Origin of the sequence: Thermocoleostomius sinensis A174, from assembly GCF_026802175.1 — a bacterium.
GTDB lineage: Bacteria > Cyanobacteriota > Cyanobacteriia > Elainellales > Elainellaceae > Thermocoleostomius > Thermocoleostomius sinensis.
The window spans coordinates 5,532,381-5,647,723 of record NZ_CP113797.1; the positions used below are offsets into that span (position 1 = coordinate 5,532,381).

The window sequence follows — 115,343 nt, forward strand, 5'->3', positions numbered from 1 at the left end:
AAAAATCAGTTGGTTCGACTGATCGGTTGGCTCAATCATCCGATCGCGCCCGATGTGATCTGAGGTTTTCGTTATTTCCCAATTCTCGACTGAACCACAAAGCTTTGGCAGTTGTGGGAATTCTGAGCTAGTTATCCAAGACAGTGCCTTCGATGGTTCAACCGCTTGTTCCTTCTCCCACGGGTTCACTGCAAGTTTCTGCCCGAGCCGCAGAACCGAGTGTTTGCAGACATCCTGCGTCTTTGCAACCAGGACAACCTCTGCTCTCACTGGTCATTCCCACCTTCAATGAAGGGCAGAACATTCAAAGTATGATTCATCAGTTAAGCGATCGCCTCGATCGGGTGTTGCCGGGGCAGTATGAGCTAATTGTGGTGGATGATGATAGCCCAGACTACACCTGGAAATTGGCGCAAGAGCTAGCACCAATCTATTCCCACCTGCGGGTGATGCGACGCCAACAGGAACGGGGGCTATCAACCGCGGTGATTCGTGGCTGGCAGGTGGCGCGAGGACAAGTGTTAGGAGTTATCGATGGCGATCTGCAACATCCTCCAGAGGTGCTGCTGAGGTTGTTGGCGGCAATCGACCAAGGAGCCGACTTAGCCGTGGCCAGTCGTCATGTCCAAACCGGGGGCGTCAGCGAGTGGAACTTGCTACGGCGGGTGTTATCGCGAGGCGCACAAATTTTGGGATTGCTGATTCTGCCAGGAGTTGTGGGGCGTGTCTCAGACCCCATGAGTGGCTATTTTTTGGTGCAACGGGCTGCCATTGCCGATCGGGTGCTGAGTCCGGTGGGATACAAAATTTTGCTGGAAGTGTTGGGACGCGGCACTGTTCAACGCATTGCGGAAGTTGGCTATGTCTTTCAAGAGCGACAAGAGGGCGAAAGTAAAGTGACGTGGAAGCAATATGTGCAGTACCTCCAGCATTTGTGGCGATTGCGATCATCCCCTACTCAAGCTGCCCGCCCCGCCTTGTCATTACCCGTGTTGCGCTTTTTCCGCTTTGGCTTAGTGGGCTTGAGCGGTGTGTTAGTGGACATGGCGCTGCTCTATGTGCTCAGCGATCCAACCGCCTTAGGGTGGGGACTGACTCGCAGCAAAATCATTGCCTCTGAGTTCGCCATCATCAACAACTTTCTCTGGAACGATCGCTGGACGTTTGGCGACATTGCCCGGCAGCAAACCGGCTGGAACAAACGCCTCAAACGCTTCTTGAAGTTTAATTTCATTTGCTTAGCTGGCCTAGTGCTCAATGTCTTGATTCTGAATGGGCTGTTTAATCTTTTTGGCATCAATCGCTATATAGCCAATCTGCTGGCGATCGCCGCTGTCACTCTTTGGAACTTTTGGCTGAACCTGAAGCTCAGTTGGCGCGTCACGGATGCCAACTCTTTGCCTCGGTAGCACTACGGAGGTTTGTTAACCGGGGGAGGAGCTATGCTAAGACTGACTCAACGTTTCCTCCAAACTCAGCGATGAAATTTATATTTGTGATCGCCACAACCGTTTCAGGGCTAGTTGGTTCAGGACTTGTTGGAGTGATGTCCACTGCATGGGCAGATACACTCCCTCCTCTGGAGATTCATCATTCCGAAACTCAGATTTCGGAAACGCCGATCTTGTCAGACCCGTCATCACAGGGTGCTTCCCAAACTAATCCACAGCACCTCGATCGGTTAGAAATGCAAATCAATCAAGAGGTGGGCAGCGATCGTCGTACCAACCAACCCCAAACTCCACTTGCCGAACTAGATGAGGTACTGGATTTGCCCGAAGGTGTAGTAGTGCGCGGCACACAGCGGGGAGGATTGGCGATTGGAGGAGAGTTTTAACAACCTATACTTTTATTTTTTTACTTTCTTTACTTACCGATAGCTGTCCTTACCGACCCAATCGATTGGGAATGCCTTCGCACCCCCCCGGAATTGTGGCTCTAGTGGCGGAACCGCCCCAAGCGCAGCAGTAATAATGCTGCTCTTCAGATAGGCGTTGGACGCCCGTAAAATCAGCATTCTCGATCACGGCTCCCGTAAATTCACCTGTTTTATAGTTGGGCAAATCTTCGCGGGTGCGGGGTGTAGCAGTTTCAACAGAGCCATAAAACAAACGGCTACCCATCATATCAGAGCCAGCCAATGTTGTACCGTATAAAATAGTTCGCGCAAAATTGGCCTTGACGAGATCGCAACCATTCAGGTTGGCTCGAATCAGGTTGATATCACTCAGATCTACCCAGCGCAAATCCGTTCCAGCTAAATCACTACCCGCCAACATCACGCCTAAATCAATCACCTTAGTGCCATAGTCGCGATCTTCAGCATAACCACCCAGCCCATCTAGAATCGCTCGCCCCAGCCGACCATCGCGTTTCAGCGGCGTCAACAGGCGTGATTGCGATAAAAACCGCAGCACCTTGGCTTTTCCTTGCGCGTCTACGCTGCCCAAAATTGCGGCGGTGCGTCCTTCGGCAATGGCGCGTTCCAACGGCAAATCTTCCAACAGTCCTTCTTCATCCAGCACTAGCTCAGAAATGCCCTGAAAAAACGAGTCAATCGTCTGCTGCTGGGTAATGATATTTTGCTGAATCGTTAAGTCCTTGGAAATCACATATTGCCGCCAGGCAACATAGACTGCCAGAATTGCAATCAAGATTTGTCCAACTGCGCCGATAACTTCCCCAGTGGCCCCCACTGCGTCCCAGTTAAGCCGTTCATACCAGAAGCGAATCCACTGTCCAGCACCGCTCAGCTTCAGTAGCCCCACACTGGCCGACACAAACCCAACGATGCTAATCGTTAGAGTGCGCTGTGGGGGGGAAAACAATTCAAGCACGACCGATCGCAAGTCTGCCCAAATGACTTGCAGCGACACCAGCAGCGCTACGATCGCCCCAGCAAATCCGATCCAGAGGCTGCCAATGGATAGCCCGATTGTCATCACAATCAGCGCCACGATGATAATCAAACCCAACGGCGGCATCTCCAAGGGGGCAGGTTTTGCCGAGGCTGGCAGGGTTGTTAAAGTTTGGGGCGGTGTTGTATCAGTTTGAGAGAGGAGCATTTCAGACGTTTGAACCGGAAACCCATCATCGTCGATTTGAACCTCTAATCGATTGGGCTGAACAGGTTCAGTAGGACCAGATGCTCCATTTGGCGGGGTAGACGGGAACGATCGGTGGTTTGGTGCAGTCATTGCAAGGGGGGTGGGGCAGTCAAAACCCCTATCCTAACAGTAGCGTTACGAATTCCTACTGTTCCCGAAATTTCTTGTTGTGTCAATCTGGGTCAAGCGGTTTTGATGAAGCTTTGATTGAGTATTTAAAGCGGAGGCACAGTAAATAACTCGGTAAACAACTCGGTGTTCGATCGAGCTTCTCGCTGAATTTCTCCAGTCTGTAAAGCTTGACGCAACTTTTGTAGTGCAATGAGGTCAGCGGGTTGATAGCCACGCATAGCCAACATTTGCCGGATTAGTCCTTCTGATTCGACACTGAGATATCCGGTTTGAAAAGCAGAATGCACAAGACGGTGAAGCATAGCAGATTTCTAAGGACAGGAAGCGTGTTGCGCTATGGGTGAGCGCGTGACCGATATTAACCCGATCGCTGTATCATTTTGTTTCTAGCAATTCCAGTGTCAGCGATTGTGACGTTGCAACAATTGATGCAGATCTAAGCGGTTGCGTGATCTTGACGGTCAATTTATGTGATATCAATCACATATTGTTCGCGGGATCAAGGTGGTGGCACGCGATGGTAACCAATTTTGAAATTGCGAATAACTAACCATCCGGTCATCAGCGCAGCAGCACTCATTAAACAGTTCATCTAAACAGTTAATCTGAATTTTTTGTTCGAGATTAAAACTCCCAAGAAAATTGAGTCAATTTTTTTTTCTAGAGCTAAAATTTCCTGAGCCAATCTCACAGGAGGAAATTACGGAATCGATTACACCCGACAACCCAAGTTAGTGGAGCGAGAAGATGGTGGTGTGATTGGAGTTAGGTCAGGCGTTGAAGTCACTGTTTGGAACAAGTGTTTGTCGCTCGGATAACACCTGGTGTGAGCGCGATTTTTACGGATCAATACATAATTCTTCGCAACTGATAGTTGACCCTGAATATGGTGATTAGAACCGTATTCAGAAATATAAACCAGGTAACGTGGCAAGCGATGAATTAGACAGAGTTGAGAACGTGAAGCGGAATTGAGTGAATGAGTGGAATGAGGATAGAGTCGATGGTACAAGCTGAGAGTTCTTCATGGCAGACTTCGGTCGTTGAACTGGCCCGGGCTGGAAATTTACGGGCGATCGCCTTTTGGATCAATCGCTATTTAGTGCCCCAAGGCATTTGTGCCCAAGTTTTGTCAGATAAGCCGGGATATCTGCTGGTTCGGGTGGTGTGTCATCGCGTTCCCGATCGCGATCGATTGGTAGATTTCATCTGTTATCGTTTGAGTCATCTCAACTCGCAGGTGATTCGTGCTATTCGTGTGACAGCCCAACTAGTGGGACATTCCAAACTGCTCTGGGAAAAAACAGCCGTTGTGCCGTCGGCACCCCAAGCTTCAGCCACTATGAAGCTGCATCCGGCTCAATCCGTTTTGTCATCTCCACGTCAAACCATTCCACCTCATGCCTCTAGGTCGTCGCCTGCTGTTCAAACTGTGTCCTCTACCAAACCAGCGAGCCACACTCCCCAACCACTGACTACAACGGTTGCTTCTGAGTCGGTATCTGAACAAGCTGTACCGTCACCTCGTCCAGCGGTGCGCAAGAAGAAACTGAAGCCAAAGCGCCCAATTTTCGTGCAGTGGTCTCGATCGGCAGTGCGGCAGGCGATTGTACTGCCTGAAACCGTGCGGCAATTGTCGGTACAATCGGTGGATTGGTTTAGCGAGCAAACGTTGCCTGTGCGGGCCTTGACGGTGGGTGGCTCAGCCATTGCCATATTTTTTGTAGGCTGTGGCTTTGAACTGATGCGACAATATACGATCGATCCAGGCTTTGGGCAATCGGGTACTCCGTTTCAGGCGTCATTTATCCGCAATAAGCCCGGAATGGTTCAAGCGGCGTTGGATCAAGTTCCTGTGATTCGTCCGACAGTGGCCAATCCAACTGATCCCAGTGTGACGCTCTTGTTCAGCAATCGTGCGGCTTTGGGGCGTGTATCTGAAACAGCGGCTCTAGCAAATCGAGCAAATTCTAAACTCAATCCGTCAGACCCTACTCCGTCAGAGGCAACCCCTGCTCTTGAAGGTGGACTAGACGCTTACCATCAAGCAGACTTGGTGATGACCAGCTTAGATCATTCGCTGTCGCTTCAGCAATTACTTGCGGTTCCTCGTGATTCTAGCAATCGAGCTAGTGCTGAGCAACTTGTGTTGCCCTCTCCAGAACAGGAAATGGCGGCTTCCGGCTTAGGACACGATCGATCCAATCAATCCCAGGTGACTCAGGATAATACCCGCCAATCGGCTGGAACTGAAACCACCATTCACGAGTTACTTGCTAACGGAGTGGATGTAGTTAATTTGGCCAATGATCTGTCGGTTCAACCTCAATCAGCTGAAGTGGTGCAAACGATCGAGGTGTTGCAGCGCAGCAACATTCAGTTTGTAGGAACCGGAGATAGTGAGCGAGAAGCTCGGCAACCCCGAATTTTTGATGTGAAGGGACAGCGAATTGCTTACCTAGGATATGCTGATCCAACCTTGACTGGAGCATTGGCGATCGAAACGGGTATGGCTGCAAGTTTAAAAGAACAGATGGTTGAAGACATTCAATCATTGCGGGATCAGGTGGATTGGATCGTGGTTAGCTTCCGCTGGCAGCGCGAACTAAGAGCGTATCCAGAAGCTTGGCAGGTAGAACTTGCTCATTTGGCGGTTGATCAAGGAGCGGATTTGGTTGTGGGCTATCATCCTCATCTTACCCAAGGAGCCGAAGTCTACAAAGGACGACCGATTGCTTATTCGTTGGGCAGTTCAGTTGAAGAAATGGCTGAACATACTGAGTATGGTGATGATGAGTGGGATGAGTATAGTGAGGAGTCTGAGGTTGAGCAGGGCATCGAGGAGCTAGGGGGCGATCGCCGCACGGTTTCTTTGAAGGTGACGCTGCACGATCAGCAGATGAAGGTAGAGTTCTTGCCAGTGCAGTTACGTTCAACCCACGTTGCCCTTGCGACAGGAGAGGACGCCGCCAAGACACTGGGCTATTTGGAACGAGCTTCTAGCTTGTTTGAACAACCGCTGCGATCAGCGATAACTCTGGATGCACGGGTGCGGATGTCGTTGCCCTCGGCTCCAGATTCGGATTTGCCCACAGAGCCGTTTCTTGCCTATCCAGAATCGCCCACAGACGAGTAGATGGGAAAAGCTATAGGCTACAGTAAAACTAAAAACTAAGGCTAAATGACGATGACAGCTAGTTATCGATCGCTTAGCCTTCTATAGCAGATAAGGCAGGCTACACCCTTTTCTTCCCAGGAGGTTATTCGTGTTTGCAATCGCCCAAGAACATCAACAATATACAACCTACGTTCTCACAGATGCGACGGCTCAATCGCGTTTGGAAGTTGTACCAGAGCGAGGTGGCATCATCACGCGATGGCAAGTACAGGGACAAGATTTACTCTACCTAGATGCGGAACGGTTCGCCAATCCGTCCATGTCGGTTCGCGGTGGTATTCCTATTCTTTTTCCAATCTGTGGAAACTTACCTGATAATGCTTATACGCACAATGGGCAAACGTATACACTGAAACAGCATGGGTTTGCGCGTGATTTGCCGTGGCAAGTGGTGGATCAAGAAACGCAGGAGGGGGTGGCGATTACGTTGGTGCTAGAGAGTGACGATCGAACTCGTGCAGTGTATCCGTTTGATTTCCATCTGCAATTCACCTATCGGTTGCAAAATAATTCTCTAGAAATTCACCAGACATATACTAACCGTTCTTCAAAACCAATGCCCTTTTCAACAGGGCTGCATCCCTACTTTTCGGTGTTCGATAAAACGCAACTGAGCTTTGATATCCCCGCCACGAAATACCAAGATCAAATTAATAAAACAACGCACTCGTACACAGGCAGCTTTGATTTTGACGTGGACGAAATTGATATTGCCTTTCGAGACGTGTCGAGGCAATTTGCTGTTGTGACCGACCCCAACCGCAAGTCGCGGCTGACGATCGATTATGATCTGGTCTACTCGACGCTAGTGTTTTGGACTGTGAAGGGTAAAGATTACTATTGCTTGGAGCCATGGACAGCCCCTCGCAATGCCCTTAATACGGGTGAAGCCCTAATCCAACTAGAACCTGGAGCTAGCCTTAATACCTTAGTTGGCTTCTCGGTGGCGTTTCTTTAGTAGTTCCTAAATAGTTCTAGGGTCTATCTAGCCCATGAGAATCACATTATCAATGACATGAATCACACCGTTGTCGGCTTCAATATCAGCAGCAATTACCGTTGCATTCTTCACCTCAAAGCCCTTTGCCAATTTCACAGGAATCGTTGAGCCTTCCGCTGAGGTTAATACGGTTTGATCTGCCAAATCCTGTTGTTTTAGCTTGCCCGGTACTACGTGGTATTTCAAAATTCGGGCAAGCTGTGGTGGATTCTGTACCAAGGTTTGCACGGTTCCAGGTGGAAGTTTGGCAAATGCCTCATCGTTTGGTGCAAATACCGTGAACGGGCCCGGACTCTTCAACGTTTCAACCAATCCAGCCGCTTTGACGGCAGCGACCAAGGTTTCAAATGAACCAGCACTGACTGCAATATCAACAATATCAGGCATAGGGGGGTAACAAATAAGGGACAAAGAGATTGTAGGGTGGGCAGTGCCCACCTGACAGAGTTATTGAGTTCGATCGTCACCGATAGTCTTGGCTTTGAATTGCGCGGAGTCGCGCTTCTGGGCGCAGGAATCGATCCATCTGTGCTTCAAAGAATTTGCGATTGGACATGAGGTGATCGGGATTAGGATCATCTAGTGGATACAACAACGCTGTTCGTAAGGCTTGAATGACCGCAGAGGTGACGTTATACATCGATCGCTGAAAGGTAATTCCCAACTGGATCAGCATGTCATCCTCACCACGACAATGCTGTTTATAATAATCCACTAGGTAAGGCGGCAAGAAATGCAGCATGTCTTGCATCAGTAAGGTAGGCGGAATTCCAGCGCTGCCGACTGGAAATACATCAGCGTATAAAATGCCATAATGAAAATCCTTTTGGTCGGCTGGCACTTCATTCGCTTGGGCATTGTAAGATTTCGTTCCCCGGAACGGCGAGGTACGGTAAAACACTGCTTCTACATACGGTAATGCAGCCTCGTACAACCAGGTAAAACCTTTAGATTTGGGAATGATTTCATAGCATTCTCCATCAATATAAACATGATGATAAATGGGGCGTCCGGCGATCGCAAAAATACCATTCACCAGAAAATTCATAGCATCAGGAACGCCCTTGAACCCACCTTCATCGTAGATATCACTCATCTCAAAGAAGACAGGAGCCATCACTTCCCAGAACAGTCCCAAATTAGAGTAATAAGACAATTGCCGCACTTGTTCCAAAAACATATCTGGAAACAGCTTGTACAGCCCCAGCATCAATGGGTTCTTTTTGAAATAGGCGCGAATCGCTCGATCGGCATTTTGTTTGTATTCTTCTGAATCTAGATACGCATCAAACTGATTCACTGGCGCATACATATGGCGGTGCCAAAGCATAGCCCGCATACATTCTTCGGCAAACTCCATATTGATGCGATCGTGCCACCAGTGGTGTAACAGCTTCGGCAGCTTTTTCTTGACCTCGCCTTTAGCCATGAACTCTAAGAGTTCTGGATGGGCAGTTGCTTCACCGCGCCAAATGCGTAGATCGGCATCATCGCCTGCATAGTGATTATGTCGCTGTAGATATTCCTCAGAAATAAAGTATTTGAAGAACGGCAGCGGATTCAAAAACACTTGCTCGGCAATGTAGAGCAGATCGCGCCAGTAAAAATCCATCGGCACTGCATAGGCTTTGTAGATGCCGATAATTTGCATCAGATTTTCTGGTGTATCTGGCAACATCGAGCCACCTGCTTCTAGGCGATGGATGATGTCCGCAAATTCATGATTGGAAGGAGGGATACTTGTCGTAGATTGGGCGATTGTTGTTGCAGTCATAGTCACGGTTGAGATTGGGGGTTAGGAATTGGAGGTTCGGGGGTTGGGTTTAGGGGGTGGGAAGCGTTAGGGGCGCAATGGCGATCGATTCGGTTCGATTTGAGGGTGCAGCCGCGACAAATGCGGTTGTAGTGGTTTCAGTCCAACGTACTAACCAAGTGGGCTGAATCCCTAAAAACAGAATCAGAATCGCTAAAACTAGGGCTGGAACTTTCTCAAGTAGAGACACTTGGGGATAGTAAGCCGTCGCGTTATCGAGTTTGCCGAAACAAGTACGGTTAAGCAGAATCACAAAATAGACAGCGGTCATTCCAGTGCCCAACACAGCGAGGAGGGTTTGTACGGGAAACACAGAATAGCTGCCCTGGAAGATTAGAAACTCTGCTACAAATCCTGCTAACCCAGGAATGCCCGCGCTGGCCATTGCTCCTAGAATCAACAGCGCACTGACAAATGGCAGTCCTCGAATCGGGTTGAGTAGCCCATTCAATACATCCAACTCGCGGCTACCCACTTTCGCTTCAATTACACCAACGAGGTGAAACAGAATTGCCAGAATCAATCCGTGCGCCAACATCTGGGAAACAGATCCCACTAGTGCCAGCGGCGTTAAGGCAGCAGCCCCTAGCAAAATATAGCCCATGTGCCCCACGGAGCTATAGGCAACCATGCGCTTGATGTCTTTCTGAGCGATCGCTGCAATTGCCCCATACAGAATGCTAACACTCCCCCACGTAGCCAAAAATGGCGACAGCACCGACCATGCTTCGGGAAATAGCTGTAAGCCAAATCGAAAAATGCCATACGCACCCAATTTTGCCAAGATGCCGCCTAGCAAAATGACCACGGGAGTTGACGCTGCTACGTAGGTGTCCGGCAACCAGGTATGAAATGGAACCAGCGGCATTTTAATTCCAAATCCGACCAGCAGTACACCCAGCAGCGTGATTTGCAAGCCCAGCGGTAACGTCTGTCCTAACACAGATTGGTAGCTGAAGTCAGGTGCTTCTCCTAGCCAAACTAAGCCCAGGAACCCGGCCAAAATTAACACACCTGAAAGGGCTGTATAGATCAGAAACTTGATGGCTGCATACTCGCGTTTTTCACCGCCCCAAATGGCAATTAGCAAGTAGAAAGGAACTAACTCTAGCTCATAGAACAAGAAGAACAAGAGCAGATTTTGAGCCAAGAATGCACCTGCCACGCCACCACTGACTAGCAGAATCAGCGAGTAAAACAACCGGGGACGCTCGATCGTGGCAGTACTGCTGAAGATAGCAATCCAGGTTAGTAAGCTGTTTAAAGCCAGCATTACCAACGACAGTCCATCCACCCCCAATTCATAGTGGAGTCCCAGTGCTTCTAGCCAAGGGACGTATTCTTGAAACTGAAGGGCGGAATTGTGAATATCAAATTGAGTGAGCAACCAGATTGTCCACAATAAGACGCCACCAGCAAGCCATGTCGCCCCTGCCCGAATCTGATAGGCAGATAGGTGGATAGGCAGGAAGCCAACAATCGCAGCGCTCACAATGGGTAGCCAGATGAGAAGACTGAGCATAGCAAGGATAGGGAGAACAGAGGACGGATGAAGAAAGAAGCAGGAAAAGCAAGCGATCAATTAGCTGAGAAGAAATGATCAAGCAGTGGCTATAGGTGTCCCAGGAATGACCAACTCATAAGGATCACCAGCGCGACTGTACCGACGGCGATCGTCAATACGTAAAATTGGCTCTGCCCAGAGTTGGCATACTTTAGGGCCGCTCCGCTGAGCATCGAGGACAAGCCCACCAAGTTAACGAAGCCATCTACTAGATAGCGATCGAACCAGTCCGTTACTCGCGACACGATGTCTACACTGCCTACAATACTAGAGCGGTATAGGGTGGGTGTGTAGAAATCGTAAGCAAACAGGTCTTGCAGCGGCTTCCAGGGAAGGCGAATTGGCTTGGACACAACATTCCCCATATAGAGAATGGCTCCAAGGCTGAACCCAAATATACTGGACCAAGTTAGCAATAAGGCGAGATCCTTATTGAGGTCAGCCCACGCAGGCAGGAGGGAAAAACTTTGCAAGATCATGGGCACATGCAGTGTAAACCCTGCCAAAATCGTCATCGGTAACGTCACAGACCAAATGTTTTCAGGGGCCCGTTCGCTCATGGGTTGAGCCTTGCCAGCAAACACAAGGCTAAAGGTGCGGGTGACACTGAAAGCCGCTAATCCGTTGATTAGCAAGATCAAACCTACTAGCCAGGGGCGATCGTTCCACAATCCATCGACCAGCTTCAGCATCGCCCAGAAGCTTCCTAGGGGTGGAAGGGCCGCAAGACCCAGCGCACCTGCAATAAATGACAATCCAGTGATAGGTCGGCGACTCCAAAGTCCTCCTAGTTGAGTTAAATCCTGACTGATGCAGTTGAGGACAATCGATCCAGTGCTTGCCACCAAGGTAGCCATTGCCAATGCATAGGTTAAAACTATCAGCAGCGCCGCTTCTGTTTGCTGAGCACCGACCGCAATAAACACAATTCCCATGTAAGCGCTGACCAAATAGGAAAGCGATCGCTTGATGTCAATTTGGGCAATCGCAATTAGGGTTCCGCCAATGGCGGTGACGGCTCCGATTGCGATTGTGGCATTCAATACTACTGGCGATAAAGCCAGGACTGGAGCCAGTTTTACTAGTACCCAGGCTCCCGTAGTGACAACGACTGAATTTCTCAGAATTGTGCTGGGGAAGGGCCCTTCCATGGCTTCATCAAGCCACAGATGTAGCGGAAACTGAGCACATTTACCCATTGGCCCAGCAATCAGGGCAAATCCCACTAAGGTAGCCACCTTCGGATCAACTACAGCGGTCTGGCTCCACAGCGCCAAGTCGTGATAGTTCCAAGTTCCAGCTAACGGGTAAATGGCCAAAACTCCCATCAGCAAGAACAAGTCCCCTACCCGCTTGGTTAAGAAAGCATCGCGTGCACCCGTTACTACCAAGGATTGGTTAAACCAAACACCAATTAGCAAGTAGGTTCCAAGGGTAAGAATTTCTAGAACCATGTAGCTGAAAAACAGCGAATCCGAGAGCACTAAGGCACACATCCCCGCTTCAAATAGGGCCAGCAGGCTAAAGAATCGGGCCCAGGCCCAATCCATTTCTAGATAGCCAACGGCATAGATTTGAGCCAAGAAATTTAGCCCAGTAATCAGCACGATCGCTCCCAAGGTCAGGGACGACAGTTCAACCGGAATTGCCAAATTCAAACCAGCTACCTGAAGCCAGGGGAATTCAAAATACTGTGGTGGTTGTCCGAACGTATCAATCAACGCGAGCAGTCCATGACCAAATGCCAGAAACGTTGTAATGGCATTGACATATCCAGCGGGGCGGGGTCCTGTGCGTCGAGTGATTGAAGGAAACCACAAAATAGACAACACCATGCCCACGATCGGGTAGAACGGAATGAACCAAGCCGATTGCAGAAGAAACTGAGTCATGCAACTAATCCTCGGAACAGCGCAGGGTTAGCTCGCACAGATAATATTTTATCTATGCTTTGAAAATTGAAAATAGACTAAATTCTATGCTTTTCAGCATAACTTAAAGATTGTTCTCTGCAAACTAATTTAGAGATTACTCTTTTGAAAAAGATCTATAAGAAAAAGCTGTAGGTGGTCAAAGCCTTATCTACAGCTTATTCTAGTTTGGTCATTCAGCTACGATCGAGCGGAGCATTTTTAAGCTCTATCTAGGGTTGGTTGCCAATCGGTTCTCATTTTTTTCATGTTTGTTAGCTCTCTGATTTAAGGTTATTCAAGCCAGAAATTACCCGCGCTGTATCAATTCGATCGCCCGGCTGGATTTGATCCACCACATTCATGCCCTCGGTGACATAGCCAAACACCGCATAGCTGCCGTCGAGAAAATTGAGATCGGCTAACGCAATGTAGAACTGGGACGAGGCAGAATCGGGAACGTTCGATCGAGCCATCGCAACGGCTCCGCGTGTATGCCGCAACTTAGGAGCAGTACTGATGCCTGCTGTTTCGAAGGTTTGGCTATAAATGGGCTGTTCAGCCTCAGTGGGTTGAATTTCCAAGGGAATGTAGCGGGGTTGTCCGGTGGCTGGATCAATGAAGCTTCCAGTGCCTAATTGATTAATGGGAACATTCGGATCTTGACTTTGCGGATCACCGCCCTGTACTACAAAAGGCTGAGGATCGCGTACCACTCGGTGAAAAGATAGCCCATTGTAGACCCCTCGATTGACCAGATCCACAAAGTTTCCGGCTGTGATGGGCGCATCAACACCGTTTACTAGAATGCGAATGGGACTGCCCTTCACTACTAGCTCAACGATCGCTTCTCCCTCTAAACGCGGCAGATTTCTGAAAGCTGAATCTGCGGTTGACGCTTGAGCCACATCTGGGCTTGCTGAATTAGCCGTATCTCGACTGGCGGTGCATCCACCCAAAATCAGTGTTCCCACAAGAAACAAAGCCATCAGACTGCTGTAAAGTTTCGTTCGTACTTTCATATCCGTTGTTCATTTCCATGATGTTTTGGTTGCCCAAGCTACAAGACTAACGAATCCTGATGCGCTCCTTTGCTGACGCACCGCAATTTTTTTGTAAATCTTTTTTGTCTATCTCTGAACAACGGATATTAATGGTGTGTAAGCAGCAGTAGGCTGGGAGTGCGTTACTTCTAGCAAAGAAATGGGCAATCTAAGGCTGTGCCTCTTGCAAGTGCCCGTTCTAGCAACATTCCTAACCCCAATGAATATTCTTCTGATTGGTTACTATGGCAAACGCAATATTGGGGATGACTTGTTTGTGCAGCAATTAACTCATCATCTAGCGCAGCAAGAGAATGTCGAGTCCATCTTTGTGTTTTGTCAAGAAGCCTATTACCCACCAATCAGTTCTAAAGTTCACTATTTGCCATCAGAAACGCTATCAAAGTTTAAGAAAATTGAAATACTTCTTAAAACAGACTGCATTGCCTGGGGAGGTGGCACATTAAATATTTCTAGTAAGCCGACTAGTTTGCTGCGGCTGCAAACCTTGGCAACAATACTGCGGAAACAATTTTGTTTTCTGGGGATTGGGTTAGAAGGAACAGAGTCTGGTAGTACAGCGGTAGCTCGTTTGTTTGAGCGCTCGAGTTTGCTCTATTTGCGCGATCGTCACTCTTACAACGTTGCCACTCAGCAGTTATCGAGTGCCCATCAGATTTGCCTGGGAGGAGACCTAGCTTTTCTAGATGTGTCGTTGTATGAGAACTTTATTAAGTCTCCATTGGTCAAGAGCGATCGGCTTAAGCATGTTGCCTTTTGCGGCAAATTTTGGTGGGGCGAGGGACGGGCAGAATTCTATGCCAGATACTTGAATGCTTTGATTGACGCTTATCAAACCACCATTCATTTGCTGCCAGGACACATGGGTGCCGAGCGCAATGACAACCAATTTCACCAACTTTTGCAAAAGTATCTACCTATCAGCCATTGCCAAATTCACGAATGGCAGCAGCCAGCAGACTTTCTCACGATTCTTAGCCAGATGGATTGTTGCATCAGTAATCGGTTGCATTCCCTGGTTACTGCCGATCTGCTGGGGGTTCCCAATCTTGGCATTGGCAGTCATCACTCCAAAATTGGTCATTATGTGATGAAAAGCGGCATGATACCTAGTTTGCGGATTGCCGACCTGATGGAACCGCTGTTGCTCGATCGCATTGAGGCCTTGGTCAATCACTATCAGCGCCCAACCGCTTTTATTACTAACGAGTCGCAAACGGCTCGGCTTAATCTGCACAAGCTTTTTACCTATAGCCCTTCTAGAGGCACACCCAAAAATCGAGCGAGTTCGGCTCCCTGATTTTCTAATTCAGACAGCGGCAAGGGTTGACCAACTCGCGTCAGGGGCAAATCGCCTTTGCCTTTAACGCGTAGATACAAAGCTCGACGGGGATTCAATCCTTCTTTGATGTCTGCCTTGATTGCTTGAACATCGTCTAGTGGGTAAACCAACTCAATTCGGCGATTTTTGCCAGGAAATCCTTGACGAAAGATCGTGGCAGTTCCCTGTTCCTTATTGAATTCGTTATAGCCACCGCCCACATCCCATAGAATAATTAACCACAAATAAAGCGCCAGCAGTGTTCCTGCAATGCCATAGAACGTCATGGCAATGCCTTGTGGAATAAACACAAGCTGAACCGGATCTGAAAACGGCAGCAGATTAACTTTGAAATAGCTAGAAAGCCCAGACAGTAGAAAGCCGACTCCTCCAATGGTCGAGATTACAGCCCAGAAATAGTTGCTGAATCGCCGCGCTCCTAGAATCGATCGCCGTAGAATCAAATGATTCTCATGTTTAGAAGGATTGGATGTTGTGGGTGCTGCCATAGAGTTGCCTAAATTGAAGATTACTGAAGTGGAATGCTATGCAAACGTCAAAGAGCCTAACAAAGTTCATCGAGAGCTAACAACGACAGCGCCTTAGCGAAAAAAGCGCGATCCTAAATCTGCCAAGATCCTAAAACAATGTCATCTAAAATTGCTTTCTGAGAATGGGACGTATCAGATTGTAAAATTTCTCAGATATACCTATCATATAGAAACGTTAAATCCTCTCTCAGCAAGCTGGAGCAACGGCCAGCTACACGCTTGAGTAGAGGAGATATGGAACCAACACCATAGTTTGATTCCATATTGACTAACGTAACATTCAACGATCGTTTCATCCTCTCAACAGAATGTTCTTAGGCTCTGAGAGCAGGTGGTTGATTCAAGAGGATGTCATGTCATATTAAGAGGTTATGAAATGACCATAGCAATGGGACGAGCGCAAGCAGAGCGAGGATGGTTCGACGTCCTCGACGACTGGCTCAAGCGCGACCGATTCGTCTTCGTCGGCTGGTCGGGACTTTTGCTGTTCCCGTGCGCCTACCTGGCTCTGGGCGGCTGGCTGACTGGCACCACCTTCGTCACCTCCTGGTACACCCACGGCATCGCCTCGAGCTACCTGGAGGGCTGCAACTTTCTGACCGTGGCAGTGTCAACGCCCCCCAACGCACTCGGACACTCCCTGCTGTTTCTGTGGGGACCTGAAGCCCAGTGGGACTTCACCCGCTGGTGCCAACTGGGCGGGTTGTGGACGTTTGTCGCCCTGCACGGTGCGTTCGGACTGATTGGCTTCATGCTGCGGCAGTTTGAGATCGCTCGCTTGGTGGGCATCCGCCCGTACAACGCCATCGCCTTTTCGGCGCCGATTGCGGTGTTTGTCAGTGTGTTTCTGATGTACCCGCTGGGACAGTCGAGTTGGTTTTTTGCCCCCAGCTTTGGGGTAGCGGCGATATTCCGGTTTCTGCTGTTTTTCCAAGGGTTCCACAACTGGACGCTGAATCCGTTCCACATGATGGGAGTTGCCGGAGTGTTGGGCGGTGCGCTGTTGTGTGCGATTCATGGTGCGACCGTGGAGAACACGCTGTTTGAGGACGGCGAGGGTGCCAACACCTTCCGCGCCTTCGAGCCGACCCAAGCGGAAGAGACCTACTCGATGGTGACAGCGAACCGCTTCTGGTCACAGATATTCGGGATTGCCTTCTCGAACAAGCGGTGGTTGCACTTTTTCATGTTGTTCGTGCCGGTAACGGGCTTGTGGATGAGTGCGGTCGGTGTGGTCGGACTTGGGTTGAACCTGCGGGCGTATGACTTTGTGTCGCAGGAGATTCGAGCGGCAGAAGACCCGGAGTTTGAGACGTTCTACACCAAGAACATCTTGTTGAACGAGGGCATCCGTGCTTGGATGGCTCCTCAAGACCAACCCCACGAAAACTTTGTATTCCCTGAAGAGGTATTGCCCCGTGGTAACGCTCTCTAATAGTCCAATCATGATGAGCAACCGCGACCAGGAATCATCTGGATTCGCTTGGTGGTCCGGTAATGCTCGCTTAATCAATCTATCTGGTAAGCTTTTGGGTGCCCATGTTGCCCACGCTGGTCTGATTGTTTTCTGGGCTGGAGCCATGACCTTGTTTGAGGTGGCTCACTTCATCCCTGAGAAGCCCATGTATGAGCAAGGATTGATCCTGCTGCCTCATCTGGCAACGCTAGGCTGGGGCGTCGGCCCTGGTGGTGAAGTAATTGATACGTTCCCCTATTTTGTGGTGGGCGTACTTCACCTAATTTCTTCAGCCGTTCTCGGTTTTGGCGGTATTTATCACGCTATTCGTGGCCCTGAAACGTTAGAAGAGTATTCTGCGTTCTTTGGCTATGATTGGAAAGATAAAAATCAAATGACCAACATCATCGGATATCACCTGATCCTGTTGGGGGTAGGCGCATTCCTGTTGGTTTTCAAAGCCATGTTCTTTGGCGGTGTATATGACACTTGGGCGCCAGGTGGTGGGGACGTGCGAGTAATTACGAATCCCACGCTGAACCCTGTGACTATCTTCGGTTATCTGCTGAAAGCACCGTTTGGTGGCGAGGGTTGGATCATCAGTGTCAACAATATGGAAGACATCATTGGTGGTCACATCTGGGTTGGCTTCATTTGTATTGCTGGTGGTGTTTGGCATATTCTGACAAAACCCTTTGGTTGGGTACGTCGTGCCTTTATCTGGTCGGGTGAAGCGTACCTCTCCTACAGCTTGGGTGCATTGTCGCTGATGGGATTCATTGCTTCCACCATGGTATGGTATAACAACACTGCTTATCCCAGCGAGTTCTATGGACCGACAGCGGCTGAAGCGTCTCAAGCGCAAGCACTAACCTTCTTGATTCGTGACCAGCGCTTAGGTGCAAATGTTGGCTCGGCCCAAGGTCCAACAGGTCTGGGTAAATATTTGATGCGCTCTCCGACGGGTGAAATCATCTTCGGTGGTGAAACCATGCGCTTCTGGGACTTCCAAGGGCCCTGGTTAGAGCCATTGCGCGGGCCAAATGGCTTAGATCTAGACAAGATTAAGAATGACATTCAACCGTGGCAAGCTCGTCGTGCGGCTGAGTATATGACTCATGCACCTTTGGGTTCGTTGAACTCGGTAGGTGGTGTGGCTACTGAGATTAACTCAGTGAACTTTGTCTCTCCTCGCGCTTGGTTGGCGACTTCCCACTTTGTTCTTGCCTTTTTCTTTCTGGTTGGTCATTTATGGCATGCAGGTCGTGCCCGGGCAGCGGCGGCTGGTTTTGAGAAAGGGATCGATCGCGAGAATGAACCAGTATTGTCCATGCCAGATATCGACTAAGCTTGATCAAACCAATTCAGTCATGATTTAGTCAAACGCTTTTAATTCAAAGGCTCCTGTCCACCAGGAGCCTTTTTGTTTAGCTAAGGGATTTTGTGATTTATTTGTGACTTATACCTACGCTTGACTTACTCGCGAACACGGTAGCTGTTGACGATCGCTTGAGCATCAGTCAAATAATCGAGATAAGGTTTGTTGATACCAGAGAGCGTCAGGATATAAATTGTATCACCCCGTTGTTCAATAAAGCTTTCAGCATCTAGCACATTACCCTGCGGATCTTTACCTACCCAATCAATCCGCAAACTGCCATCAGGTTGGGTTTCCGTTTTCTGCCATTCTACTTCCGTCAATTTTAAGTTGGTTCGATAGGCTTCTTTAAGGAACGATTCAAGCTGGTCGCTGGTATATTTGCCACCTTGAGCCGAGCCAAACACAACTTCTCCGCGAAAGGCTTCATCTTCCGATCGAAAAATAACACCCTTATCAGATTGCTCGAATTGATACCCCTGAGGAAACGAGATGGTAAAAGAACCTTGCGGTTCTTCGTAGGTTTGCGTCAATTCAGTTGACGGTGGAGGAGACGCAGAGGCTTTCACCGTGGGGGGGGCAGCATTGGGAGGGGTTACAGTCGCTGGAGGCTGAATCGTATTGGTCAAGTTTGTTTTGCTACAGGCAGCCAGAATCAAACTCGATAGGAGCAAAAGAGAAATGAGACGCACGGCGTGATTCATGGGCATGGTTAGTCGTTCAAAACAAGTTGGTGAAGCATTCAAGTTCCGCAGATTAAGAGAGATTCTGCTGCACAGTAACTTGATCTAGGCTTTGAGAACAGAACCATTGGTCGGTTAGTCGAACCCTCACCGTTTTCTGTTGTAACGTATCTCAAAGTTAAAGTAGTGGCTGTGATCTTTAAAGGAATTAAAAGCAACCAAGTAGCAGCTTATTCATTTAGATTCGCTATAGATACGAATCGTTCCCGTTCTGGTAGTCATTGCATGAACTAGCACTCAGTCAGGGAGAGACAAGTGTCCTCTTATGGATTATGGCTCATGAATCATGGGTGATTTCGGGCTTCAGCAGCGGAAAAGCGATCGCATCTCGAATACTGGCACAATCGCACAGCAGCATTACCAAGCGATCGATTCCCATCCCCATCCCTACCGTAGGCGGTAGCCCATATTCCAAAGCCGTCAGAAAATCTTCATCAACACCTGGTGCTTCCAAATCACCCGCCGCTTTACGAGCCGCCTGTGCCTCAAATCGCTCGCGTTGATCAATCGGATCGGTCAACTCTGAAAAGCCATTAGCGGTTTCCCGTCCTACGATAAATAGCTCGAATCGCTCCACCAGACCGGGCTTACTGCGATGGGGCTTAGAAAGGGGTGAGATTTCGATCGGGTAGTCCATCACAAAAGTGGGCTGGATCAAGGTCTGTTCCACCGTTTGCTCAAAGGCTTCATTCAAAAGCTTACCGATCGATTCACAACTTTTTACCTCGGTAATTCCCGCTGCCGCCGCCGCCTGCTGCGCCTCCTCTAGGGTTTTGAACTGAGTAAAATCTAACCCAGTGCGTTCCAGCACTAACTCATGCATTGTCACCCGTCGCCATGGGGGAGTGAGATCAATCTCCTGTCCTTGGTAACTAATTTGCAGCGTTCCCAGCACTTCTTGAGCCGGGGTGACAATCAGCGCCTCGGTTAACTCCATCATGTCATGGTAATCGCCGTAGGCTTGATAAACCTCGATCGAGGTGAATTCCGGATTGTGCCGCGTAGAGATGCCTTCATTGCGGAAAATCCGTCCCATTTCATACACTCGCTCAAACCCACCGACTACCAAACGCTTTAGATGAAGTTCAGTAGCAATACGCAGATACAGATTCATCTCCAAGGCATTGTGATAGGTAATGAACGGACGGGCCTCTGCACCGCCTGCTTCTGCTTGTAGTACCGGAGTTTCAATTTCAATAAAGCCACGCTGATCCAAATAGCGACGGATGGCTGCCATAATCAACGCCCGTCGCCGAAAGGTTTCACGAACTTCAGGATTAACAATCAAATCCACGTAGCGCTGACGATAACGCTTCTCCACATCAGTCAGCCCGTGCCACTTATCCGGCAACGGCAACAATGATTTAGTGAGGACGGCATACGATCGCACATTCACAGACAGTTCACCCTTTTCCGTACGGCGAATCGAGCCTTTAGCTCCCAAAATATCCCCCACATCCGTCAATTGCTTCAGATGCTCAAACGCTTCCGCATCGACATCCGCCATCCCCGCTTGCACGGTCTTTTTGTCGAGATAAAGCTGAATCGCCCCCGTTTCGTCTTGTAGCGTGAAGAACGCCAGCTTACCGAACACCCGCCGCGCCATAATGCGCCCAGCGATCGATACCTCGATCTCGACCTCTTCACCGTTGGGCAAGTCTGCATATTTGGCTTGGAGATCAGCTGCATGGTGTGTCACATCCCAGCGATAGGCATAAGGGTTGAAACCAAGCTGTCGCAGTTGATTGGCTTTTTCAAGTCGCGTAGCACGGAGATCGTCAGAGGACATGAGTGGAAAGGATAACGTCTAAAAGATTGAAAGATAAAGGATAAACCATGGAATCAGAACCTAGAGATCCGCAACCGAAGAATAGAGGGTCAACAATCTTCAGTCGTTAGCCTTGCTCTATTAGCCTTGCTCTAGTCTTGCTGATGGGCAAACTGGTACGCACCAATCGCTGATAAAACAACCGCGATGATCAACAAAATCGGGATGCTATACCAGGGAAATTCAGAAAGGGATTGAAACACGATCGCCCGTAAGCCAATGCTAGTATAGGTCAACGGCAGCAAATAGACGATCGCTTTGAGAGCGATGGGCAAGGTGGCTGGATCAAAAAACGTAGCGCCTAGGAAGGACATAGGCACAATTAAAAAGTTGTTGAGCAACCCTACCCCTTCTAAAGATTTGACATTTAACCCAACAATCACACCTAACCCTGAGAAGACGGCACAGTTAAGCACCAGCAGCAGCAGAAACAGAGGATGCAGAAACGCAAAATTGCGCGTGAACAGCACCGCGATCAATAACACTGACCCAGAGGTCATTAACCCCCGCACTACGCCCGCCAACATTTTGCCGAGAAACAGGGAAAGGGGATGAACGGGCAGCAGCAAGATTTCTTCAAACGTTTTGGAATAAAGCCGCTCGCCGCAAATGGAAAAAGTGGTACCGCCAAAACCAATGGTCATGGATGACAGTGCTACCATCCCTGGCAGGATAAATTCGAGGTAACTATTGCCGATCGGCGGTTGAATTTGCATAGCACTGCCCAGTCCTAACCCAAATCCCAGGATATAAATCAAGGGCGAAACCAACCCCGAGGCCACCACTTGGGGAAGGCGAACGCGCAAATCTAACCAATCTCCCCAAAAAACGGTCAAGCTATCTGCGAAAATACCGCGCAACAGAGCGCCTCTATACGACTGCCCTACCTGAAGTGAAGACTGAGAAGCCACAGGACACCATCTAAATCATTAAGAAATTTTTCCTTTTCCCTATTGTGGCACTTCTCAGGCCAGTTCAAAAGCCTAAAGGTCAAAGTCTCCACAATATCCCCCAAACCCATTACCGGATTAAGTTCTTTGTAGCCTTTAACTTTGAGCCTTTAGCGCTTTAAGTACCCTTCTATCAGCAAATCCATACCGATCGATTGCCATGTCACCCGGTCTAGCGTCAAGGCATTCGTCATTTCAGTGAGTCCTAAATCACCAATTGGGGAAGGAGCAGTTACGCCTCCAATAATTTTGGGTGCTACAAACGCCAGAATTTTCTGAACAGCGTTCTCTAGAATGGCCTGGGCTGCCAATGTTCCACCGCATTCCCACAGCACCGACATCAAGCCCCGATCGTATAAATCGCTCATAACAGCGGCAGGCGTTAGAGTGGACAACTCAATGACTTCGACGCCTTGTTTTTGCAAGTGGTGTTGCATCGTTGGGTTCACCAAAGGTTGGGTAAAAACCACGGTGGCAACCTCCTGAGTCTGCCAAAGCTGGGCCTCGAGCGGTAAATTTAAGGTGCGACTCATCACAACTCGTAGTGGGTCATGTCCCAATCCGTGGCTTGTCAGCAGAGGGTCATCGCGTCGGACGGTATTGCCGCCAACAATAACCGCATCACAACTCGATCGCAGTTGATGCACCAGCGATCGGGCAGGCGGACTTGTCACCCAAGCGCTGTGCCCGGTGGTTGCCGCAATTTTGCCATCTAAGGTCATCGCATATTTAAAAATGCCAAACGGACGCTGATGCAGAATTCGGTGGACAAACGCTTCATTAAGAAGCTGGCAGTCAGCTTCTTCAACCCCGACGATTACCTCAACTCCTGCGGCTTGCAGGCGGGCAATGCCGCTTCCTGCTACCTTAGGGTTGGGATCGACCATACCCACTACAACCTTGGAGACTCCAGCGGCGATTAGGGCATCTGCACAAGGAGGAGTGCGCCCATAATGGCTGCATGGTTCTAAATTGACGTACATTGTGGCTCCTTGCGCTCGATCGCCTGCTGCACGAAGGGCGAACACCTCGGCGTGGGGTTGTCCAGCTTGAGGGTGAAACCCCTCGCCCACAATCTCTCCGGCTTGCACAACGACGGCTCCGACTAATGGATTGGGTGCCGTTTTTCCCAGTGCTTGGCGCGCCAAGGTCAAGCAGCGCTGCATCATTTGTCGATCGAAGGAAGTCACAAGATTAGGCTGTGTCATAGCGTAGGAAACTGAAATGAAACTCTTGGACAGCGAGTATTCAATTAGACAGAACTTCATTATCCTTGCAGCAAAACTTTATGCTTTTTGAGAAAACTTTGTTGCACCATGCAATTTGGCGGGTATCTTAAGGAAGCTTCTTTCGGAAGGATGAAGAACAAAGGGAGAGGATCGAGGATAAAGAATGAAGAATCAATTCAAAATGTTTGAGAATCTAGAGAAAATCAGTTGGAAAATCCCACCTCCTTTCCCTCTTCTCTACACTTAGGTGCCCAACTTGAATCGCCTTGTGTGAGGCATTAGCTGTTTACAAAAACTGGTTTCAGAATTTGATATGGCGATCGTCCAGCCATTCGTTAGAATTTAACCCAAATGCCGACATCTTACTTATCACACCTGTATCACACCTTTAAATTTCTAACCAATGTGTTGGCTCACACTCACTTCTTCAGATCTGCTGTTATCCTTGCTTGCTAATTCAACCTAATGTTCTGCCAACTGCCCTAATGACTGCTGTGCCCGCCCCTAGACAGCCATCTCAATCCTCAGACATGACTGGTGGTAGTAGTCCACCAGACATTACCCCCGTTTTTGCGCTGAAGGAATTGGTCTCACGGCTCCACCGTGAGCAAAACAAAATTCAAGATTTGCTGAGTTCATTGGGGTTTGCGCTGCGCAGCTTCAAGAACCTCAATCAGTTTTTGGAACTGACACCGCTCATTGCCAGCCGGGTGACGGATGCAGATGGGGGGGCACTTGTTTTATTCAAGCCCAACGGGCAAATGCGGCTAGAGCGGTTGCACTGCCAAGACAACCAGTGTCAGGATATTCGCATGGCGATCGAGAACGCCGCTCGGCAGTTAACTGTGGGCAAATCGACGTATGGGGGTAAGCTTGTCACCCTTGCTAATCGCACAGCAGCGCTCGACCATCAGGTCAATCACCTACTGGGGGCATCCGTGCAGTTGTTTGGTACGGCGATTCTCACCAAAAATGTTGAGCGCGGACGACTCTATGTGTTCAGTCGTGATCCAGACTATAGCTGGACTGAAACCCGCCAAAAGCTGATTCGGTTAGTAGCCGACCAAACGGCTGTTGCAATCGAAAACGATGAACTAACCGTAGAACTGCGCAAGAAAGAGCGCCTCGATCGTGAGCTAGAAATTGGAGCCGAAATTCAACTGCAACTACTGCCACGTCAATGTCCTAAGGTAGATGGCATGGAGCTTGCCGCCCGCTGTAAGACCGCTAATCGCGTCGGTGGAGACTACTATGACTTCATTCCGGCTAATTACGATCAATTTCGCAAAAAGGCAACCCGTCCCGAATCCGATCGCTGGAGTGTAGCCATTGGAGATGTCATGGGGAAGGGGGTTCCCGCTGGCTTGATCATGACTATGCTGCGCGGCATGTTGCGGGCAGAAGTGCTGAATGCTCACTCACCAGCCCGAATTTTGCAGCATCTTAATCACGTTATGTATGCCGATTTGGAAAATTCCAACCGCTTTGTGACGCTATTTTATTCGGAATACAACGCTAAAACCCGCATTCTGTCTTATAGCAACGCTGCTCATAATCCGCCGCTGCTATGGCAAGCTGCTACTGGAACCATCAAGCGCCTAGACACCTTGGGAATGCTGATTGGACTGGATATGGACAGCAAATATCACGAAGCCAAAGTGCAGCTTCATCCGGGTGATACGGTCATGTATTACACCGATGGCTTTACAGATGCTGCGAATCAAAGTGGCGATCGGTTCAATGAAGAAAATCTGGAGCGTCACTTCCGACTTGCTTGTCGTACCTGTGACGGTCCGCAAGCCATTCTAGATTACCTGTTTGACCAAGTGCAGCAGTTCATTGGGGCCGATCGCCACAACGAGGATGATATGACCTTGATTGTGATGCAGGTAAAGCCAGATGGCTCGGTTGATACCGGGGCTTAGAAATGGGCTTATAAATTAAAAACGGGCAGAATAAAGGCCAACAGAATTCCGCCGATCACGATCGCCTCGATAATTCTAAGAATGGAACTAGAATGACGAGTTTTGAAGCCTTGCAACCAAGTGCGCGGAGTATCATCTTCCCGTCTGCTCCAATTAAACATTGAGGCTATTAGCGGCACTCCGCCCACTTTGACGCCTAGCAATATATGTAGAGCAAGACTAAGAAACAGCACGGCCCAAGCTACCAAATGTGCCAAATACCAGGAGCGGTTGACTTCACCCGCAGGCAGCCATTCTTCTTTCATCATGCGACCTGTCACCACGGAAAATGTAGCGGCAAGCAGCATTAGCGTATTGGCAACGCGGTGCATTGTCACCCACCATATGGGTTTGCCAAGCTGGTTTAACTGTCCGAACGACTGTTGCACCAATCGCCGATCGCCAAGCCGAAAACTGTAGAGTGCAAAAAACGGAAAGAGCAACAGAAATGTGAGGGCAATCGTGCCATGAATTCCCTGAATATCACCTAGCGTCGGCAAGGCAAGTCCACCCCAGCGTTTGTCATAGGTGTTATACACCCAAAAGCCGGTGATGAGTGCTAGAACGATGAGAATCGCAGCAGCACTGTGCAATATTCGTAGCAGAACTGGTTGATAAGGACTAGACTGCGGCATCAGAAAAAGCCCGATTGTGAAGCTAAAGGAAATCAGGAGGGTGACCTCCCCGGATCAATTCCATAATGCTCTGACTTGTAAGAAGTTGGTGAAACTTGCATTATTTAATTTATTTTTGGGAATCCTGTCACACTAGCGGCTCGTTGAAAACCGCCAGCTTTTCTAAACAGGATCTTCTTGAAATGGCAACATTTGAGTTATTTCAGCATCCATGGCTCTGGTCAAGTGATTTGGGTGGATGCGATTTGATGCAGCAGGGTTTACTCTGGCATGGCACGATCGTCCACAGCGTATTCGCTCAGTTTGACACCGACGTGTTTAAGCCCGTGCGCGGTTTTTTCAATTACTTCATCCAATCTGGACAGATTTGGGCATTACTGATTGGCACAGCAGTAGGGTATCTATTCCGTAGCCTAACTAGCTACGGTTAGGCAACAACGTGAGAGAGTAGGGAAGTAAAGCGAAGGCTGCATTCTGTGTCGGTACGACAACCGACTCCCAGCGGCTGCTTCCTTAAAATTCAGAACTTACACTTCTGACGTTCAACTCTCAAAACACGATTGCGCCATGGTCAATACATCTTCACAACCTCAAACTTGGAGCCAACGGTTTGAATCGGCGCTGCATCCAGCGATCGCCCGCTTTAATGCCAGCATTGGGTTTGACATTGAACTAATTGAATACGACCTGACGGGTTCCCAAGCCCATGCCAACATGCTGGCCCATACAGGCATTCTTTCAGTAGAAGAAGGAGAAAAACTGATTGAAGGATTAGAACAAATTCGGCAAGAATATCGGCGAGGCGAGTTCAATCCGGGTGTTGAGGCTGAGGATGTACATTTTGCGGTAGAGCGGCGGCTGACGGAATTAGTTGGAGATATTGGCAAAAAACTGCACACGGCTCGATCGCGCAACGACCAAGTGGGAACCGACACGCGGCTGTATTTGCGTGACCAAATTACGCACATTCGCCAGCAGCTACGCGACTTCCAAACTGTAATGCTGACGTTGGCAGAGCAAAACATCGAAACCCTGATTCCGGGCTATACCCACTTACAACGGGCCCAGCCGTTGAGCTTGGCACACCATCTGTTAGCCTATGTGGAGATGACCCAACGGGACTGGGAGCGGTTGGGGGATGTGTATAAACGGGTAAATATTTCGCCTTTAGGCTGCGGAGCGTTAGCGGGTACGACGTTTCCCATCGATCGCCACTATTCGGCACAGTTGCTGAACTTCGATAAACCCTATGCCAATAGTTTGGACGGAGTCAGCGATCGAGATTTTGCGATCGAATTTCTCTGCGCGGCTAGCTTGATTATGGTGCATCTGTCGCGGCTGGCTGAAGAAGTGATTTTGTGGGCTTCGGAAGAATTTAGCTTTGTGACGCTGAAAGACAGTTGCTCTACGGGTTCCAGCATCATGCCGCAAAAGAAAAACCCGGATGTGCCGGAACTAGTGCGCGGCAAAACGGGACGAGTGTTTGGGCATCTGCAAGCCCTGCTGGTGCTGATGAAAGGACTGCCCCTCGCCTACAACAAAGATTTGCAGGAGGACAAAGAAGCCCTATTTGATAGCGTCAAGACGGTACGAGCCTGTTTAGAAGCCATGACGATTTTGATGCAGGAAGGGCTAGAGTTTCGCACGACTCGACTAAACGAAGCTGTTGCCGAAGATTTTTCCAATGCTACCGATGTCGCCGATTATTTGGCAGCTAAAGGGGTTCCCTTTCGCGAAGCCTACAACTTGGTGGGGAAAGTGGTGAAAACCTCGTTGTCTGCTGGAAAGTTGTTGAAGGATTTAACCCTGGATGAGTGGCAAGCGCTGCACCCTGCCTTTGCCGCCGATATCTACGAGGCGATCGCCCCACGTCAGGTGGTGTCAGCCCGTAACAGCTATGGTGGTACGGGCTTTGAACAGATCAAACAAGCGCTAGCTGCGGCAAAGCAGCGTCTAAACGAAAGCTAAGACCGATCTCTACACACAAGAAAGCCGGGGGACAATCCCGGCTCCTACAGGTATGGATCGACCAACGGCGGCGGCGATCGGTTCTAGACTGCGCACTAAACTTACCATGTCTTCTAGAGAAATTGTCTGACGGGCATCTGAGATCGACTTTTCCGGCTCTGGATGACATTCCACCATGATGCCATCGGCTCCGCAGGCGACGGCGGCTCTGGCCAAATCGGCAACTAATTCTCGTTTACCGGTGGCATGACTGGGATCGACGACGATCGGCAGATGGGTAATTTGCCTCAGCGCGACCACGGCTCCCAAGTCCAACACATTGCGGGTGTAGCTATCGAAGCTGCGAATTCCTCGTTCGCATAAAATCACCTGGGAATTGCCGTGGCTGAGGATATATTCGGCGGCCATCACCAGTTCCTCGATCGTGGCAGCCAGTCCTCGTTTTAACAGGACAGGTTTGTTCACTTGCCCCAAGGCTTTCAGCAGATCAAAGTTTTGCATATTACGGCTACCCACTTGCAGCACATCGGCATGAGCCGCGATCTCCTCGATCTGTGAAATGGCCATGACTTCGGTAATCACAGGCAATCCGTAGCGATCGCGCATGGACGCCAGAATTTGTAACCCTTCTACGCCCAATCCTTGGAAATCATATGGGGATGTGCGGGGCTTATACACACCTCCCCGGAGGGCTTGCACAGGAGCCGCCGCTAGCCGATTGGCGATGATTTCCATTTGCATTTGATTTTCCACCGAGCAGGGGCCACCGACAATCAACAAATCCGGACCACCGATCGAAACGCGATCGGATAGCTGAATCACGGTTTTATGTTCGGAATTAGCTTTGAGCGCGAGTTTCGCCTTTTGCATGAGAAGTCTCCTTGGTTGAGGTTGGGGAGTAGAGGTAGGGAGTAGGGAATTAGGAACTGGGAGAATGAGGAAGGTAGAGGAGAAAAATCCATCTACTCTCTTTTCATCTTTCAGCTTTTAGCGTTTCAAACTAAAAACCCGGAACCGTTTCTGGCTCCGGGTTTTGTGAATGCGGTTGCAGCACCATTTACCCAGAGCTTAGGCTGAGCCAAAAAAAGTAAAAGCCGTAAAAAAAGCTGGGAGAATGATGCAACACAATCGGATTCCTATACTTAGTAGGGGGGATAACGACAGTCTTAAAAATACAAAAACCGCAGTGTTCATTCTGCGGTTCACCTTGAGGTTTCATGCGAGATTGAACTCACCTCAGGTGAACCTCCATAAACCAAAAGTAAAAGTAGGATGCAGATTGACACATATGGTTGCGAGTTCTTGCTAAAATTTGCTGATTTATTGCCAAGGTAGCAAAGTCGGAGAAGATTAGTCAAGTACCCGATCGGGGTACAAGGCATCAGCAAAATTAATAGCTTCACCTCAGCTAAGCGACGATTGATTGTGAGCAAATTGTGAGTGAATCGCATCCGAAAAAAATTCGTGCGCCGATGAATCGCACCCTAGATCTGACACCGGAAGACCGCTTGCGCTTGCGGCCACGTTTAATTCGTGATATCCCAATAGAGTTGACCGCACTGCCGATCGGCACAATCCACGGAGATTCGATCGCGTTGGCTTCCCACCTACCATGTCATACTGTGGATTTGCTGATTTTAGATCCGCCCTACAATCTCAACAAAGATTTCAATGGCTATCGATTCTCTAAGCGCACGGTGGCAGACTACACGAGGTGGCTCGATCGGGCAATCGTAGCCTTTAAACCACTGCTCAAATCCACGGCTTCCGTTTATATTTGCGGTGAATGGTTGACTTCTGCGTCTATCTTCGAGGTGGCGTCTTCTCATTTCATTGTCCGCAATCGCATCACGTGGGAACGTGAGAAAGGGCGAGGAGCTAAAGCTAACTGGAAAAATGCTAGTGAGGATATTTGGTTTTGCACTGTATCCAACACGTATACCTTTAACGCTGATGCTGTGAAGTTGCGCCGCCGTGTAATTGCACCCTATCGCCAGCAGGACGGTACACCTAAAGATTGGCAAATCACCCAGCAGGGTAAGTTTCGAGAAACATATCCCTCGAATCTGTGGACGGACATCACTGTGCCGTTTTGGTCAATGCCCGAAAATACTAATCACCCGACCCAGAAAAGCGAGAAGCTCATCGCTAAGCTGATTTTGGCTAGCACCAAGGTGGGGGATATGGTCTTCGATCCATTTCAAGGCAGCGGCACATCGTCGGTGGTAGCGAAGAAACTCAATCGAGCTTACCTAGGCATTGATTTGAATGAAGAGTATTGCCTGTTGGCAGAGCGACGTTTGGAACTGGCAGAGGTCGATACCACGATTCAAGGTTTAGCGGAGGGGGTGTTTTGGGAGCGCAATACGTCGGTAGGGCGATCCTCGTAATCTCCCCGATCGAATCTCCAAAAACTAAACTCCAAAAACGATCTAGGCTATTAAATTAGTCTCTTAAATTTAGTTTCTACTGTTCTTAGTGCTTTTATGCAAGTTGAATGGCGCGTCGTTAAAACCTACGAAGATATTCTTTATCACAAAGCCGATGGCATCGCCAAAATCACCATTAACCGCCCCCATAAACGCAATGCCTTTCGTCCCAAGACCATTTTTGAACTCTACGATGCCTTTGTCGATGCTCGCGAAGATACCGATATCGGCGTTGTGCTGCTGACCGGGGCCGGTCCCCACACCGACGGCAAGTATGCCTTCTGCTCCGGTGGCGATCAAAGCGTGCGCGGCGAGGCGGGTTATGTGGGCGATGATGGCATTCCTCGCTTGAACGTGTTGGATTTGCAGCGGTTGATTCGATCGATGCCTAAAGTGGTAATTGCCCTAGTGGCAGGCTATGCCATTGGTGGTGGGCATGTGCTGCATGTAGTATGTGATTTGACGATCGCAGCCGATAATGCCATCTTTGGACAAACAGGACCCAAGGTAGGTAGCTTTGACGGAGGGTTTGGAGCCAGTTACTTAGCGCGAATTATTGGTCAGAAAAAAGCACGCGAAATTTGGTTTCTCTGTCGGCAATATGATGCGAACCAAGCCTTAGAGATGGGGTTGGTCAATTGCGTTGTTCCCGTTGAGCACTTGGAAGCGGAAGGAATTCAATGGGCCCAAGAAATCCTAGAGAAAAGTCCGATCGCCATTCGTTGCCTTAAAGCGGCGTTCAACGCCGACTGTGATGGACAAGCGGGATTACAAGAACTGGCTGGTAATGCCACTTTGCTCTACTACATGACTGAAGAAGGAGCCGAAGGAAAGCAGGCTTTTCTAGAAAAGCGCAAACCCAATTTTCGTCAATATCCCTGGCTGCCATAGCGCACTCATAATAGGCAAAAGTGACGAAGGCGAACCAAGAGCAGTGAGATGACTATTGGAGCATCCTGAACTGCTACAACGCCTGAAGTGTATTGGCTTGACGGGTAGAAACGTCAAAAAGATTATTGAAACCATTGAACACAAACAACGCTACAAACCCTTCGAATCTCTGAAAGATGTTGTGATGCGGGTCAAAGGGTTGACCTACGAAAAGATAGTTGATTTAGTTGAAAATCCTTAGCAAATGGGAATGCTAAAGAATATCCGGTTGCCTAAAAGCAGTCTACCAAAGCAATAATGCGCAGCAGTATCCCAGTAAACTTGTCTAAATCTCACTGAACTAATCGATCAGGGTAAAATTTCGGTTAAATAAAGAGTTAGTAAGTGAGGAGTTGGGTAGGAAATTATCTAGATAAAAGATGAGAAAGTAAGAAAAGTGGGAATTAAGCCAATTAATTGCTTCGATCCTTAAATTTCGGTTTAAGATTTCCCTTTATGGCTATTTAGCCCACTGGTATCAAACATTTCGGATTCTGATGATGCCGCACGATGCCCTGGAAATTGTCAACAAAATTCTTGAACCGAAACGGCTTAATTATGCACAAGAGGTGGTTCTCTTACAATCTTGGTCAGGAAAAATTTATCGAGAAATTGCCGCAGAATTTGGCTATGACCTAGACTACATCAAGGAAGTTGGCTCCCAATTATGGAGTTCTTTGTCAGACGCTCTAGGCGAAAAGGTGACAAAAAAGAACTTCAAGCTCGTGCTGTCTAACTTCTATTCTAATAACACGGCGGCGCTCGACCCAGAGGCTGATCTGATTTCCCCCAAACTAGAACCGCTGCGGTTTCCAGGGGGGGTTGTACCACTCTATTCCAACTTATACATCCACCGCCCACCCATCGAAGAGAGGGCTTATGCAGAAATTGTAAGACCAGGAAGCTTAATTCGCATTAAAGCCGCTCGGATGTTGGGCAAATCGTCTCTCATTTATCGCGTGCTAGATCATGCCCGACAAAGACGCTTTCACACGGTGATGCTGAATTTACAAACTGCAGATGATTCAGTATTGAACGATCTCAATCAATTTTTGCGTTGGCTATGCCTCAACGTGAGTTGGCAATTGAATCTAGAGCCTAAGCTGGACAATTATTGGAATGAGGAGATTGGCAGCAAGGTTAGTTGTTCCATCTACTTTCAAGAATATTTGCTATCGCACCTGGATACACCGATTGTTATTGCGCTCGATGAAGTGAATCGCCTCTTTGAGTATTCCGACTTAGCCAAAGATTTTCTGCCTCTGCTGCGGGCCTGGTATGAAGAAGCTGCGAATGTAGAGATTTGGCAAAAACTGCGGTTAATTGTGTCTCATTCTACCGAGGTCTATGTTGCTCTTAACATTCACCAATCACCGTTTAATGTAGGGTTGCCTATCTACCTACCTGAATTTACTCGATCGCAAGTGCAAGATTTGGTACAGCGCTACGGCCTCAGCCGTACTGAAATCGATGAGCAAGAGATTGACGCTTTGATTGTTTTAGTGGGTGGACATCCCTATTTGGTTCGGCTAGCCCTATACTGGTTGCGCCAACGGGAAATGACCTTCTCGGAATTATTGCAAACAGCCCCAACATTATCTGGCATCTACAGTAATCATTTACGCCGCTGTTGGGAAGAAGTGCAACAATTTCCAGAGTTATGGGAAGCACTTCAGCAGGTAGTACGTTCTCCAGAGGGGCTGCCATTAGACTCCATCATTGCCTATCGCTTAGAAAGCCTGGGGCTTATTAAATTTGAAGGCAGTAACGTTGTCCCGTCCTGTGATCTATACCGCCTCTTTTTTCTGGCACAGATGGGTGATGGAAACGGGAATTAGCTACAGTACCCTACCCAATAGATGGCTCAAAACTGTAGATTCTCCCAAATGATATTCGATCGTGGCTCAAACCCATCAACGTATTCAACAGGATAGTGGGTAAGGGTGTAGAACAAATGCCCATCTTCCTCGCCTACGTAAATCGCCCCGACAATTAACTCGGTTTCCAGAGGATGTTGATAGAGTAGTTTTTCTTCTGCCCAGCTATAGCTAACGATATCAGTTCGATCGAGCAGTTCCCATTGGTTATTAATTAGTAACCCCTGGTTACCTAAAATCAACTCTTGCATCATTTCTAAATCAGCCGATTGGCGCGGCATAAAGAAAGATAGATATGCCTGTTCGTTTTTTACCCCTGCCGGACTAAAGTAAAACTGCACATGCACTCCTTCTGCGGAGGTTTGTACTTCTGGAATGAAGGTCTGGGCCGGATAGTAGGTAGTAAACGGCACATCCCGATGTTGAAACAGCCGCAATTCAACCTCTTGAGCTTCGCCCTCCAAGCTCATTGTGATGATTTTTGTATCTGGCTGAACCTTATCTGAGGTATCCTCCGGAACGTCCGATAGGGGAACAGCGGCTGGGCTATTAGACGGTGACGGCGTGAGACCGGGAAAAGTCAATTCTCTTGATGGCAGCGAGGCACAAGCAGTAGCAGCAACTAACATCCCTCCAATGAACCAATAGCCTATAGTGCGGGATATCATCCCGTTTCTCCCGGTATTACCCAACAACGAAGTTTACAAGTTTCCCTGGCACTACAATGACTTTCTTGATAGTCTTTCCAGCAATGTAGCGCTGTGCTAGCTCAGACTCACGGGCATAGGTTTCCAGTTCTTGCTGGCTAGCTTGGGCTGGCACTTGAATTGTACCGCGAGTCTTACCCATAATTTGAATCACTAGCGGAATTTCATCTACCACTAATGCGGTTGGATCAGGAACACACCAAGGCTGATGGTGGATGGAATCGGTATGCCCTAATCGCTGCCACAACTCTTCGGCAATATGGGGTGCAAATGGAGCCAACAACTTCAACAGGGTCTCAATTCCTTCTCGATAAACAGGTGAGGTCTTGCAAGTAGCATCATTAAGAGCATTGCTCAATTTCATCAACTCCGAAACGGCTGTATTAAATTGATACTCTTCTTCCAAGTCTTCTGTAATCTGCTCAATGGCATAGTGAATGGCGTAGCGCAAGTCTTTCTCATCGTGATTCAGCGCCTGAGCCTCAGCGGTTTTTTGTACAGACGCACGATCGCCAAACTCGCACACCAAGCGCCACACCCGATTTAAGAAACGAAATTGCCCTTCCACATCCGCATCATCCCATTCCAGATCTTTTTCCGGCGGGGCTTTGAATAAAATGAACATACGAGCGGTGTCTGCGCCATATTTACCCAATACATCGCCGGGATCAATGCCGTTATACTTCGACTTTGACATTTTTTCAAACACCACTGTCAATGGTTCACCAGTAGCTGGATCGGTAGGGTTTGACAGATCGGCAATTTGACTGGGAGCAACATACTTCCCAGTGTTGGGATTTTTGTAGGCGGCTGCCTGCACCATCCCTTGCGTTAGAAGACGCTTGAACGGTTCATCAAAGTTGAGTAAGCCTCGATCGCGCAACACTTTGGTGAAAAAGCGCGAATACAGCAAGTGTAAAATTGCGTGCTCAATGCCCCCCACATATTGATCTACGGGCATCCAATCATTGGTTTTGGCTGGATCAAACACCTGCTGATCATTGCGAGCATCGGGGTAGCGTAAGAAATACCACGATGAACAAATAAAGGTGTCCATCGTGTCAGTTTCACGGCGGGCGGGTGTACCGCAGGTGGGGCAAGGCACGTTAATCCAATCTTCTAGTTGCGCCAAGGGCGACGGCCCGCGTCCCGTAAATTCTACATTTTCTGGTAGCAACACCGGCAATTCAGCATCGGGAACAGGCACCGTACCACAGCTAGAGCAATGCACTACTGGAATTGGACAGCCCCAATAGCGCTGACGAGAGATTAACCAATCTCTAAGGCGGTAGTTGGCTGTTCCCTTGCCTTTGCCATTAGCTTCTAGCCATTGCACCGCCGCTTCCACGCTTTGCCCCGAACCTTTGCCAGTCATTACGCCATCGAGCGGCCCAGAATGCACCATTACCCCTTCGTGGGGGTAGGCTGCGGTCATGGTATCTGCGTCGATCGTCTCATTGGTTGGTTGCACTACCACCTTGATCGGCAGATTAAATTTCTTGGCAAACTCAAAATCGCGTTGATCGTGAGCCGGAACCGCCATGATTGCGCCCGTACCATAGCCCATCAGCACATAGTCAGCAATCCAAATGGGAATTTTTTCGTCGTTAACTGGATTGATGGCGTAGCTGCCCGTCCATACGCCTGTTTTTTCTCGATCGTCTGCGGTGCGATCGATTTCATTCTTGGCTGCCGCTTCGGTGCGATAGGCAGTCACAATCTCAGCTTGTGACTCAGTGGTCAATTTCTCAACTAGCGGGTGTTCGGGAGACAGCACCATGAAGGTTGCTCCCCACAAGGTATCAGGACGGGTTGTGAACACGGGTATCGTTTCTCCCGTCTCGGTTTGAAACACTACTTCGGCTCCAGTAGATTTGCCGATCCAGTTTTCTTGCATCAAGCGGACTCGCTCCGGCCAGCCGTCTAACTGATCTAGGTCTTGCAGTAGTTGTTCAGCATAGTCAGTGATTTTGAGGAACCACTGTTTCAGCAGTCGTCGTTCTACCATCGCGCCCGATCGCCACGATCGCCCTTCACTGTCCACCTGCTCATTAGCTAAAACAGTTTGGTCAATCGGGTCCCAATTCACTGCTGCTTCTTTTTGGTACGCCAACCCGGCCTTAAAAAACTCTAGAAAAATCCACTGTGTCCAGCGGTAATAGTCTGGCGAGCACGTCGTGACTTCCCGCTCCCAATCGTAGGACAACCCCAACCGCTGCAACTGCGCCCGCATTTGCGCCACATTCTGGTAAGTCCACTTGGCTGGATGAATGCCCCGATCGATCGCCGCATTTTCCGCTGGCAGCCCAAAGGCATCCCACCCCATTGGATGCAGAACTCGATAGCCTTGCATTCGACGCACTCTAGCAATGACATCGGTAATTGTGTAGTTACGGACATGCCCCATGTGCAAATTGCCTGATGGATAGGGAAACATGGACAATGCATAGAACTTGGGCTTGTCGGTGTTGTCAGGTGTACGATCGCTGCCTTCAGCCAGCCACGTTTGCTGCCATTTTTCCTCAATTTCTGCCGGATTGTAGCGGGACTCCACGAACGGAACTCCTGTCAAGGTAAATAATTAGGGATGTTTCTACACCATTCTATAAGTTGTTCGGGATTGGTTGATAAATTCTATGGATCTAGGCTCTACTGTAGCTCCAGCCCGTCTCAAAGTTTTCGTGTATGGAACCTTAAAACCGGGTCAGTGCAACTACGATCGCTACTGTGGCCATGCAGTGGTGAACCAACAGGTGGCGATCGTGTATGGACAGTTATTTGATTTGCCGTTTGGCTATCCAGCCCTTACTCCCGGTCCCGGAGTTGTTCACGGTGTTGTATTGGAATTTGCCGATAATAATGTACTGACTCAACTCGATGAACTCGAGGATTATGATCCACAGCGGCCAATTGGGCAGAACGAATATGTGCGAGTACTAGTCAAAACGTTTAGCCTTCAGCATCAGCCTCTCGGTGAAGCGTGGGCTTATCAGATGCCGCTCGAACAGGCTAAACGTTTTGGAGGAGTCCGACTTCCGCACGGATACTGGCAAGGGCGCTGAATGAATCCTCAAACCTACTGAACGCCATCAGTTCCGGGGGACACCGAGTCTGAAATGGCTGCTTTAGGAATTTCAATCACAGGTCGATCGAGGGCAATCATCAGGCCGTCATGGGGTAAGGCATTGGAGGTGATGCGGTGGGTATCTGGAGATTGAGCGATCGAGGGCACTAACTCTCCACCGGAAAAAGTACTAGCGACGGCTCCAACAAATAAGGCGGCAATCGCCATTCCCCCCCACAGGGCAGTCCGCTTCGGGCGACGCTCTAACCGAGAAATGACCTCGACGGCAACCTGTTCAACGGGCTGTTCAGGAGCAGGAACTGGCAGCATTCGCACGCCTTGCCGCAGTTTCAGCAATCGAGCATGTAACCGTTGCATTGTTGCATCCGTCGCTAGCCACTGTTCAACTTGGCGACGTTCATCGGCCGAAACTTCTCCGTCTAAGTAGGCGCTGAGTAGTTCAAATCGATCGCGCTTTAGGTTATCAAGGGTGTTTGGAGAAGACTGATCCCACCGGCGACCCGGTTCGTCATCTGGTAGAAGAGGGCTATAGTTATCGCAATCGTCAAAGTTAGACATTTTTAGGATCTCTAGTGTTTTAGAGGCAAGATCAAACAACAAAAGTCAAAGTTGGAAAGCGGTAGTTTGGTTGTAGAGCCAAGAACGCAGGAATCCGTAGTCACCATGACATCCTCAGCGCTCAACAAGCTGTATTGCGATACACAATAGGCATTGAGCCGCTGTACGCTCAAACCCTGCATCCAGAATAGCGTAGCTGCCTTTTGGATCAATCTCTGCTAACTCAATCTTCTAGATAAGTTTGTAATTGATACTGAAGCCGTTGGCGTGCTCTGGCAATTCTGGATTTGACGGTTCCTAAAGAAACCCCGGTAATTTCAGCAATTTCTTCATAGGACATCCCTTCGATTTCTCGCAATACGATGGTAGTTCGGAATACTTCTGGTAAATCGGCGATCGCTTCTCGGAGTTGATCATAGAATTCTTGAGTAATCATCTCCTCGGCTGGGCCCGGATCATCGGAAGCAATTTCCCAATCTATTTCTCCATCCTCAACATTCAACGGCGCATCTAGCGATAGAGGGGGATTAACCCGCTTACGCTTGCGCAACTCGTCATAGAATAGGTTTGTTGTGATCCGGCTCAACCAACCACGAAATTTAGCAGGTTCTTGCAAGCGTTTAATGTTTCGATAAACCCGAATCCAGACTTCCTGAGCCAAGTCTGCCCGATCTGTCCAATCTGGAGCAAGGTGATATAACACCTTCTCTACATGGGGATGATAGCGGCGAATCAGTTCTGAAAACAGCGCTTTTCCAGGACGCACCCCAGCTTGACACTGCAAGATTAGGTCATAGTTGGAGAGTTTGTTGGCTTGAACCAGCGAGGCTTGAGGAGCAATCGCCTCAACCGCTGACCAAGATACAGGAAGAGATTCACTACTCATTGACAGAACTTGACTGTGAGGGATTCCGTTTCTGAATGACGCTGACATGGGCGAGATGTTCCCTTGCAATTTCAAAGGTTTTCAAACAGGATGGGCGACTCATAAACGGGATTTGCTTGAAAGTTATACCGTTATTACTGAAAGGCGACCTTGAAGTTGCGCTCATTTCAGGTCGTCTACAAATGCGGTTGAGTACCATCCGGAAAATCGGTAGAGCGACAATGAAGTCTCATCAAGGGCTTACCTAAGCATGGGCTTTAGATGAAATAGATTACTACTCGATAGCAGAGTCAATACGGATTCGATTCAAACAGGGGCAAGTCCAACAGCATTTTGGGCTGGAGAACCCTTGCGAACATCCTCCGATTGGGCCATCCTTTCATCGGTATTCCTCTGATGTGAATTTAAAACGTTTAGAAAGCACTGAACATTACACCTATTCAGAATAAGTTGAAAATTGTGGGTCAGCTAGTGACTGTGGACAGTCATTGTCGCTGCACATGCTGCTCATCCAGACCGCAGCAGTAATCGAAGCGCTAAGCCTCAACCTTTCGTTCTGTCACCAGTGTTAAGCTAACCCAGCCACCCTTGGCATCATAGCGGCGAATCATCCGCTGCCGTAGATTCTTGGCAATCAACCAGCCAGCTTCTAGAAAAAAAGGCTCTCCCTTAGGGATAGTTAATGGGGTATTTGATGACGCGCCATCTGGCAATAGCAGCAGTTGAATCGGATAATGTCCTTGCTGAAAGCGCACGATCGACCCTGCAATTTCTCCTGTAGACACGAGTTCCCATTGGGGCGTGGTTAGCTGTTGGCGTAGCAAATTGCCCTCCCGATGTACCTGAAGTGATGTGACATAGCCCTCAGGCGTACGCCAATCGGGATAGAGCGTGATGGCTGTTCCTTGCCAATTTCCCAACAACATTTCCACTGATAGAGGTGGACGTTCAGTCTTTGGAGTATGCTGCCGATGTTCACGAATTAGCGTTAAGCGAGAAAAATGACCGTCTTTATCGAACAGTTGCACCAACCGCAAGCGACGATCGCTTTGAATAAAACCAAGCTCAGCCCCAAACTCAGAGAAGGGAGCGAACTGCATAGAACCTTGTGAAAAGGCCCCATCGGCAAAGAATAATGTGCTTCGACTGAGCGAACTGTACTCTAATACTTTGTTCTGAACCAGTTCGCCTGTTGCCAGAGAAAACAACTGAATAGTCTGTCGGATTGTTTGGTTCTCGTTCAACCCTTCCAACGTGACTAGGGTGGGTGTGTCTTCTTGCAACACTCCTTGCGGCGAGAAGCGCGAGAATGAACCTTGCCAAGCTCCCAGATTTAGGAGTAATCGTTCCCATTGAGATGTTGACGCATCAAGTGACATAGTTTTGCAGCTTGGTCTGAGACAAAAAATAGATCAAAAATCAACTAGATCAAAAAAACGACGTTTTTAGGTGTAAGGAACCCAAAGCCGGTACAATAAACCTCTGTTTCATTCCTTTTCAAACCGTTAAATTCTCTCAGGTTTCATGCGTTAAACATTATTAAATCCATGAATTTTTTTGGACTTTTGTGGGCTGTATCTGCACTGAGTAGCTTCTTATTTCCCCAGACTACCCCACGGCTTCTCGAAGATTTTAGTAAAGCCACTTCGGGGCGCACGGTTTCTCTAGTTAAACCCGTTAATGTGGCTGTGACCCACGATCGCTCGCGGTCTTCTCTTCACGCAGGGTCAGTGCAACAATTTTCTACTTCACAGACTTTTTCGCAATCGAGTGCTCAATCGAGAGCTTTTTCTTCGTTTGCTTCTTCATCATTTGCTTCAACGCTGAGAGCTGTGAAATCGTCCGCTTTTCTGGCAGTTCTTAGGTCAAACTCAGTTGCCTCGATGCATGAAGCATCCCTAATTCACTCAGATTTAATGCAACAGTTCATTAACGGCTTGTTGCGGCGATCGAACACAATCCGAGATTTGATTGGGCAAATTACTCCAACTGTCACCATTACCATCGCTGATAACCCCTGTGCTGCTACTCAGCGCTCTCAACGACCGGGTTGGAGATTGTGGCCCTTGGGGAACAATCTCCATCAGTCTCAGTTAGAAACGGACAATTTTGCTCACTGTACTGGGTTGTGGCAAACGGATTGGTCGCAGCCAGAACCCATTCAGCAGGTGTTTCAAGTTCGCCTGCGGGGACATGTCATTGCAGAAGCTCCAACCTACGTCGAGGCAGAAGCGATCGCTCGACAACTGTATCAAGTGCTGCGACAACCCAGCTTTACACCGTATCACTTAGTTCCAGCGATTGTGAATGGCTTGCCCACGGGCAAAGCAGGTGATGCTCTAGTATTTTCCATTCAACGCGATTGGGCGACTTTGCTCGATCGCAATCCGGAGCTATTAGCCATTCAGTGGACAAATAATTTGCGGACGGCCCTCAACGTCCCACCGCTATCGTTGGTGGATGCTCAAAGCCAAATGTATGGACTAGTGCCCACTGATCGTCAACTTGTAGGGGTTGCCTCGTGGTATGGTCCTTACTTTCATGGGCAACTGACTGCGACTGGTGAAGTGTTTCATCAGCATGAACTCACAGCCGCACACCCATCGTTGCCCTTTAACACCTACCTAAAAGTGATCAATCAGCTAACTGGTAAAACTGTGATTGTTCGCGTCAACGATCGTGGCCCGTACTTTGAAGACCGATCGCTCGATCTGTCCCTAGAGGCAGCGCGCTGTTTAGGCAGTGAAGTGAAAGGAATTGTTCCCTATGAAGCCGTGATTATGGAAAAAGCAGACCTTGCCCAATGGCACCAGTCTAATCAGATGACTGCAAGTTCTATCACTGGGACTCAATCTACTCAGTCAACGTGGCTGCAAGGACTATTAGCTAGACAATCAGACTCTACCCAGCCTTATTAAATCCAAGTTTGAAATGAATGACAGACTTCCAAACTGGCAGTGGCTAGGAATGGGTGTGAGATGGCAACACGATATGACGTGAACTGTCGATGCTTAACCATCCCTCTTCCTGCAACTGACTGAGTAAACGCGTGACAGTTACTCGGGTTGTGCCGATCGCATTAGCAAGCTGTTGATGGGTTAAACGCACACTTAATCGAGTACCGCTAGCCGTAGGCTGTCCCACCTCCTGCTTCAGCAACATCAGCAAATGGCGCAAGCGCTCTTCTACCCGACGATATCCCACCATCGCTAAAACCGCCTCAGTTTGCTGTAATCGGCGTGCTAGATGCCGGAAAATTCCATGCGCCAGCATAGGAGATTGTTCAATTTCAACCAATCGCAGCCGCATCAAATCCACATCAGTCAACGCCATGGCCTGATAGGGGCGAATCGACGAAAGCGGTAATCCGAATGGCATCGACGGGCAAGCTAACCCCAATAGCGATTCATCGCCACTGTCGTACAGCGTTCCCAACTGCACTACACCACGACAGACCACTAGAATTTCATCCGATAGCATTCGAATCGACTGACCGCTCCTGTAGGGCTGTAGATTTCGTCCCCTGTATAGCTCCTCCAGCAGTTGACGTAGATCGGGCTGTGGAGTTGCCTCTAGGGACTGAGAATGGAGCATAACGATCACGGGGCGAATGTTTTCCTCTTTACCCTAAACACCCAAGCTAAAGAAGGGGTAATCGCAAGATTATGAAAACACTATTAACAGATTTAAGTTTGGTTAAGAAAAGAGTGAATCGGTACATTGATAGCTAGACAGATAATTCATGCCATCCCATTCCCGACCCTCGATTCCCGATTCCCAAATCTCAACTGGCGATGTTCTACTCCACTCCTCCTTGCAAACACCGAATTGCCTCTAACATTCCCCGCGCCTTATTTAGTGTTTCCTGATATTCCCGATCGGGTTCTGAATCCGCCACTAGTCCGGCTCCTGCTTGCACACTCACAATCTGCTGCCCATTGGGCTGTCGGCGCACTACCATCGTACGGATTGCGATCGCCGTATTCAATTGTCCCTCAAAGTCGTAGTAACCATACGCTCCCGAATATACACCGCGACGGCACGGCTCTAGGTCATGAATAATTTGCATCGCGCGAATTTTGGGCGCACCGCTCACCGTTCCAGCCGGAAAACAGGCTTTCAGCAGTTCCCAGGCGGTTTTGTCAGGAGCTAACTTGCCCACAACATTGCTGACGATATGCATGACGTGAGAATAGCGTTCAATCACCATTAATTCGTCCACCGTCACGGTTCCATTGGCACAAACGCGCCCAAGATCGTTACGTCCCAAATCTACCAGCATGACGTGTTCTGCCACTTCTTTCGGATCTTGCAGCAAATCTTCGGCCAACGCAGCATCTTCCTGGGGAGTTTTGCCCCGAGGGCGAGTTCCAGCGATCGGTCGCACCGTTGCCACCTTACTTCCATCCTGCTCGGGTGACAAATCGGCTTTTACCATCACTTCAGGACTAGAGCCAATAATCTGCCAGTCTTGAAAGTGGAAATAAGCCATGTAGGGGGAAGGATTGATTAACCGCAGCGATCGATATAAGGCAAACGGATCACCGCTATAGGTTGCCGAAAGCCGTTGCGAAATCACAACCTGAAAAATATCACCTGCACGAATGTGGGCCTTGGCCTTTTCCACATTGGCGCAAAACTGTTCTTTCGTGAAATTACTAGTGTAAAAGGGAATTGGAGGTTGACCAATTTCCACGCCTTCTCTGTTCTCTACCCCTTGTTCCCTCCCCTCTGTTCCTGGTGGTGTCCATTGCAACACAGCATCTCGACTGGGAACGGGAGTTTGCAACTTATTGACTAGCTGACGAACTCGCTGACAGGCTTGATGGTAAGCTTGCTCTAAATCAACCTGTGGATTGCGTAGATCGGCATAGGCGATCGCCCAAATCTTACGTTTGACCTGATCAAAAATCAACAACTGATCGATTTGCATCCACAATCCATCAGGTAGATCTGTTTCATCAGGTGGATAAACTGGAACACACGGCTCAATCCAGCGAATTAGCTCATAGCCCCAGAAACCAAATAAACCGCCAATTCCTGGAGGCAGTTGCGGTAACTTTACCGGATGAAACGGCTCCAAGCAAGCCGACAACGCTGTAAACGGATCGCCATCAAATCCCTGCGTTGAGCCATCTCGGTAGGTTTGCGTTGTACGATCGCCCCGTGTTTCAAGCACCCACAAGGGATCACAGCCCAAAAAACTATAGCGTCCTAGATTTTCGCCCCCTTCCACCGACTCCAACAAAAAACTATAGGGCTGACCCGCACAAACTTTGTACCAAGCCGAAACAGGAGTGTCAAGGTCAGCAACCCATTCTTGATAAACCGGAATGAAATTACCCTGCTGGGCTAGACAAACGAATTGATCAAAGGTTGGAGAAATCATACGTATGGTTGGATGTGGGCTTAGGCTTAAGTAGTCTACCATTCCCCCTTCCTCCCATCAGTTCACCCCATTGCAGGATGAAACTTCATCGAGATTGCGCAAATATAAAGGTCAATTACGATTAAATTCATCTACACTAGCTAAGGATAATGATTCAGTGAACTCTACAGCAACCCGTCAGCTACACCGGCCGAGTGGAGTAGAAATACTGAAGAGCGGTAATTCTGTTCTGCTTACTCTTGAGTCAGATAGCTCTGAGCATCAAACCTGGAGTAGCTAAGTTAAGTGGCTAATTGCTGAATCCAACCGGAAACAACAAGTTTCCTATCGTATCCATCTAAAGTGGCTCAATCAATTAGTTCATTGAAATGTGCCCCGACTTTTTCAACTTCACAAACCATTCAGTTTGCTGACTCGACCACCTAATTCACTTTTTGCTCAGCCCTCCATCCCTCACCACGAGTTTCAGTTCAATCCTATCCCTAAGATAGTTGCCCATCTATACCATCTCCAGTGGGAGACACAGACACAATGAGAGACTTTGTTTTAGACGCCCCAAACGAAAACCGCTACACCTACTTTGTTGCCTATTACGGAAAAGATTTTCAAAAGCAAACAGCAGTGCTAAATGTTAGACATGATTTCACAGACTCAATTCAAGACCTACACGTCAAAATTCGATCGCGCATCAATGAAGTCTTAGGACTAGAAACGCCTTCCTGCTACCACATTCTTGCTCTTGCCGCTCCAGAGGTCATTCCGGTTTAAGGTAGAATCTCATTAGACTTGTCTGTACGAGACTCAGAAGGCACAATCAATACGCCCAATACACCGATGTGACCGAGGTCAAGGTGGCTATTGCTGAAGAGATTCGCTCAGCTTCGAGGAGAGAGGAATATCAGAGTTATCATTAGTAGTCCGGGAGTGTTACACCGATAATCCTAATTTGAGGATTCTCCCTTATCCGTTTTGATCTCTAGACTCTCGTTGGAGTTTGATTGTGTCTCAAACAAATTTTGATTTTTTGGCAGAAACCGATCCTCTTGTTGCCGATCTGATTCAGAAAGAACTTCAGCGTCAACGGGATCACTTAGAGTTGATTGCTAGCGAAAACTTTACCTCTCCAGCCGTGATGGCGGCTCAAGGTTCGGTTCTCACCAATAAGTATGCCGAGGGCTTGCCAAAGAAGCGGTATTATGGCGGCTGTGAATTGATTGACGAAATTGAGCAAATTGCGATCGATCGGGCGAAACAGTTGTTTGGTGCAGCCCATGCCAATGTCCAGCCTCACTCAGGTGCGCAGGCGAACTTTGCGGTCTTTTTGTCCTTGCTGGAACCTGGTGACACGTTCATGGGCATGGATTTATCCCACGGTGGACACTTGACACATGGATCGCCTGTCAATGTGTCGGGCAAGTGGTTCCAAGCTTGTCATTATGGAGTGAACCAGAACACCGAGCAGCTTGATTATGATGAAGTTCGCGAACTGGCGCTCAAACATCGCCCAAAACTGATCATCTGTGGCTATTCGGCTTATTCGCGCATCATTCATTTTGACAAGTTCCGGGCGATCGCCGATGAAGTTGGGGCTTATTTGATGGCCGACATCGCTCACATTGCGGGACTAGTGGCTACTGGACACCACCCTAGCCCCATTCCCCATTGTGATGTTGTCACCACTACCACGCACAAAACGCTGCGGGGACCTCGAGGAGGGTTGATTTTGACCCGCGATACCGAACTGGGCAAAAAGTTTGATAAGTCTGTGTTTCCGGGTAGCCAAGGTGGCCCTCTAGAACATGTGATTGCCGCTAAAGCCGTGGCATTTGGGGAAGCCCTACAACCTGAGTTTAAAACTTACTCTGGGCAAGTGATTGCCAATGCTCAAGCTATGGCCGCTCAACTGCAAGCGCGAGGCTTGAAAATTGTTTCCAATGGGACTGAAAATCACGTGATGTTGGTGGATTTGCGATCAATTGGCATGACCGGAAAAGTAGCCGATCAGTTAGTTAGTGGCGTTCATATCACAGCCAATAAAAACACCGTTCCTTTTGATCCAGAATCGCCTTTTGTTACTAGTGGTTTGCGCTTAGGCTCCCCTGCAATGACGACACGTGGTATGGGTGTGACAGAATTCACCGCAATTGGTGACATCATTACCGATCGATTGCTACATCCAGACGACGAAACGATTGCGCAAGATTGCCGTCAGCGAGTAGCTAATCTGTGTACTCAATTTCCACTGTATCCTCATCTCACCATTCCAATTCCTGCATTAGTTTAAGGAACAGGGTGGCAATGCTGTCTCAAGGCTGAAATTGAGGTTAACCCTACCCCAATCTTAGGAATACGAGAGTCGGCATTGCCTACTATATGCAAGTAACGGTGTTTGAACAGTTTGGTAATAACTAGATATCATCAACGGCTCCAGACATTCTTACTGCCAATGAGAATGAATGAGGGAATCATGCCATCAGTTTGCGGCTTTTTCTTCTCATTCGATTGAAATAAATTAAGTAACATTCTAGTGTAACCACCGTGTCTAGACCCGCTCTCCCTGATATAAGCTTCTTAGATTCAAGTTGTGATTCCTGTTCGTTACTACGTTTGAATATCAACTCTGGAATTTAAGGGTATCCCGATGACGCTCTATTCCTGAACAGCTTGCAAGCTCAATCTAGTACTCTCTAGATTTCTGCAATGACAATTTCTGCAATGACAATAGAAACAACCCACAAAAGATAGAATTTTACATATCAGTAGCACTCTTTATCAGTACGCGCTGTGCAGGCTAGTGTAGAAGCAAATCTCATCATCCCATCAATCGCATGATATCCTAGAAATATCTTTAGGTTTTCACCGCTTGGTGTCTGTCCTATGAACTATAGCTATGGCGTACTAGGGAGGTGTCCCTCCTAGGTTTGTGGGTAGTATAGTTTAGGCCAGGCGTTTAGACGAGCATCTGCCTGTTCTGACTCCTGAATTGGCTCAGAGTTTATCCAGTACGACCAGCTTTTGATTGCTGAAAGAATCAATCAAATGGGTTAGTAACCGAAGTGATGGAAGCTCAGGGAAACAGCCTAATTCAGTTGGCAGGTCGGCTTTTCACAAAAATTGGAAGCCTCGGCAGAAGTACGTTGATTCTTATCCAGAGCACCTTTCATGCAGACTGCTGCTTTTAGTGAATTATTTCCCTTGTTTAGTGCCGCTAGCCCGGAGACGATCGAATGGCTTTTGTCAATTACGGTTGAACACGAATATCCGGCAGAACGAGTCGTGTTAATGGAAGATGCTTGGGGAAATGCAGTCTATTTTGTCGAATCGGGCTGGGTGAAAGTCCGTCGGCATGTAGGGGATGACGTTGTAACGCTAGCAATCCTGGGACGTGGTGATTTTTTTGGCGAGATGGCAATTTTAGATGAATCGCCTCGTTCAACGGATGTTGTGGCATTGTCATCTGTGCGCTTGTTGAGCATTTCAGCTCAACGATTTATTCAAACGCTATTTAAAGATTCTCAGCTTCACCATCGTATGTTGCAACTGATGGTGAAGCGTTTGCGGCAAACTAACTACCGCTTTCAACTGCGGCATCAGCCTCCGGCTATTAAACTGGCTAACACGCTTGTCTCATTAGGAGAAAACTACGGACTGCCTTCCGAGCACGGGACGGAGATTTTCAACATTCCTCATCGCGATTTGGCTGATGTGAGTGATATTACACCCGATGAAGCCCTGAAGATTATGGATAAATTGCACAGTAAGGGCTGGATCAAAATTGATACCCATCGTCAGGTTGTTTACCTAGTCAACATGCGACAGCTAACACATTTAGCAGGCAAAGTTTGATGATGGAAGTTGCTTAAAAAACTCCCTGTTGAGAGTTGTTAGCTGTGAGTTGTTAGTTGGGGATGTTTAGAGGCACAATACCCAAACAACCCATTCATTGCCGAGCAGCCAACAACTAGAAATGACAGAAGCTACTCAAGTTCGACCGCAATCGTTATCTCGCACTGCTTTAGACATCCACTATTACGTCTCGATGCCTCAACCTTCCTCTCACTTGTTTGAGGTGACGCTACAAATTAAAGGATGGCACGCAGACGTTTTGGATTTGAAGATGCCCGTTTGGACACCGGGTTCTTATCTGGTACGAGAGTATGCTAGACATCTCCAAGAATTCCAGGCAGAAGGAGAGCGATCGCTGAGTTGGCAGAAGCTGAGTAAAAACCATTGGCAGATTGCAACGCCCGCAACCAGTGATATTACGGTACGCTATCGTATTTATGCGAACGAACTAACAGTTCGCACCAACCATCTCGACTCAACCCATGCCTACTTCAACGGCGCAGCGTTGTTCTTCTATATTCCTGGCTTTGAGCACCATCCCTTGCATGTGACGATCGTGCTGCCCAAACCGGAATGGCGAATTGCGACCCCGCTACCCTCGGTTGCGTCGGAACCTAACACCTTTGAAGCCATCGATTTTGATACCTTAGTCGATAGCCCATTTGAAGTAGGGTTACACTTTCACTGCGAGTTTGAAGTTTTGGGGAAACCGCACGAATTCGTAATTTGGGGCATGGGCAACGCCGAGCCAGAGCAAATTGTGGCTGATACTCAGAAAATCATTGAAGTCGAGGCGGCGCTGTTTGGGGGATTGCCCTACGATCGCTATTTATTCTTATTACATTTGGCGACCCAAGGGTTCGGCGGACTAGAGCACAAAAACTCTTGTTCACTGATCTATTCCCGATTTGGCTTTCGCAATGAAGAGCGCTACTATCGGTTTATGCAACTGGTTGCGCACGAATTCTTTCATCTGTGGAATGTGAAACGGATTCGACCCAAAGCGCTGGAAGTCTTCAACTACGAGGGGGAAAACTACACACCGTCGTTGTGGTTTAGCGAAGGTACAACCAGCTATTACGATTTGGTCTTGCCAATGCGGGCTGGTATTTATGATGCCCGGACATTTTTGAAGAATCTAAGCAAAGAAATCTCTCGCTACTTGACCATTCCCGGACGACACATTCAAGCGTTAAGCGAATCGAGTTTCGATGCTTGGATCAAGCTCTACCGCCGCGATGCGAACAGCGATAATTCCCAAATTTCCTACTATCTCAAAGGAGAGATGGTGTCACTACTGCTGGATTTGCAAATTCGCTCGAAGTTTCATAACCAGCGATCGCTGGATGATGTGATGCGGCAAATGTGGCAACAGTTTGGACAGCTTGAAATTGGCTTTACCCCGGAACAATTGCAAACGGTGATTGAATCAGTAGCAGAAGAATCCTTGAGCGATTTCTTTCAGCGCTATCTGCACACTACTGAAGATCTACCGTTTGATTCATATCTCACTTTGTTCGGACTGCGGCTTCAACCCGAAGACAACCACCATCTGCCTCCTTTCCTAGGTCTCACCGCCAAATCAGAGAACGGACGTGAAATCATCAAATTTGTCGAGGTGGGGTCGCCTGCACAACAAGCTGGTCTTGATTCGGAGGATGAATTGCTCGCCATTAATGGACTGCGAGTCAAAGCCGCTGAGTTGAGCGATCGTCTGCGGGATTTTTACCCTGGTGAACTCATTTATATTTCTGTATTTCACCAGGATGAGCTATGTACTTATCCCGTTACGTTAGGGGAACCTCGCCCTGCGTCCTACCAATTAGTTGCCGTTGAATCGCCGACTTCAGAGCAGCAGCAAGCGCTGGAAGGATGGCTGGGTGTTGCTTGGGATAAGATGTGGTTGTCGTAAGCAGGACTTGGGAATTAGGGATTAGGGGTTGGGGGTTAGAGGCAATGTCTCTAGCTTTTGTCTAATCCCGAATTCCGCATCCGTCAGTTATCGCCCCGACTGTAATCGCACTGCTGTACCGCTGGCTGTAATCAGCAACAGCGCTCCCGACTGATCAATATTCACCGTTCCGGTATCAATTTCAATGCCCAACACGGCATTAGCGCCCAAGCTGGCGGCTCGCTGCTGCAATTCTGCCAGGGCATCGCGATGGCCGCGTTCAAACACTCGCTCATAGCTGGCAGTACGACCACCGATGATGTCGCGAATTCCGGCAAAAAAGTCTCTCAGGGCGTTTGTTCCATAGACGACTTCTGCCGTGACGACGCCTAAGTAAGCTTCGACAACGGCTCCTTGGATGACATCAGTTGTTGATAGAATCATCTATTGTCCTTACACAATCTTACGCTGTTACCCTAGATGACCTTACCATTCCCACGACTGACTGTACATAAGCCTGCATCTAAGCAATCGGTCTGGCTAAGTGTTTGCTTGGGAGGAGCCGTCATCATCTCACCTCAGATGGCTCAAGCTCAAATAGTTTCGCATCCAATTGCCCCTGATGTAACTATCCAGCCTCTCGTTGCTCGGAATCGAGTTGCCCCAACTATTGCCCAAAATAACGACGATCGCCTCAATGAGTTACTGAAGCAAGGGCGAGAATTGGTAGACGCAGGAAATTTAGCAGAAGCGATCGCGGTGTATGAAGAGGCAGCCCGCCTAGAGCCAGACAATGCCCGAATTTTCTCGGCGATCGGTTTTTTGCAAGCACGACAAAACAATTTTCAAGCCGCCGTTGAGTCGTACCAGCAGGCTGTGTCCCTAGAGGGCGACAATGCTGATTTCTACTATGCGTTGGGCTACAGCCAAGCCAACTTGGGGAACTATGCCGGGGCGGCTGATGCGTATCGTCGGGCGGCTCAACTCAGTCCTAATAATATCGAAGCGTTGCTGGGGTTGGGGGTGGTGTTGGCGCGGCAGGAAAACTATGCCGGGGCGATCGAGGTCTATCAACAAGTGCTGCGGCAACGGCCAGATGATGCTCAAATTCACGAATTTATTGGCTCGGCCTATCTCCAGGAAGGACGATACGAGGATGCCCTAGCTTCACTACAGCGAGCGGCGCAATTATCACCTCGGCGTGGCAGCGTGCAACTAAACTTAGGTGTAGCGTTGCTGAATTTGGGAGATACTGCGGCTGGAATGGCGGCCCTAGAACGAGCGGCCCAGTTTGAACCGCGCAATGGGTATATTCACTTGCAAATTGGCGATATCTATCGACTACAAGGAGATTTGCCTAGAGCACTGCAACAGTATGAGCGAGCCGTTTCGGTACAGCCAAGCCTAAAGGAGGGGCATGCGGTCTTGGGTGAGTTGTATCTAGAGCAGGAAGACTATTTGCGGGCAATTGTTGCTTATCGGGAACTGATTGAATTAGCTCCAGAAGATGCTGATGCTTATTATCACCTTGGACTAGCGCTGAAGGGACGCAATCGTACGGCTGAGGCTCTGAATGCTCTCCAAACCGCCCGGACTCTTTATCAACAGCAGGGCAATGCTGAAGGGGTTGATAAGGTGGAGACCGCGATCGATGACATTGATTAATGATTGAGACGACATCGATTAAAACATTAATGAAGTTGATAGAAACGAAGGTAGAGATGGCTTCAGGTTGAAATCTACTTCTGAGATTAATTTCCGGGCTTAATAAGCTTGAACCTTGATCGGCCCTTAACGGCTGAATCAACGTCCGAACGGTGGACTGTGAGACCGATCGCCAACGAATTAAGCTATAGAGGTTAAGCGGGGCTATCTAGTCGTTATGTCCATTGTTGTACACTCATCGTAGGACTTGCGATTGTGAAATGTTTCAGTCATTGAACAAGCTCCCTCCCCTCGTTAGTTGGGGGCTGCTGTTTCCCATTATTTTCCTGAACGGTTGGCTCTTGCTCGTTTTGGCGCAGGAGCTACAGCCCTTGCTAAGTATTTTGATCAGCGCTACGCTGCTGGCTTTTTTGTTAGACTATCCGATTCGATTTTTGGTCGATCGGGGCGTCAGTCGCGGCATCGCTATCAGTCTAGTGCTGCTGGTGTTTCTGTTAATTCTGGTAGTGTCGGGCGTGTTTCTGATTCCCCTAATTTTGAAACAAGCCAATGAACTGTTGACCAAATTGCCGGAGTGGATTAAATCAGGTCAGCAGCAGTTGATCAGCCTAGAGGATTGGGCCATTGCTCAGCAGTTACCGATCGATCTCAGCACGACGATTAATCAACTGGTGGCACGACTGACAACCGGATTGCGCGCCCTCACTAGCCAAGCCTTCAGCATTGTATTTGGAGCGATCGGCAGTGTCGTTAATGTGTTTCTGACGTTAGTGTTTACAATCTTTTTGGTGCTGCGCGGCGAAAGCCTGTGGGCTGGCATTTTAGGATGGTTTCCGCCTCAGTGGAACCTACGTATTCGCGAGTCGTTGCCCGAAAACTTTGAGCGCTATATTGCTGGACAAGTGACAATGGCGACGATTGTTGGCATTGTACAAACAACCACGCTGGTCATTTTGCGGGTTCCCTTGCCACAACTGTTTGGCATTGGCATTGGCGTAGCAACGCTGATTCCCTTTGGCGGAACTGTCACTATTATCACGGTTAGTTCTCTGCTAGCCCTGCAAAACTTTTGGCTGGGCTTTAAAGTCTTGCTAGTGGCCATAAGCATTAACTGGGCGATTGAAAATATTTTGGCGCCGCGCATTGTAGGCGAACTGACCGGACTCAATCCCGTCTGGATGTTGATATCACTGGATCTGGGTCTGAAATTAGGGGGCGCGTTGGGGCTAGTGATTGCTGTACCGATTGCCAGCTTCATTAAAGCCACTGCTGATACGATTCGCAACAGCCGATCGGGGTCTTCGCTGGTCTTGGTGACGGGAGACCCTCCCGCAGTGGAAGAACAACCCGTTGGGCGATCGGACGAGTGAAGAACAAATCGGTTGAGGCGCGACGTACTGACCGTTAGAAGTATTTTGAACTAGTACGCAAACTACTCTAGAGTGAGACCGCTACGCCATTTGCTGCTCTGTGGGCATTATCGAATCAAGTGATGAACTTGACAGCGAACTCAATAGCGCCAATAGCGTCGGCCTTTCCAAAAAATGCCCACAACAACTCCAATTAGCAAAAATCGACCAGGTGTTACTAAATTTACCGGCAAGGGCAACAGCGACTTGAGGAAAAACGCAACCATGACACACAACACCAGCGCCCACAGGATGCCTGTATTAATCACAATTTGAGGATACACGCGCTCTAACCAATACACGGCTAATGCACCCACTCCAACGGCCATTGCAAAGAAGACGATCGCACCAAGTAACGGAGAAAACAACACTGCAAACACCCCTTGCAGCGCTGGTACAAACTGGTAGCTCAGGGCTAATCCTAATTCCAACAGAAAGGTAATTAGGGCCGTTGCTAGAGCGGTTAAACTCAACGGCAGCCAGGGTAAGTACTTAAGACGTTGGAGAGGATTACGCATGGGGAGGGATTAGAGGTGGGGGATTGGGGGTGGGAATCAAGAATCAGGAATTGCCTTTTACCTTTTTCTTGCATCCCTCATCCCTAAATTATTCGATACTAACGCCCCGAAAGGTTTTCGATCGACTGCGGCTGGGTACAGCAGCTTGTTCGATCGTGCGAGCTTGCACCTGATGAGCTTGAAAGTACTTCTGCCATTCATAGGGTGCATCTAGCGTTTCACCGCCGTGTTTGGTGAGGCGCGATCGTACTTGACATAGAACGGGTGTGTTGACGCAAGCTCCGGCAATGATCACTTGTCCTTTGGTTAGGGCAGGTAGTTCTTTAAGCAAATCGCGTCCGGCGGCTTCCACCCCATACTTGAGGCTATCTTGATCAACGGGATTGACAATTCGCATGACAAACTGGCTCATGCATTGAGACAACACATCCGAGTCCAACTTGCCGGGGCGTTGCGTAATTAAACCCACACCCAACCCAAACTTACGCCCTTCGCTTAAGATTGTGCGGATTACAGCTTTACAACGAGAGGGTTCATGGGCCGGAGCAAAGCGATGGGCTTCTTCCAGCAAAATGAACACCGGATACGGTAAATAATTTTCATCACCGGGGGCAATCCGTTCTTTCTGTGTGCTCATGCGGGCATGGCTCGATTGTCGCAATACAGCGGCACAGATCACCTGCTGTTCGTCCTGGCTAATTTCGTTCATTTGCAGCACAGTCACTTGCCCCGGTTCAAACAAATCTTTGGGAGCTAGATGCTCAAAGGCATGAAAGTAGGGCGATCGCTCCAGTCGATCGAGTTTCCATTCCAACGCCGGGGCCGACGATCCCAACTTGAGATCGCCATCTTCCGTTTGCTGACTGTCTACTTCGCGCACTGCTGTAATCAAGTCCTGGATACTCCAGCGATAATCGCCTTGACGATGGCGTCGCACCAACTCAAAGGCTTTGTGCAACACCGACTGTTGTCGATCGCTCATTTCCGGCAGCAAGCTGAGAATATCGTAATAGTCCAGCGATGAAATGCGAATGCGGACATCATCCGGCTTCAACACTTTCACCTTGGGAGCATAGCCATCGGTGGCAGTGAAGGCCGCATGACCCCGAATGTCTGCGAGGGTATCGTATTCGCCATGGGGATCAAAGATCAGCACGGCCGCCCGGTTTTTGGGTAACAGCAGTTCTTCCACCAACACCCCTGCCGTATAGGATTTTCCCGATCCAGTTCCTGCCAAAATGGCCATATGGGTGCTGACTAATTCCTTTACATCCAGCGCGATCGGCACGGCTCCAGCCTCGCGCAGCAGCAACGACCCAATATGAGCGCCCCCTACCTGATCGGGTTGTTTCTTGTTCAACACTTGCCGTAAGGTATCATCGTTAGCTAAATATACTTTTGCACCGGGATCGGGAGTAATGCGGGGGTTAATGAATCCTAGCGCTGGGTGAAAATAGCCAATCACATCCACGGTAATCTCATAGATTTCTGGATTGGGATGGATAAATCCAACCAAGGCAGCAATCGCTTCAGGGCTAATTTCTGTATCGGCAAACATGCGATCGGGCAGATGATCAATCAGTCGTCGAGCCGAGATTTTACCCAAAATTTGCCAGGTTGCCGGCTGTGACCCGTTTTCCTGTGGCGATCGAGCTTCATAGTAAACAAATTCGCCAATCTTCACCGAGCGGTTACTGGCAGTAATAAACACATATTGATTGCCCGTTTCTCCAGGGCCTTTCACGGTGCCAATGGTGGAAGATAAGAAGGAACGATCCGCTACAACCATAACAAAGCGTCAAAGAGAACAAAAGAACGATTTGAACAACTAATCCAACCACAAATACGAGGATTTCAACCTCGACATAATCCGCCTGCAATCACGCTCACTGCACTCTCGATCGCGCGGCACAATGCGGTCTACAATCACGGTCATCAAGCTGAAGCGGGTAGACGCGATCTCAGGTTTGAATGGTTTGAATCCCATCTCACTTAGCCCTTTTTGACTAGTACAAGTATATATGAGACCTTCTGAAATCTTGCTTAAATTCCTAATAAAGCCATAAAAGTAGCGGTTTAATCGATCGCTTTTCCCTATATCTAGTTCGCAGAACCTAGTTCACACCATTCAAATAAGTGGAAGCAAGCTTCACCAAGCTTGTGAAGGAAATTTCCCAGATAGCGCTAACAAGGGTAAGTAGTAAGGGTAAAGTTAGGTAATCTAGAACCAATATTTAGGATGCGCCAAATCGCCACTAATCATTGCATGATGGGTATGAATTCTGACTTTGATGCCGCTCCTTTGACCAACAAACCGTTTTCTAGCGAGGCTGAGACCTTGGCAGATCTGGAACTCGCTGATGCTGAGGCACTGGTAGCAGATTATGGAGATTTGCCGCTACAGGATGTTGAAGTGAGAACAGACAAAGCAGAAGGTCGTCAACGGCAAATTTCTGCCAAAATCTATATTCCCCATCCGACAGAACAGGTGTGGCAAATTCTGACGGATTATGACCATCTAGCCGATTTTATTCCGAACTTGACCCGAAGCCAGCGCATTGACCATCCCCAAGGCGGCATTCGCATCGAGCAAATTGGTGCAGAGTCACTGTTGAAGCTGAAGTTTTGTGCACGGGTTGTCTTGGATATGGTTGAGCATTTTCCTCATCGTCTTGATTTTGAAATGGTGGAAGGCGATTTTAAGCTGTTTCGAGGCAACTGGACGCTGCAACCCTTAGCTGAGAACGCCACAGAGCTTAGCTATCACCTCACGGTGTTACCGCATCGTCTAATGCCAGTTGCCATGATTGAACGCCGTCTTAGGGCGGGCATGGTGTTGAATCTATCTGCTATTCGCCAACAGGCCGATCGATTGTTTGCCGCCAATGCCTAAGCTTGTTCTCGCAGGTAAAGAAGACGCTGGAGATCCACATTGCCGCCACTAAGGATTACCCCTACTCGTGAGCCAGATAGATCTAGCTTGCCCTCTAACAACGCCGTAGCAGCAAGTGCGCCAGTGGGTTCAATCACCAACTTCAGGCGCTCCCAAAGATAGAACAAGGTGCGTAAGAGGGCAGTGTCGGATACCGTCACCATATCGTGAACATAGTGCAGCACCAGGGGAAAGGTAAGCGTTCCCAATGATGGAGTACGTGCTCCATCGGCAATTGTGTTGGGGTTATGCACGGTTTGCAGTGTGTTCGTGTGAAACGATCGGGTCGCGTCATCTCCTTGCTCTGGTTCTACCCCTACCACCTGACAGGTAGGAGACAAGGCATGAGCCGCGATTGCACAGCCAGACAGTAGCCCACCGCCACCGCAGCACACCAACAGCCAGTCGAGTTCTCCAACGGTTTCAAATAGCTCTTTCGCGGTTGTCCCTTGTCCAGCAATGACATGGCGATGATCATAGGGTGGAATCACCGTTGCTCCTCGCTCTGCCGCAATCTCACGGGCTAGCGTTTCTCGGGTGGTCTCTGCCCGATCGTACAAAATCACTTCGGCTCCATATCCACGTGTAGCGGCAAGTTTCACAGCAGGGGCATCCTGCGGCATCACGATCGTTGTGGGAGTCTTGAGCAAAGTTCCCGCCAAGGCCACAGCTTGGGCATGATTCCCAGAGGAATACGTGAGCACCCCCCGCTGCCGCTGCTCTGGGGATAAATTGGCAAGCGCATTAAATGCCCCGCGAAACTTAAACGAGCCAGTGCGCTGAAAATTCTCGCACTTAAAAAACACCTGACAGCCAGTGCGCTTATTCACCGATCGCGAGGTCATCACAGGGGTAGTATTTACCTGTTCCTCAAGGGTTATTGCGGCTGCCTCAATATCGTCATAGGCGATCGAAGCAACCACTGCTTCAAACGAGGAGGGTTGAGAGGAAGTAGCCACAGTGTCTGCAAGATTAGAGAAACTTTCATCCATTAAAACCGATCTGAAACGCAGCCCCAAAAGCAGCGTCTAACACGATTTGAAAGAATACAAATGATCAATTTGCAAATGATCAATTTGCTTATTAAGGTGACGATTAAATGGTTCAGGGCTATCCCATGAAATTGGTGAAAAGAAGCAGGTGTTGTACCAGCAACTACATCAAGCCAGACTCAATTTGTCCCAATGGGATAAAGCATTCCTTAGGTAAAAGGATTGGTTTTTGCCTAAAAATCAACTTGCCGCGATAGCTATAGCGATCGATTGCAATTCCGATGGGGCGCTGCATTTCTTCGGGGTGCACTTCATAATAAGTTCGATAAATTTGTCGAGCCGCTTGCAACAGGGCTGGATCAAGCAATCCTGAGAAGTGCATCGTTTCTGTCGGTTCAACCGAAATCGGCGATCGCGATTCGGTTTGTTGGGAGTATACCATTCGCTTACCCTATTCTCACAGCTAGACTCTAGTTGATTTATTTTACTGCGGCACAAAAGAAAAGAAAATTTACACAGGTAGCAGAATGTCTTCATCCAACGTATTGTTCAGTTGTTCAGCACTTTGCTGTCTTAGCAAAATTGTCTTAGCAAAACGTTGATTGAGATGATTTCTCTGTATATCTCTCTGTATGTCTCTATGTATGAATGTCTGAGAATAAAATAATACTCATGCTTTACCATGCTGCATCGCATTCACCCCACTGCCTGCGGTTCCTCTTGTCAAAGGGAGGTTGGGAGAGATTGGCATACGGTGCAACCTCATAGAAAAATGGTATTAGATGTTAAGTTTAATCTGAGCGGTTGCTCTAAGGATGTTGCATTACATTAAAGCTTCCTAGCTTCAATGCAATTGCAAACACAAGAAAAAGTGCCAATCACTCTTTATCAGGGCGATCGCACTCACATCATATTTGATGTCAATTCGCAACGAAATACTCTAAACTTGTAATTTTTGTTTACTTATACAGCTACATTGTTGTATAGTGTCACAAATATAAACAATAGTTATATTTGCGCTAAGAAGTTTCAAAGTTGAGCTTATTACATTCCTGGTATATTTTGATTGAACCTAATAACCGGGGCAAAAAACATAAAGACAAGCTGAAGGTTGTCAGTTTAGTGGCCCTAATTTGTGCCAACTGAGGTTTTCAGCACAAGTTGTTGTCTGAAGCTCAATCGGTCTGCATTGTCAACTCAGACATGCAGACGTGGGTTCTCGTGTTCGGATCAAAGTGATTCACAGGAAGGGAAATCATGTCTTACTCGCAAACCAAAACCCAGAGTAAAACTGGGTATCAGGCTGGGGTTAAAGATTACCGTCTAACCTATTACACACCAGACTATACGCCCAAAGATACCGACATTTTGGCCGCATTCCGGGTAACTCCGCAGCCTGGAGTTCCCTATGAGGAAGCGGGGGCAGCGGTTGCAGCGGAATCTTCAACCGGAACTTGGACAACTGTTTGGACGGATCTATTAACTGACCTCGATCGCTACAAGGGTCGTTGCTATGACATCGAGCCTGTTCCCGGTGAAGACAATCAGTTTATTGCCTACATTGCCTATCCGCTAGATCTGTTTGAGGAAGGCTCTGTCACCAACATGTTGACTTCTATTGTTGGTAATGTGTTTGGGTTTAAGGCACTGAAAGCATTGCGCTTGGAGGATCTACGGATTCCCGTTGCCTACCTCAAGACGTTCCAAGGCCCTCCGCATGGTATTCAGGTAGAGCGCGACAAGATTAACAAGTACGGTCGTCCGCTACTGGGTTGTACGATTAAACCCAAGCTGGGTTTGTCGGCGAAGAACTACGGTCGTGCGGTGTATGAGTGTCTGCGCGGTGGTTTGGACTTCACCAAAGACGACGAAAACATCAACTCTCAGCCGTTCCAGCGCTGGCGCGATCGGTTTACTTTTGTTGCTGAAGCAATTCACAAGGCTCAGGCTGAAACCGGTGAAATTAAAGGTCACTACCTCAACGTTACCGCTCCTACCTGCGAAGAAATGATCAAGCGGGCCGAGTATGCGAAAGAACTCGGAATGCCGATCATCATGCATGACTTCTTGACCGCTGGTTTCACTGCCAACACCACCCTCGCTAAGTGGTGCCGTGATAACGGTCTGTTGCTCCACATTCACCGCGCTATGCACGCTGTGATTGACCGTCAGAAGAACCACGGAATGCACTTCCGCGTTTTGGCGAAGTGTTTGCGGATGTCGGGCGGCGACCACATTCACACCGGAACGGTTGTGGGTAAGTTGGAAGGTGACAAGGCAATTACCCTCGGTTTCATTGATCTGCTACGTGAAAATTACATCGAGCAAGATCGCTCTCGCGGTATTTTCTTCACTCAAGACTGGGCTTCAATGCCAGGGGTAATGGCTGTGGCATCCGGTGGTATTCACGTATGGCACATGCCCGCTCTAGTTGAAATCTTCGGTGATGATTCCGTGCTTCAGTTTGGTGGTGGCACGTTGGGACATCCCTGGGGCAATGCCCCGGGTGCAACGGCAAACCGGGTGGCGCTAGAAGCCTGCGTTCAAGCTCGCAACGAAGGTCGTGATCTGATGCGCGAAGGCGGTGACATCATTCGGGAGGCCGCTCGTTGGAGTCCTGAACTGGCAGCAGCTTGCGAACTGTGGAAGGAAATTAAGTTTGAATTCGAGGCTGTTGATACCGTTTGATGCGAGGCTAAAGGCTAAAGGATTGGGAATCAGTCAATCACTTTCTTTCGGCCTTTAGCCTTATACTTCTTCCTTTTTCCTATGGATCTCCGGCAAATTGCCAAGGATACAACCAAAACGCTGATTAGCTACCTCACGTATCAGGCGGTGCGAACGGTATTGGCTCAGTTGAGTGAAACCGATCCTCCCAGAGCCTTCTGGCTCCAGCGATTTTCTGGTAAAGAGAAGATCCAGGATGGGGAAGCTTATCTCCAGGCATTGTTTCAAGAGCAGCAGGATTTAGCATTTCGGATTCTGACGGTGCGTGAACATATTGCTGAAGAAATTGCAGATTATTTGCCGGAAATGTTGCGATCGACGATCCAGCAGGCCAATATGGAACAACGTCGTCAGCAGTTAGAGCGCATGACGCAAGTGAGTCTGGAACCTACAGTTTCTCACCCAGAGCAATCTGGTGAGTCAGAGTCACTGGATACGGAATCTGAAGGTGGCTAATCGCGTGATTCTGGTGATAGGTAATGCGGTAATAGAGTAGGAAATCGACGATCGAAACCAGCATTGGACTTTATACGAATTGTCAATCTTCCATCACCAATTACCAGTTGCCAATTACTAAGTTCAAGATCTATCAAATTACCTTAGAAGCTAAACCAACCATGAAGACATTACCCAAAGAGCGCCGTTACGAAACCTTTTCCTATCTGCCTCCGCTCAGCGATGCTCAGATTGCTCGGCAGATTCAGTACACAATTGATCAGGGCTATATTCCGGCTGTGGAATTCAATGAAGATTCTGCTGCAGAAACCCACTATTGGACCCTGTGGAAGCTACCCCTATTCAACGCCAGAAGCCCCCAGGAAGTGCTAAATGAAGTGCAACAGTGCCGTTCCGAATATGGCAATTCCTACATTCGGGTGGTTGCGTTCGACAATATTAAGCAGTGCCAAGTGATGAGCTTTATCGTTAATAAGCCAAACAGCGGTGGCTATCGTTACTAAAGCTCAAGCATGAATCTTGAAGGGTAGGGTTTAAGTTGTAGCCTTCGGGTTAGTGTTAAATGTTTAACACCAGAGGCGCAAGCTTTTGAAGCTCAAACTTTTTTGAGTGATCCGAACAAATCCCATTGCGAAACAGGAGGTGGAGCTATCTGCCTCTGAAGCTCAAACTTTTTTGAGTGATCCGAACAAATCCCATTGCGAAACAGGAGGTGGAGCTATCTGCCTCCTTTTTTGCATACCTTTTTTAGGTTAATGATTGGGTCGATCGCAGTCAGTGGCAGGGTTCGATCGCATTTGTTCGATCGCATTTACAAAAAGCCCCCAGCCGAAGCCAGGGGCGATTAAATCAGGGTGCATCTACCATTCCCATATACCTGTTGGACAGCACTTATCCGGAAACTAATCTGTATCAAACTAATCTATCGGCGTAATCCTGTGGTTTAGTTTCCCGGTGTTCTTTCCCATGCTTGAAATTCCTGGGTGCCTAGCTTATTGGCGCCACTTGTTTGCATAACCTCGTGTAACCGATCGTTTTCAGTCAATGAAGGGATGCATTGAGACAGTTTGTGCCCTTCAACCATTCATCTACAAAACGCCATAGGCAAAGGAGCAACGGCAATGGTACGTAAACAATTGGGGACGGAAGAGCATGATCTTTGGAGTGGCACAGACGGAGCTAATCGATTCGTCGCCCTAGCGGGTAACGATCGCTGCTTTGGACGGGGCGGTAATGATGTGATTAGCGGCGGTGCCGGCGATGACACAATTGATGGCGATGCTGGCGACGATCGGATTAAGGGCGACTCTGGTAACGATACGCTGAATGGTAATGCGGGCAACGATCGCATCAGCGGCGGTGCAGGAGATGATCACCTCCGCGGTGGATCGGGTAACGACACGCTTAAGGGTGGAGCCGGCAACGATTTTATGGCGGGTGATACTGGCGATGATGTGATGATCGGGGGAACCGGTAATGATGTGCTGGACTGGGATGACGGTGACGGTAGCGACACGATGCTGGGTGGATTAGGACGAGACACGATCGAAGTCGATGGGTCGGTGACGAGGGGCGATCATTTTGTTTTGGGTAGAAATGCAGCAGGCAGAGCTTTCTTTGAACGGGTCAGCTTAGATGGGCAGCTGATCGGACAGTTTACGCTCACAGTTAGTACCTCTGAAATATTTGATGTTAGTGGTGATGGCGGCAACGATACGTTTATCATTAATGACCTAACTGGAACAGGTGTAGAGTTAGTGCAGTTTAGTGGCGATGATGGCGATGATTTAGCCGACGGTCGCCACAGCAGCACTCCGCTACAACTCGATGGGGGCAGCGGCAACGATACGCTGATTGGCGGCGTGGGAACAATGTTAGCGGCAACTGGTGCAACGTTGGGCGATACGCTGACGGGTGGGATTGGACATGATCAGTTTACCTTTGCCACCAATCCCTTCACAGGTGCATTACCGGGACAAAACGTAAACCAACCGGCTGTGATTACCGATTATGAAATTGGTATCGATCGCATCGCCTTCGATCGCCAAGCGTTTGGGCTAAATCGGTTAGAGTTTCAACAAGGTAATGTGACACAATTCACGGGCAATCAGAATTTGTTAGTTCTAGAAGGCACATTTGCCAATGCTGGAGAAGCCGCCCAAGCCATCGCTAATAACGATGCCATTACAGCCAATCGGGGAGTGTTTGTCTACTTCAACCGCACCTTGGGCATCAGTCGCGTCGTGTTCTCGCAAGATTTAGCCAACGGTGGCCCCATCAGCGTCGTTGCCAACTTGGCCAACTCCACCAATTCCGGCAATCAGGCTCTCTTCTCCGCTAACGATTTCAGCTTGGTTTAACAAAGATTGGGGCGATCGCAAGCATTTTGCCGATTGTCCCCACCAAAAGTTGCTAGCTTATGCAAAACTGCCTACGAATAGACAATTCATTCTGTTTCTCTTGCTATAACCAGCAATTCTTGATTCATTGACGGATACTACCAACAAGGCCGTTAACAACGCTGTCAAACATCAGGGTTTAAGCTTATGTGCCCCCTTAGCCTTAAGACCAGCGATTCTACTCAAATTTTGGCAACCGGCAAAGCCAAACTGTGGGCCCTTTTGGTAGGTGTGAACCAGTACCAAGATGAGTCATTCCCAAATCTAGATTATTCTGCAATGGACTGCCGAGAATTGGGAATTGCCCTCAACGAAGCCACCGCCGAATTTCCCTGCAAGCAGATCTTGATTCATCATGATTTTGCCGCCGAGTTACCAACCCTCGCCGCGATCGATCGGCAATTGCAATGGATTGCTACAACTGCCAAACCGCAAGATACGGTTCTAATTTATTTCTCTGGACATGGGGTCATTGAATATCGCACCTATCAAGCCGTGTTGTGTCTACAAGATACGCGCAGCGACGCGCTGCTAGAGACGGGCTTACGAATGCAAACAGTACTGCAACGGCTGGAAACCTGCGAAGCTCGACAACAATTGGTTTGGCTGGATGCTTGCCACAGCGGCAGTTTAATGATGCGAGGAGCGCGGGACGTAGGTGAAAGGATGATGTCGGACAATCCCACGGTGCAGTTGGTGCAGGTGTTGCGCAATCGAGCCGCCCAAAGTCGTGGTTTTTATGCCCTGTTGTCGTGCGATGAAGGGCAGCGATCGTGGGAGTTTCCTGAACTGGGGCATGGCGTGTTTACCTATTACCTAATTCAAGGACTGCGGGGCGAAGCAGCAGACAACGACGGTGTCATTGAAGCAGATGCGCTCTATCGCTATGTCTATCGCCAAACTGTGCAGTATATTCAGCAAAAAAATCAGCAGTTACGAGCGTTAAATGAAGAAAAGCGGCTGCGTCGTGAAAGTCCGCTGTATCCAGAATACCCACCGCAAACGCCTAAACGTATTGTCGAAGGCGTGGGCGAACTGGTACTTGGCATGATTTCACCAGACGCGATCGGGTCGCAATCTCCACCGTCGGCATCCGTTCCCACCCTGTCCTTACCTAGTCATTCTACGGTTGAAGCCAGTCCTGAGCCAGAGCCGATTGAGTCTGTCCTGAGTGATGACCTGAGTGATGATATGAGTGCAGTTGCTAAAACAGCTATGCCGCCTACAGTAGCCTCATCCACAACTGCACCGGCACCGGGAACTGGAGACACCACGATTCTCTATCATCATTCCACCGCAGCGGTCACAACCGCTCCGATTTCAGCAACCTCTAACCGTGCATCAAATACAACAGTCGATCGCACGCTTATTTCCAATCGTCCCTGGCGACCGTATATTTGGATTGCTGGAGCGCTAATGGGAGCCGCGGTGCTGTTGCCGATCGCATGGAGTTGGTGGCGATCGAATTCGATGGAAAATGCTGAGTCACACGCTTGTAATATTAAAGCCGATTATGTTCAAACTGGTTCAAACCAGCGCTTTGATGCCCAAATCTTATTAGATAATTGTGAAGCGGGTGGCAGTTGGCAGCAGGTGCGGGTACAAACACTGACCGAGCATGTGGGACCGGTGTGGGCAGCCGCCTTTACCAGCGACGGCAATACGTTGGCCAGCGGCAGCGGCGAGGTAGTAGAAATTTGGGATTTGCGCACTCAAACCTTGGTGCGAACGCTGGTAGGGCATGCTAAACAAATTCATGCGGTGGACATCAGCCCCAATGGGCAAACAATCGTCAGTTCCAGCGGCGACCAAACGGTGAAGATTTGGAATTTGGCTACCGGCAAGTTACTGCGCACCCTGGAGGGCCACACCAGCACTGTCTGGTCAGTCAATATCAGCCCTGATGGACAAACCCTGGCTACTAGCAGCAGCGATCGCACCATTAAGATTTGGAATTTGGCTACCGGCGAGTTACTGCGCACCCTGGAGGGCCACCAAGATTGGGTATTTGCAGCCGTATTTAGCCCTGATGGGCAAACTCTGGCTAGCGCCAGCCAAGACCGAACCATTAAATTATGGGACTGGCAAAATTCTAGGGAACTGCAAACCTTGACCGGACACAATAATGCGGTGCGATCAATTGGGTTCGATCCAAGAGGAGAACGGTTGGCTAGCGCCAGTTGGGATCGATCGGTCAGGCTCTGGGATCTAGAGACGGGGGAGGTGGTGCATACCTTCACGGGGCACACTGACCATGTTGTTTCTCTGGCTTTCAGCCCTGATGGCAAAACCTTGACTAGCGGTAGTCGCGATCGCACGGTCAGGCTCTGGAATGTAGAAACTCGTACCTCGATGGCAACGCTATACGGTCACACTGATTGGGTATTAGCGGTAGACTTTAGCCCAGATGGTAATACCCTAGTGAGTGGAAGCCGCGATCAAGTTATTACACTCTGGAGACGGTGAATAAAAATCCCAGTCAGTCGCATCCGTGGATTAGTCGCTCTGTTGGCGATGGCGATCGCTATTACCTGGAATCGGTTCTCGGCAGTGGCGGCATGGGTGAGGTATTTTTGGCGATCGATACGCGCTTGGGCAAAACTGTGGCGCTGAAGCTGCTGCGGGAATCGTTGGCGATCGCGGAAAATTTGAACTTACGAGAACGGTTTGAGCGGGAATGTGCCATCTGTGCGGCGCTGAAAAGTGAACACATCGTCCAAGTCAGTGACTATGGTGTCACCGCCGAAGGCTATCCGTTCTATGTAATGGAATATTTGCAAGGGCAAACCCTAGAATATCGCCTGGCTAAGGAGCCGCGGTTATCTGTCTCTGAAACCTGCCACATCATTACGCAGGTTTGCGCTGGCTTGCAACTGGCTCACGATGGCATTGTGCTGTGGGATCGCAAAACTGGATCGAGCGAACAAATTAAAGTGGTGCACCGCGATCTCAAGCCTGCCAATATCTTTTTAGTTCCCACCGCCTTGGGAGAATTGGTCAAAATCATTGACTTCGGTATTGCCAAAATTCGATCGCTGCAAACTAATCACACTAATGCCACTGGCTTCTTTTTGGGAACCTGTCACTATGCGGCTCCAGAGCAATTTTCGGGGCGGCGTATCGTGGACGAGCGTGCCGATATTTACAGTTTGGGTGTGATTCTGTATGAAATGCTCACCGGGATTGATCCGTTTGGCTTTGACTACCGACGCCAGTTTGTGGCTAACGAAGCTTGGTTTGCGGCGCACACCTCCACGACGCCATTACCTTTACGATCACAGCCCCACTGTCAAGACTTACCCCCCGCCCTAGAAGCAATCGTCTTGCGCTGTTTGGCAAAATCTCCGGACGATCGGTTTCCCTCGGTGGTCGCGTTGAGTCAGGCGCTACAAACGGTTCGTTCGACTCCAGAGTTAGTTCCTCCAGTTAACGCGCACGGCTTGAAGCCAGATTCGCTCCAAGAGAGGCCTTCCCTAGCGGCGAAATTAGCATCCCACGATGGTCAGGTTAATCGAGGAGAAACGACACGCCTATCCCCCTCGGTGTGGCTTCCTCGTGTGGTACAACAGTGGCGCTGGCGGCTGCTGGCGATTGCTGGGGTTTTGTTGTTGCTAGGTGGTAGCTACTATGTGGCTCAGTGGCGACAGGCTCCTATCACCCGTGAAGCAACCCAATTCGATCGCTACAGACTAGCTCAAACCCTATCTGGCAACATGGCCCCTGTCTGGACAACGGCGCTACATTTCAATGGGCAAACGCTGGTTAGCGGCGGCGAAGATCACACGATTCGAATTTGGGACTTAGAAACTGGGGACAACAGCCTACTGTCTGATCATGAAGACGTAGTGCGATCGCTCAGCCTCAGCGCTGATGGGCAACTGTTGGCCAGTGGCAGCAGCGACGCCACCATTAAACTGTGGCGCTTGTCCACTCGCCAATTGCTGCGTACCTTGACTGGACACACGGCCGCTATTTGGTCGATCGATCTCAGTCGGGATGGTCAAACCCTAGTCAGCGGCAGCGAAGACGGCACCATTCGCGTCTGGAATGTGCAAACTGGAGCAGTTGTTCACACCCTCACCGGCCACAATGGTCCCGTGTACGCCGTGACCCTAAGTCGCGACGGCCAAACCTTCGCTAGTAGTAGCGCCGACAAAACCATCAAAATATGGAACTTGCAAACCGGAGTCTTACTGCGCACCCTAACTGGACATACTGATGCCGTTAGAGCCGTGGCATTTAGCCCTAATGGGCAACTGCTGGCTAGTGCCAGTTGGGACAAGACTGTGAAAATCTGGAATTTGCAAACTGGTAGCTTGGTACATACGCTGGAAGGGCATCGCGATCGGGTTGTTTCAGTTGCCTTTAGCTTCAACGGGCAAACTCTGGTCAGCGCTGGCCTCGATCGCACCATTAAACTGTGGAATCCGCAAACGGGCACATGGCAACAAGACCTCACCGGACATTCTGATTGGGTCTTATCGGTGATTACCAGTGCCTCCGATCGCAAAATTATCAGCAGCAGTAAAGATCAAACCATTAAACTGTGGCGCTAGCTCTAGCCACAGTTTTTATTTATTCTCCAGCCTTCCTGCATAACCGCTCACAACTGCACGTATCTACCACTAACCAAACGGAGGGTGTGATTATGTTAAACAAAAATGATTCCTCACCGACTACATCTACTACATCCACTACATCCACTGCGTCCACTCGATCGGAGCGATCGTCTCGGTGGCTGATTGGCACGGGCTTGGCAACGCTAGTGGCAGTATCAGGCGTGGCTTTTGGGGTGTATCAATGGCGTGACCAGCAGCAAGTAGAGGCAAGAGCAAACTGGGAAAATGTGCAGGTGCAAGTCCTGACGGGGCATACTAATGAACTGTGGTCGGTGGCACTCAGTCCTGATGGAGAAACGCTGGCAACAGCCAGTGAGGACAAAACCATTCGCCTCTGGAATGCTGACAATGGAGAGTTAATCCGCACGCTGGAAGGCCACACCGATGGTGTGCTGTCGGTCGCCTTTAGCCCCGATGGAGAGACACTAGCTAGCAGCGGCAAGGATTTCACCATTCGCCAGTGGAACCCCGCTACTGGCGAACTGTTGCGCACAATCAATGCCCACACCAAATTTATTCGATCGATTGCCTTTAGCCCCGATGGTCAGCAATTGGTGAGCAGCAGTTGGGACAAAACTGCCAAAGTGTGGGATTGGCAAACCGGGGCGTTGATCCGAGCATTTGAGCCGCAACCGACGGGCATTTTTGCTGTGGCCGTTAGTCCTGACGGGGAAACAATCGCCACTGCCAGCAAAGACAACCTAGTGCGGTTATGGAATCTGCAAACTGGCACGCTGCTGCATACCCTTGAAGGCCATACGGACTCGGCCCGATCGATCGCCTTCAGCCCTGATGGTCAGACCTTGGCCAGCGGCAGCAACGATCGAACTATCAAATTGTGGAATGTGGAGACTGGAACCTTGCAGCGCACCCTAGAAGGACACAGTGATCTTGTCAATGCCCTCACTTTTAGCCAAGATGGTATGCTACTGGTCAGCGGCAGCGAAGATTCAACCGTGAGAGTGTGGCGTTTGGATGCAGGCACCACGCTACGCGCCCTATTTGGTCATACAGATGTGGTGCGATCGGTAGCGCTCAGTGCCGATAACGAGCAGTTATTTAGCGGTAGTGTGGATCAGACGGTGCGAATGTGGCGGCATTAAACTATGTCATCTAGAAAGTCATCTAGAAAAACCAGCCGTAGCTGTGCAAGCCTTTGCCCAACAAATTCACGCCCAGGTAGCACACCCACACCACTAAAAATCCGGACGCTGCCAAAATAGCCGGACGCCGACCTTGCCAACCGCGCGTAATGCGGGCATGGAGATAGGCTGCAAACACCAGCCAGGTAATCAAAGCCCAGGTTTCCTTCGGGTCCCAACTCCAGTAAGATCCCCAGGCTTCGTTGGCCCAGACGGCTCCGGCAATGATGCCGATCGTCAGCAGCGGAAATCCCAGTCCAATCATGCGATAGCTGATGTTGTCTAGCGTATCAGCTAGGCTCAAACGCTGAATCGTCAAGGGCGTGGCGGCTGTCGTGGTGGCAGGGCTGAGTACGGCAACCCCCCCATTTTTATCTGGAGTGGTAGTCTGCTGGGGTGGTTTTTCATCCTCCGCCTTGCGCAAGCGATAGGCTCCCGTGCCGACAGAACTACCTTTCAACTCCACCTCTTGTCCGCGCGTCACAAACAGAAACGCGATCGCCAGCATCGCTCCCACCATCAGTGCCGCGTAACTAAGCAGCATAACGCTGACGTGCATCATTAGCCAATTCGACTTGAGGGCGGGAACCAGTGGTTCTGCGGATTGCATCTGTGGCGGCAGGCTTAGCGTGGCAAATGCGGTAATTCCCATCGCTATTGGGGATGTCACCACTCCCACCAACGCGCTGCGGCTCATTGTCTCTGCCACAAAATGCACCGCTGTAATACCCCAGGCGATGAATAAGAGGGATTCATATAAATTACTGAGGGGGAAATATCCTGCCTCAATCCAGCGTGCGCCGAGCAAGGCGGCAATGCAAAGGTTGGCGATCGCCATTCCTGTTGTTCCCAGCAAAGGCAAGTGGGGGAGTTTTGGGAACGCCGCACCGCTCCAATACATCAGCATGGTGATAAACAGAACGGCAAAGGCCGCATTGTCAAGCCAGTTCTGAAGGGCAACTAAATCCATGCACGGTTTCTCCGATCTCCAGTCATCAGGGCAATGGACGTGCAAACATAGCTGTAACTTTCACGTCTATTCTTTCACGTCTATATCTTTATGGTATCGAGTCTTGGCGCTGGTCTTCATTCTCCTAGCATTCCCTCACAATCGAACAGGGGCAATGATCGATCGCTCCATCCATTACCCCTCGCCCGTTACGAACCCTGCATTTCACCCGTTATCTGATGGAATCCACCAGGAAATTTACGCTCGACAGCACAGGAGCCGCGCCCCCGCTGACCGTATCGCCCAGTTTGGCAATCACTCCACCGCTGCCCAGCCCGCCAATCAAACCATTTTGGTCGAAGAATAATTTACCCGTTTCCCGACTGTAAAGAATCCGCACCAATGGATGCAACACCGTTGCCCCCAGTTGCGCCGTAGCATCATTGGCAACCGTAGCAAATTCAGACACTCCCAACGCATTACCGAGCAGGCTAGTTAGTCCAAACGTGGCTTTATCGAGCGCGATGATGTCTTCAACTGGATTAAAATCGGTTAGCAAATCCTCACCCAGTTCCTTGAGGGCGAATACATCAATGCCAGTGCCGCCGGTCAGTTGATCGAGTCCGGCTCCGCCAATCAACGTATCGTTGCCCACCCCACCAACCAAGGTATCATTGCCGCCGCCGCCTTGCAGCAGGTTGTTGCCCGCTGTTCCCACGATTTTGTTGTCCAACTCGTTGCCCGTGCCTTTGAGGTTGCTGCCGATCAACTCCAGGTTTTCCAAATTGTCGCGCAGGACATAATCGATCGTCGATTTGACGAGATCTGTGCCAGCCCCTACCCCTTCTTGAACTCGATCGAGCACATTATCCACAATATAGGTGTCATCGCCCAGCCCTCCAATCAACGTATCTGCACCCGCTCCACCATCGAGGATGTTATTGCCCTCATTGCCCAGAATTTTGTTGGCCAGCGCATTTCCGGTTCCTTTGACTGCACCCGCCAGTAGTTCCAGATTCTCGATGTTATCGCGCAGAACATAATCCACGGTGCTTTTGACCAGATCATTTCCTTGCCCAGCCAGTTCTTCTATCGTATCTAGCGCATTGTCCACAATATAGGTATCGTCGCCTAAGCCACCGATCAGGGTATCAATACCTAAACCGCCATCGAGAATGTCATTGCCATCACCGCCAACGATCGTGTCATTACCAGCCCCGCCATTCAGCGTATCGTTGCCGCTGCCGCCACTCACCGTATCGTTACCAGCCCCACCATTGATCGTGTCATTGCCAGCCCCGCCAGAGAGAGTGTCGTTGCCAGTGCCGCCACTCACCGTATCGTTGCCGCTGCCGCCTGTAACATTGCCCCCAATGGCGCCCCCAGTGGAACCGCCCCCGGTAGAATTACCTCCAGTAGTGCCGCCTGTAGAGTTCCCGCCCGAGCCGCCTTTGGGTGGATTACTAACTACCACATTGAAGTTGCCTTGACCAATGTATTCAATAAATTCAACGTTGGCTGGAAGCGTGTAGGTGGAAAGAGTTGTCCGAACAATATCAATCCCTTCATTCGCCTGTTCAATCACCACATCTTTTGCATTATCAACAATGTACAGATCGTTGCCATTTCCGCCAATTAGCGTATCTGCACCTCCACTGCCATCAAGAATATTGTTCGCTTGATTGCCTGTGATGGTATTGTTCAAGGTGTTCCCTATGCCGTTGAGAGCTTGATTGCCTGTTAAGACTAAATTCTCAAGATTAGTACCCAAAATAAAACTTACCGATGCTTGTACGGTATCTGTTCCCTGTCCCACCTTTTCCCGAACTTTATCTTTTACATTGTCAACAATGTAGCGATCGTTGCCTTTGCCGCCTTTCAGAAGATCGTTGCCTTTACCACCGTCTAACAAATCATTGCCATCACCACCCACAAGGCGATCGTTCTTGCCCAGTCCAAACAGTTTGTCATTTCCTGCCAGTCCAAACAGAAGATCCTTGCCTTTACCACCACGGAGAGTATTGCGCTTAGAAGTGCCTTTGCGACGCATAATTGCTTACCTAGCTGTGATTGATCGTTACGACTGCATCCTAGTGGCGCGAGCATCTGTTTTGGCTGGCAATAAACACGAGAGTTTGATGCTTTACTTATCGTTACTTAGACAAAAATCTGCGGATGCACTTACCGGATTTTGCTCCATTTCCTTGAAGACGTAAGAATTGGGTAATCTTTGAACAGCATTTCGCTATCCCAACCCTCGTTCGACAAAGCTCACGAACCTCCTAACTCCCAACTCCCAACCCCCGATCGCCAACTCCTCTCTTCTCGCTAGAAAGTTATCGTAGAGAGATGAAGACTTCGCATCATCCACTGCCTTTCTCATTTCTTAAGCAACGTTTTCAAGCTTTTCACCAATCGCTTTCTATTTTTCAATACTGTCGTCGCGCCATTCAACTTGTTTGGACAACCGATCGGCATCTCACAATTGGGTTAGCAATTTTGACGATCATTGCTGGGTTGTTGCCTGCGATCGTGGCCTATCTGGGCAAATTGATCGTAGACGCAGTGGTGGCAGCGGCTCAGTCGGGTGGAGCGGCTTGGACGGCTCTGCGCTACTTGGGGCTAGAAGCGATCGCTGTAGCACTGTTGTCAGGCAGCCAGCAGGGCATTTCACTGTGTCAATCGCTGCTGCGGGTGTTGTTGGGGCAGAAGGTGAATGAACTAATTCTGGAAAAGGCCCTGACACTGGATTTAATTCATTTCGAGGATTCTGAATTCTACGACAAGATGACGCGGGCCCGGCGTGAAGCCTCGACCCGACCGTTGAGCCTTGTAGGACGCACCTTCGGCTTAGTAAAAGATACTCTCTCGCTAGTTACCTACGGTAGCCTACTGCTGCAATTTTCGCTGTGGGCCGTATTGCTGCTGATGGTGGCAGGTATTCCCGCTTTTATTGCTGAAACTCGCTTTGCTCAAGCTGCCTTTCGGTTGTTTCGGTGGCGGGCCCCCGAAACCCGCGAACAACATTATTTGGAAACGCTGCTGGCTCGCGAAGATTTTGCAATGGAAGTGAAGCTGTATCAGTTGGGGGAGATGCTGTTGAATCGCTATCGGGCCATTTTTCAGCGGCTCTACCACGAAGATCGGGATTTGACAGTACGACGAAGCGTGTGGAGCTATTTTCTCAGCTTGCTCAACACTGCCACATTTTATGCCACCTATGTGTGGATTGTGCTAGAGGCGATCGCGGGTCGCATTTCTTTGGGAGAGTTGACCATGTACTTAGTTGTGTTTCGCCAAGGACAATCTACCTTTTCAGCCATCCTGACATCAGTAGGCGGCATGTACGAAGATTGCCTTTATCTCTCTAATCTCTATGAATTTCTAGAAGAAGCAGTCCCAGAACCTACTGGATACGCCACTTATGGACCTTTGCCTGGAGACGGGCTGCGGTTTGAGCATGTTAGCTTTACCTATCCCGATACGACCCAACCTGCCCTCAAGGATGTATCATTTCACTTACGACCGGGTGAGAAACTAGCGATTGTGGGTAAGAATGGATCAGGGAAAACGACGTTAATTAAGCTATTAACTCGCTTGTATACGCCTGATTCAGGACGAATCTTACTGGATGGCCGAAACATTCAAGACTGGGACATTGACGCTTTACAGCGGCGCATCGGCGTAATTTTTCAAAACTTTGTGCGCTATCAATTTACCGTCGGTGAGAACGTTGGTGTTGGCGATGTAGAGTATTTTGAGGAAGAACCGCGTTGGCATGTTGCTACTGAAAAAGGAACAGCCCGATCGTTTATTGAAGACATGCCAGAAGGATTTTACACGCGATTGGGTCGTTGGTTTCGAGGCGGACGGGAACTCTCGGGCGGGCAGTGGCAGAAGATTGCACTGTCGCGAGCGTTCATGCGATCGAGTGCAGATATTTTGGTGCTAGACGAACCCACTTCCGCTGTGGATGCCGAAGCCGAAGTAGAAATTTTTAACCAACTGCGATCGGTGACACACAATCAAATGGCCATCTTGATCTCCCATCGGTTTTCCACCGTGCGCATGGCCGATCAGATTATGGTGCTGGTCAACGGCGAAATTTTGGAACAAGGGACTCATGCTGAACTGATGCAGCGGCAGGGACACTACGCACGATTATTTGAGTTACAAGCTGCTGGTTACTTGTCGTAGAAAAATCTTTGTAGACATGTTCAGAGAACGGCCCGCAAGATTAAATGCTGTATCGAGGCATCGGCTTCTCGAAGCACCGAAAGCTAAACGGATGGTAGTATTCCAATCGGTTAGGATCGGTTGATCAGTAACAAAGCATCGAATTCGGACATTACACCAACACTCTCTGCCACAGCTACAGTGATATGCAAAGCAAGATGCAACAACGTTTAATGTTTACCGCTCTAATTCTTTTAGCAACTGGCATCACTCATCCAATCGTCACGTTGGCCCAATCCTCGGAAGTCCCTACTGCTGGAGATTGTCTAGTGGGAACACCAGAGGGCGTATTTGCAGGCGATCGTCCGCTAAGCCGTGATCAGTTTGCGGCTGGGCTAGATGCCTGTTTGCGTCCTTTGGAGACTCAACTGAATCTGGAACAGTATGCCACACAGGCAGAAATGGAAACCACCATTCAGCGGCAATTGGAACTGAATCGCGAACTGGGAATTTTAAGTGATCGAGTCGATGAGTTGCTGGGCGAACCCTCCACGCCCCCTACCCAAACTGATACTGCACCAACTCAGGAGTGACAAGACTGTGGGTGCGAAGAAGGCGGCACGTCGAGTGCCGGATTGGCATCGAAGAACCCTGCTGGCTTAAGCATAAACCCCGAATAGGCGGTGGGCATAACTGGAAAGTCTTCGGGGCGGGGGATGTGATGATGGCCAAACACATACCACACCACAACATCGGTATTATCGATCGATCGATTCGCTTGTGTCCATTGAGGTAACCCTTCGCCGCCGGGATGCTGGTTGGGATAATTGCCTGTAGCAAAGCGCTCAGACTCGTTATAGGGTGTCACCCACAGATGTTTGGTCATAAACCCAGCCCGCTTTAGGATGGGTGCATCGGGATGGGCAAAGGGCAGCACGTTTTCACCCGGTGCAATTTTGAAGCCAACGGGTTGTCCCAAGCGATTGGTGACATTAGGATTGACGACTTTCCAGTAGCGTCCAGCTAACGGATCGATAATGCGCTGGGCTTCCTGTTCGGTTTTCAGCAAAGTAGGTTTAGCGTAGAACGCATTGCCCTGTGGGTTGTCTGGCCCGATCGGCTCCGCTTCCGTGTTGATTTCGTAAACGGAATTCGCTGTACCATCCAAATCGAAATCTAGTCGCATACAGAAAAAGTGCTGATGGTTCAACGCATTCAGTTCAGGAGCCACGATCGTGCCATATTTGGGATAGTCTGCTAGTGCACCACAGAGCAGTAATCCCGTCAGTTTCACCTCATACTGGATCGTGCCGTCTTGATAGAAATACCAGAAGAAGCCGTATTCATAATTGTCCACCGTGGCAATAAAAGAAAGCACAAGACGACGCGATCGTCTTACTTCGACTTCATCTAGTCGCCAATCGGTATGTTTCCAGAGAATGCCGAAATCTTCTTCGTGCAAACAGATAGCATTTTCGATCACCGATACATTGCCGCGACTATCGGTCAGCACCCCGTCAAAGTAGCGAATTTCCCCCAAACAATCACATCCTAGCCGCAGCGAGTTAGCCAACAAGCCCACGCCATGTTCGCCTACATCAAAGGCATTTTTGCGGAAGTGTTGTGGGCGTGGGTCGCCATAGGGCACGACCATTTCTGCTAGTGAGGCACGATACAAAATCGATCGCACCTGCCCTTGATCTTCATAGCCGACTGTGTAGAGTACTAATCCTTCTCGCGGCGTAAAGCCAATGCGCATTTGCCACTTTTGCCAGCGAATACAGTGCCCCTCTACTGTAAAACTGGGACCTTCTGGTTGCGTGATATGCAGGGGTTGAATGTCTGGGCGCAACTGGGGCTGAAACCGTACCGCATATTCGCCGGGTTCGGGCGGTACGGGATATACCCCCAAGTCTTCAATCCGTACCACCTGCATCGTGTTGAGATTCACCACCGGAATCAATCCTTCAATCGGGCGCGAATAAAAATTACTTTTCGGTGTCGATCGCAGATAGCAAATGCAACGCGACAGCCGCAGCCCTACTTCATCGGCAAAGCCAAAATTGCCGATCGCCCACGGATCAACCACAACCGCCTCTAAATCAGTGATGCCTCGTTTAGCCAGTGCCACAGCGAAATCGGGATGAGCTTTCACCGCTGCTTCACATTCCGCCAACTCATCGGCCATGATGTTGGGTTGCACATCGGGAATGTGTGTCCAGGTAATCACCTCATTTTGTGTGAGGGAGACGATCGCCTCATAGGTTTTGCCCGTTTCATTGTCTAACAGAATCAAAAAGGCCTGGCGATCGAGCACATCCCCTGGCTGAAGGTTGAGGATCATGGATTTAGGTGGCTCATTCAATGTGACACAAGGGAACCGAAAGGTTGCCCCCACGTGCTTTTGGGAACGAACCAGAGCAACAGCAGCAGCAATTTCATCCGCCGACAGCGGCTCTAACGGATGCAGCGGCATAGCTTGAGCCGAGGTCGTTAAAGGCGTGTGCATCGAGGTCATAAAATCATTCGTTCTTTCAAAATTTCCGTTAGCTTTTTTACAGATTTTCTTAATTCGGCATTAAATTTTATTTCGCACAACCCCCATTGAAAACTAAACCTGTAAGAGTATAAAACATGAAGTTAAATCTATGGATCAATTAGGAGGATTTGAGAGCTACATTGACTTGAACATAAAATTAAACCTTAATCTCTACAGGGTTGCGCTTAACTCAGATTGTTAATCAGATTATTTTTTGGTAACGTCGCTTTTAATTCCCTTCGTCAACCCCCCATTGTCAAAGCCAATCGTCAAAGCCAAAACACAGCCGCACGTTGGCGCTTTGGTGATAGGAACTATCTAGTCATGCATTCTAGTTATGCATTGAAGATGAATGGTGTCCTATTTTGAGATCGCTGTTTGAATGTGTGCAGTGATTCATCATGCTTTTGTTTGGCAAGGTTAAAGTCTTGTCGAATTTTTGCTGTTGATTTAGAACTGGTGCACGGTTCAATCACCGAATTTGATACCTTGTGTTTCCTATCATGTTCCGCTTTAATGACTTGATTGCGTAGTTCAAGCGTAAACTCGCAATTGGTCATTCTGCTTCGCTTTGAATCGAGATCATCGATACATCTCGGTGTCGTTAGTCAGCGTTATATAGGTCACCTACTTAAAGTGACATCATTCACAAAGTTGACTTAAAGTTGACCTGATTTTTGAACTTAAATATTAGTGAGGATCTAAACAACCCATGTTTAAAGCTATTCGCCACAGCCTTCCGATTCTAGGTCTTGTACTCTTGGCGGCTTGCACCAACAACCCAGGTGGTACTGCTGATTCTAATGCAACGGGGAACACCACTGCTGATGCAAATACCGAGTTTCCAGCGGCTAAAGACTGTCAAAATGTGGCTATTTTGCTACCCGAATCGGATTCGTCGGCTCGCTATGAAGCTTACGATCGCCCGCTACTAGAGCAGGAAATTAAAGCGGCGCTGCCCGGTGTCACTATTCAGTACGCCAACGCCAACAACAACGCTGCAACGCAACAAAATCAGGCAGAAGCAGCCCTCACGAAAAGTGCTTGTATTTTGGTAGTAGATCCCAACGATAGCGAACAGGCCGCAGTGATTGTGCAACAGGCCAAGCAAAGTGGTGTTCCAGTCATTGCTTACGATCGCCTCATCCAAGATCCAGATTTAGCCTTCTATGTGTCGTTTGACAACGAGCGCGTGGGTGAACTGCAAGGACAATATATTGTCGATCAATTCAAGGCAGGCAATTTGGGGCTAGAGAAGGGCGCGAATTTGGTAATGATTAATGGTGCACAAACCGACAACAACGCCTTGTTATTCCGTCAAGGTGCTCTAAAAGCGCTGCAACCGTTAGTAGACAGCGGCGATTTGAACCTAGTGTTTGATCAATATACACCCAACTGGGACAACGCTCGAGCGCAATCGCTAATGGAAGGGGTCTTAACTAAAGAAAGCAACAATGTCGATATTGCCTATGTTGCTAATGATGGGATGGCGAATACGGTGATTGCCGCGCTGCGTACTCAAGGATTGAATGGTAAGGTACTTGTTACTGGACAGGATGCAACACTCACAGGGATTCAAAATATCCTTACCGGCGATCAAACTATGACCGTATACAAACCGATCATTGAAGAAGCTCGTGCCACTGCTCAATTAGTGGCTGCTCTCAGCAAAGGCGAAGATACCAGCACTATTGTCAATGGCGAGACAGAACTGCAAGACGGCACACAAATTCCCTCGGTACTAGCAACGCCGATCGTTGTGGATCAAAGCAACGTTGAAGACACGGTGATCAAAGACGGATTCTTGACCAAAGAGCAAATCTGCAATGGGTTGCCTGCGGGTGCAGGTGGAATTTGTCCATAGGCAAGGATGAGGGATGAAGGATAAACGATTCATCCTTCGCCTTCATCCTTCCGCCATGTCCTTCTCTACATAAGGAGCAATCAATGACAGACAGTTCACTTTCGATCGTCTCCGATCGCGACTCAATTCCCAATAGCATTCCTCGGTTACAACTCAAAAATATCTGCAAATCCTTCGGTGGAGTGCAAGCTCTGAAGCATGTAGACTTCGAGGTCTATGATGGCGAAGTTGTGGGTCTAGTGGGTGATAACGGCGCGGGTAAGTCAACGTTGATTAAAACTATGTCTGGAGCCTATGTTCCCGACCAAGGCGAGATTTTAATTGATGGCCATCCTGTGACTATTCAAAATCCTCAAGATGCCACCCAACAAGGGATTGAAACGGTATATCAGGATTTGGCTCTATGCGACAACCTGGATGTGGTGGCAAACTTGTGGCTAGGACGGGAAGCCTACCGCGAACTGATTCCTGGTGTGTTGCGCGTGCTAGACGAGACGGAAATGGAACGCCGCACGCTCGAGGTATTGAAAACCTTAGATGTCAAAATCCCCTCGGTGCGATCGGCGGTAGCAGGACTATCAGGAGGACAGCGGCAGTGCATTGCCGTAGCTAAAACCATTTTGCGACAACCCAAAGTTGTGCTGCTAGACGAACCTACTGCGGCTTTAGGAGTGGCCCAAACGCGGCAAGTCCTCAACTTAATTCTGCGTCTTAAGGAACAAAAACAAGCGGTCGTGGTAATTTCGCACAACTTGCACGATGTGTTTGAAGTGACCGATCGCATTATTGTCATGCGATTAGGCGAACGAGTCCGTACCTTTGAAACCCGCACTGCTAAACGGGAGGCAGTTGTTGCTGCCATCACCGGAGCCGATAAAGAAGCTATTACCGAAACCGATGTTACGGGTGTGTAAGGACGCTTCACAACCCCTCAACTCAATACCTTTAGAACAACGCAAATGGTTATGAAAAGCTTAGATCACAACTCTCCTCAAGGGGGAAAGATGGTTCATCAACCCCCCGATCCTGCTCCGCCCCAACGCGCAACCTTTAGCTTACGATCGCTGATGCAGGGCGATCTGGGCTTCATTCCAGTGGTGCTGACGTTGGCTTTAATTACTATTTACTTTCAACTCACAACCAGCGGCGTATTTCTGCAAGCTCGCAACTTGTCGAACCTAACGCAGCAAATTGTCGTGATTTCCATTCTCAGTATAGCTGCCGTGTTAGTGCTGCTGTTGGGGGAAATTGACTTGAGTTTGGCCGCCGTAGCCCAGTGCTGTGCCGCAATCATGGCAACCGTTTCTGTGTATCAAAACTGGAACCCGTGGCTGGCAATTCTGCTGGCGCTGGTGGCGGGTGCTGTGATTGGCTTCGTCAACGGCTTCTTCACAGCCGTGCTGCGTGTACCGTCGTTTATTGTGACGCTGGCTGGTTCGATCGGCTATGCTGGCTTGTTATTGGTAGTGATGGGGCCACAAACGACGCTAGTTGTGCGCGATCCGGTGATTCGATCACTGGCTCCTACCTATCTGCCGCCGGTTTTGGGATGGGGCATTCCTCTAGTTGGCTTAGGTCTGTATGCGTTGGGGATTTGGTACGCGCAAAAACGCCGATCGCACGTCGGATTGCCAACTAAACATCCCACCCAGCTTGTATTACAGTTAGCCGCTGCAACAGTCGTTGTCTTAGTTGTGGTGTTTCTCTTCCACGCCTATCAAGGTGTACCGCAGGCGGTGATGATTGCCTTAGGTTTAGTGGTGCTGTTTTGGCTACTGTTGCGTAAAACCCCCTTTGGACGCCATTTGTATGCAGTGGGAGGCAATGCAGAAGCGGCCCGACGGGCGGGCATTAATGTCGTGCGCATGAAGATAATTGTGTTTATGCTGGCGTCTACCTTGGCGGCGTTTGCAGGCATTATGATGACTTCTCGCAGTACGGCGGTGGCAACGCAAATTAGTTCCACCTTGTTGCTGAATGCGATCGCAGCCGCCGTGATTGGTGGCGTCAGTTTATTTGGAGGGCGCGGCTCGGTGTGGGCTGTGATCCTGGGAGCACTAGTCATTGGCAGTCTTGACAATGGGCTGGATTTGTTGAACCAAGATCAAGGGGTCAAAAATATTGTGCAGGGAACGGTGCTGGTCCTAGCCGTGACAGCCGATGCAATCGTGCGACGAGCTGGATTTGTGAGAAAGGCTAAGGGATAACACTATAACGACTCAGAATCGAAACGATCGCAGCCTCATGCAGCCTCATGGCAGATGACTCATTGGGTTCGTGTTGGCTGCATCGATCGTCTGGAGGCAGGCGCACGATCGCCAACTGGATCACTAGCAGTATGATCTAGAGGGACAGAAACGTGTGGAGCTTGTGAGGCTGTGCCAACATCCGGACGAGCATTGAGCCACACCAAAATCCCGCTCAGGGCTGCGATCGCTCCAATGGAAATGCCACCCAATACCCGCACTTGAGTTCGCAAGCGGCGAATTTCTAAATTAACACTGTCGGGCAGTGCGGTGGGGGGAATATTGGCTACGGCAGGCACAGCGCTGGTCGGGGTTGTGGCTGGGCTTTTGAAAGCAGTCTTGAAGCGCAACCAATTGGTAATCAGTCGTGGCCCATTCTTCTTAAACCAGCGCAGAGCAATGATTTTAATCACAGGTTTGGATAACTTGGCAAGTCCTTTGGCCGGAGCTTTGAGGGGCGATTGCTTCAGCCGTTGGTTCACCAGGTTGACAGACCCTACATCATACAGGCAGTCGATGATTAATTTGACAGTGGCTTCTTCACGTTCGATCAGGTAAACCAGAAGCAGAAACACTTCACGCATCCGCTCCTCTTTCATTTGTTGTTCGTTCAATTCCTTCGGCGTCTGCATTGTTTCCCTTGCTGTCACCCATTCAAAATCTAACTTATCCTGTTTAAGACGCCGCTGTTGTCAAGATTTAATCTGTGTCTGCTAAATCTGGCAACAGTGTCTATCTCGCTGTCTATCTGATAACCGACTGATAACTGAAATTATTGCAAATTGTATTACTTAGTACCTCTGCCCTAAGAAAGGGGACAAAGCAATGGCTAAAACCTGCTGCTCATGAGCCATTCATCTCACACAATCGGCAACATTGAACCAACCTCATCCCCAGTCCTCGTTTTCCTACCCACCGGTAGAAGGAGAGGAATCCAACAGAGCCGTGGTGCATTGCGTCTAGTTGATCTGTCTATTTGCACAACTAGGTTGAGGCAGAGACCCGCTATGATGCTAAATGATTTCATACTTGTATGTGCCCATGTTCCAAGCGGCGTTTGAACGATTTTGGGAACTCCTTGGTGGGGTCTTTGCCCTCAATGCGGAAGCCTTTCGATCGCTCAGTGAATTACCTCTTGGTTTAATTGTGTCGTTGGCAATCGTTATCGCAGCAGGATTATCACAGGCGATTGCTCAAAGCATCATTTTATTTATTAATCAGGTGAAGCCGCTACGCTTCATTTTCAGTTTATTGCTGAATGCAGTACTGTTCACCTTTGGCTATCTGTTTTTGGTACTCAGCACTTGGGCCGTCACGCTCTTACATTGGACAGAACCCATCCCTCTGATTGTCTTGGTTGTGGTGCTTGGAATCAGCTATGCCCCGCTAGTATTCAGTTTTCTGGGAGCAATTCCCTATCTAGGGGTACCGCTTCTGACCGTGCTTGCTATTTGGCACTTGTGGGAAATGATAGTTGGGATTACGGCGGTAACAGAGTTAGGCATTGTGGGCGCAGTCAGCTATGTTGCGATCGGATGGCTAGTTTTGCGGTTACTAGAATCAACCGTAGGACAGCCGTTAGCTAACTTGGGGCGATGGTTATCCAACAAAATTGCGGGCGTGCCTTTGGTGACTCGCAACAGCGATCTTCGAAGAATTGTGCAGGGTGTCGTGGAGCAGACTACCAGCGGGGTACAAATTTCACCACAGTCATCGATGGCGGGCTATCAGGGGCCATCCTTCGATCGCACCCTAACCGATCGCCAAACCAAGCAATCAACTAGACGCCGATCGCAATCATCATCGTCCTCTGCAAACTCAACAGACGAACCCAGTGAAGAGCCGATCGTGTTCACGCTTGATCCAGCCAGCATTCGGGCAGCGGTATTGAAATTGCGCACCACTCGCAAACCGCCCCAAGGCATCAATCGCAAAATTCGCACGATCTTGGGGTTGGTGGGCATGGCGGTGCTGGTATTTCTAGTTGTGGTCGCCTTTGACCCACTGCGAGCTTGGCTCGTTGCCCAGATTGAACAATTCCCCGAACCGTTTCGGTTTTTGTTTGATTTAACCTGGATTGGATTCATTGCGCTGGTAGTGGCTGGACTGTTAGCCCCGTTGGAATCACTGGGCTGGTGGGCTGGATGGTATGCCGATGACATCGACATGATTCTAAATGCTGGCACGTTGGCAACCCCGATCGCCAACGAATCAGACATTTCGCACTTTGTTGTCTACCTCGATGGCATCAGCAAGTCTACGTTTGAGTATTTGCCAGATGTCGAAGAATTTCTGCACGCCCTTACCCCGGCTTTGCCAGAAAATGTGGCACTGATTCGCGATATCATGCCCTACTCGGTGCTAAACAATCCACTGGTTGAAGATCGCCCGCTCGCATTTTTGTGGCGCTTAAGCGACGATCGCCGGCTGAATAATCCGGCTAGTTTATTAGGCATGTTGATCAATTTGCGAAATGTGTGGACGGTAGCTGTTTCGGCCGATAAGCGCTACGGGCCGATCTACAACCAAGGCATTGCTCAAGTGATTTACAACGGGTTAATCAACCACGGCTATCATCCTGACAGTGGCATTCCTGTCACTTTAATTGGCTTTAGCGGCGGCGGACAAATGGCAGCGGCATGTGCTCCGTTCTTAAAACGCGCCTTGAATGGGCCGATTGATGTGATCTCGCTAGGCGGGGTGATCAGCGGTAACTGCAACATTCTGAAATTGGAACACCTCTATCATCTAGTTGGACAAAAAGATATTGTCGAGCGACTCGGAGTGGTGATGTTTCCGGGGCGCTGGAAACTGTTTCCTTTGTCCTATTGGAACCGAGCCAAAAAGCGGGGCAAGATTAGTGTCGTATCTTTGGGGCCAGTGGGGCATCAAATTCCCGGTGGGCTGATGGACCCTGAACAATTCCTGCCCGATGGTCGTAGCTATTTGCAACAAACGATCGATTTCATTGCGGCGATTTTGCATGGAGAATTGCTGCGAGAAGAACGGGTTGCCAACCGCCAACCTAGTAACTATCAACTCTATCAACAAGCTGCCTTCAACCATCCTGATTATTACCCGCTGACGCAGCCAGTTCCACTCGATCGCTATCAGCCGGTTGCGCCGTGGATAGGACGCCTGATCCTGCCGTCTCCGTCTGCTCGCAAACGAGTCAAAGGGGCACTGTTTGAAGTTCATCATGCCCCGATCGAGTATCACCACCTAGTGGGGCGAATTGTGATGCTGCAATGGAGCTACAATCCCAATGTGCGGGCGTTGGTACGAGCCGTCACCAAAGATGTACACTTTAGTGCAGAAGCCGATTATACCAGCGAATATGGCGGGCTAGTGCACCCTGAGCGGTTGGATCACTGGCGACAGGTGGGGCCATTGGAATCCTTGGCTGGATCGCGCCCCCAGGATGATGTCATCGTGATGCTACCGTCCAAGGTGGAGGTGGAGGAATATCAGCGGCTGGAAACTAAGGAAACAGCCAAGGAACTGCCGATCGATCCCGCCCAACTTCATCCAGACTCTGCTGTGCCTTCTGCGCCTTCTGTTAGCTATGTGCTGCGTATCGAGAGCCAACCGATTCAAATTACCGGGCGGTTTTACGGGCTGGTGCAGTTTCAGACCGCGCTGGACGACGATCGGTTTCAGGTGGTGCACTTTAATCGACAGTCGCGTCAGTTTAATGGCCCTGAAGAAATTGTGCGGTTGCCACAGGTAGTAGCGGATCAAAACGGTGTCTTTCCATCGACTAGTCATGGAATTGAACGCTCTGCCCCTAACACAACCGGATGGTATATCTACGGTGCCCCCGATGCTGATGGTGTGTTTGTGGTACAGTCCCTTGCCCCTCGGGCGCTGCTGTGGCTACAGCCCGATCAAATCATTTGTGGTCGTCAAGCAGCTTACCATTACATCCGCAATCAGGCCTGGGCTAATATTGCTGCCCAAAAAGGCAAAATTAGCTCGGTGTTGCTGAATCCTTCTGAACAGAGATATCAGGCAGCGATCGAAGATTGGCACGTCGGCGATCGGGCATTAGTGCTACATGTGTATGGCGGCATTGGCGGCAAAAAGCGGGAACCTGCGGCAGCAACTCCGTTGTTTTTTGGCCATTTCGCCTACGGAGTGGCCACCGTTGTACATGATCCAATAGCTGATGAGCGCCGCTTTGATATTCGCTATTACCAGGTCTATACTCACAACACCGATGGGTTAGTGGCGGGTGTGCTGCACTGGAGTCGCTACATGGGCGATCGCCAGTTTGGTTGGATGGGTACACGCCCAGTTTGCGATATTTTGATCAAACTAGAAGCCTTCACAAGACGTTATCGATTTGGTGATATGGAGCGATCGCCACTAGAAACCATGCTTCAGCAGCTTGAGGCTATGACGGCTCGATACCGGATTGGCGATGGTACGGGTGGAACCTATGTGGGAGTCGCCAATAACTGTGCACAAGACTCGAATCAAGCACTGTTCGCCAGTTTGGTGCATCTAGAAACAAATGTTCGCAATGGTCAAGCCTGGCTGGAACAGTGGTCAGTGACCCATCCCGATCAAGCTCAACGGTTTGAGCAACTGCTGTCCTTAAAACGATCGCTGAAGCGCCAATTGCAACCGTTTGGCGTGCCGCGTCCAGACTGGGAGAAAAACGAATACAACTTGGGCAGCACCCTAGAAGATGAACCCCTGCGCAATCTGGTGACGGGACTGGGCAGTTGGCGAACCATTTTGCCGCGCTTGGCCAGTGATGCGGTTGTCAAAAGTTTCCTTCGTCAAGGGGCCACCGTTTGGGTCTTGCGTACTAGTCAAGTGGGCGGGTTTGATCCTGACATTGAACCGATCGCCCCCATGACGTTATAGTCCTTGTTTATCCGCGTTTGGTGCTATGTCTCAATCTTCTGCCCCGTTGGTTCTCACACTCAAGCTAGATGGTCATAGCTTCGATCGCTTCAATTCTTTGCGGCAACAGCATTTCCCCCCTGAGCGCAACTTTTTGCCTGCTCACATCACGCTGTTTCATGCTCTTCCCAGTCAACACGAACGATCGATCTGTCATACCCTCCAGGAGGTTTGTTCTCAGACATCCGTATTGCCACTGATATTCCCTACCCTGCGATGTTTGGGTAACGGTGTGGCCATCGAGGTAGAGTCTTCTGAATTGCTGCAAATCCACCAAGATTTAGCCTATCGCTGGAAAAACTGGCTCACGCCGCAAGATCGGCAACGCTATCGATCGCACATCACGATTCAAAACAAAGTTTCACCCGAACAAGCTCGGCAACTCTACGATCGGTTATTGCCCGAGTGGCAGCTTCAGCAGGGACAAGGAGAGGGGTTACTGTTGTGGTACTACAAGGGTGGCCCGTGGGAACTTGTCCAGGAATTTGGGTTTAGTCAAACAAATAACGCAAACAAGTAACTATCGATCACGCATGATTAATCGTCATTCGTTGAATCACTGAATTCAACGACGTTGCTGAACAGAAGTATGATTCTGATTCTCGTGCTGGAGCTTCTTGCAGCCCTCACCCTCACCCTCTCCCAAAGCAGAGAGAACAACAAGTCTGGCTCCCTTCTCCTGAGGTTAAGACAAGCGATAGTCCGGACACTTTTGTGCTAAACCGCCTCATCCCCCAACCTTTCTTCCAAAAAGGCGAAGGGGAGCCGGATTTAGGGTAAGGGCTGGCACAGATAGAATGCACCCTTCAACTAGGCGGTAACTCCAATGGAATTGCGCCTAATAACCCTTTGCGAAAGTCATTTAACAGTTGATTCGCTGCACGTTCTTTGTCTCCTTGGTAACGCTGCTCTGCCAGTTGTGCCAGATAGCTTTCACCTGTAAGTTTGCCTAGTTCAAGTCCGTATCGAGCTTGTAACGGCAACTCTGGCAGCATCTCTGGTGCTTGAGTCTGGATGTGCTGAAGGCGATCGACCAAGGCAGCGGCCACTCGCTGATTATCGTAAGCGGCCTCTCCAATGTCATCACAAATGGCAAGCTTAATGGCGGCTGCTTGATCAGCCAATCGCGATGGCAACACTCCTGGTGCATCCAACAGTTCTAATTGATCGGAAATGCGAATCCAACGTAACTGTCGTGTCACACCCGCCCGCCGAGCACTGTCTACCACCCGTCGCTTTAACAGGCGATTGATCAACGCGGACTTACCAACATTGGGAAAGCCAATTACCACCGCTCGCACTGGACGGGGTAACATGCCGCGATCGCGACGGCGCTGATTCATTTTTTCTCCCGCTGCCATAGCCGACTGTGCCAAGACGGAGATGCCCTGCCCCTGGTTGGCATTGGTGAAGTGCGGAAAGGTTCCCTGAGTCTTGAACCACTCTAACCATGCTTGCTGTGCTTGTGGCGGAATCATATCAACCCGATTCAACACCAATACCCGTTCTTTGTTACCTACCCACTGCTGTATTTGTGGATGGCAGGTAGCCAAAGGAATGCGGGCATCCCGAACTTCTAGGACAACATCAACTTTTTTCAGTTGCTCTAGCAGGGCTTTTTCTGCTTTGGCAATGTGACCGGGGTACCATTGAATGGGAGGCGAGGACATGGCTTATTTACAGGGTGAGTCCACCATCATAGCGATATTCTCCATTCTGGTATAGAAACTCCATTATAAGAGCAATTGCTAGGCTGATAGAAATATTGAACCAGAGGTGGTACTTGGTATAGAACAAGATTATGACTAACTTGTAAACGTGAGCTGGAATTAAGCTGGAATTAAAAGGGAAAAAATTTGACTGGAATGGAATAGTATCGAGGATATAGTGCCGCAGAGTTTATCGCTACGAGCAAATTAAGCGAACTAACAAAATTTCCCCGTTTCTATAGATCACTTAGTTCGATCGGTGACATCAATACGATCGCCAAAATACAATTGCCAAGCGGGTCCCAATTAGGTTGCACCGGATGCCGATCTCTCCCAATCCCCCTTTAACTAGGGGAGATGCTGCTGGAGTCGGGTGAATGCAAGACCGCATGACAGAGACTGAATATAAACCAGAATCTGAATGAAATATTTCATTTCACAAATATTACTTGCACAAACTCACGTGGAATGTATTTAGATAGTTGAGTTATCTCTATGACTGGAATTAAAAATTTCTAAGAAAAGTCATTATCGATCATTAAATTATTAAGATTCATTGAAATCACTGGAAAATGTTGCTGTGTCTTGATCACAGCATTCACTTTCAAAAATCATTGAATGTTTCGTTTTATAAAAAAATCTCAATGATGCACCATTTTTTTGCTGATGACGCGCCCAAAAACCTGGTGGATCAAGCGTTTGCCAATTTGAAATATTGTTAACCTACTTCATGATGGTTTGAATACAGTTCTATAATGCTCGTCAGTACCTCCCCAAGCCGCGAACACTGTTCTGATTTGTTTCGGGCTGTTGTTCTGTGGATTCCCTAGTTAAATAAGGCGGAGTCTAGATCTTTTAGACGCTCCCATCTGGTCTCATTACGCCTCTTTATCATTCCTCGCCTGGTTTTCAGGTGAACTTCCAGGGAAACCGGCTGCTTGGGTCAAGGCTACTCGTTCCTTGTCTAGAGAGAGGAGAGTCTCTAATGACAACTTCCCCACGGGAGCGAGAGGCGGCAACACCGAAGGTTAGAGTCGTGGTCGATAAAGACCCCGTGCAAACTTCTTTCGAGAAGTGGGCACAACCTGGTCACTTCGATCGCACCCTCGCTAAGGGTCCAAAAACGACGACTTGGATCTGGAACCTTCACGCCGACGCTCACGATTTTGATAGCCATACCAGTGACCTAGAAGATATATCCCGAAAAATCTTCAGCGCCCACTTTGGTCACTTAGCCGTTGTGTTTGTTTGGCTCAGCGGCATGTACTTCCACGGCGCGAAGTTCTCCAATTATGAAGCGTGGTTGGCTGACCCCCTGCACATCAAACCCAGTGCTCAGGTGGTTTGGCCGATCGTTGGTCAAGAAATTTTGAATGCGGATGTTGGTGGTGGTTTCCAGGGAATTCAAATCACCTCTGGATTTTTCCAACTCTGGCGTGCATCTGGCATCACTAATGAGTTTCAGCTTTACTGCACCGCGATCGGTGGTTTGGTGATGGCTGGGTTGATGCTATTTGCAGGCTGGTTCCACTATCACAAGCGTGCTCCGAAGCTGGAGTGGTTCCAGAATGTGGAGTCGATGATGAACCATCACCTAGCAGGTTTGCTAGGGTTGGGTTCTCTGGGCTGGGCGGGGCATCAAATTCATGTCTCGCTGCCCATCAACAAGCTGTTGGATGCTGGGGTTCCCATTCGGGATATTCCCCTACCGCATGAGTTCATTCTCAATCCCAGCTTGATGAAAGATCTCTATCCCAGTGTTGATTGGGGAATTCCCAGCGGTATTATTCCTTTCTTCACCCTCAATTGGGGAGTCTACTCTGACTTCCTTACCTTCAAGGGGGGCTTAAACCCTGTCACAGGGGGGCTGTGGTTGTCGGATACAGCTCATCACCATGTGGCGATCGCTGTACTATTCCTCATTGCAGGGCATATGTACCGCACCAACTGGGGCATTGGTCACAGCATGAAGGTGATCCTAGAGAACCACAAAGGCCCCTTCACTGGCGAAGGCCACAAAGGTCTTTATGAGATTCTCACCACCTCTTGGCACGCACAGTTGGCAATTAACCTAGCCATGTTGGGTTCGTTGACTATCATCGTGGCCCAGCATATGTACGCGATGCCGCCGTATCCATACCTGGCTACGGACTATCCCACGCAGTTGTCCATCTTCACGCACCACATGTGGATTGGTGGCTTCCTGATTGTGGGAGCGGGTGCTCATGCATCCATCTTCTTTGTGCGGGATTACGATCCAGCTAAGAATGTGAACAATTTGGTAGACCGAGTGCTTCGTCACCGCGATGCCATCATTTCTCACCTCAACTGGGTTTGTATTTTCCTCGGCTTTCACAGCTTTGGTTTGTACATCCACAACGATACGATGCGAGCGTTGGGTCGTCCTCAAGACATGTTCTCGGATACGGCGATTCAGCTTCAGCCTGTGTTTGCTCAGTGGGTACAGAACTTACACACCCTTGCACCTGGCAATACGGCACCGAATGCGTTAGCTCCCGCTAGCTTTGCCTTCGGCGGCGATATTGTTGCAGTGGGTGGCAAAGTAGCGATGATGCCGATCGCCCTGGGTACGGCAGATTTCATGGTGCACCACATCCATGCGTTCACCATTCACGTAACGGTGTTGATTCTGCTCAAGGGCGTATTGTTTGCCCGTAGCTCTCGTTTGATTCCAGATAAGGCCAACTTGGGCTTCCGCTTTCCTTGCGATGGACCCGGTCGGGGCGGCACCTGCCAGGTTTCTGGGTGGGATCACGTCTTCCTAGGTCTGTTCTGGATGTATAACTCCTTGTCGATCGTGATTTTCCACTTCAGTTGGAAGATGCAGTCGGATGTCTGGGGTACGGTGAACGCCGATGGAACGGTGTCTCATATCACAGGCGGTAACTTTGCTCAAAGTGCGATTACCATTAACGGCTGGTTGCGCGACTTCTTGTGGGCGCAGGCGGCTCAGGTAATTGGCTCTTATGGCTCGGCTCTGTCTGCCTATGGCTTGTTGTTCCTGGGTGCTCACTTTGTTTGGGCGTTTAGCTTGATGTTCTTGTTCAGCGGTCGCGGCTACTGGCAAGAGTTGATCGAGTCGATCGTCTGGGCCCACAACAAGCTACGAGTTGCTCCTGCGATTCAACCTCGCGCTCTGAGCATTATTCAGGGACGCGCAGTTGGAGTGGCGCACTATCTGTTGGGCGGAATTGTCACTACGTGGGCATTCTTCCTAGCTCGGATCATTTCAGTAGGCTAGCATTGGCTTCAAAGGTTCTCTCTAGATGGTTTGGGCACGGCTTTGGCTGTGCCTGCCGAGACCCTAGCAAGGTTGGCTGAGGTAATCAATGGCATAAGATTTTTAACTAAAAGATCGCCGCGCTGATTACATCAGCTTCTAAAATCCACCTTCTAAACTTCGGTACACTAGAGTCGAACAGCGCAAAGCTAATCGCTAATTGAGTTCATCAATTAGGACTTATGGCAACAAAATTCCCCAAATTTAGCCAGGACTTGGCCCAAGACCCGACTACTCGTCGGATCTGGTACGGGATTGCCACTGCCCATGATTTCGAGAGCCACGATGGCATGACGGAAGAAAATCTTTACCAAAAGATTTTCGGTACTCACTTCGGTCATCTGGCAATCATTTTCCTCTGGACTTCCGGCAACCTCTTCCACGTCGCTTGGCAAGGTAACTTCGAGCAGTGGGTCAAAGATCCGCTGAATGTCCGTCCCATCGCCCATGCGATTTGGGACCCCCACTTCGGTCAACCCGCTGTGGATGCTTTCACTCGAGCAGGTGCAACGAATCCGGTTAACATTGCCTACTCTGGTGTCTATCACTGGTGGTATACGATCGGCATGCGCACCAATGGCGATCTATATCAGGGTTCCATCTTCTTGATGATCCTGGCGGCTATCTTCCTGTTTGCAGGATGGTTGCACCTTCAGCCTAAGTTTCGCCCCAGCTTGTCTTGGTTTAAGAACGCAGAATCTCGTTTAAATCACCACTTGGCAGGTCTGTTTGGCGTTAGTTCGTTGGCTTGGACAGGTCACTTGGTTCACGTGGCTATCCCTGAATCGCGTGGTCAGCATGTAGGTTGGAATAACTTCCTCACCACGCCGCCCCATCCCGATGGTCTGCTGCCCTTCTTCACAGGTAACTGGGGAGTGTATGCGGCTGATCCCGATACTGCCAATCATGTGTTTGGTACAGCTCAAGGTTCGGGAACGGCGATTCTCACCTTCTTAGGTGGTTTCCATCCTCAAACTGAGTCGCTGTGGTTGACAGATATCGCTCATCACCATCTGGCGATCGCGGTGCTGTTCATCATTGCAGGTCACATGTACCGCACCAACTTTGGTATCGGTCACAGCATCAAAGAAATGCTGGACTCCAAAGCAGGTTTGTTTAGCCCTCGCAGTGAAGGTCAGTTCAATCTGCCTCACCAAGGCCTGTACGACACCTACAACAACTCGCTGCACTTCCAGTTGGGCATTCACTTGGCTGCCCTGGGTGTGATCACCTCACTGGTGGCTCAGCATATGTATTCGCTGCCGCCCTATGCTTTTATGGCACGGGACTACACAACGCAGGCAGCCCTATATACCCATCACCAGTATATTGCTGGCTTCATCATGGTGGGTGCGTTTGCTCACGGTGCGATCTTCTGGGTACGGGATTATGATCCGGCAGCCAACAAGGGCAACGTGCTCGATCGCGTGTTGAATCACAAAGAGGCGATTATTTCTCACCTAAGCTGGGTGTCCCTCTTCCTTGGATTCCATACCTTGGGTCTGTATGTACACAACGATGTCATGCAAGCCTTTGGTACACCTGAAAAGCAAATTCTGATCGAGCCTGTGTTCGCTCAGTTCATCCAAGCCTCCCATGGTAAGGTGCTATATGGTTTCGATACCTTATTGTCGAATCCTGACAGCATTGCATCTACGGCTTGGCCAAACCACGGTAATGTCTGGTTAGGCGGCTGGTTAGATGCCATCAACGCCGGTAATAATTCGCTGTTCCTGACTATTGGACCTGGCGATTTTCTGGTGCACCATGCGATCGCGCTAGGTTTGCACACCACCACTCTGATTTTGGTGAAAGGTGCATTGGATGCGCGTGGTTCTAAGCTGATGCCTGACAAGAAAGACTTCGGCTATGCCTTCCCTTGCGATGGACCCGGTCGTGGCGGTACTTGCGATATCTCTGGTTGGGACTCGTTCTACTTAGCCATGTTCTGGATGCTGAATACGATCGGTTGGGTGACGTTCTACTGGCACTGGAAGCACCTAGCAGTGTGGAGTGGTAACGTGGCTCAGTTCAACCAGTCGTCTCCAACGATCATGGGTTGGTTGCGCGATTATCTCTGGCTCAACTCGGCTCAGTTAATTAATGGCTACAACCCATACGGCATGAATAATTTGGCGGTCTGGGCCTGGATGTTCCTGTTCGGACACCTGGTTTGGGCAACTGGATTCATGTTCTTGATTAGCTGGCGTGGTTACTGGCAAGAGTTGATCGAAACGTTGGTTTGGGCGCACGAGCGCACACCTCTGGCAAACTTGATTCGCTGGAAGGACAAGCCCGTAGCCATGTCGATCGTTCAAGGTCGTTTGATTGGTCTAGCTCACTTTACGGTTGGCTACGTCCTCACTTATGCGGCCTTCCTGATAGCCTCAACGGCAAGTCGATACGGTTGATCGATCGTTTAGACATATCTGTTAGATAATTGACTCCCCTGCCAAAAGGCGGGGGATTTTTGTATTTATCAAACTCAAAATTAACAATCCGACAAAAAGTAACGCTTCGTTGCGCACTAAAATACGAGTAACCCGCAATATGTTACGTTCAATAGCAATACTCGATCGTCTTGTTGAACTTTTGAGAGAGGGAAACTATCTTGGTTGCTAATTTTCATCCACACGTTTCAAATCCTTATTCCCGTGAAGATTTTAGCGAGTACGTAGCTCATCTCCAGCTTCACATGGCGTTACAAGCCCGTAAGTTAGTGCCAACCTTGACTCAAACGTCAGACAGCCGAGAGCAACTGCTGCACCAAACCCAAGCTGATTTTGAAAAATTTGTTTCTCGACAAGTGCTGTAAGAGGAACACGAACGAGATAAAATCCAAAGTATTCAAGCTTAATATCAACCTTGTGAAGGTCGGAATCCTGTAGCGATCCCGACCTTTTTGTTGACTTGCTCTTGTTTGTTGACTTGCTCTTGTTGGGTGGCTCGATCGAGCGTAACTGAGATTTAGTGGGCCACACTTGCCACTGGCGCAGGTTCATACAGGTACTCAAACCAGTTGCCTTCTGGATCGCGTCCATAGAAAGAGGCAGTGCCGTCTCGATGCTCGTGGATGGGTGTAATGTGAACGCCATCAGCTTTCAAGCGCTCGTAGGCTGCATCCACTTCTGAACGATCGTTGAAAATGAAGCCAAAGTGCGGACCAGCTTGAGCATAGCTGGGGCTAAGCAGAGCTAACCCATCCTCTCCAGCTTTCAGGTAAGCCCAATCGGGATCTTTCCATACCAACTCCATGCCCAGCGTTTGATAAAACTGGGCTGCGCGATCGAGATCTTCTACACAAATGGCCACATGACCAATCCGTTTGAGTTTCATGATGTGAGACAAGAGTGAAATAAAAATTAAAAAACTTTTCGCTTTCCCCAGTTCTATTTTAAGCCAGCTATTTTAGGTGTAGCGAGTATGCAAGTCTAGTACAGGATTCGGGAATCCTGGGTGTGAGTTGTGATGATCTCCATGTTGCTGCTCTCGCTAGTTAGTTTGTCGCTTGAATTGCTTTAATTTGAGTTGAGTTTAAGCCTTGATATTGAAGCACTTGATGTTGAAGCATTAGTCTTCTCGCTTTTCGATCGAGTTGTTCTCGCTTTATTTACCTCTTCACGTCTTAACAGCAATGCCCCTCTTTGATCTTGTGAACCTGCCGTACTGGATTCTTTTGGGCTTGGGCATCCTGTTGTTTTTAGTTGTCATTGTCTCTGGTGGTGGCAATGATGATACAGATCTCGATGTGGATGCCGATGTAGATGCCGATATGGATGCCGACGCGGATGCTGAAGCAGATGGCATGAGTTTCATGCAAGCGCTTAGTTGGCTCGGCTTTGGCAAAGCTCCTTTAATGCTGCTTTTAGCGATCGATCTCAGCCTTTGGGGATTGCTGGGATGGATGCTAAACGTCTTCGTAGGTGGCGTTTTGGGTAGATTTCTGGGTGGCTTCGTCGGGGTCATTATCTTAGTAGGATCATTCATCCTAGCCTTAGTCATCGGTAGTCAAATTGCAAATCCAGTCGGCAAAATCTTTGAATCCTTTGGCGAAGACACCAGCAGCGATCGATTAATTGGTTGCACGGGTCGAGTTAGCACCGTGCGCATTCCCGCCATCATCGAAGGCACCATCGGACAAGTAGACGTAATCGACTCGGCCCGCAATTTAGTTACCGTCAACGCCATACTGCCTGACTGGGCTACCATCACACCCAAACGCGGCGATCGAATCTTAGTCATCGAGCGATTGCCCCAAGGCTACCTCGTCATTGCCAAAGATAGTCCCGATCAGGATCGGTGGCTGAATCAACCGTCGTAAACAAACGATGAGGGCAATGCAGGATTCACCTCTCGCTTTCAGACAGGCATCCATCGCGTTAGTCACGGCTGTTGCCATTCTCCACTCCCGACTCCCGGCTCCCGACTCCCCACTTTCTACTCCCCACTCCTAACCCCTTTTACCTATGCTTTACTGGCTAACCTTTCTCCAATCCTTACCCACAATTTCAACTGAATTAACCTCGATCGCAAACCGAGCCGAGTCCGATTCTCAGATTGATTCCAATCCAGACGTGAATGCAGAGTCGGTATTAGTGGCGCAAACGGTAGTATCTCCTGACATCGCGACGTTGCGGAGTGTGCCGCCGTCCCCGGTGCTGGGGCAGTTGAACGGGTTGCTGATTTTTCCTGGTGTGATTGCTGGGTTGATTGTGCTGCTGTTGCTCAGTGTGTGGGCCTACACGCGGGTGTACACAATTACGCCCAACAACGAAGCCTTTGTGCGTACAGGCGGGGTATTTGTCAAACGCAAAACAGTGATTCTTAACGGGGGCTGTGTAGTGCTGCCGGGATTTCACGAATTAACGCGAGTACCGCTGCGAGAAATTTCGATCGACGTAGAACGTACTGGAAAGCTGGCTGTGCGCACTCGCGATTATTTACGAGCCGACATGCGCGTCACGTTTTATGTCTGCATCAACGCTACCGAAGAAGATGTGCTGACAGCAGCAGCGCGGTTGTCTCAGGGCAATAAGATTACCCCAGAAGACATCAAGAATGCGTTGGAAAAACGAGCCGATGACGCCATCCGAGCGGCGGCCAAAACCAAGAGCCTAGCCGAAATTGATTCTGACAAGTTGGGATTTGCCCAAGAAGTGCTGAATTTGGTGCAGCAGGACTTGAACAAAGTGGGGCTGACGCTGAATAATATTGCGATTTCTGAAATTCAGGAAAGCGACACCTACGATACGAACAATTTCTTTGATGCGCAGGGTGTGCGACTGCGGACGGAAACAATTCAGCAATCGATTCAGCAAAAGCGAGAGGTTGAACTGGCGACACAGGTAGCAATCGAACAAAAGGAACTAGATGCCCGCAAGCGATCGCTATACATTGAGCAAGAAAAAGAAGCGGCTCGATTGGAGCAACAGTTACAGGTAGAAGCCTTGAAAGCTCAGCGAGAACGGGAAATTCAGGAAGCGAAGGAACGGGAAACAGCCGCCACCCAGCGCACCAAAATTTTGCAGCAAAAATCTGTGGAAGAAGAGGAAATTCGGCGACAGTTGAGCATTAAGCAAAGTCAAATTGATGCAGATATTGAACTAGAGGAACGCAATAAGCAGCTAAAGGTCGCAAAAGCGTTGCAGCAGCAAGAATCAGAGGTGGCCGAAATCAATCGCAAGAAAATTGTTGATGCCTCGCAACTAGAAGCGCAAGTACAAGTGGCTGAAGCAGAACAACTTGCCCGGTTGGCTCAAGAAAATGTAGCGATCGCCATCGCTGCCAAACGCAAAGAGAGTTTTGAAGCCGAAGCCCAGCGCGCCAAAGCGGAAGCTTCAGTCTCTACAGCAACAGAGATTGAAGTGGCAGAAAGACAGCGGCAACTGGCCGTCATTGCAGCACAACGAGCGGCAGAAGAACGTCGCATTGCCGATCAAAACGTGGTGGAAATTGAAGTGTTTCGGCGGCGGCGGCAGGCAGAAATTGCTAGGCAGACAGCGGAACTAGAGGCCGAAGCTGTTCGCACCCTAGCAGAAGCTAACAGAGATAAAGCATTAGCGGAAGCGGAAGGACTGCAAGCGCAAGTGGAAGCCAAAAATCAGCTAAGCCATGCTCGTCTGCTGGCGGAAACGCTGATCACGATTTGGCCAGAACTATCCGAGAAACTGCCAGAACTGATGCAAGCCCTAGCTCCTCAACCCGGCGTGATTGGCGATGCACGGGTCTATGCTTTTCCGGGCGCGAATGGTAGCAATGGCAATGGCAATGGCAACAACAACAGTACTGGAGACATCAGTAAAATTCTCCTATCCACTAGCGGTTTATCGGTTGTCAATGCCCTACTAGAAGACGGCAAGCTTGGCTCGCTCTTGGGGCAAGTTGGGCAGTTGGTGCGGCAGGAACCCGTGCGGCAAGAACTCATTGATCAAGATTCGTCCCGCTGCAACAGCGATGGGGAGCAATCCGGGGTAAGCTGAGAGATAAAGAGATTTATGATTCAACGTATGGGATTCAGGTTATTAGGAATTGCGATCGCCACTTGCTGCCTCTGGCTTAGTAGTTGGGTTGTTACACCGCCCGCTTCGGCACTCACCCAAATTCGCTTGTTTGACCTGTCTTACCAGGATTGCCCCACCGAACTAGCGGAGGGAGCTATTACAGCCGGGGGTAGTAGTATGCCTGCCAACTGCTTCATCATCACAGGCAAAGCCGACAACAAATCTGGAAAACCTGTACAGAATGCGGATATTTTCGGACGCATTTTTGATGCCAATGATAATCCTGTGATTCAAAACCGCACTCGGTTGGGGTCGATCGATGAAGTACCGCCGGGTATCAGTGATTTTGAGTTACGCATTTCGGTTCCTGCCAATCAACCCACGCCATTAAAGTTGAAGCAATTCAAGGCATCTGGCTTTACAGGTGTCGTGCGTCGTTAGCCATAGAGGCAGCGTTGAGTTTAGAGTTTCCATCATTGAGTCGCGATCATTCTGATAAATGTTCGGCCCAACATTCTAGTTTTTATTGCCAACTTTTATTGTCAACAATTACCTACTATTCGGTCTATTGCTGGGGCAGTGGCAGTATTAGTTGAACTCACAAGTGATACCAATTTAAATTGAGAACGTGGCAGATCGGATAAGGGCGATTCGCGATTCGCCCTTACGAGCAGTTCATCTGTCGCAGAGATAGTTTAAAGCGGTATGAGATATATTCTCGTGGTTCCAAATTGAGTTGGAGGATCTAAAAGCGGTACGGGCAGGACTATACAGGACTATAATTCACTCAAACATTGCCGCGCCCGCTTCACAAATCGCTCCAGGGCGATCGCCCCACCATTAAGCTGCGAATATAGGCTCAATTACCGCAACGCCCACAGTCGATATTGCTGTTGCTCGAACGTTTTTTCTGCGTTCGTGTGGGTGTAGTAGCGAGTTTCAATCCACTCCCGCATTTCGTCTTCTGAGCCACGAGTGACAAATTCGCCAGAAACCGGATCATAGGCTTGCCAATACAGTTGCCCACCTGCTCCAGTTCTCTGCCAAACCCGGAGTTCTGTTTTGCCACTGAGAGATTGCATAAAGCGCTGCCAAAGCTGGCTGAACCAGTTGGGGTGGGTCGTTTTTCCTTGAGCTTGGCCGCTTCCTTGAGCGCGATCTGCTAGTTGAAGACGCAAATCCCACCCGTGGCGCTCCAGATAGTGCTTAGAGGTTTTCATGGATAGCATCCTCCAAATTTGTTACTCTTCTAACGTATCGTTTTGTAAAATCAGTAACAAATCATTACATCGATGGATGGTATGTACGGAATTCATACCTTGATGATTGACGTTTCATACGATCGGGCGACTGTAGGATACACCGATCTTTGGCAGCATGTTGACATGGCTTCGTGTGCCCATCTCTGCTGATTCACGATCGTCTCAACTTTTGACCTGAACTTTACCAAGCCATCGTGCCATGAATTTATCTCAGCTTCGGGCCGTTGTGGCGGTTGCCGATCGACAAAACTTTAGTGAAGCTGCCTTAGCTTTGGGCGTGAATCAATCCACTGTCAGCCACGCGATCGCCGCGTTGGAAGAAGAATTGGGTGTACCGTTGTTTGTGCGGGGACGACGAGGAGCCATCCCTACCCCAGCCGGAGAGCAAATTGCTGAGTATGCGCGTCAAGCCCTTCAGCTTTTGGACTTGATTGAGCGGGAAGCTAATCTACACAAAAGTTCGCGGGGTGGAAAAATTCGAGTTGCTGCCTTTCGTAGTGTGGCTACCCATGTGCTGCCGACGGTGATGGCTCAGTTTCGCCAACGGTTTCCTGGTGTCACCGTAACGATCGTGGATTGTCCAGATGAAGTGCGGGCTGAACAACTGCTGCGCGATGGGCGGGCAGATTTGGGTTTCACCTATTTACCCACAGAGGCAGACTTTGAAGCGTGGGAAATTCTCCGAGATGAATATGTCGTGCTATTGCCCCCATCGATGGCGCTTAAGTCCGATCGGCTCACTTGGGCAGAACTAGCTGCCCTGCCGCTGATCTTGCCGCCAGCGGAACAAACTTGCGACGTAGGATTACACCAACACCTGACTGCTCATGCCGGTCGCCTCAATATTGTTTACAAAATTAACCAGGACTCCACGATCGTCGGGATGGTGATGCAGGGCTTGGGCGTGGGAATTTTACCGCGTTTGGCTGCGGAACCCTTACCCGAAGGCATTCAAGTGCAGAGCTTACCTGTGCCCTATGAGCGGGTAATTGGAGTAATCTTGTTATCGACTGCCCTGCATGTGCCTGCCGTCTTTGCGTTTTTAGACATGCTCAAGCAGGTTTACCAACTGCCTACAACATCATTCCCCCACTCAGCAAATTCGACTACTTTGCGATCGGTTTAAGCGGGATTGTGGTGCGGCGCTATGAAGACGCAGAAGTGCTGATGAGAATATTGATTCACTGTTTGACAGATGGAGTCACAAAATGAGTTGCATTGAGGCAAGCGACGATGGATTTAGACCTAGGCAACACTTGTCTGCCACCCTCTTAGACTATCGCCAAGAGAATGCTTCGGATCAGATTGTTCCCAAACCTGCTGTTCTACAAAGTTCGGGATGGACTGGACTGCATTTTGAACTGCATCAGCAACCTGCTTTTGCCACCGATACTCATCAGCATACAATGCATGTGCTGGCTGGCGGGTTGATTGGTTCATCTAACCGAAATGCCCCCGGTACTCGATCGCTCGATGGCAAACGATCGCGAGAAAGACGGGACGCCAACGATATTGCGATTATTCCAGCAGGAATCTCCCATTCTTGTAGCTGGGATGTTTCGGCCCAATTTATGGTGCTGGCTATTGAGCCAATTCTGCTGCAACACATGGGGCAGGACTGGGTGAACCCTGATCAGATTGAACTGCGACCGCAGTTTATGAGCGAGTCGGATGCGTTCATTCAAGGTATCTTTGCTACCCTCAAAGCAGAAGCAGAGATCGGGGGAATGGGCAGTTTCTTGTTAATTGACAGTCTCAAAACGTCCTTAGCGATTCATCTACTCCGGCATTATTGTGCCACGCGCCCCAAACTCTTCCAGAGTTCTAACGGCTTATCTCAAGCCGCGTTAACGCGGGTGAAAGACTACATCAATGAGCATTTGCATCAGGTGTTGAACCTGAGTAAGATCGCCGCGATCGCCCAACTTAGCCCCTATCACTTTCTACGCTTGTTTAAGCAACGCATGGGAATCACGCCGCATCAATACATTTTGCAATGCCGGCTAAATCGAGCCAAATATCTGCTGCAACATAGTGAGTTAAGCATTGTCGAAATTGCTGCTCAGACAGGATTTTGTGATCAAAGCCATTTGACTCGATCGTGCAAACGCATCATGGGTATGACGCCTAAGCAACTCATGCAATGGCGATCTGGTTCTCGCAACAGGGTGGAATGATACTTCGCTACGCTGTAAGCGATCGCAAGAATATCCCAAACCTCCGCAACTTTCTTCTAGAGCCTGAAGGCACTCCTTTTTTACAGTAGGAGTGGAGTTCAGAGGAAAGAAAATGCAACTTGAGCACAGTACAAATTTGGCAATTGGCCACAGCGTATCCATCCTACCCATGACGGCTCCGCTGTGGGGACTGGTCATTTTTATGCTCTGGACGATCGCTGTTGTAGTTCTCTTACTAATAGTAAGAATTCGGCATTTAGCGGCAGGAGGTAGCCCCAAAGACTTCGGAGTCATGGATAATGACAATTTAATGTGGCGGTTATTTCGTGTTCAGTCAAACTTGATCGAAAATTTACCATTATATCTAGGTGTTGTTCTTCTTCTAATACTTCGAGGAGTAACTGGGGTGATAGTTGATGGGTTAATCAGCGTCTATATTATCTTCCGGCTATTACACTCGATTGTTCATATTATAGGTGCCGATCCAAGGTTGCGAATAGCTAGCCTAGCGATTCAATTTAGTTGTCTCATTGCATTAATCGAACTTGCAATCTTTTATCGATCCCATTGACTGTAAAAGCACAGTATGCCCCCATCAAATCTTAGGGATATGCCGATTTCTGACCCATAACACACAGTTGAATAGGTTATTCAGCATACTCCTTCTGAATGTCACGTAAAGCTTGCTGAAGATCGGGACTGTGCAACCAGCCTACAAATCCTGCATAAAGGCACTGTTCGTCAGCCGCTGCTACAAAAATATGATCGATACCTGCCCAGTTTTTCCAAACGCGAATCGTACTGCCGTCAGGTAAGGTAATCATTGGTTTTGCTTGCTGAAAACCGCGCCAATGACCATCGGTGATACCTGGAATTGCTCGAATGCGTTGAATGATATCGTGTAAACGTAGAGAAGTACAGATGTTAAAATCTTCCCAAAAATCGCGAATGGTGGAAACCACTAGTGGATGATTGCGTAATGCTGGGTGCGACAAATCAGTGAGGCAGATAAATCGGGCGTGGGAAAATTGGGTACAGGCGATCGGAACTGTGCCATCACTACCTTGATCATAGTCACCGGCAATTACTAGGGTTGGGATGGCAGCCGCGATTACTTCAGCGATAGATTTGCGATCTTTCCCCAGATCTCTGGCAATACCAATCCCTAAGTTAAATGGATCAATCATCCGTCCCAAATCGGCTCCACCAACAGGTGAAGCGATTAGTACCAGCGAATGTACCTTGGGCCACCATTCGGGATGTCGATGCAACACCTCCAACCAAATTAGCCCTCCCATCGAGTGACCAATGATTTTGAAGGGGACCTCTGGATATTGCGCTAGATTGTCTTGAGCGATCGTTTCAACTGTTTGAATAAAGGGCGCGATTCGAATCCAGGTTTGGATGTAGCCCAGATTTGGAGCAATAATCCGAGTCGAAGCGTCCACCAACTGATGCGCTAAGGCAATCATGGCGCGATTGTCATCAGCCCAGCCGTGCTGTACAAACAACAGGAAGTCGGGTGTAATGGAAGCCACGCGGCAACCCTCAAAACCACATCACTCAAACTTACATCTTCAGGCTAGCCGTAAGCTCTCGCAGTAAAAAAGAGGGAATTGTCCAAGGCATGAACCATGATCCCTCTTTCAAACCCAACAAAAAAGGAAAGCAACCCGTAGCTTTACTTTCCTCTAATGAAATGATTTTCTATCGTAGCCTGAGGCATCAAATCGATTGGGCAGTTCTCAAACCCGCCTTCTACTTCTAAGGCAACACAACCTTTGTGCTCAAACTCATAGTCTTGCGATCGCCGGATTGCTTGCTGCCTTGGGTTCCATCCTCCTTCAACGCTGTTTATACCCACTAGATGCATAGAGTCGTCATACTGACAGGAGGTCCACTTCTTCATAGGACACATCTCCTAAAAGAGCGAAAGAATATTCTTTAGTATATAAGATTACCTTAACAAACACATAAGCGAATTTAAACAATCGTTAAGCTGAGACATGCAGCAATTAGTCTGTTCAGCAAGCTGATTCGCTAGTTTCATACTGATACGTCATAAACCAATTACCCTATTTCAATGCTAAAAAGTCAACAGCGGGTAGTGCTGCTGACTAGTTGCATTGAAACAAGTTAGGATTTGAGCGGATCATGTCCCCAATTCATCAGTGAGTAGCGCCAGCGCGTGGCTTGAATGTCGCCAGCCGGACGCTGGGCTGAATGACGATGAATGTAGGCAATTACTTTTTTCATGTGCGATATATCATCTTCGCTGTAATCAGCCTGCTTTGTGTGCAATAGCTCGACAATGCGACGACCAGACTGATGCCCTATCGATTCACTGTCACCGTCTTTTTGTCCTACTTGCTGTGATTCTTCGGTCTTTAGCCATGACTCCAATTCTTTAGGCGTCATATTCACCACATCTTTGAATTCTTTGATGGTGGCGCGATCGCTCTCGGTGATGCTTTCTGTCTTTGCCATACAGGCTCCTAAATCAATCTACCTTGTCTAAAGATTCTGGCTTATGAGCAGCCTGCTTGCCGCTTTTATCGCTTTTGACTAGATATTCTGGATTATCTTTGGATGCCGCTACATGATGTCCTTTGATGTCTATTGGTTCGGTCAATTTCTTTTCAACGGTTCCTTCCGTTTTGCCGTGTGATGTTTTCCACTCCACATGATCTCCCTTTTTGAATTGCTTTGCCATAAAACATGTCCTATCGCTGTAATCGGTTTGCGCCAAGGTTGATATATGATTAAATTCTGTTAACTAATTTAATAAGAACTGCTAAGAAAATAATCTGACTCAAGATTGAAATATTGGGACTGAAAACAGGGTTGCACTCAATCGTCGCTAGATGTAATGGCTCAGGAAAGGCATGAAACAGCCTAAAAATTGCTATACCTGAGAAGTAGATGGATATAAAGGCGAAGCAACTCTCTTGCGGCAACATCATCAAACATCCCGAACTGTTCTAGCACCTCCTTCTTTGTTCACTTCTATGCCAACTCAAACCCGTCAACGGGCTACTTCAAACAAGTCCAGACGGGTCTGGCTAATACGTTGGCTTTGGCCGGTACTGGCCTTAGGCATTACCGGTTGCGAACCGTTGTCCCAGTGGGTAGAACAGCTTCCCGATTTGCCTGATTTACCAACGGCTGAATCGCCCCAAGTTCCTGCTCCTGTTCAATCGCCAGAAACAGCCGAAATTGAAGCCCAAATTCGGCAACGCATTAATGAGATTCGGCTAGAGCAAGGGCTAACAGATTTGCAGCAAAACGATCGCTTAGCCGAGGTTGCCCGCCGCTATAGCCAACGCATGGCTGAACAAGCGTTTTTTAGCCACACTAGCCCCGATGGTGACACCCCAGCCCAACGAGTGCAATCGGCTGGAATTCGCTACTGGATGGTGGGCGAAAATCTGTTTAGAAGCAGCAATATTCCTCGACCCGTTGATGCTGCTGTGGAAGGCTGGATGGAAAGCCCCGGACATCGAGAGAACATTCTACGAGCAGAATATCGCGAAACTGGGATTGGTGTTTGGCGTCATGGCAGTGACTATTACATCACCCAACTATTTCTGCGATCGTTCAGTTTTTAAGCGCCTAGTTACTAGGGTGCAGTTAAGCGCTGATGGAAGAACGTTATCTACCGGGTTCAGGTTGCTGCGAATGATCAAGCAATGCCCGAATCGCAACCATTAATTCTTGAATATCCAGCGGTTTTGACAAATAAGTTTCAAACCCCGCTGCCAGGATTTGCGATCTTTCTTCTTCACCAGTAAACGCAGTCAATGCAATGCTGGGAAGTTGCCAACCTTCTGTTGCGGTCAGTTGCTTTACTCGACGAATCAGAGAGTAACCATCTTCTCCAGGCATATTGACATCACTAATTAGCAGTGCCGGACGGATCTGGGAAAGTTGCTGAAATGCCTCAGACGCCGATCGTGCCTGAATGACTTCAGCTTGACATTGTTCTAGGATGAACGTCATCAATTCCAACGAGTCTTCATTATCGTCAACGACAAGGACTTGTAATCCCTCCAGATCTGGAAAATCGTCCATGGACATAGTCGGTTCTTCTCTTGAAGCTGCAAGGTTTTCAACGGCGTTTCATTGTTCAATTCATTTACAGAGCAAAGCGCTTGATGGACTGCCTGAGAGGATAGGTTGCGCAATCGTCGGCATGTCGAGGCTGGACTGGTACGGAACCTTAGCCATGGCGACAAACGCTGTGTTCACAGCATCAGCCAACGGACAATCAATCCGCCGATGCACGGAGAGTGGTTCGAGAGCAACCTTGATCTTCGACCTTGATCTAATTCAGTACTTTGACCAAAGATTAACGTGAGGTTGTCTAGCAACCAGTAGTGAACCTAAACTCAACCTGGACTCAAATCAGTCAGACTTTAATCAGTCAGACTTTAAAAAGTTGAGCAATCACCAGCCAATCAACACAACTGAATGCTTCAAGAGTAACCTTACTGTTGTCAGCTTCCAGGAATAAAACGAAATTGTTGGGTGGAATTTAGTCGTATTAGTTGTGTCAAGAAGTAAACAGCAGAATCCTAAATAGAGAAGCTTGAATTCAATTCAAACCATCACACGCAAGCAAAATTCTATATAACTAAAAAGCTATTAACGACTCAATGATTTATCACTAGGCTGAAGCATAGAAATCCTTTTCTGGCACTGATCTCAGGACTCTTGTATCCTAGCATTTGCTGCTAAGAGTGTGTGCCAAATAAGAGACTCAAATTGATAGCATTTGTTCGATTGAGATTGCATAGGATTTAATTGAATGGCAGTTTATTAAGTGGCAGTTTAAAGTCCAGTTATGTGCTGATTAAAATTAAGACCTGCTTGACGGGAGTCACTTGAGCCAAATTGACAGTTGAGTGGTATCAAAGTAGGTAATAACCGATGGCTACTATTGAATGATTACTATTGATTGCTCAAACTCTGGGAGTAGGGGGCGATCGCTAAACCGATAGAACGATTGCAATCCCCCATCGATTTGCGAACTTCTCATCCCCATGCTTTGTCATGCGGCATCGTATTCATCCCACTGCCGATGGCTCCTCCCATTGCCAAGGGAAGGTTGGGAGGGGTTGGCATCCTGTGTAACCGGATAGAGAATGGACATCAGCAATTTTTAGGTTTGGACTTAACATGTACTGACGATTTGCTGACTCTACCTTTCGATAGATAGTCAACCCCTACAGGGATCTCTATCATCTTGCTAAGATAGCCCCTAGATGTACGACGCTTTGTCTAATTTTTATCTGCTCACTATTAAATTGCGATAGGAACGAACACTATGCATGTCGCCCTCTGGCCCGGTGATGTTTATCCTCTGGGTGCCTACTGGGACGGTAAGGGAACTAACTTTGCCTTGTTCTCGGAAAATGCGACAGGGGTTGAATTGTGTTTATTTGAAGAAGATGATGAAGAAACTCGCATTCCCCTGACAGAAGTCAGTAACTTTGTCTGGCATGGTTATCTGCCGGGAATTGGCCCAGGACAACGCTACGGGTTTCGAGTTCATGGACCTTACGAACCCGAGCAAGGACATCGGTTCAACCCCAATAAGCTGTTAATTGATCCCTATGCCAAGGCGATCGATGGCGATGTGGTAAGTGATCCAGCTATCTTTGGCTATGCTTGGGTGGAAAAAGATCCTGATTTAACATTTTCCGAGTTGGATAGCGCTCAGTTTGTGCCAAAGTCCGTGGTTGTGGACGAGTCATTCGATTGGGAAACCGATGAACTCTTGCGCACACCGTGGCACGAAACTATCATTTATGAGCTACATGTCAAGGGATTTACGAAACTGAATCCCAATATTCCGAAAGAATTACGCGGCACTTATGCCGGATTGGCACATCCAGCGGCGATCGAACATCTACAGCGGCTAGGAATCACAGCAGTTGAACTGATGCCCGTCCATCATTTCTTGGCGCGTCCTGGCTACCTAGCAGAAAAGGGATTAAGCAATTATTGGGGCTACGATTCGCTGAATTATTTTGCTCCTTACTCTGGCTATAGCTCAAGTGGTTCGTTGGGACAACAGGTCAACGAGTTCAAGGAAATGGTCAAAGCCTTGCATCGGGCAGGTATTGAGGTCATCCTAGACGTTGTTTACAACCATACGGGAGAAGGTAATCATCTGGGGCCAACCTTGTCGATGAAGGGCATTGATAACGCCACCTACTATCGCCTAGTTGATGAGATGCCCCGCTACTATATGGACTTCACAGGTTGCGGCAATTCGTTAGGCGTGCGGCAACCGCAAGTTCTGAAGCTGATTATGGATAGCTTGCGCTACTGGGTGCTGGATATGCATGTCGATGGCTTTCGCTTCGATCTGGCTTCGGCTCTGGCGCGGGAGTTGTATGAAGTCAATTGTTTGGGTGCGTTTTTCAACATCATTCACCAAGATCCTGTCATTGCCGATGTGAAGCTGATTGCCGAACCGTGGGATGTGGGTGAAGGCGGCTATCAAGTGGGCAATTTTCCGGTGCTGTGGTCTGAGTGGAATGGGCGCTACCGCGATACCGTCCGAGATTTTTGGCGCGGTGAAGAACAGACCTTGGGCGAGTTTGCATATCGGTTAACGGGTAGCCCTGACGTGTATTACCAAACGAATGGGCGCAGACCCAATGCCAGTATCAATTTTATTACCGCACATGATGGCTTCACTCTCAATGATTTGGTTAGCTATAACGAAAAGCATAATGAGGCGAATGGCGAAGATAATCGTGATGGAGAAAGCCATAACCGATCGTGGAACTGTGGAGTTGAAGGAGAGACAGATGAGCTAGATGTATTAGCGTTGCGCGAACGGCAACGACGCAATTTTTTAACCACCTTGATGTTGTCACAGGGAATTCCCATGATCGTCAGTGGAGATGAACTGGGACGCACTCAGAAAGGCAATAATAACCCCTACTGCCAGGATAATGAACTCTCGTGGCTGGATTGGGATCTAAAGGATGCGAATCGAGATTTGCTCAACTTCACCCGTGAATTGATTTATTTTCGACGACAGCATCCTGTGTTTCGACGACGCAAATGGTTTCAAGGACAAGCCATTCGTGGCACTGGTGTCACAGACATTGGCTGGTACAATCCGGATGGCGGCGAAATGACGGATGAACAGTGGGAAATTGGCTATGCCAAGTCAATCGCCGTTTTTCTCAATGGCAATCGCATCCCCAGTCCCGGACCCCAAGGACAGCGCATCAGCGATGATAGCTTTCTGATGTTTTTTAATGCCCATTACGAGACGATCGAATTTACCCTCCCAGTTGAGTTTCAGTCCTATGCTTGGAGTCTGGAAATTGACACGAAGGAACCTCGGTTTGTGACGGATCAACGGCTGTTTACAGGGACTCAAGCGGTTCCTGTGATCGGACGATCGATCGTAGTATTGCGACGATTGGAGTAAGGTTTCTTCCCTCCAGTCATGCTGGCGGATGTTCGTTTTCCTTCCGCTGTTTCTTTTAACCTCTAATTCCCTCTTCTATCAACTCTATGCGAATTCCTACTGCCACCTACCGAATTCAGTTCACCTCTGAATTTGGCTTTGATGCTGCTTGCGCCATCACCAACTATTTGTCTGACTTGGGTATTTCTGACCTCTATGCTTCACCAATTTTCAAAGCGCGATCGGGCAGTACGCACGGATACGATGTGGTTGATCCAACTCAGCTAAACCCTGAATTGGGTACGCCAGAGGCTTTTGAAATGCTGGTACAAGCACTACAGCAGCAGCAAATGGGCTGGCTTCAAGATATTGTGCCCAACCACATGGCTTATGACAGTGCCAATCGCTGGTTGATGGATGTTCTAGAAAATGGCCCTAGTTCTAACTATGTGGATCACTTTGACATTGCTTGGAATTCGCCGTTTGACAGCACACAAGAGCCGATTCTGACGCCTATGTTGGGCAATTTTTACGGCGAATGTTTAGAGAATGGCGATCTTCAACTCAAGTATGACGAGAGCGGATTGAGTGTTAACTACTACAGCCTCCGTGTGCCCTTGAAGTTAGAGTCTTATGGTACCTTTCTCACCTATAACCTGGGCCAACTAGCCAGAACCTTAGGACGCAAGCATCCAACCGTGATTCGGTTACTCGGCATTCTCTACATGCTGAAAAATGTGCCGCCAGAGCTTGCCAGTAAACAACGGCAAGATCAAATCGATTTTGTCAAAGGGTTACTATGGGAACTGTATGCTGATCCAGACGTTAAACGTTTTATTGATGACAACATTCAAGCGTTTAATGGCACAACGGATGATCCAGAAAGTTTTAACCTACTCGATAAGCTATTGGGCGAGCAATTTTTTCGCTTGTCTTATTGGAAGGTGGGAGCCGAGGAAATTAACTATCGCCGATTCTTCACCGTCAATGAATTAATATCGGTGAAAGTAGAAGAACTGCGCGTGTTTCACAATACACATTCCCTTATCTTTAAGCTTGTGGAAGAGGGCAAGTTTACAGGGTTGCGCATCGATCACATTGATGGCTTATACAATCCAACGGAATATCTCGATCGCCTCCGTGAGAAAACCGGGGACACCTATATCACGGTTGAGAAAATCCTTCAGCCCGGAGAAGATTTGCCTCCCGTTTGGTCAGTGCAAGGAACCTCTGGATATGATTACCTGAACTACGTGAATGGACTGTTTTGTAGAACCGATCACGAAGAGAAATTTGAAGAGATTTATCAAAGCTTAACTGGACTAACGACACCCTTTGAAGAAATGGCTGTTCAGAAGAAACAACTAATTCTGGACAACGATCTGGCTGGCGATCTGGATAATTTGGCCCATTTCCTCAAGAAACTATCTAGCAAATATCGCTACGGTAATGACTTTACGATCAACGGTCTGAAGGGCGCACTTGCTGCGGTTCTAACTCAGTTTCCCATCTATCGCACCTATGCAAACCAAGATGGATTAGTGGAGGGCGATCGAGAGTACATTCAGCAGGCTATTCAAATTTCAAAAGATCATCGCCCCCGGTTGCACAATGAGTTGAACTTTATCGAGAAACTGTTGTTATTGGATTATGACAGCACGCTGACTCAAGCTGAGAAAGATCAATGGCTTTATTTGGTGATGCGGGTGCAGCAGTACACTGGTCCACTCATGGCCAAGGGGGTGGAGGATACGGCCCTCTATGTTTACAATCGATTGCTGTCGCTAAATGAAGTTGGAGGTGATCCAAGTCATTTTGGCATTTCCCTGCCAGAGTTTCATGCCTTTAACCAAAATCGCCAGGCAAAGTGGACTCATGCCATGAGCGCTACCTCCACCCACGATACCAAGCGAGGAGAGGATGTGCGAGCACGGCTGAATGTACTGTCGGAAATCCCCGATGAATGGCAACAGCAGGTGCAAACGTGGCAGCAACTGAATCAACAATACAAGACCACACACAAACAACAAACTTGTCCCGATCGCAACGATGAATATGCGCTATACCAAACCTTAATAGGAGCATATCCCTTTGCCGAAACTGAATTGGATACCTTCGTCGATCGCGTCAAAGATTATCTGCTGAAAGCGATTCGAGAAGCAAAAGTGCATACAACGTGGCTACAGCCAAATGCCGCTTATGAAGATGCCTGTACCAACTTTGTTAAGTCAATTCTGGAGCGATCGGACACCAATGAATTCCTCAAAGCATTTCTGCCATTTCAACAGCGTATTGCTTTCTATGGTGTTTTCAATTCGCTGTCTCAAACGCTGCTGAAGCTAACATCACCGGGTGTGCCTGATTTCTATCAAGGTACAGAATTGTGGGATCTCAGCTTGGTCGATCCTGACAACCGCCGCCCTGTAGACTTTGACCAACGAAAGACCTACTTGCAAGACATTCGATCGCAGCTAAGCAGCAACGTCCTAGACCTAATTCAGGAATTGCTGCATCAGCCAGCCGATGGTCGCATCAAGCTGTTTCTAATTCTGCAAACTCTGCACGCTCGGCAGCAATATAAAACGGTGTTTCAAGGAAGTTATATTCCGTTGGAGGTGTCGGGGGCGCTCAGTCATCATGTGGTGGCGTTCGCACGACAACACAACTCAACAACCCTGATCACGATCGCTCCTCGCTTTTTTACTCGCTTGATTCAGCCTGGCGAAATGCCGTTGGGACAAGACGTTTGGCAAGATACCACCATTCAGTTACCCACTGGCATGGCCACCACTTGGCAGGATGCAATCACTGGACATTCCTTGAATACCTCTGATCGCTTGGTCGTTGGACAGGCTCTCTCACACTTTCCAGTGGCACTACTGGTGGGTTAACGGAGATTTGGCTAGCCAATCCTTGCTCCCTAACAATGGCGTAGAAAGTCAATGTTAGGGAGTCAGCCATAGCTGCTGATAGGCGGAGACGATCGTAGGTCCCCAAAAGACAGTTAGAACCGCACCAAGTGCTAAAAATGGGCCAAAGGGCATGGGTTGACGACGATTAATTAATTGCAACGCCAATGCACCACTCCCAATGATTGTTCCCAATACACAAGCCAAAAAGCCAGCCAGAAGTAGCTGTTGCCACCCCAACCAGGCCCCCATCATCGCCGCTAACTTAGCATCGCCCCCGCCCATCGCGGTTTGCCCAAGGACGATCGATCCCACTAGCGTGATGAGATCAAAAAGCCAGATGCCGACCACGGCTCCTATCAGCCCACGCCAAAGCTGTTCCGTCGTTCCGGCGATCGTGCCACTATCAGTCCAGCCCAACATTGCTTGAAATACCAAGCCTGCCACCAGCCCAGATTGGGTCAATGCGTTGGGCAATGTCATTGTGTCTAGATCAATCAGCGCTAATGCTATTAACCAACTGAAGAAGACCCAGTAGCCCAACAGCGGCATTGATGGGGAAAATGCCCAGAAAGTGAAGACAAATAAAGCACCCGTGGCAACTTCCACGAACACGTATCGGCAGGCGATCGGATGTTGGCAATATCGACAGCGTCCCTTCAGCTTCAACCAGCCCCAAACAGGTACATTGTCATAAATTTTCAAGCATTTGCCACAGTGAGGACAGTGCGATGGCGGATGTAGCAACGATAATTCAATTGGAAGCCGATAAATCACCACATTGAGAAAGCTCCCAACAGACGCTCCTAACGCAAAAATGACGAGAACCACAATCAGTGCAGCCATGACTGAAGCCCTGAGTCCAGGCACAAGGGGAGAAACGACACAAACCAGACTGATCACCGCAGACCTTAGCGTCTACAGTGCAGAGTTAGCTTACCCACCTGTGCCTTGCCCATGCGCAACGCATCCAAATTAAGCAGACTGAATATTGGGGCAGATAGTTTGAGCAATGCGATCGCTGGGTGGCTGATCTTGCCAGCCCGACAAAATGCCTTGCAGTTCGGCTTTTAAGGTTTGCAGGGCTTCAATCTGCTGATTAATTTCGGATACTTTGGCTTCTAAATGTTGCTTCACTTCGCCGCAGGGCAATTGACCATTATCATGCACTACCAAAATTTCTTGTACCTCATTCAGGCTCAGCCCCAGTGCTTGCGCTCGCTTGATAAATGCTAGTCGGTTTAAGACTTGCGATCGAAACAAGCGATAACCTGCCTGCGATCGCTCCACCGTTGGGGCAAGTAGCCCAATTTCCTCGTAGTAGCGAACGGTCTTCACAGGCAACCCACTCATAGCTGCAACTTCACCAATCTTCAATCGCTGTTCAAGAGCAGTTGCTATACTGGCTGTTTTATTCATCTTTCTCAAGTCTCTAATGAACGGCTAGTCTCGCTTCTTGGATGGAGTCAAGGTTGGTAGCGAAGGACGAGAAGATTGAGACGGCAAGTAGCGAATGACTGATCCTGGTATGGGTTGAGCTTGTTTCTGCTGACTGACCCACCAACGCAACACAATCCCTACAGTCGCGGCTGTCAGTCCTAGGATTGCCAGTGCCCAATGGCTATCTACTCCACCAATGACTGCATTCACTGCTCCAGCTGTCAGTAAAAAGCTGGAAAGCGGTTCTTTGCGATAGGCAGACTTCAGCGATCGAATCCACGAACGATTCATAGAATACGCACTCTTGAGGGGCAGGTTTAAGCGAACACGACATTCAGCAAACCACAGCGCCAGCATGGCAACTATTGTTCAATTAGTGTTCAATTAGCACCAGTTCAAGCGGGCTGGGTTACCTTCTAATGTAGCTCGAAACTCCTGGTAGCAAGGTTCGGAGATCCTCACAGGTGATGGCATGGACTGGCTTTATGTAACATTTGTCTTGCAAAAATTAATAAAACTTGGCAAAGTTTCCGCTGTAAACTCAGCCAATTCTTAATGAAAAACATAGAATTACGATCGATCGCCCATAAAGTCAGACCTTTCGAGTTTGCTCAACCCTGCAATTTCAGCAGGAGGGGATGAAAAATTCGGGAGAGTGTCTGTATAATGAATGCACGGTAAAGAAAAGTAAACTCTGTTCACTTTCCATTGCGTTTCTTGCCAATTCGTGGCAGATCGTTATGGTGGGAATAGAAGAACTCATTGTATATATCTGTTTTCGGAGATTTACGCTATGACCATAGCAATGGGACGAGCGCAAGCAGAGCGAGGATGGTTCGACGTCCTCGACGACTGGCTCAAGCGCGACCGATTCGTCTTTGTCGGCTGGTCGGGACTTTTGCTGTTCCCGTGCGCCTACCTGGCTCTGGGCGGCTGGCTGACTGGCACCACCTTCGTCACCTCCTGGTACACCCACGGCATCGCCTCGAGCTACCTGGAGGGCTGCAACTTTCTGACCGTGGCAGTGTCAACGCCCCCCAACGCACTCGGACACTCCCTGCTGTTTCTGTGGGGACCTGAAGCCCAGTGGGACTTCACCCGCTGGTGCCAACTGGGCGGGTTGTGGACGTTTGTCGCCCTGCACGGTGCGTTCGGACTGATTGGCTTCATGCTGCGGCAGTTTGAGATCGCTCGCTTGGTGGGCATCCGCCCGTACAACGCCATCGCCTTTTCGGCGCCGATTGCGGTGTTTGTCAGTGTGTTTCTGATGTACCCGCTGGGACAGTCGAGTTGGTTTTTTGCCCCCAGCTTTGGGGTAGCGGCGATATTCCGGTTTCTGCTGTTTTTCCAAGGGTTCCACAACTGGACGCTGAATCCGTTCCACATGATGGGAGTTGCCGGAGTGTTGGGCGGTGCGCTGTTGTGTGCGATTCATGGTGCGACCGTGGAGAACACGCTGTTTGAGGACGGCGAGGGTGCCAACACCTTCCGCGCCTTCGAGCCGACCCAAGCGGAAGAGACCTACTCGATGGTGACAGCGAACCGCTTCTGGTCACAGATATTCGGGATTGCCTTCTCGAACAAGCGGTGGTTGCACTTTTTCATGTTGTTCGTGCCGGTAACGGGCTTGTGGATGAGTGCGGTCGGTGTGGTCGGACTTGGGTTGAACCTGCGGGCGTATGACTTTGTGTCGCAGGAGATTCGAGCGGCAGAAGACCCGGAGTTTGAGACGTTCTACACCAAGAACATCTTGTTGAACGAGGGCATCCGTGCTTGGATGGCTCCTCAAGACCAACCCCACGAAAACTTTGTATTCCCTGAGGAAGTTCTGCCTCGCGGTAATGCACTGTAAGCTTGAGACGCGAATATTGCTAAGTATCGCTTGAATGTAGCCCCTGCCACTGGCAGGGGCTTTTTCGTTGTGTTTTCCTGATTGGTTGCCTTGACCTTTGAAAGGAAAAGTGAAGATATAGCAACGGCAGAAGAGGTTAGGGTCATCTCAGGTGGCTGACACCTGAAGCGACTAAGTTTGGCACGACAAAACCTGACATTCTGAAGGGGGCTTCAATCCAGAATGTCTGCTGCCAATCGAATCACTACCTCAGCCGATCGCCTTGTAAAGTTATCTGTCGTGATCGATTGGGTTCGTATGCATTGCGTAAAACCATCTGACCCAGGTGATAAATCACTAGTTCTTTAACCATCACCCCGTGATAGATCGGTTATGACTCCGTCTGAGCCTGACTCACTCATCCATTACAAACAGCCAAACAGAGCCGCCAAACAGTGCAATAAGATCCATGCGATCGGGACACTGAATATTTCTGCCCGATTTCCTTTTGATCGAGACCTCATCTTCAACAGATTTACTGAGAAACAGAAATCAATTTCACACGACTATACCGGAGAACTTCCGGACAACATCTGTCTATGCCACTTGATGCCAATCGTGTTACCGAAATCATCATTTTTATTGTTGTAGTGGCATACAGAGGCATAAAATCGCGATTTCAGTTGAGTTTGTAAATTATTAACCTCTCTACAATGCACTGACTGCACAGGTTAGGTTAAGCAACCCTTCCCATTTTGGGGTTCCATAAAAAGTCCTGTTGAATTACTCTAAGCCCCCCATGTTGAACACTGTTGTATATCCTCACGGTCAATTTGCGCATTCTATTTCATCGTCACGTTCACTGAAATCCTCCACTCAAGATGCTGATTCCAAACACCGATATACCGGAGAACTTCCAGTTCTGCTTCAGAGTGTTATGGAAAGCTTAATTGACGGCATTATGTTGTTGAACGAACAGGGTGAATTGCTGTTTGCAAATGCTTGTGCCAAACGCATTTGTCACCAACTAACCCAAAATATTTCACAAAACATTTCGCAGAGTCTTACCCGCCATAATTCGGTTCCTCGCCAGATTTTGCGCAGTTGCCAAGCACTTGTCAAAGGTCGGCAAGAATTGTCTCAACGGTCTGTCATTATCGAAGACGAAATTAGAACCGAAGAAACAGGCACGATTCGGATTCGGGCCCAGTGGTTGAACCTAAACACCGTTGAGTGTCCCTGTTTACTAGTGACCTTAGAAGATCGGCAACAGTCAGCCCAACATAAAGCGATCGCCGAAGCCCAGAAATATGGCTTAACCGAGCGCGAAACCCAGGTGTGGCTATTACGGCAGTCTGGATACAGCTACAAAGCAATTGCCTTGGAATTGCATATCGCCGATGATACTGTGAAAAAACACATTAAAAGCATTCACACCAAACGCAATGGCGCAGAGTGGCTAGAGGAAGAATAAGAAGAATAAAGGATATTAAGGAGAAAAATACCCGAACTTTGGTTGAACAACTCAAGACACCCACTCTTGCAATGAAGTTGAATGGGGCTGACTACCCCATTGAGTATCTTTGCGTCAGCCCTATCGATAAGAGAGTGGCTCTTGATTGATCCACTCTCTTATTTGTCGTTTAGTTTCTTCTAAACCTAGGAATTTAGGGAGAAAGAAAAGCTAACTCATTCGTGTGAACTCACGTTCGTGTGAACTCACGATCTAGCCCACGATGAAGTTTTGAGGTTTCACAGTATCCACTGATACACCTTGCAGAACGGCGATCGTTGTGAACTCAGTGCCGCTACCATTGAGGTCAGAGTCTACTCGAACTTCGGT

Annotated in this window: 93 protein-coding genes (1 of these 93 only partly in view); 51 read left to right on the forward strand and 42 right to left on the reverse strand. The window is 49.0% G+C overall.

The annotated features are described in order from the left end of the window. Positions 1–152 precede the first annotated feature (152 nt). Together OXH18_RS23995 and OXH18_RS24000 are read left to right on the forward strand one after the other, a co-directional pair. Positions 153–1,409, forward strand: coding sequence for a glycosyltransferase (locus OXH18_RS23995; RefSeq protein ID WP_268610049.1), 1,257 nt, complete (start codon positions 153–155; stop codon positions 1,407–1,409). A 71-nt stretch (positions 1,410–1,480) separates the two neighbouring features. Then, positions 1,481–1,837 (forward strand): hypothetical protein, encoded by a 357-nt coding sequence (locus tag OXH18_RS24000; protein ID WP_268610050.1) that lies wholly within the window; start codon positions 1,481–1,483, stop codon positions 1,835–1,837. Between the two features lie 49 nt (positions 1,838–1,886). Here OXH18_RS24000 and OXH18_RS24005 read toward each other — a convergent pair whose 3' ends face one another. Both OXH18_RS24005 and OXH18_RS24010 read right to left on the reverse strand, forming a co-directional pair. Beyond that, complete coding sequence (locus tag OXH18_RS24005; RefSeq protein WP_268610051.1) at positions 1,887–3,197, reverse strand: pentapeptide repeat-containing protein; 1,311 nt, start codon at positions 3,195–3,197, stop codon at positions 1,887–1,889. A gap of 125 nt (positions 3,198–3,322) precedes the next feature. After that, on the reverse strand, positions 3,323–3,541 hold the full coding sequence (locus OXH18_RS24010; RefSeq protein WP_268610052.1) for a hypothetical protein: 219 nt from the start codon (positions 3,539–3,541) through the stop codon (positions 3,323–3,325). 701 nt (positions 3,542–4,242) lie between these two features. Here OXH18_RS24010 and OXH18_RS24015 point away from each other — a divergent pair. Together OXH18_RS24015 and OXH18_RS24020 are read left to right on the forward strand one after the other, a co-directional pair. Continuing rightward, positions 4,243–6,375, forward strand: a complete 2,133-nt coding sequence (locus tag OXH18_RS24015; protein WP_268610053.1) for a CapA family protein — start codon at positions 4,243–4,245, stop codon at positions 6,373–6,375. A 130-nt stretch (positions 6,376–6,505) separates the two neighbouring features. Beyond that, positions 6,506–7,375 (forward strand): aldose epimerase family protein, encoded by an 870-nt coding sequence (locus OXH18_RS24020; RefSeq protein WP_268610054.1) that lies wholly within the window; start codon positions 6,506–6,508, stop codon positions 7,373–7,375. A 27-nt stretch (positions 7,376–7,402) separates the two neighbouring features. Here the strand turns inward: OXH18_RS24020 and OXH18_RS24025 are convergent, their stop codons facing one another. From OXH18_RS24025 to OXH18_RS24045, 5 genes are all read right to left on the reverse strand, one after another. Then, entirely contained in the window at positions 7,403–7,804 is a 402-nt protein-coding gene (locus tag OXH18_RS24025; RefSeq protein WP_268610055.1) for a fasciclin domain-containing protein, read from the reverse strand. Positions 7,805–7,880: 76 nt separating this feature from the next. Next, a complete protein-coding gene (locus OXH18_RS24030; RefSeq protein ID WP_268610056.1) occupies positions 7,881–9,191 on the reverse strand; it encodes a CO2 hydration protein in 1,311 nt (436 codons plus the stop codon). A gap of 49 nt (positions 9,192–9,240) precedes the next feature. Next, a complete protein-coding gene (locus tag OXH18_RS24035) occupies positions 9,241–10,752 on the reverse strand; it encodes an NADH-quinone oxidoreductase subunit M (protein WP_268610057.1) in 1,512 nt (503 codons plus the stop codon). Between the two features lie 89 nt (positions 10,753–10,841). Then, positions 10,842–12,686, reverse strand: a complete 1,845-nt coding sequence (locus OXH18_RS24040) for an NAD(P)H-quinone oxidoreductase subunit F (RefSeq protein WP_268610059.1) — start codon at positions 12,684–12,686, stop codon at positions 10,842–10,844. A gap of 293 nt (positions 12,687–12,979) precedes the next feature. Beyond that, a complete protein-coding gene (locus OXH18_RS24045; protein WP_290428428.1) occupies positions 12,980–13,726 on the reverse strand; it encodes a peptidylprolyl isomerase in 747 nt (248 codons plus the stop codon). 241 nt (positions 13,727–13,967) lie between these two features. On the opposite strand from OXH18_RS24045, the gene OXH18_RS24050 reads away from it, so the two are divergent. Continuing rightward, the gene (locus OXH18_RS24050; RefSeq protein WP_268610061.1) at positions 13,968–15,068 is read left to right on the forward strand and encodes a polysaccharide pyruvyl transferase family protein; all 1,101 of its coding nucleotides are present in this window, start codon (positions 13,968–13,970) and stop codon (positions 15,066–15,068) included. On the opposite strand, the gene OXH18_RS24055 is transcribed toward OXH18_RS24050, so the two are convergent. Beyond that, positions 15,017–15,598, reverse strand: coding sequence for a photosystem I assembly protein Ycf4 (locus OXH18_RS24055; protein WP_268610062.1), 582 nt, complete (start codon positions 15,596–15,598; stop codon positions 15,017–15,019). The genes OXH18_RS24050 and OXH18_RS24055 overlap by 52 nt on opposite strands. A gap of 418 nt (positions 15,599–16,016) precedes the next feature. On the opposite strand from OXH18_RS24055, the gene psbD (OXH18_RS24060) reads away from it, so the two are divergent. Next, complete coding sequence (psbD, locus tag OXH18_RS24060) at positions 16,017–17,075, forward strand: photosystem II D2 protein (photosystem q(a) protein) (protein WP_268610064.1); 1,059 nt, start codon at positions 16,017–16,019, stop codon at positions 17,073–17,075. Further along, complete coding sequence (gene psbC / locus OXH18_RS24065) at positions 17,059–18,444, forward strand: photosystem II reaction center protein CP43 (protein ID WP_268610065.1); 1,386 nt, start codon at positions 17,059–17,061, stop codon at positions 18,442–18,444. Before psbD (OXH18_RS24060) ends, psbC begins: the two co-directional genes overlap by 17 nt. Before the next feature lie 128 nt (positions 18,445–18,572). Here psbC and OXH18_RS24070 read toward each other — a convergent pair whose 3' ends face one another. The 4 genes from OXH18_RS24070 to ribD all read right to left on the reverse strand — a co-directional run bounded on the left by OXH18_RS24070 (position 18,573) and on the right by ribD (position 23,203). Then, positions 18,573–19,178: a hypothetical protein gene (locus tag OXH18_RS24070; RefSeq protein WP_268610067.1), complete on the reverse strand. Its 606-nt coding sequence runs from the start codon at positions 19,176–19,178 to the stop codon at positions 18,573–18,575. A gap of 316 nt (positions 19,179–19,494) precedes the next feature. Next, the gene (gene lysS, locus OXH18_RS24075) at positions 19,495–21,006 is read right to left on the reverse strand and encodes a lysine--tRNA ligase (protein ID WP_268610069.1); all 1,512 of its coding nucleotides are present in this window, start codon (positions 21,004–21,006) and stop codon (positions 19,495–19,497) included. 131 nt (positions 21,007–21,137) lie between these two features. Then, a complete protein-coding gene (locus OXH18_RS24080; RefSeq protein ID WP_268610070.1) occupies positions 21,138–21,956 on the reverse strand; it encodes an ABC transporter permease in 819 nt (272 codons plus the stop codon). A gap of 149 nt (positions 21,957–22,105) precedes the next feature. After that, positions 22,106–23,203: a bifunctional diaminohydroxyphosphoribosylaminopyrimidine deaminase/5-amino-6-(5-phosphoribosylamino)uracil reductase RibD gene (gene ribD / locus OXH18_RS24085; RefSeq protein ID WP_268610071.1), complete on the reverse strand. Its 1,098-nt coding sequence runs from the start codon at positions 23,201–23,203 to the stop codon at positions 22,106–22,108. Between the two features lie 506 nt (positions 23,204–23,709). Here ribD and OXH18_RS24090 point away from each other — a divergent pair. Beyond that, entirely contained in the window at positions 23,710–25,149 is a 1,440-nt protein-coding gene (locus OXH18_RS24090) for a GAF domain-containing SpoIIE family protein phosphatase (RefSeq protein ID WP_268610072.1), read from the forward strand. A gap of 8 nt (positions 25,150–25,157) precedes the next feature. Here OXH18_RS24090 and OXH18_RS24095 read toward each other — a convergent pair whose 3' ends face one another. Further along, positions 25,158–25,823 carry a cytochrome b/b6 domain-containing protein gene (locus OXH18_RS24095; RefSeq protein ID WP_268610073.1) on the reverse strand — a complete coding sequence of 222 codons (666 nt, stop codon included), beginning with the start codon at positions 25,821–25,823 and terminating at the stop codon, positions 25,158–25,160. 182 nt (positions 25,824–26,005) lie between these two features. On the opposite strand from OXH18_RS24095, the gene OXH18_RS24100 reads away from it, so the two are divergent. After that, positions 26,006–26,254 carry a hypothetical protein gene (locus OXH18_RS24100; protein WP_268610075.1) on the forward strand — a complete coding sequence of 83 codons (249 nt, stop codon included), beginning with the start codon at positions 26,006–26,008 and terminating at the stop codon, positions 26,252–26,254. 136 nt (positions 26,255–26,390) lie between these two features. Then, positions 26,391–27,791: an argininosuccinate lyase gene (gene argH, locus OXH18_RS24105; RefSeq protein ID WP_268610076.1), complete on the forward strand. Its 1,401-nt coding sequence runs from the start codon at positions 26,391–26,393 to the stop codon at positions 27,789–27,791. Positions 27,792–27,800: 9 nt separating this feature from the next. Here the strand turns inward: argH and aroF are convergent, their stop codons facing one another. Beyond that, a complete protein-coding gene (aroF, locus tag OXH18_RS24110) occupies positions 27,801–28,661 on the reverse strand; it encodes a 3-deoxy-7-phosphoheptulonate synthase (RefSeq protein ID WP_268610077.1) in 861 nt (286 codons plus the stop codon). A gap of 566 nt (positions 28,662–29,227) precedes the next feature. On the opposite strand from aroF, the gene OXH18_RS24115 reads away from it, so the two are divergent. From OXH18_RS24115 to OXH18_RS24130, 4 genes are all read left to right on the forward strand, one after another. Further along, a complete protein-coding gene (locus OXH18_RS24115) occupies positions 29,228–30,181 on the forward strand; it encodes a DNA-methyltransferase (protein WP_268610078.1) in 954 nt (317 codons plus the stop codon). 96 nt (positions 30,182–30,277) lie between these two features. Further along, complete coding sequence (menB, locus tag OXH18_RS24120) at positions 30,278–31,111, forward strand: 1,4-dihydroxy-2-naphthoyl-CoA synthase (RefSeq protein ID WP_268610079.1); 834 nt, start codon at positions 30,278–30,280, stop codon at positions 31,109–31,111. A gap of 55 nt (positions 31,112–31,166) precedes the next feature. Further along, positions 31,167–31,352, forward strand: coding sequence for a helix-hairpin-helix domain-containing protein (locus OXH18_RS24125; protein ID WP_268610080.1), 186 nt, complete (start codon positions 31,167–31,169; stop codon positions 31,350–31,352). A 295-nt stretch (positions 31,353–31,647) separates the two neighbouring features. Beyond that, positions 31,648–32,988, forward strand: a complete 1,341-nt coding sequence (locus tag OXH18_RS24130) for an AAA-like domain-containing protein (RefSeq protein WP_268610082.1) — start codon at positions 31,648–31,650, stop codon at positions 32,986–32,988. Positions 32,989–33,014: 26 nt separating this feature from the next. Here OXH18_RS24130 and OXH18_RS24135 read toward each other — a convergent pair whose 3' ends face one another. Both OXH18_RS24135 and leuS read right to left on the reverse strand, forming a co-directional pair. Beyond that, positions 33,015–33,695: a hypothetical protein gene (locus tag OXH18_RS24135; RefSeq protein ID WP_268610083.1), complete on the reverse strand. Its 681-nt coding sequence runs from the start codon at positions 33,693–33,695 to the stop codon at positions 33,015–33,017. Between the two features lie 16 nt (positions 33,696–33,711). After that, the gene (gene leuS, locus OXH18_RS24140) at positions 33,712–36,288 is read right to left on the reverse strand and encodes a leucine--tRNA ligase (protein WP_268610084.1); all 2,577 of its coding nucleotides are present in this window, start codon (positions 36,286–36,288) and stop codon (positions 33,712–33,714) included. An 82-nt stretch (positions 36,289–36,370) separates the two neighbouring features. Between leuS and OXH18_RS24145 the strand changes: the two genes are divergently transcribed. Next, on the forward strand, positions 36,371–36,796 hold the full coding sequence (locus OXH18_RS24145; protein WP_268610085.1) for a gamma-glutamylcyclotransferase family protein: 426 nt from the start codon (positions 36,371–36,373) through the stop codon (positions 36,794–36,796). 14 nt (positions 36,797–36,810) lie between these two features. Here OXH18_RS24145 and OXH18_RS24150 read toward each other — a convergent pair whose 3' ends face one another. The 3 genes from OXH18_RS24150 to OXH18_RS24160 all read right to left on the reverse strand — a co-directional run bounded on the left by OXH18_RS24150 (position 36,811) and on the right by OXH18_RS24160 (position 39,642). Next, entirely contained in the window at positions 36,811–37,377 is a 567-nt protein-coding gene (locus OXH18_RS24150; protein ID WP_268610086.1) for an anti-sigma factor family protein, read from the reverse strand. A 223-nt stretch (positions 37,378–37,600) separates the two neighbouring features. Continuing rightward, on the reverse strand, positions 37,601–38,263 hold the full coding sequence (locus tag OXH18_RS24155) for a sigma-70 family RNA polymerase sigma factor (RefSeq protein ID WP_268610087.1): 663 nt from the start codon (positions 38,261–38,263) through the stop codon (positions 37,601–37,603). A gap of 536 nt (positions 38,264–38,799) precedes the next feature. Then, complete coding sequence (locus OXH18_RS24160) at positions 38,800–39,642, reverse strand: DUF3598 family protein (protein ID WP_268610088.1); 843 nt, start codon at positions 39,640–39,642, stop codon at positions 38,800–38,802. A gap of 504 nt (positions 39,643–40,146) precedes the next feature. On the opposite strand from OXH18_RS24160, the gene OXH18_RS24165 reads away from it, so the two are divergent. Beyond that, positions 40,147–41,181, forward strand: coding sequence for a septal ring lytic transglycosylase RlpA family protein (locus OXH18_RS24165; protein WP_268610090.1), 1,035 nt, complete (start codon positions 40,147–40,149; stop codon positions 41,179–41,181). Positions 41,182–41,224: 43 nt separating this feature from the next. On the opposite strand, the gene OXH18_RS24170 is transcribed toward OXH18_RS24165, so the two are convergent. Further along, positions 41,225–41,857, reverse strand: coding sequence for a Crp/Fnr family transcriptional regulator (locus OXH18_RS24170; protein ID WP_268610091.1), 633 nt, complete (start codon positions 41,855–41,857; stop codon positions 41,225–41,227). Positions 41,858–42,062: 205 nt separating this feature from the next. Beyond that, positions 42,063–43,652 carry an anthranilate synthase component I gene (gene trpE / locus OXH18_RS24175; protein ID WP_268610093.1) on the reverse strand — a complete coding sequence of 530 codons (1,590 nt, stop codon included), beginning with the start codon at positions 43,650–43,652 and terminating at the stop codon, positions 42,063–42,065. A 531-nt stretch (positions 43,653–44,183) separates the two neighbouring features. Here trpE and OXH18_RS24180 point away from each other — a divergent pair. The 4 genes from OXH18_RS24180 to OXH18_RS24195 all read left to right on the forward strand — a co-directional run bounded on the left by OXH18_RS24180 (position 44,184) and on the right by OXH18_RS24195 (position 49,410). After that, entirely contained in the window at positions 44,184–44,420 is a 237-nt protein-coding gene (locus OXH18_RS24180) for a hypothetical protein (protein ID WP_268610094.1), read from the forward strand. A gap of 232 nt (positions 44,421–44,652) precedes the next feature. Continuing rightward, positions 44,653–45,936 (forward strand): serine hydroxymethyltransferase, encoded by a 1,284-nt coding sequence (gene glyA / locus OXH18_RS24185; RefSeq protein WP_268610095.1) that lies wholly within the window; start codon positions 44,653–44,655, stop codon positions 45,934–45,936. A gap of 878 nt (positions 45,937–46,814) precedes the next feature. After that, on the forward strand, positions 46,815–47,498 hold the full coding sequence (locus OXH18_RS24190; protein WP_268610096.1) for a Crp/Fnr family transcriptional regulator: 684 nt from the start codon (positions 46,815–46,817) through the stop codon (positions 47,496–47,498). Between the two features lie 121 nt (positions 47,499–47,619). After that, a complete protein-coding gene (locus OXH18_RS24195; protein ID WP_268610098.1) occupies positions 47,620–49,410 on the forward strand; it encodes a M61 family metallopeptidase in 1,791 nt (596 codons plus the stop codon). An 87-nt stretch (positions 49,411–49,497) separates the two neighbouring features. On the opposite strand, the gene OXH18_RS24200 is transcribed toward OXH18_RS24195, so the two are convergent. Next, entirely contained in the window at positions 49,498–49,833 is a 336-nt protein-coding gene (locus OXH18_RS24200; protein ID WP_268610099.1) for a YbjQ family protein, read from the reverse strand. A gap of 36 nt (positions 49,834–49,869) precedes the next feature. Here OXH18_RS24200 and OXH18_RS24205 point away from each other — a divergent pair, with 36 nt between their 5' ends. Both OXH18_RS24205 and OXH18_RS24210 read left to right on the forward strand, forming a co-directional pair. After that, the gene (locus OXH18_RS24205; protein WP_268610100.1) at positions 49,870–51,054 is read left to right on the forward strand and encodes a tetratricopeptide repeat protein; all 1,185 of its coding nucleotides are present in this window, start codon (positions 49,870–49,872) and stop codon (positions 51,052–51,054) included. A 260-nt stretch (positions 51,055–51,314) separates the two neighbouring features. Further along, positions 51,315–52,424, forward strand: coding sequence for an AI-2E family transporter (locus tag OXH18_RS24210; protein WP_268610101.1), 1,110 nt, complete (start codon positions 51,315–51,317; stop codon positions 52,422–52,424). Positions 52,425–52,564: 140 nt separating this feature from the next. Here the strand turns inward: OXH18_RS24210 and OXH18_RS24215 are convergent, their stop codons facing one another. Beyond that, positions 52,565–52,981: a hypothetical protein gene (locus tag OXH18_RS24215; protein WP_268610102.1), complete on the reverse strand. Its 417-nt coding sequence runs from the start codon at positions 52,979–52,981 to the stop codon at positions 52,565–52,567. An 88-nt stretch (positions 52,982–53,069) separates the two neighbouring features. Further along, complete coding sequence (locus OXH18_RS24220; RefSeq protein ID WP_268610103.1) at positions 53,070–54,770, reverse strand: ATP-binding protein; 1,701 nt, start codon at positions 54,768–54,770, stop codon at positions 53,070–53,072. A gap of 486 nt (positions 54,771–55,256) precedes the next feature. On the opposite strand from OXH18_RS24220, the gene OXH18_RS24225 reads away from it, so the two are divergent. Further along, the gene (locus OXH18_RS24225) at positions 55,257–55,874 is read left to right on the forward strand and encodes an SRPBCC family protein (protein ID WP_268610105.1); all 618 of its coding nucleotides are present in this window, start codon (positions 55,257–55,259) and stop codon (positions 55,872–55,874) included. On the opposite strand, the gene OXH18_RS24230 is transcribed toward OXH18_RS24225, so the two are convergent. Then, a complete protein-coding gene (locus OXH18_RS24230) occupies positions 55,871–56,872 on the reverse strand; it encodes a threo-3-hydroxy-L-aspartate ammonia-lyase (protein ID WP_268610106.1) in 1,002 nt (333 codons plus the stop codon). The genes OXH18_RS24225 and OXH18_RS24230 overlap by 4 nt on opposite strands. Positions 56,873–57,068: 196 nt before the next feature. Next, on the reverse strand, positions 57,069–57,347 hold the full coding sequence (locus OXH18_RS24235; RefSeq protein WP_268610107.1) for a hypothetical protein: 279 nt from the start codon (positions 57,345–57,347) through the stop codon (positions 57,069–57,071). Positions 57,348–58,162: 815 nt separating this feature from the next. Here OXH18_RS24235 and OXH18_RS24240 point away from each other — a divergent pair. The 7 genes from OXH18_RS24240 (at position 58,163) to OXH18_RS24270 (ending at position 68,209) form a co-directional block, all read left to right on the forward strand. Beyond that, positions 58,163–59,593: a form I ribulose bisphosphate carboxylase large subunit gene (locus OXH18_RS24240; protein ID WP_268610108.1), complete on the forward strand. Its 1,431-nt coding sequence runs from the start codon at positions 58,163–58,165 to the stop codon at positions 59,591–59,593. Positions 59,594–59,674: 81 nt separating this feature from the next. Beyond that, the gene (rcbX, locus tag OXH18_RS24245; RefSeq protein ID WP_268610109.1) at positions 59,675–60,088 is read left to right on the forward strand and encodes a RuBisCO chaperone RbcX; all 414 of its coding nucleotides are present in this window, start codon (positions 59,675–59,677) and stop codon (positions 60,086–60,088) included. Between the two features lie 161 nt (positions 60,089–60,249). After that, positions 60,250–60,591 (forward strand): ribulose bisphosphate carboxylase small subunit, encoded by a 342-nt coding sequence (locus OXH18_RS24250; protein WP_268610110.1) that lies wholly within the window; start codon positions 60,250–60,252, stop codon positions 60,589–60,591. 618 nt (positions 60,592–61,209) lie between these two features. After that, positions 61,210–62,448 (forward strand): calcium-binding protein, encoded by a 1,239-nt coding sequence (locus OXH18_RS24255; protein ID WP_268610111.1) that lies wholly within the window; start codon positions 61,210–61,212, stop codon positions 62,446–62,448. Between the two features lie 186 nt (positions 62,449–62,634). Next, positions 62,635–64,953, forward strand: a complete 2,319-nt coding sequence (locus OXH18_RS24260; RefSeq protein ID WP_268610112.1) for a WD40 domain-containing protein — start codon at positions 62,635–62,637, stop codon at positions 64,951–64,953. After that, complete coding sequence (locus OXH18_RS24265; protein WP_268610113.1) at positions 64,950–67,043, forward strand: serine/threonine-protein kinase; 2,094 nt, start codon at positions 64,950–64,952, stop codon at positions 67,041–67,043. Before OXH18_RS24260 ends, OXH18_RS24265 begins: the two co-directional genes overlap by 4 nt. Before the next feature lie 92 nt (positions 67,044–67,135). Beyond that, a complete protein-coding gene (locus OXH18_RS24270) occupies positions 67,136–68,209 on the forward strand; it encodes a WD40 repeat domain-containing protein (protein ID WP_268610114.1) in 1,074 nt (357 codons plus the stop codon). A 22-nt stretch (positions 68,210–68,231) separates the two neighbouring features. Here OXH18_RS24270 and ccsB read toward each other — a convergent pair whose 3' ends face one another. Beyond that, entirely contained in the window at positions 68,232–69,218 is a 987-nt protein-coding gene (gene ccsB / locus OXH18_RS24275; RefSeq protein ID WP_268610115.1) for a c-type cytochrome biogenesis protein CcsB, read from the reverse strand. Between the two features lie 211 nt (positions 69,219–69,429). Beyond that, positions 69,430–71,247 (reverse strand): calcium-binding protein, encoded by a 1,818-nt coding sequence (locus OXH18_RS25225; RefSeq protein WP_290428429.1) that lies wholly within the window; start codon positions 71,245–71,247, stop codon positions 69,430–69,432. A 299-nt stretch (positions 71,248–71,546) separates the two neighbouring features. On the opposite strand from OXH18_RS25225, the gene OXH18_RS24295 reads away from it, so the two are divergent. Both OXH18_RS24295 and OXH18_RS24300 read left to right on the forward strand, forming a co-directional pair. Next, complete coding sequence (locus OXH18_RS24295; RefSeq protein ID WP_268610116.1) at positions 71,547–73,394, forward strand: ABC transporter ATP-binding protein; 1,848 nt, start codon at positions 71,547–71,549, stop codon at positions 73,392–73,394. 197 nt (positions 73,395–73,591) lie between these two features. Then, positions 73,592–73,966, forward strand: a complete 375-nt coding sequence (locus OXH18_RS24300; protein ID WP_268610117.1) for a hypothetical protein — start codon at positions 73,592–73,594, stop codon at positions 73,964–73,966. Here the strand turns inward: OXH18_RS24300 and OXH18_RS24305 are convergent. Then, positions 73,957–75,891 (reverse strand): primary-amine oxidase, encoded by a 1,935-nt coding sequence (locus tag OXH18_RS24305; protein WP_268610118.1) that lies wholly within the window; start codon positions 75,889–75,891, stop codon positions 73,957–73,959. The two genes, OXH18_RS24300 and OXH18_RS24305, sit on opposite strands and share 10 nt — an antisense overlap. Before the next feature lie 733 nt (positions 75,892–76,624). On the opposite strand from OXH18_RS24305, the gene OXH18_RS24310 reads away from it, so the two are divergent. The 3 genes from OXH18_RS24310 (at position 76,625) to OXH18_RS24320 (ending at position 79,983) form a co-directional block, all read left to right on the forward strand. Next, positions 76,625–77,776, forward strand: coding sequence for a sugar ABC transporter substrate-binding protein (locus OXH18_RS24310; protein ID WP_268610119.1), 1,152 nt, complete (start codon positions 76,625–76,627; stop codon positions 77,774–77,776). 83 nt (positions 77,777–77,859) lie between these two features. Further along, positions 77,860–78,690 (forward strand): ATP-binding cassette domain-containing protein, encoded by an 831-nt coding sequence (locus OXH18_RS24315; RefSeq protein WP_268610120.1) that lies wholly within the window; start codon positions 77,860–77,862, stop codon positions 78,688–78,690. A gap of 90 nt (positions 78,691–78,780) precedes the next feature. Next, a complete protein-coding gene (locus OXH18_RS24320; protein ID WP_268610121.1) occupies positions 78,781–79,983 on the forward strand; it encodes a sugar ABC transporter permease in 1,203 nt (400 codons plus the stop codon). Positions 79,984–80,042: 59 nt separating this feature from the next. On the opposite strand, the gene OXH18_RS24325 is transcribed toward OXH18_RS24320, so the two are convergent. After that, positions 80,043–80,654 carry a hypothetical protein gene (locus OXH18_RS24325; protein ID WP_268610122.1) on the reverse strand — a complete coding sequence of 204 codons (612 nt, stop codon included), beginning with the start codon at positions 80,652–80,654 and terminating at the stop codon, positions 80,043–80,045. A gap of 385 nt (positions 80,655–81,039) precedes the next feature. Between OXH18_RS24325 and OXH18_RS24330 the strand changes: the two genes are divergently transcribed. Further along, entirely contained in the window at positions 81,040–84,897 is a 3,858-nt protein-coding gene (locus OXH18_RS24330; protein WP_268610123.1) for a Yip1 family protein, read from the forward strand. A 25-nt stretch (positions 84,898–84,922) separates the two neighbouring features. After that, entirely contained in the window at positions 84,923–85,456 is a 534-nt protein-coding gene (locus OXH18_RS24335) for a 2'-5' RNA ligase family protein (protein ID WP_268610124.1), read from the forward strand. A 286-nt stretch (positions 85,457–85,742) separates the two neighbouring features. Here OXH18_RS24335 and ylqF read toward each other — a convergent pair whose 3' ends face one another. Further along, complete coding sequence (gene ylqF / locus OXH18_RS24340; RefSeq protein ID WP_268610125.1) at positions 85,743–86,606, reverse strand: ribosome biogenesis GTPase YlqF; 864 nt, start codon at positions 86,604–86,606, stop codon at positions 85,743–85,745. A gap of 1,024 nt (positions 86,607–87,630) precedes the next feature. Here ylqF and psaA point away from each other — a divergent pair. The 3 genes from psaA to OXH18_RS24355 all read left to right on the forward strand — a co-directional run bounded on the left by psaA (position 87,631) and on the right by OXH18_RS24355 (position 92,761). Further along, on the forward strand, positions 87,631–89,907 hold the full coding sequence (psaA, locus tag OXH18_RS24345; RefSeq protein WP_268610126.1) for a photosystem I core protein PsaA: 2,277 nt from the start codon (positions 87,631–87,633) through the stop codon (positions 89,905–89,907). 221 nt (positions 89,908–90,128) lie between these two features. Beyond that, a complete protein-coding gene (psaB, locus tag OXH18_RS24350; protein WP_268610127.1) occupies positions 90,129–92,357 on the forward strand; it encodes a photosystem I core protein PsaB in 2,229 nt (742 codons plus the stop codon). A 200-nt stretch (positions 92,358–92,557) separates the two neighbouring features. Further along, entirely contained in the window at positions 92,558–92,761 is a 204-nt protein-coding gene (locus OXH18_RS24355; RefSeq protein WP_268610128.1) for a hypothetical protein, read from the forward strand. Positions 92,762–92,913: 152 nt separating this feature from the next. Here the strand turns inward: OXH18_RS24355 and OXH18_RS24360 are convergent, their stop codons facing one another. After that, positions 92,914–93,282, reverse strand: coding sequence for a VOC family protein (locus OXH18_RS24360; protein ID WP_268610129.1), 369 nt, complete (start codon positions 93,280–93,282; stop codon positions 92,914–92,916). A 298-nt stretch (positions 93,283–93,580) separates the two neighbouring features. Here OXH18_RS24360 and OXH18_RS24365 point away from each other — a divergent pair, with 298 nt between their 5' ends. The 3 genes from OXH18_RS24365 (at position 93,581) to OXH18_RS24375 (ending at position 96,887) form a co-directional block, all read left to right on the forward strand. After that, the gene (locus tag OXH18_RS24365) at positions 93,581–94,267 is read left to right on the forward strand and encodes an OB-fold-containig protein (protein WP_268610130.1); all 687 of its coding nucleotides are present in this window, start codon (positions 93,581–93,583) and stop codon (positions 94,265–94,267) included. Positions 94,268–94,412: 145 nt separating this feature from the next. Next, entirely contained in the window at positions 94,413–96,425 is a 2,013-nt protein-coding gene (locus OXH18_RS24370) for a flotillin family protein (protein WP_268610132.1), read from the forward strand. 27 nt (positions 96,426–96,452) lie between these two features. Next, positions 96,453–96,887: a hypothetical protein gene (locus tag OXH18_RS24375; protein ID WP_268610133.1), complete on the forward strand. Its 435-nt coding sequence runs from the start codon at positions 96,453–96,455 to the stop codon at positions 96,885–96,887. A gap of 422 nt (positions 96,888–97,309) precedes the next feature. On the opposite strand, the gene OXH18_RS24380 is transcribed toward OXH18_RS24375, so the two are convergent. Next, the gene (locus OXH18_RS24380; protein ID WP_268610134.1) at positions 97,310–97,666 is read right to left on the reverse strand and encodes a hypothetical protein; all 357 of its coding nucleotides are present in this window, start codon (positions 97,664–97,666) and stop codon (positions 97,310–97,312) included. Positions 97,667–97,907: 241 nt separating this feature from the next. Between OXH18_RS24380 and OXH18_RS24385 the strand changes: the two genes are divergently transcribed. The 3 genes from OXH18_RS24385 to OXH18_RS24395 all read left to right on the forward strand — a co-directional run bounded on the left by OXH18_RS24385 (position 97,908) and on the right by OXH18_RS24395 (position 100,456). Beyond that, positions 97,908–98,834, forward strand: coding sequence for a LysR family transcriptional regulator (locus tag OXH18_RS24385; protein WP_268610136.1), 927 nt, complete (start codon positions 97,908–97,910; stop codon positions 98,832–98,834). Between the two features lie 82 nt (positions 98,835–98,916). Further along, the gene (locus OXH18_RS24390) at positions 98,917–99,885 is read left to right on the forward strand and encodes a helix-turn-helix transcriptional regulator (protein WP_268610137.1); all 969 of its coding nucleotides are present in this window, start codon (positions 98,917–98,919) and stop codon (positions 99,883–99,885) included. A gap of 202 nt (positions 99,886–100,087) precedes the next feature. Beyond that, the gene (locus OXH18_RS24395; protein WP_268613250.1) at positions 100,088–100,456 is read left to right on the forward strand and encodes an MAPEG family protein; all 369 of its coding nucleotides are present in this window, start codon (positions 100,088–100,090) and stop codon (positions 100,454–100,456) included. Between the two features lie 76 nt (positions 100,457–100,532). Here OXH18_RS24395 and OXH18_RS24400 read toward each other — a convergent pair whose 3' ends face one another. From OXH18_RS24400 to OXH18_RS24415, 4 genes are all read right to left on the reverse strand, one after another. Continuing rightward, entirely contained in the window at positions 100,533–101,423 is an 891-nt protein-coding gene (locus tag OXH18_RS24400; RefSeq protein WP_268610138.1) for an alpha/beta fold hydrolase, read from the reverse strand. A gap of 143 nt (positions 101,424–101,566) precedes the next feature. Then, the gene (locus OXH18_RS24405) at positions 101,567–101,794 is read right to left on the reverse strand and encodes a hypothetical protein (protein ID WP_268610139.1); all 228 of its coding nucleotides are present in this window, start codon (positions 101,792–101,794) and stop codon (positions 101,567–101,569) included. Between the two features lie 227 nt (positions 101,795–102,021). After that, positions 102,022–102,372 (reverse strand): DUF3140 domain-containing protein, encoded by a 351-nt coding sequence (locus OXH18_RS24410; protein WP_268610141.1) that lies wholly within the window; start codon positions 102,370–102,372, stop codon positions 102,022–102,024. A gap of 13 nt (positions 102,373–102,385) precedes the next feature. Further along, positions 102,386–102,598 carry a hypervirulence associated TUDOR domain-containing protein gene (locus OXH18_RS24415; RefSeq protein ID WP_268610143.1) on the reverse strand — a complete coding sequence of 71 codons (213 nt, stop codon included), beginning with the start codon at positions 102,596–102,598 and terminating at the stop codon, positions 102,386–102,388. A gap of 295 nt (positions 102,599–102,893) precedes the next feature. Here OXH18_RS24415 and OXH18_RS24420 point away from each other — a divergent pair, with 295 nt between their 5' ends. Then, the gene (locus tag OXH18_RS24420) at positions 102,894–103,493 is read left to right on the forward strand and encodes a CAP domain-containing protein (RefSeq protein WP_268610144.1); all 600 of its coding nucleotides are present in this window, start codon (positions 102,894–102,896) and stop codon (positions 103,491–103,493) included. Between the two features lie 43 nt (positions 103,494–103,536). Here OXH18_RS24420 and OXH18_RS24425 read toward each other — a convergent pair whose 3' ends face one another. Continuing rightward, a complete protein-coding gene (locus tag OXH18_RS24425; RefSeq protein ID WP_268610145.1) occupies positions 103,537–103,962 on the reverse strand; it encodes a response regulator in 426 nt (141 codons plus the stop codon). 1,249 nt (positions 103,963–105,211) lie between these two features. Here OXH18_RS24425 and glgX point away from each other — a divergent pair. Beyond that, positions 105,212–107,341: a glycogen debranching protein GlgX gene (gene glgX / locus OXH18_RS24430; RefSeq protein ID WP_268610146.1), complete on the forward strand. Its 2,130-nt coding sequence runs from the start codon at positions 105,212–105,214 to the stop codon at positions 107,339–107,341. A gap of 86 nt (positions 107,342–107,427) precedes the next feature. Beyond that, a complete protein-coding gene (gene treY / locus OXH18_RS24435; protein WP_268610148.1) occupies positions 107,428–110,211 on the forward strand; it encodes a malto-oligosyltrehalose synthase in 2,784 nt (927 codons plus the stop codon). A gap of 54 nt (positions 110,212–110,265) precedes the next feature. Here treY and OXH18_RS24440 read toward each other — a convergent pair whose 3' ends face one another. The 3 genes from OXH18_RS24440 to OXH18_RS24450 all read right to left on the reverse strand — a co-directional run bounded on the left by OXH18_RS24440 (position 110,266) and on the right by OXH18_RS24450 (position 111,960). Further along, a complete protein-coding gene (locus tag OXH18_RS24440) occupies positions 110,266–111,075 on the reverse strand; it encodes a prepilin peptidase (protein ID WP_268610149.1) in 810 nt (269 codons plus the stop codon). Between the two features lie 129 nt (positions 111,076–111,204). Then, on the reverse strand, positions 111,205–111,648 hold the full coding sequence (locus tag OXH18_RS24445; RefSeq protein WP_268610150.1) for a heavy metal-responsive transcriptional regulator: 444 nt from the start codon (positions 111,646–111,648) through the stop codon (positions 111,205–111,207). Between the two features lie 24 nt (positions 111,649–111,672). Further along, positions 111,673–111,960: a hypothetical protein gene (locus OXH18_RS24450; protein ID WP_268610152.1), complete on the reverse strand. Its 288-nt coding sequence runs from the start codon at positions 111,958–111,960 to the stop codon at positions 111,673–111,675. A gap of 502 nt (positions 111,961–112,462) precedes the next feature. Between OXH18_RS24450 and psbD (OXH18_RS24455) the strand changes: the two genes are divergently transcribed. Both psbD (OXH18_RS24455) and OXH18_RS24460 read left to right on the forward strand, forming a co-directional pair. Next, positions 112,463–113,521, forward strand: a complete 1,059-nt coding sequence (gene psbD, locus OXH18_RS24455; protein ID WP_268610064.1) for a photosystem II D2 protein (photosystem q(a) protein) — start codon at positions 112,463–112,465, stop codon at positions 113,519–113,521. A 916-nt stretch (positions 113,522–114,437) separates the two neighbouring features. Next, entirely contained in the window at positions 114,438–114,974 is a 537-nt protein-coding gene (locus OXH18_RS24460) for a helix-turn-helix transcriptional regulator (RefSeq protein ID WP_268610153.1), read from the forward strand. 252 nt (positions 114,975–115,226) lie between these two features. Here the strand turns inward: OXH18_RS24460 and OXH18_RS24465 are convergent, their stop codons facing one another. Further along, positions 115,227–115,343: the 3' portion of a type I secretion C-terminal target domain-containing protein gene (locus tag OXH18_RS24465; RefSeq protein ID WP_268610155.1), read on the reverse strand. The gene runs 1,269 nt beyond the window's last position; only the last 117 of its 1,386 coding nucleotides appear in the window; the start codon falls outside the window, past its right edge; the stop codon is at positions 115,227–115,229.

Excerpts from the sequence above, each read along its gene's own strand:
- OXH18_RS23995 (WP_268610049.1), top strand. The coding sequence starts at position 153 with ATGGTTCAACCGCTTGTTCCTTCTCCCACGGGTTCACTGCAAGTTTCT.
- OXH18_RS24000 (WP_268610050.1), top strand. The coding sequence starts at position 1,481 with ATGAAATTTATATTTGTGATCGCCACAACCGTTTCAGGGCTAGTTGGT.
- OXH18_RS24005 (WP_268610051.1), bottom strand. The coding sequence starts at position 3,197 with ATGACTGCACCAAACCACCGATCGTTCCCGTCTACCCCGCCAAATGGA.
- OXH18_RS24010 (WP_268610052.1), bottom strand. The coding sequence starts at position 3,541 with ATGCTTCACCGTCTTGTGCATTCTGCTTTTCAAACCGGATATCTCAGT.
- OXH18_RS24015 (WP_268610053.1), top strand. The coding sequence starts at position 4,243 with ATGGTACAAGCTGAGAGTTCTTCATGGCAGACTTCGGTCGTTGAACTG.
- OXH18_RS24025 (WP_268610055.1), bottom strand. The coding sequence starts at position 7,804 with ATGCCTGATATTGTTGATATTGCAGTCAGTGCTGGTTCATTTGAAACC.
- OXH18_RS24030 (WP_268610056.1), bottom strand. The coding sequence starts at position 9,191 with ATGACTGCAACAACAATCGCCCAATCTACGACAAGTATCCCTCCTTCC.
- OXH18_RS24035 (WP_268610057.1), bottom strand. The coding sequence starts at position 10,752 with ATGCTCAGTCTTCTCATCTGGCTACCCATTGTGAGCGCTGCGATTGTT.
- OXH18_RS24040 (WP_268610059.1), bottom strand. The coding sequence starts at position 12,686 with ATGACTCAGTTTCTTCTGCAATCGGCTTGGTTCATTCCGTTCTACCCG.
- OXH18_RS24045 (WP_290428428.1), bottom strand. The coding sequence starts at position 13,726 with ATGAAAGTACGAACGAAACTTTACAGCAGTCTGATGGCTTTGTTTCTT.
- OXH18_RS24050 (WP_268610061.1), top strand. The coding sequence starts at position 13,968 with ATGAATATTCTTCTGATTGGTTACTATGGCAAACGCAATATTGGGGAT.
- OXH18_RS24055 (WP_268610062.1), bottom strand. The coding sequence starts at position 15,598 with ATGGCAGCACCCACAACATCCAATCCTTCTAAACATGAGAATCATTTG.
- psbD (WP_268610064.1), top strand. The coding sequence starts at position 16,017 with ATGACCATAGCAATGGGACGAGCGCAAGCAGAGCGAGGATGGTTCGAC.
- OXH18_RS24070 (WP_268610067.1), bottom strand. The coding sequence starts at position 19,178 with ATGAATCACGCCGTGCGTCTCATTTCTCTTTTGCTCCTATCGAGTTTG.
- lysS (WP_268610069.1), bottom strand. The coding sequence starts at position 21,006 with ATGTCCTCTGACGATCTCCGTGCTACGCGACTTGAAAAAGCCAATCAA.
- ribD (WP_268610071.1), bottom strand. The coding sequence starts at position 23,203 with ATGACACAGCCTAATCTTGTGACTTCCTTCGATCGACAAATGATGCAG.
- OXH18_RS24090 (WP_268610072.1), top strand. The coding sequence starts at position 23,710 with ATGACTGCTGTGCCCGCCCCTAGACAGCCATCTCAATCCTCAGACATG.
- OXH18_RS24095 (WP_268610073.1), bottom strand. The coding sequence starts at position 25,823 with ATGCCGCAGTCTAGTCCTTATCAACCAGTTCTGCTACGAATATTGCAC.
- OXH18_RS24100 (WP_268610075.1), top strand. The coding sequence starts at position 26,006 with ATGGCAACATTTGAGTTATTTCAGCATCCATGGCTCTGGTCAAGTGAT.
- argH (WP_268610076.1), top strand. The coding sequence starts at position 26,391 with ATGGTCAATACATCTTCACAACCTCAAACTTGGAGCCAACGGTTTGAA.
- aroF (WP_268610077.1), bottom strand. The coding sequence starts at position 28,661 with ATGCAAAAGGCGAAACTCGCGCTCAAAGCTAATTCCGAACATAAAACC.
- menB (WP_268610079.1), top strand. The coding sequence starts at position 30,278 with ATGCAAGTTGAATGGCGCGTCGTTAAAACCTACGAAGATATTCTTTAT.
- OXH18_RS24130 (WP_268610082.1), top strand. The coding sequence starts at position 31,648 with ATGATGCCGCACGATGCCCTGGAAATTGTCAACAAAATTCTTGAACCG.
- OXH18_RS24135 (WP_268610083.1), bottom strand. The coding sequence starts at position 33,695 with ATGATATCCCGCACTATAGGCTATTGGTTCATTGGAGGGATGTTAGTT.
- OXH18_RS24145 (WP_268610085.1), top strand. The coding sequence starts at position 36,371 with ATGGATCTAGGCTCTACTGTAGCTCCAGCCCGTCTCAAAGTTTTCGTG.
- OXH18_RS24150 (WP_268610086.1), bottom strand. The coding sequence starts at position 37,377 with ATGTCTAACTTTGACGATTGCGATAACTATAGCCCTCTTCTACCAGAT.
- OXH18_RS24155 (WP_268610087.1), bottom strand. The coding sequence starts at position 38,263 with ATGAGTAGTGAATCTCTTCCTGTATCTTGGTCAGCGGTTGAGGCGATT.
- OXH18_RS24160 (WP_268610088.1), bottom strand. The coding sequence starts at position 39,642 with ATGTCACTTGATGCGTCAACATCTCAATGGGAACGATTACTCCTAAAT.
- OXH18_RS24165 (WP_268610090.1), top strand. The coding sequence starts at position 40,147 with ATGCATGAAGCATCCCTAATTCACTCAGATTTAATGCAACAGTTCATT.
- OXH18_RS24170 (WP_268610091.1), bottom strand. The coding sequence starts at position 41,857 with ATGCTCCATTCTCAGTCCCTAGAGGCAACTCCACAGCCCGATCTACGT.
- trpE (WP_268610093.1), bottom strand. The coding sequence starts at position 43,652 with ATGATTTCTCCAACCTTTGATCAATTCGTTTGTCTAGCCCAGCAGGGT.
- OXH18_RS24180 (WP_268610094.1), top strand. The coding sequence starts at position 44,184 with ATGAGAGACTTTGTTTTAGACGCCCCAAACGAAAACCGCTACACCTAC.
- OXH18_RS24190 (WP_268610096.1), top strand. The coding sequence starts at position 46,815 with ATGCAGACTGCTGCTTTTAGTGAATTATTTCCCTTGTTTAGTGCCGCT.
- OXH18_RS24195 (WP_268610098.1), top strand. The coding sequence starts at position 47,620 with ATGACAGAAGCTACTCAAGTTCGACCGCAATCGTTATCTCGCACTGCT.
- OXH18_RS24200 (WP_268610099.1), bottom strand. The coding sequence starts at position 49,833 with ATGATTCTATCAACAACTGATGTCATCCAAGGAGCCGTTGTCGAAGCT.
- OXH18_RS24205 (WP_268610100.1), top strand. The coding sequence starts at position 49,870 with ATGACCTTACCATTCCCACGACTGACTGTACATAAGCCTGCATCTAAG.
- OXH18_RS24210 (WP_268610101.1), top strand. The coding sequence starts at position 51,315 with ATGTTTCAGTCATTGAACAAGCTCCCTCCCCTCGTTAGTTGGGGGCTG.
- OXH18_RS24215 (WP_268610102.1), bottom strand. The coding sequence starts at position 52,981 with ATGCGTAATCCTCTCCAACGTCTTAAGTACTTACCCTGGCTGCCGTTG.
- OXH18_RS24220 (WP_268610103.1), bottom strand. The coding sequence starts at position 54,770 with ATGGTTGTAGCGGATCGTTCCTTCTTATCTTCCACCATTGGCACCGTG.
- OXH18_RS24225 (WP_268610105.1), top strand. The coding sequence starts at position 55,257 with ATGAATTCTGACTTTGATGCCGCTCCTTTGACCAACAAACCGTTTTCT.
- OXH18_RS24235 (WP_268610107.1), bottom strand. The coding sequence starts at position 57,347 with ATGGTATACTCCCAACAAACCGAATCGCGATCGCCGATTTCGGTTGAA.
- OXH18_RS24240 (WP_268610108.1), top strand. The coding sequence starts at position 58,163 with ATGTCTTACTCGCAAACCAAAACCCAGAGTAAAACTGGGTATCAGGCT.
- rcbX (WP_268610109.1), top strand. The coding sequence starts at position 59,675 with ATGGATCTCCGGCAAATTGCCAAGGATACAACCAAAACGCTGATTAGC.
- OXH18_RS24250 (WP_268610110.1), top strand. The coding sequence starts at position 60,250 with ATGAAGACATTACCCAAAGAGCGCCGTTACGAAACCTTTTCCTATCTG.
- OXH18_RS24255 (WP_268610111.1), top strand. The coding sequence starts at position 61,210 with ATGGTACGTAAACAATTGGGGACGGAAGAGCATGATCTTTGGAGTGGC.
- OXH18_RS24260 (WP_268610112.1), top strand. The coding sequence starts at position 62,635 with ATGTGCCCCCTTAGCCTTAAGACCAGCGATTCTACTCAAATTTTGGCA.
- OXH18_RS24270 (WP_268610114.1), top strand. The coding sequence starts at position 67,136 with ATGTTAAACAAAAATGATTCCTCACCGACTACATCTACTACATCCACT.
- ccsB (WP_268610115.1), bottom strand. The coding sequence starts at position 69,218 with ATGGATTTAGTTGCCCTTCAGAACTGGCTTGACAATGCGGCCTTTGCC.
- OXH18_RS25225 (WP_290428429.1), bottom strand. The coding sequence starts at position 71,247 with ATGCGTCGCAAAGGCACTTCTAAGCGCAATACTCTCCGTGGTGGTAAA.
- OXH18_RS24295 (WP_268610116.1), top strand. The coding sequence starts at position 71,547 with ATGAAGACTTCGCATCATCCACTGCCTTTCTCATTTCTTAAGCAACGT.
- OXH18_RS24300 (WP_268610117.1), top strand. The coding sequence starts at position 73,592 with ATGCAACAACGTTTAATGTTTACCGCTCTAATTCTTTTAGCAACTGGC.
- OXH18_RS24305 (WP_268610118.1), bottom strand. The coding sequence starts at position 75,891 with ATGACCTCGATGCACACGCCTTTAACGACCTCGGCTCAAGCTATGCCG.
- OXH18_RS24310 (WP_268610119.1), top strand. The coding sequence starts at position 76,625 with ATGTTTAAAGCTATTCGCCACAGCCTTCCGATTCTAGGTCTTGTACTC.
- OXH18_RS24315 (WP_268610120.1), top strand. The coding sequence starts at position 77,860 with ATGACAGACAGTTCACTTTCGATCGTCTCCGATCGCGACTCAATTCCC.
- OXH18_RS24320 (WP_268610121.1), top strand. The coding sequence starts at position 78,781 with ATGGTTCATCAACCCCCCGATCCTGCTCCGCCCCAACGCGCAACCTTT.
- OXH18_RS24325 (WP_268610122.1), bottom strand. The coding sequence starts at position 80,654 with ATGCAGACGCCGAAGGAATTGAACGAACAACAAATGAAAGAGGAGCGG.
- OXH18_RS24330 (WP_268610123.1), top strand. The coding sequence starts at position 81,040 with ATGATTTCATACTTGTATGTGCCCATGTTCCAAGCGGCGTTTGAACGA.
- OXH18_RS24335 (WP_268610124.1), top strand. The coding sequence starts at position 84,923 with ATGTCTCAATCTTCTGCCCCGTTGGTTCTCACACTCAAGCTAGATGGT.
- ylqF (WP_268610125.1), bottom strand. The coding sequence starts at position 86,606 with ATGTCCTCGCCTCCCATTCAATGGTACCCCGGTCACATTGCCAAAGCA.
- psaA (WP_268610126.1), top strand. The coding sequence starts at position 87,631 with ATGACAACTTCCCCACGGGAGCGAGAGGCGGCAACACCGAAGGTTAGA.
- psaB (WP_268610127.1), top strand. The coding sequence starts at position 90,129 with ATGGCAACAAAATTCCCCAAATTTAGCCAGGACTTGGCCCAAGACCCG.
- OXH18_RS24360 (WP_268610129.1), bottom strand. The coding sequence starts at position 93,282 with ATGAAACTCAAACGGATTGGTCATGTGGCCATTTGTGTAGAAGATCTC.
- OXH18_RS24365 (WP_268610130.1), top strand. The coding sequence starts at position 93,581 with ATGCCCCTCTTTGATCTTGTGAACCTGCCGTACTGGATTCTTTTGGGC.
- OXH18_RS24370 (WP_268610132.1), top strand. The coding sequence starts at position 94,413 with ATGCTTTACTGGCTAACCTTTCTCCAATCCTTACCCACAATTTCAACT.
- OXH18_RS24375 (WP_268610133.1), top strand. The coding sequence starts at position 96,453 with ATGGGATTCAGGTTATTAGGAATTGCGATCGCCACTTGCTGCCTCTGG.
- OXH18_RS24380 (WP_268610134.1), bottom strand. The coding sequence starts at position 97,666 with ATGAAAACCTCTAAGCACTATCTGGAGCGCCACGGGTGGGATTTGCGT.
- OXH18_RS24385 (WP_268610136.1), top strand. The coding sequence starts at position 97,908 with ATGAATTTATCTCAGCTTCGGGCCGTTGTGGCGGTTGCCGATCGACAA.
- OXH18_RS24390 (WP_268610137.1), top strand. The coding sequence starts at position 98,917 with ATGAGTTGCATTGAGGCAAGCGACGATGGATTTAGACCTAGGCAACAC.
- OXH18_RS24395 (WP_268613250.1), top strand. The coding sequence starts at position 100,088 with ATGCTCTGGACGATCGCTGTTGTAGTTCTCTTACTAATAGTAAGAATT.
- OXH18_RS24405 (WP_268610139.1), bottom strand. The coding sequence starts at position 101,794 with ATGAAGAAGTGGACCTCCTGTCAGTATGACGACTCTATGCATCTAGTG.
- OXH18_RS24410 (WP_268610141.1), bottom strand. The coding sequence starts at position 102,372 with ATGGCAAAGACAGAAAGCATCACCGAGAGCGATCGCGCCACCATCAAA.
- OXH18_RS24415 (WP_268610143.1), bottom strand. The coding sequence starts at position 102,598 with ATGGCAAAGCAATTCAAAAAGGGAGATCATGTGGAGTGGAAAACATCA.
- OXH18_RS24420 (WP_268610144.1), top strand. The coding sequence starts at position 102,894 with ATGCCAACTCAAACCCGTCAACGGGCTACTTCAAACAAGTCCAGACGG.
- OXH18_RS24425 (WP_268610145.1), bottom strand. The coding sequence starts at position 103,962 with ATGTCCATGGACGATTTTCCAGATCTGGAGGGATTACAAGTCCTTGTC.
- glgX (WP_268610146.1), top strand. The coding sequence starts at position 105,212 with ATGCATGTCGCCCTCTGGCCCGGTGATGTTTATCCTCTGGGTGCCTAC.
- treY (WP_268610148.1), top strand. The coding sequence starts at position 107,428 with ATGCGAATTCCTACTGCCACCTACCGAATTCAGTTCACCTCTGAATTT.
- OXH18_RS24440 (WP_268610149.1), bottom strand. The coding sequence starts at position 111,075 with ATGGCTGCACTGATTGTGGTTCTCGTCATTTTTGCGTTAGGAGCGTCT.
- OXH18_RS24445 (WP_268610150.1), bottom strand. The coding sequence starts at position 111,648 with ATGAATAAAACAGCCAGTATAGCAACTGCTCTTGAACAGCGATTGAAG.
- OXH18_RS24450 (WP_268610152.1), bottom strand. The coding sequence starts at position 111,960 with ATGAATCGTTCGTGGATTCGATCGCTGAAGTCTGCCTATCGCAAAGAA.
- psbD (WP_268610064.1), top strand. The coding sequence starts at position 112,463 with ATGACCATAGCAATGGGACGAGCGCAAGCAGAGCGAGGATGGTTCGAC.
- OXH18_RS24460 (WP_268610153.1), top strand. The coding sequence starts at position 114,438 with ATGGAAAGCTTAATTGACGGCATTATGTTGTTGAACGAACAGGGTGAA.